This is a genomic window from Georgenia thermotolerans (genome assembly GCF_009193185.1).
Classification (GTDB): Bacteria; Actinomycetota; Actinomycetes; order Actinomycetales; family Actinomycetaceae; genus Georgenia; species Georgenia thermotolerans.
The window spans coordinates 1-98,864 of the sequence record NZ_VUKF01000015.1; the positions used below are offsets into that span (position 1 = coordinate 1).

The window sequence follows — 98,864 nt, forward strand, 5'->3', positions numbered from 1 at the left end:
CCGCCGCGACCGGCATGGCCGCGACCGCGCCCGGCGCCGGACCGGCCCGGCCGGCCGGCCCCGCGCCGTCGGGCGGGCAGACCGCCGGCACCCCTGCTGCCCCGGGCGCCCCGGACGCCGGGCCCCGTCGTCGGCCGCCGTGGCTGGTGATCCTGGCGGCTCTGGTGGTCGTGCTGGCCGTCATCACCTGGGCGATCTTCCAGCGCGGGGACGAGGAACCGGTCCCGACGCCGTCCGGCACGGCGGAGGCGACCAGCGCGCCGTCACCCTCCGCGTCGGCCTCGCCCACGGCCGACGCAGCCGAGGCCAAGGCCGCGCTCGCCGCGCTGCCCGACAGCACCGGATGCAAGGACCCCAAGGCTGACGCAGCGGTCGTCGACCGCTACGGTGCCGCGGCCTCGTCGGGGAAGAAGTGGAGCGACCCCGCCTCCGGCGACGCGGTCGTCCAGGCGCTCACGGGGCTGCAGCAGGCGTGCGACCCCGCCTACGCCCTCGCCGTCAACGACGCGCTCGTGAACGGCGCCAAGACGCCTCCCGCCGTCGTCGCGACGCTGTCCGACGCCGGACACTGGCTCAAGCCGGAGCGGCCCGCCCCGGCCGGCGCGCGGAAGGCCGCGAGCTTCAGCAGCCCGACCGGCAACATCGCCTGCGCACTCGGTGACGACGCGGCGACGTGCACCATCGGCGAGCACCGCTTCGCCACGCCAGAGGGGTGTTCCGCGGAACGGGTGACCGCCACCGTCGGCCGAGGCGGTGCCGCACGTCCGGACTGCAGCGTGTCCCCCGCGCCGGGCGGCGGCGCGCTCCCCTACGGCCAGTCCGCCACGGCGGGCCACTTCGCGTGCACGAGCCGGCAGGACGGGATGGAGTGCTGGAGCACCCTCACCGGGCACGGGTTCACGATCGCGCGCCGTGGGCTGCACACGTTCTGACGGGCTCGCCGCCGTGCGGCGGTACTAGCCGCGATCGGCGGCCCACCGCTCCAGGCCGTCGACGACCGCCTGTGCGTACCGCTGGCGGCCCTCCGGGCTCTCGGCGACCGCCGCCTCCTCGGGGTTGCGCATCTCCGCGAGCTCGAGCAGGACCGCGGGCCGCTCGGCCAGGTTCAGCGTCGCCAGGTCGGGCCGCTCGCTCAGGGCGCCCGGGTAGGAGGACGACGGCGCGAACCCCGCCTGCCCGAGCGCGTCGAGCAGAGCCGTCGCCAGCTCCCGGGTCGGCTGGCCCTGGGCATCGTTGAGCGGTGGGTCCGACACGATGGCGAAGTAGCCGGCGACCTCCGGGTTGTCGGCGCCGTCGGCGTGCAGCGAGACGAGCACGTCGGCGTCGTGCTCCTGCGCCGAGCGGCCCCGCACGTCCACGCAGGGGCCAACGCCTGTGTCGTCGTCCCGGGTGAGGGTGACCTCGGCGCCCGCCGCCTGGAGCAGGTCCCGGGTGCGTTGGGCGACGTCCCACGCGAAGGCGTGCTCGGGGTAGCCGCCGGCGGTCGAGGTTCCGGCCGTGTTGCAGTGCTTGCGACCCCCGCGTCCGTTGTCGACCTGTTGTGCCATCTCGGCCGGTGCGGCCGCGTTGCCGCCGTTGTGCCCGGGATCGAGGACGACGCGAAGCCCGGCGAGCGCCGACCGCTCGTTCACCGACGGCGAGGGGCTCGGCGACGCGGCAGGTGCCTGCGTGGGCGGAGCGGGCAGCGGGCGGGATCCGATGAAGAGCCCGATGGCGACCGCCGCGAGGACCACCACGGCGGCCCCGATCATCAGGAAGCGGGTCCGGCGGCGATGGTCTGGTGGGTCGGAGGGTGACGCTGGCACGTCTGCCATCTTCGCAGCGTGCGTCGGACATCTCGCACCGAGGCGTCAGAAATGGCGCCTTCTTGGTGTGGCTTCGCTAGTCGACGACATGACGATGCCCCGGAGCACGCAGGTTCTGCTCCGGGGCACCGATGTCGCGGTCATCGACCGACCGGGTTCGTCAGCGCGTACCCGGAGTCGGCCAGCAGGCGAAGCACATGGTGGACACGCTGGTGTTCTTGTCGACACTGGCTGCCGACGACGGCGCCGCCGCAGCAGCGACCATAGCCACGGCAACGAGGATGCTCGCTCCCAGCTTCTTCATAGTTCTCACGCTCCTGTCATGGTCGAGGCCGGTGCGCCTCTCGTCTGATGATCGACGCTTTCGGACGCGCATGGCAGGATCGGTCAACGGTCACTCCCTGCCATGGCAGGAAGTTGCCTACGCCCGCTATGGCGAACCGCAACGGGCAGCGACTGTCCGGGATCCGTGTCTCGGCATACGATCGGGCGCATAAACGCACGTCGGGAGAGTTATGTTCGAAGCGCTGGGTCTAGACGCGACCGCAATAGCGGTCTATCGCGCCCTCCTGGCGAGTCCATCCCTCACGCACAGCCTGCTCGCCGAGCGGACTGGACTTACAGCGGAAGCGCTTCACGCCGTCCTGGACACGCTCGAAGGTAAGGGACTCCTCCGCCGCTCGCATGAAGACCCCGCTGGTGTGCGAACCGAGTCGCCCCAGGTCGCATTCGAGCGCTTGTTGAGTCAGGAGGAAATCAAGCTTCACCGAGCGCAGGAGCAACTGAGCACCATTAGGACCGGAGCCGCTGAACTCGTGGATGAGTATCAGCGGTCCGTCACTCGCCGCCGTGGGGAGGTAGAGCACCTCGTCGAAACAGACGAGATTGTGGCGCGTCTTGTGGAACTCGGCGAGAACGTCAACGCCTCTATAGATTCAGTGGTCACGATAGCCCCGACAGCGCACCAACTGCGTGAGTCTATGAGAGATGAAGAGCAGTACTTCGCACGAGGCATCAAGTTGCGAACGGTCTACCCGGCTGCCGCTCGCCATGATGAACTCGTCATTGAGTACTCAAGGTGGCTGGCCGAGCGCGGTGGGGCTGCCAAGACTTCTCTAACAGTCCCTAACCGGATACTCATCTATGACGGCGAAGTAGCCGTATTGATGTTCGACCCGGAGGACTACACACGCGGGGCAGTAGTGATCAACACCCCCGGGGCGATCGCAGCGCTACGGACCCTATTTGAAGTCATATGGGCGTCTGGCGCCGACCTGGTTCCGGCGAACGAAGACGAACTGCGCCCCGAAGAGAGCGAACTCCTCCAGCTTCTCGCGAAGGGCCTCAAGGACGAGGCCATCGCCCGGCAGCTAGGCATCTCGATCCGCACCGTCCGCCGCATGATCAACATCCTGAGCAGCCGGATGGAGACGAGCAGCCGTTTCGCCCTCGGCGCCAAGGCTGCCCAGCGCGGCTGGCTGTAGGCCAGACCCGACCAGCGGGAGCACGGAGTACGTGCTCCCGCAGCGGCTCAGTAAAGAGCCGGCCCCGTCACCGCGTCCGGAAGCGCAGCCTCGATCAGCACGACCGGGTGCCGCTGCCCGGGCTCGGTCACCTGCGTGCGCGAGACAACGGAGAAGCCCGCGCGCTCGAGCTCGACCTGCAGCTGTGCCGCACCGAGCACGCGCTGGGTCGTGGTGCACACGGTGACGGGACCGTGACCGGAATCCTTCGACAGAGCGGTCAGCGTCCACGTGGACGCGCCCCGCTCCCAGTACTCGTACACCCGGTACGAGCGCCCGCTCGGGGCCTGCACCTCGCCGCCGACCTCGGGCGGCAGCACCGCCGCGCCGTGGTCGATCGTACTCACGAGGAAGCGCCCCTCGGGCGTCAGGTGCCGGCGCACGGACCGGTACAGGCCCATGCGGCCCACCTCGTCGAGCAGGCTGACCGAGGCCCCGCCCAGCACCACCGCGGCGAAGGCACGGTCGATGCGGAAGTCGGCCATGTCGGCCTGCACGGTGGTGCATCGTTCCCGCAAGGCCGCGGGGGCCTGCTGCAGCCGGTGCACGAGCCGGGCGATGGCGTCGCCCGAGAGCTCCAGCGCGGTGACCTGCTTGCGCAGCGCCAGCAGCGGCACGGTCAGGCGTCCGACGCCGGCCGCGAGGTCGAGCACCGGCCCGTCGACGCCGAGGACCAGCCGCAGCACGGCGCGGACCTCCTGCATCTCCGCGTCGCCGACGTCGGCCAGCATGGCGGAACCGACCGCATCGCAGGCGGTGTGGACCTCGGCGCGAGGTCCCAGGGAGGCGACGATCCGGCCGGCGTGCCCGGGGATGCCGTGGGTCGCCGTCGTCGTGGCCCGCGGCGCCGTCATCGTGCGGCGGAACCGGCTCGTCGCCAGCGCGGCGGCCTGCGGTGCGTTCATCGCGCCCCCTCCCCTCGTCTCGTCGGGCCGGAGGGCCTGAATGGTCACCAGAAGAGGGGAAGACGACGCTCCCCCTCCCCCAGCAGGTGCTCGAGGGCGACCAGGACGCCGGCGGCGCCGGTGCTCAGGTCCGCCGAGGAGCGGGAGGCGTCGAGCCCGACGAACGGGATCCGCGCCCGGGCCGCCGGGTGGGCCAGCCGCTCCAGGTGCGGACGGATGGCGGCGTAGCGGTCGGCCGGCGGGTCCCACGGCCGGGTGCGCAGGTAGTGCAGCGCGACCAGGGTGCCGGCCCAGCCGTGCAGCAGCCCGGCGTGCGAACCGACGCGCTGCTCGCAGGCCGCGGCGATGGCATCGCGCGCCTGGAACATCCACGGGGTGTCGAGGTGGTTCAGGGCCTCGTGCAGCACCATGGCCACGCCCGCGCTGCCGCTGCCGAGCAGCGGCCGGTTGCGCCACAGCTCCGGTGCGCCCTCGGCGGCGAGGTCCACCCAGCCGAGGAAGGCGAGGTCCTGGCGCAGCGCCCGCTCGGCCTGGGTGAGCATCCGGCGGTCCGCCGTCATCTCGTAGACGTGCAGCAGGAACAGCGCGGCACCCGCGCCGCCGTGCAGCAGGCCCGGGCGGCGCAGGTCGTGCGCGCCGTCCTCGAGGCGGCGGACGAGTTCCTCGGCGATGAGGAAGACCCTGTCGCACAGCGCCTCGCCGTCGCAGAACGGCGCCCGCTCGAGCAGGGCCAGGCCCAGCCCGGGCAGCCCGTCGGCCAGCGCGGTGCCCAGCCGGTCCAGCGGCGCCTGCTCCACCTCGTGCCAGATCCGGCCGGCCGCCTCGTGGCGGCCGAGCCGGTCGAGCACGAGCGCGATCCCACCGAGCCCGTCGACGAGCCCCGGTCCCGGGCCCTCCATCCCGGGAACCGCCCCCTCCAACCAGTCGACGAGCTCGGTGGGAACCTTGGTCCCGGCGGTCGCGAGCGCCCACAGGACCCCAGCGGCGCCGGAGCCGAGGCTCACACCGCCGAAGGGTCGCAGGAGCTGCTGCGGGTCGCCGGGGAAGAGTCGCTCCGCCCGCTCGGGCGTCGCCGTCGCAAGGATGCTGCGCACGAGGTGGTCGCGCAGCCGCGGGTAGCTCTCCGCGTCGAGCGAGGCCTCCATGACGTCCCCACGGCGGCTGACCAGGTCGATCAGCTGCCCCGCCCGACTCTCAGAGACCGTCGCGGCTGCGGCGGCCGTCGTGCGGACGGCGGACTCGGCGTGGCGCCTCTCGAACGGGAGCAGCACCGATGCGTCACCCATGGCCCGCTCCTCTCGTTCGTCTGCCCCCGGTCCGCGGTTGCGGGCCGGTTTCCTTGCGGCAGTTCGAAACTAACGAGCCGTGCGGGCCTAATACCAGCCTGTGGGCGGGCATGTAAATGCCATGGCCACAACATGCCACGCCCCGCAGTGGCTCCCGATGGCTAGCGCGGGCGGACGTGCCCGGAGCCGGTGACCTCGCTGGTGACCTGGGGACTGCCGGTGTAGCTGACCGAGCCGCTGCCCGTGACGGTCGCGTCCAGCGCCCGGCTCACGTTGACGTCGGCGGTGCCGGAGCCGGAGACCGCGACGGTGGCGGACTTGCTGGCGAGGGCGACGCCGTCGTAGGTGCCGGACCCGCTGACGGTGACCCGCTGGGTGGTGGTCGTCCCGCCGGCGCGCACCCCGCCGGAGCCGGAGACCTCGACCTGGACGTCGTCGGCGCGCAGCTCGGGGAAGGCGACGTCGCCGGAGCCGCGGACCGCGAGTCGCAGCGTCGACGCCGAGGGCGCGTCGGCCTCGACGTCGCCGGACCCGTTCACCTCGATCGCGTGGATCTGCGGCATGACGAGTCGGTACTCGATGTCGCCGACGCCGAGGGGTCGGGCGGTGGACATGCCCAGCTCGAGCACGCCGGCGCGCACGTCGCTGGTGAGGTGGTCGATGACGTTCTCCCCGGCGGTGACGGTGAGGCTGGCCGGGCTGCCGGCACGGATCCGCAGCGTCCCGCTGGTGCCGAGGACGACGGCGGTGGCGCCGGCGACGTCCCGCTCCTCGGTGTGGGCGGGGCCAGCGCCGAGCCCGGCCGAGCAGCCCGCGAGGAGCGCGGCGCCCGCCAGCAGCGCCACCGCCGACGTGCGCGCCATCGCGTCTCCCTTCCTGACGCCATGGTGGCAGCGACGCGGCGATCGCGACAGGGCCCTCGGGCCCGGGGCTCCTGGCCGCGCCGCCCCTCAGCTGGCGAGGCGGCCGATCGCGGAGTCGTCCAGCCGGTCGAGCAGGTCCGACACGTCGCGGTACACCTCGACGGCGCCGGCGTCGCGCAGCTCGGCGGAGTCGATGCCGCCGGTGCGCACCCCCAGGCACGGCACGCCCGCGCGGCGGCACGCCTCGACGTCCCACACCGCGTCCCCGACGAACACCGCCCGGTCGGCCGGCACGCCGGCCTTCTTCAGCGCGGTGCCCACGAGGTCGGGGTCCGGCTTGGCGCTCTCGACGTCCTCGTCGGCGGTGATGGCGTCGAACAGGTCGTCGGCGTCCAGCGCGCGGCGGATGTGGGCGAGCTCGTCCGGCGGCGCGGAGGTGGACAGCACCACGGTCAGCCCGCGCTCGCGCAGGGCGCGCAGCAGCTCGTGGACGCCGGCGAAGCGGCGGATCCGGTCGCTCATGCCGTCGTAGATCTCGGAGTGGGCGTCCTTCGCCGGTCCGCCGACGTCGTCGGCCCGGTCGCCCAGGAGCTCGGCGAGGAGCTTGTCCGAGCCCATGCCGATGCAGCGGTGGATGCGCCAGGAGTCCACCGGGTGCCCCACCCGGGCGAAGGCCTGGGACCAGGCGGAGACGTGCAGGTACGTGGAGTCGACGAGCGTGCCGTCCGCGTCGAGCAGTACGGCGCCTGAGGGAGAGGTCATGCCCCTCTTGCTACCGCGCGCCGCGCCGACCCGCACGGCGAGGCCGGGCGGTCAGCTCCACACGAGCGCCTGCGCCGGGTCCTCGAGCACGCGGGCGACGTCCGCGAGCACCTTCGAGGCCAGCCCGCCGTCGATCAGGCGGTGGTCCACCGACAGCGCCAGCTGGGTGACCCAGCGCGGCTTGATCTTGCCGCGGTGCACCCACGGCTGCTGGCGGATGGCACCGAAGGCGAGGATCGCGGACTCGCCGGGGTTGAGGATCGGCGTGCCGGTGTCGATGCCGAAGACGCCGACGTTGGTGATGGTGATGGTGCCGTCGGCCATGTCGGCGGGCTGGGTCCTGCCGGCGCGCGCCGTGGCGGTCAGGTCCGCGAGCGCCCCGGCGAGCTCGTGCAGGCTCATCCGGTGCGCGTCCTTGATGTTCGGCACCACCAGGCCCCGCGGCGTCGCCGCGGCGATGCCCAGGTTGATGTAGTGCTTGTAGACGATCTCCTTGCGCTCGTCGTCCCAGGCCGCGTTGATCTCCGGGTTGCGCCGCACCGCCGTGATGAGGGCCTTCATGGTGATCAGCAGGGGCGTGACCCGCACGTCGGCAAACTCGCGGTCCTCCTTGAGCCGCTCGACCAAGCGCATGCTGCGGGTGACGTCGACGGTGTGGAAGACCGTCACGTGCGGGGCGGTGAACGCCGATGCCACCATCGCCTCGGCGGTGCGCTTGCGCACCGCCTTGGCCGGCACGCGGGTCTGGCGCCCGTCGGCGGAGACGGTGCCACCGGCCAGCCAGGGCTCCTCGTCGCCGGCGTAGGTGGCCAGCGGGGCCGGCTCGGCGATGTCACGGAACCGCTGGACGTCCTCGCGGGTGATGATGCCGCCCGGGCCGGTGCCGGCCACCGCGGCGAGGTCGACGCCGAGGTCCTTGGCAAGCTTGCGCACCGGCGGCTTGGCGAGCACGCGGGCCCGCTGGGAGGGGGCGGCCACGGCCGGGGACGCCGGCGTGGCGGGCGACGGCGCGACGGGCGACGGCGCGGCGGGCGACGGCGCGACGGGTGCCGGGGCGGCCTGCGCGGCCGGGGCGTGCACCGAGGGCGACGGCGCGGCGGGGCGGCCGTCGGCGGAGGCGCCAGTCGCCGCGGGGCTCGTCGTCGCCGTCGGGCCAGCCGTCGTCGCCGGGCTCGCCGCCGGCTGGCCGGCCCCCTTGCGGGGGCGGCGGGTGACCGTGCCGGGCCGGGTCCCGTAGCCCACGAGCACGCTGCCGGAGCCCTCGCCGGCGCCCGTCTCCTCCGCCGCGCCGGGTGCCGCATCCGCGGGGGCCGCCCCGCCCGGGTCGACATCGATGGAGATGATCGGCGCGCCGACCTCCACCGTGGCGCCCTCGGGGGCGAGGAGCTCGTGCACGACCCCGGCGAACGGGCTCGGCAGCTCGACGACCGACTTGGCGGTCTCGATCTCGCACAGGGTCTGGTTGACGGCCACGGCGTCCCCGACGGCGACCTGCCACGTGACGATGTCGGCCTCGGTCAGGCCCTCGCCGACGTCCGGCAGACGGAAGTGCTGGTAGCTCGGCACGATGTGCTCTCCTCCAAGTGGTGCGTGCGGGCGCCGCGCCCGGCTGCCGGGCGCGCGGCGTGCGGTCGGCGGCGGGTTAGTAGGCCATGACCCGGTCGACGGCGTCGAGCACGCGGTCCAGGTTCGGCAGGTATTCCTCCTCGTGGGTGCTCGCCGGGTAGGGGGTGTGGAACCCGCCCACCCTCAGCACGGGCGCCTCGAGGGAGTAGAAGCAGCGCTCGGTGACGCGGGCGGCGATCTCCGCGCCCGGGCCGAGGAACACCGGCGCCTCGTGGACGACGACGAGCCGGCCGGTGCGCTGGACCGAGGCGACCACGGCGTCGACGTCGAGCGGGGAGACCGAGCGCAGGTCGATGACCTCCAGGCTCCTGCCCTCCTGGGCGGCGGCCTCGGCGGCGTTGAGCAGGGTCTTGACCGTCGGGCCGTAGCCGACGACGGTCGCGTCCGTGCCGGGGCGCACGGTGCGCGCGGCGTGCAGGCCGGTGGTCAGCCCGCTCTCGCTGAGGTCGACCTCGGCGTCGAGGTCCACCTCGCCCTTGTCCCAGTAGCGCGACTTCGGCTCGAAGAAGAGCACCGGGTCGGGCGAGGCGATGGCCTGCTGGATCATCGTGAACGCGTCGCCCGCGGTCGACGGGGCGACCACCCGCAGCCCGGCGGTGTGCGCGAACAGCGCCTCAGGGGACTCGCTGTGGTGCTCGACGGCTCCGATCCCGCCGCCGAAGGGCACGCGGATGACCACCGGGAGCGAGAGGTCGCCGTGCGAGCGGTAGGTGAGCTTGGCGAGCTGGGTGGTGATCTGGTCGAACGCGGGGAAGATGAACCCGTCGAACTGGATCTCGCACACCGGCCGGTAGCCGGCCATGGCCAGCCCGACCGCGGTGCCGACGATGCCGGACTCCGCGAGCGGGGTGTCCACCACGCGCGCGGGGCCGAAGTCCTTCTGCAGCCCGTCGGTGACTCGGAAGACCCCGCCGAGAGCGCCGATGTCCTCGCCCATGAGGACGACCTTCGGGTCGCGCTCCAGGGCCCGGCGCAGGCCGGCGTTGATCGCGCGGGCCATGGGGGTGGCGGTCATCGGGCGTCCTCCTCGTCGGCGAAGCCGGCCTCGTAGGCGGCCTGGGCCGCCTTCTCCTCCGCGACGAGCGGGTGGGGCAGGGTGTAGACGTGCTCGAACATCTCCTCGACCGGCCCGCCGGTCAGGGAGGTGCAGTAGGCGCGGGCGGACTCGGCGAGCGCGCCGGCCTCGTCGTCGACCTCGGCGAAGAACGCCTCGTCCGCGAGGTCCTGGCGCTCGAGGTAGACCCGGAGGCGGGCGATGGGGTCCTTGGCGCGCCAGAGGTCCTCCTCGGCGCGGTCGCGGTAGCGCGTGGGGTCGTCGGAGGTGGTGTGGGCGCCCATGCGGTAGGTGACGGCCTCGATGAAGGTCGGGCCGCCGCCGGCGCGGGCCCGCTCGAGCGCTTCGCGGGCGACGGCGTAGCAGGCCAGGGCGTCGTTGCCGTCCACCCGGACGGAGGGGATGCCGAACCCGCCGCCGCGGTGGACCAGCGGCACCCGGCTCTGGGTGGTGGTCGGCACGGAGATCGCCCAGTGGTTGTTCTGGCAGAAGAAGACGACCGGGGCGTTGGCGGAGGCGGCGAAGACGAGCGCCTCGTTGGTGTCGCCCTGGGAGGTGGCGCCGTCGCCGAAGTAGGCGACGACGGCGCGGTCGCGGGTGGGGTCGCCGGTGCCGACGTCGCCGTCGCGCTGGACGCCCATCGCGTAGCCCACGGCGTGGAGCGTGTGCGCGCCGATGACGAGGGTGGGGATCTGCAGGTTGTGCGCGTGCGGGTCCCAGCCGCCGTGGCGGACGCCGCGGAAGAGCGGGAGCGTCTCGCGCAGGTCCAGCCCGCGCACCTGGGCCACGCCGAGCTCGCGGTAGGACGGGAAGACGAAGTCCCGGGGGGCCAGGGCGTGGGCGGAGCCGACCTGCGCCGCCTCCTGGCCCAGGCACGGCGCCCACAGGCCCAGCTCGCCCTTGCGCTGCAGGGCGGTGGCCTCGGCGTCGAACGCGCGGGTGAGCACCATGTCGCGGTACATCGCGCGCAGCTGCCCGGCATCCAGGTCGGCGGCGTAGGCGCTGTACTGCGGGTCCTCGTGCCGACGCCCGTCGGCATCGAGGATCTGCACCATGTCGTCCAGACGTGGGCCGGAGCCCAGCATGGTTTCGAGCTGTTCCATCGAGCGGGACCTCCTCGGCGAGCGTCCGGTCCGGACGCGTGGTGTGCCTGCCAGGTCCGCCGCCGGGGGTGGTGGCGGCGGGCTGGCAGGAAGCGACCCAGGGATGGCCGGCCGCGTAACCTACGCCAGCGTAGGCTACGCAACCGTAACTTTTAGTTGTGGGCTCTCGACAAAGATCGTGGCAGAACGCTTGGCGGAGCGCATCAGTTTCGTGGGAATCGGCAACGTCGCAGGTCCCGGACGTGGCGCGGCGCCGTCCCGGGCCCCCGCGGGCGAGCGGACGGGGGCAGTGGCCCCGGACACAGGTGCCGGTCGGGTGGGGGTGGCGCCATCGCGGCGGCGTCGTCGGACCGGCGCGGCGACGCTGGTCGCGCGGTGCGCGCGTGGCCCTGGCGGCCGGGACCGTGGGCCCGGCCGGGTCGTCGGCGGCGTGCCTATCCTCGGCGCGTGAGCGCCACGACCTCCGCCGTCGCCGCCGGGCGCCGTCGTCGGCGCGGGCCCGGATGGGTCCCCGACCAGCACGGCGCCTGGGCGATGATCGCCGTCCCGCCGGTGGTGGGCGTGGCGCTGTCCGGCCCGGCCTGGGCGCACGTGCCCCTGCTCGCGCTGTGGTGGGTGGGGTACCTGGCGTTCTTCGCGACCGGGCTGTGGCTGCGCTCGCACCGCAAGCCGCGCTACCTGCCGCCGGTGCGGGCCTACGCGCTCGCGACGGCGCCGCTGGCGGTGGCGGTCGTGGTGGCGGCGCCGTACCTGCTGGTGTGGGCGTTGCCGTACGCGCCGCTGGTCATGGTCGCCCTGTGGTGCTCGGCGCGTCGCAAGGACCGCTCGCTCCTCAACGACGGCGTCACCGTCGCCGCGGCGGGGCTGATGGCCGCGGTCGCCTACGACGCGGGCACCGGCGGGGCCGGCGGGCTGTGGGGCACCGGGTGGCTGGCGGGCACGGGGTGGCTCGGCAGCGCCGTCGGCGGCTCGCTGCCCGGCGCTTCCCCCGACGGCGCGCTGACCGGCTGGGCCTGGACCTGGCTGGTCACGGCGCTGGTGACGGCGTACTTCCTCGGCACGGTGCCGTACGTGAAGACGAACATCCGCGAGCGGGGCAACCGGGCCTACCTCGTCGGCTCGGTCGCGTTCCACGTGGGGGTGACGGCGGCGGTGGCGGCGCTGGCCGCGGCCGGGCTCGTGAGCGGCTGGCACCTGGTGGTGTGGGTGGCGCTCGCCCTGCGGGCCGCGGCGGTGCCCGTGCTCGCCGCCCGGCGCGGCCGCCCGGTGCGGCCCATGCTGCTCGGGCTGGGGGAGATCGTCTTCTCCCTGCTCGTCGCGCTCACGGTGCTGGGCTGACTGTGCCGTCCCGACGCTCCCGGCGTGGGTCCGGGACGCCGTCCCGCCGCCCCCTGGGGAGGGGGAGCCGGCGCCGGGCCCCGCCTCGCTACCCTGGCGCCACCTCGTGCCGTCGTCGGGAGCTGGCCATGTGGGTGTGGATCGTCGGAGCCGTGCTGCTCGTCCTCGCCGTCCTGGGCCTGTGGTTCGAGGTCCGCAACCAGCTGGGCCGGGCGTCCGAGCGGGCGCAGGGGCACGATCCCCAGCTGGCCGAGGACCTGCGGCGCCTCCGCTGGGAGATCGATCGCGGGCACGAGGCCGGGGACGGCTTCATCCCGCCGTGACCGGTCTCCGGCCAGCGCGGGAACGACCCGACGGGAGCCGGCGCGCCCGGCCCGTCGGGCTCAGGCGCGCCGAACCGGGCCGTCTCAGGCCCGCTCGAGCGTGCGGGCGGAGCGGGCCGCCCACTCGCCGGCGAGGCTGAGGAAGAGGTCGTTGCCCTCCGGCTCCCCGACGGACACCCGCACGCCGTCACCGGCGAAGGCCCGCACGAGCACCCCGCGGGAGCGGGTGTGGTCGGCGAACGCCGTGGCGCGCCGTCCCAGGTCGAGCCAGACGAAGTTGCCCTGAGGGTCGGGGATCGTCCAGCCCTGCTCGCGCAGGGCGCCTGCGACGCGGTCGCGCTCCGTGATCACCTCGGCGACGCGCGCGCGGACCTGGTCCTCGGCCTGCAGCGCGGCCAGGGCGGCGGCCATGCCCATGATATTGACCCCGAAGGGGGTGGACGCGGCCCGGAAGCCGGCGGTGAGGCGCCGGCGGGCGAGGGCGTAGCCGACCCGCAGCCCGGCCAGCCCGTAGGCCTTGGAGAAGGTTCGCAGCACGACGAGGTTCTTGTGCTCCCCCAGCAGCGCGGGCCCGTCGGTGGGGTCGGGCGCGGTGACGAAGTCGATGTAGGCCTCGTCGAGCACGACCATGACCGAGGCGGGCACGGCCGCGAGGAAGGCCCGCAGCTCGGTCTGGGTCAGCGCCGGTCCCGTGGGGTTGTTGGGGCTGCACAGCAGGACGACGCGGGTCCGCTCGGTGACGGCGGCGGCCATGGCGGGCAGGTCGTGGCGGCCCTCGGCGTCCACCGGGACCATGACGGCCCGGGCGCCGGCCACCTGCACCGCGATGGGGTAGGCCTCGAAGGAGCGCCAGGCCATCACGACCTCGTCGCCGGGCTCGCAGACGGCGGAGAGGACGTGCTGGAGCACCGCGACGGAGCCGTTGCCGACGGTCACGCGCTCCGCGCCGACGCCGTGCCGGGCGCCGAGCACCTCGGTGAGCTCGGTGGCGTACATGTCCGGGTACCGGTTGAGGTCCGCCCCGGCGTCGACCAGCGCGGCGCCCACCGCGACGAGCGGCGGGAAGGCGATCTCGTTGCTGGAGAGCTTGTAGACCTGCATCCCCACGGTCGGGCGCTCGCCCGGGACGTAGGTGGGCAGGCTCTCGATGTCGGGGCGCAGACGGACCGAGGGGTTCTTCGGGGCCATGTGCGTAGTGTGCACCCCGCCGGGCCGCGGCGGGGAGCATGCCCTCATTCCCTGGGGCCCCCGGTGCCGCCGACCTCGGGCTTCCGCGCCGCGGTCTTCGGGGCTCGGCCGACGTGCCGGCCGCCGCCGACGGCGCCGCCGTGTCGGGGCAGCCACCGGCGAAACCGCTGGTCAGACGGGCAACGGCCGGGTCCGATCGGTGGCAGGATCAGCGCATGCGCTTCATCGTGCGGTTCTTCGTCGACGCCGCGGCGATCTGGCTGTGCACGCTCATCGTGCCCGGGATCACGCTTCCCCACACCGGTTCCACGGGCGCCTTCGTGGTCAACCTGGCGGTGGTCGCCCTCGTCTTCACGCTCGTGAACACGATCGTGCGGCCGATCGTGGTGCTGCTCTCGCTGCCGCTGTACATCCTCACGCTGGGGCTGTTCTTCATCGTCGTCAACGCGCTGATGCTGCTGCTCACCAGCTGGCTCAGCGAGTTCACCTCCTACGGCATCCACGTGGACGGGTTCTGGACGGCCGTGATCGGCGGGGTGATCATCGCCATCGCGACCTGGATCCTCCAGCTGATCCTCCCGGGCAAGCAGCGCTGATCGTCCGGCGCCGGGGACACTGCCGCGTCACCGGCTGATCTCGAACACGAAGGAGTCGGTGCGGGCGCCGGGCACGGCCGTCCCCATGGCGGCCCGGTTGCGCCCGAGCCAGGCCTGGACGCCGTCGTCGTCCAGCTCGGCGAGCAGGTCCGCGGCGGCGGCGTAGCGGGCTGCCTGGTGCGGCTCCCCCAGCCGGGCCGGCTCGCCGGAGCTCACCGCCACGGTGACGTGGTGGGCGGCGGGGACGTTGGCGGCGCCGTCGAGGCCGACGGTGGGGTCGTTGACGTCCTCGAGGCTGAGCACGTCCACGGTGGGCGGCAGGGCGATGCCGGCGATGGGGCTGCCGGCGGTGAGCACGGTGGTGACCTGGAACCGCGACCGGAACACCGGGTCCGCGACCAGCCGGGCCGCGACGAGCCCGCCCTGGCTGTGGACCGCCAGCGCCACCGGCTCGCCCGGGGCGATCCCGGCCTGGCGCATGGCGGCGGTGACGCCGACCTCCATGTCGCTGCCCACGCCGGCCATCGCCCGCAGGTTGGTGCCGTTGTCCATCGGGTTGCGCCCGCCGCCCCACTGCTCCTGGGTGCCCGGCACCACCACGGTCCAGTGGCGCGCCCCGCTCGGGGTGGTCGTGCGCAGGATCTCCACCGCGCCGGTCCCGCGCGCGCGGATGCGCGCCTCCAGCCCGGCGATCCGGGCGAGGGCCTGCCCCGGCGTCACCGGCGGCGCGGCGACCGGACGCCCGACGGCCGTGGCGACGGTGACGCCGCTCCGCACCCGGCCGCCGCGCGCGACCCAGGACGCCTGCTCGTGGGTGCCCACCAGGCTCAGCGCGGTCCGCTCCACCGGGGTCATCCGCCGCACGTCGACCCACTCCCGGCCGAGGAACAGCCCACCCATGACCGACTCGGGCCGGGCCCACTGCATCCGCCCGGCCAGCGAACGGGCGTGCTGCTGGGCCACGACGGCGTCGAGCAGGCGCGGGTCCCCCATGCGCGACCGGGCGGCGCCCCCGTGACCGAGCACCGCGGCGGCGTCGAGGCCGGTGACGAGGCCGCGCACCTTCGGCGGGCCCAGCAGGTGCACCGCGTAGCGCCACAGCGGCGGGCGGAACCCGCGCACCGCACGCTCTTCGGCCTCCTCGTACCACTGCCGCTGGACGGCAAGGTCCGCGGCGAGGGCGCGGATGCGCTCGCCCAGCGCCGGGAGGGACAGGGGCCCGTTCAGGACCGCCGCCAGGCGCGCGACGAGCGCCCCGGCCGAGGGGGCCAGGGGGACGAAGTAGTTGAGCGTGCTCACGCCGCGGGCCTGCTCGGTGGCCGTCTCCGCCAGCTCCGCCGCCCGCAGCAGGCGTGCTCCCAGGGCGGCCAGCTCCGTGCCGTCGACGACGACGGCGCCGCCCCCGGTGACCATCAGCCGCAGCCCCACAGGTCGCTCGGGCCCCGGGGCCCACACGCGGCCGCCGTCGGCCCCGGTGGCGGGGCTCATCCCGGCCCCGCCCAGCCGCGCGCGGCCTCCTGCTCGCGGTCGGCCGCCGCGGCGGTGAGGTCCGCCGCCCGCAGGGCCGCCCCCACCGTCTGGGCATGGTAGAGAAGCCCGCCGAGCACCTGCGCGTAGGCGTCCGCGCCGGTGCCGCGCCAGGCCTGCGGGAACGCGGCCGCCAGCTCGGCCTGCGCCAGGGCCAGCGTGGCGAGCGCCGCGAGGAGCTGGCGGCGCGCCGGCGAGAGCCCTGCGGGTAGGCCGGTGCCGTGCCCGTGCTCGACGTCCATCACGCTCCCCCGTCCCGGTGACTCGGTGGCGACGACGCTAGGCACGGGGTCCGACGCGCCGGCGCCGGGCGGGGCCTGGCTGTGGACGGGTGGTCACCGGCGGGCGAGCACCTCGGGCGGGCACTGCGGACCGGCACCGGTGGGCGGGGACCGCGTGCGGGCGCGCCGGCGATCGCCGGCGCGCGATCAGCGAGGCGCCGCCGGGAAGATGGGGCGATGCGCGCATTTCGGAAGGACGACCATGGCCTGCCCGGGGCAACCGGGTTCGAGGCCGCCGGCCTGCGCTGGCTGGGGGCGGCCGCCGGCGACGGCGGCGCACCCGTCGCGGACGTCGTGGCGCAGGGCCAGGGCTGGATCGAGACCCGCCGCATCGACGAGGGGCGTCCGGACCTCGTCGCGGCGGAGGAGCTGGGCCGCTCGCTGGCCCGCACCCACGCCGCCGGCGGGAGCCACCTCGGCTGCCCGCCGCCGGGCTGGCAGGGCGACGGGTTCATGGGTCGCGCCCCGTTGCCGCTGCGCGCGGAACCGGGCCCGTCGTCGTGGGGCGCGTTCTACGCCACCGACCGCCTGCTGCCCTACCTGCCGACCGCCGTCGGGAACGGGTCGATCGATGCCGACGGCGAGCGGGTGGTGCGCCGGTGCGCCGAGCGGCTCGCCGCCGGGGACCACGACGCCCCGCAGCCGGCGCTGGTCACCGGCGCGGCGGCCCGGCTGCACGGGGACCTGTGGGGCGGCAACGTGCTGTGGGCGGCCAGGGCGGGCGGCGTCACCGCGACCCTGATCGACCCCGCGGCCCACGGCGGCCACGCGGAGTCGGACCTGGCGCAGCTGGCGGTGTTCGACGCGCCCCACCGCGAGCGGATCGTGGCCGCGTACGACGAGGTCTCGCCGCTCGCCCCGGGGTGGCGCGAGCGGGTGGGGCTGCACCAGCTGCACATGCTCATCGTCCACGCGGCCCTGTTCGGCGGGGCCTACGGCCGGCAGACGGTGGCGACGGCAGCCCGGTACGCCTGAGGTGCTGGCCGGCGGCGCGGTGCACCTGGCGCCCGGGCGGCCGCCGGGGCACCGCTCAGGCGCGCGGCTGGCGCTCCGCCCAGTCGGCCAGCGCGACGCGCGGGCCGGTGAAGAACGGAATCTCCTCGCGCACGTGCCGGCGGGCGCCGACGGCACGCAGCTCGCGCATGACGTCGACGATGCGGTGCAGCTCGCCGGCCTCGAAGGCCAGGATCCACTCGTAGTCGCCCAGCGCGAAGGCCGAGACGGTGTTGGCCCGCACGTCGGGGTAGTCCTTGGCGGCCATGCCGTGCTCGCGGAGCATGTCGCGCCGCTCGTCCTCCGGCAGCAGGTACCACTCGTAGGAGCGGACGAAGGGGTACACGCACAGGTACCCGCCTGGTTCCTCGCCGGCGAGGTAGGCCGGCACGTGCCGCTTGTTGAACTCCGCCGGCCGGTGCAGGCCGACCACCGACCACACCGGCTGCAGGAACGCGCCGAGCGCGGAGCCGAGCAGGCGGTGGTAGGCGTCCTGGACCTGCTCGATGCTGGCGGCGTGCCACCACACCATGAGGTCGGCGTCGGCGCGCAGGCCGGCGACGTCGTACCAGCCGCGCACCACCACGCCGGTGCCGGCCACGGCCTGCTCGGCCGCGGCCACGAGCGCGGCGCGGTCGTCGGCGTCGGCGGGCAGCGGCGCGGCCGTGGCGAACACGCTCCACATCGTGTAGTTGATGCCGGCGTTGATCGTCTCGGTGTCGGCGCCCTCGCCGATGCGCGGGATGGTGCTCATGCTCTCTCCTCCTGAGGATGGGTGGAACGACGGCGGCGCCACCTGGGCGGCGGCGGGGGCTGGTGCGGCGGCACGACCGGGGCGGCGCCCGCCAGGCGAGCCGCCTGCGGCCACGCCGAGGCGCGGTCCGCCGCCGCGGGCGTCAGACTGCGGCGCCGGCGGGCTGCTCGCAGGCGGCGGGCACGCCGGAATCCACCCCGGCGCGCAGGCGGCAGCAGCCGGGCCGGCACACGTCCGGCCAGGCGCCCAGCGCCCCGACGGAGACCCGCTCGGGCGCCTCGCCGCGCTCGGTGGCGGCCCGCTCGACGAGCAGGTCCACCAGGCCGGCGACGAACTCCGGCGCGGTGCCGGCGGTGCCGGCCCGCTCCATGCGCATGCCCAGCTCGTCGGCGGTGGCGCGGGCCTCGGTGTCGAGGTCGTAGATGACCTCCATGTGGTCAGAGACGAACCCGATGGGCGCGAGGACCACCTGGGCGGCGCCGTCGGCGTGCAGCGCGTGCAGGGTGCGGTTGACGTCCGGCTCGGTCCACGGGGTCAGCGGGGTGCCCGAGCGCGAGCAGTAGGCCAGCTCCCAGGGCACCGGGTGCCCGAGCCGCTCCCCGGCCGCCTTGGCGATGAGGGCGGCGACGTCGAGGTGCTGGATGGAGTAGCTGCCGGTGGTCTCGGTGCCCGAGGCGACCTCCATCGTCGTGGGGATGGAGTGGGTGACGAACACCAGCGGCGCGTCCGGACCCGGCGCGGCGCCGAGGCGCTCGTAGGCGGCGACGACGGCGTCGACGTTGGCGTCGACGAAGCCGGGGTGGTTGAAGTAGGCGCGGATCTTGTCCACGTCCAGGTCGATGCCCTCCCCGGCGAGCCGGGCCAGGGAGTCGGCGATGTTCTCGCGGTACTGGCGGCAGCCCGAGTAGGAGGCGTAGGCGCTGGTCACGATGGTGAGCACGCGGCGGGCGCCGCCGGCGTGCAGGTCGCGCAGGGCGTCGGTGAGGTAGGGGTCCCAGTTGCGGTTGCCCCAGGCGACCGGCAGGTCCAGCCCGCGGCGGTCCAGCTCCTCGCGCAGGGCGGCGAGCAGCGCCTTGTTCTGGTCGTTGATGGGGCTGCGGCCGCCGAAGTGGTAGTAGTGCTCGCCGACCTCCTCCAGGCGCTCGTCGGGGATCCCGCGCCCGTGGGTGACGTTGCGCAGGAACGGCACGACGTCCTCGGGACGTTCCGGTCCGCCGAAGGAGAGCAGGAGGATCGCGTCGTACGGGGCAAGCGTGGAGGTCATCAGGCTCGTTCTCGTCTCGGCCGGCAAGCCGGCGTGCGGGACCGCCTCGCGGGCGGCGGGGGGTGGGTGCGGCGCCGCGCGCCGCGGGTCAGGCCGGCGTCACCACCGGCGGGGGCCCGTCCTGCGGGGCCGGCACGGCCACGCCGAGCACCTGCTCAAGGGCGCGCAGGTGCTCCGCGCCGCGGCCCTCCCGGCCGGCGGCGCGGGCCCGGACGGTCGGCTCGTGCACGAGGCGGGCCGCGAGCCGGCGCAGCGCCTGGGCGGCCTTCTCGGCGCTGACGCTGCCCTCGGCGGGCAGGCGGTCCAGCTCGGCGGCGACGGCGTCGGCCACGCGGGTGCGCAGCGCGACGACGGCGTCGTCCATCTGCCGCTCGGCGGTGTCGTCGGCCAGGGCGCGGATGCCGTCGCTGACGATGTCGCGGGCGCGGGCCACCTCCCCGGCCGTGGCGGCCGGGGCGTGCTCGCGCACGGTGGGCAGGTCGACGAGGACGACGTCGTCGAGGTCGGCCACGGCCGGGTCGACGTCGTGGCGCAGGGCGAGGTCGACGAAGACGACCGGCCCCGCGGCGCCGGCGGCCCGGCGGGCGGCGAGCCCGGCGCGCACGGTGGCGAGGTCGAGGACGGGGGTGCCGGTGCCGCGGCAGGTGACCACGAGGTCGGCGGCGGCGAGGGCGGCGGCGAGGTCCTGGGGGGCGGTGCGCACGCCGTGGGACTCGGCGAACGCGCGGGCGCGCCCGGAGGCGGACCAGGCGGCGACGTCGCTCGCGCCCCGTTCGCGCAGCGCGGCCAGCGACGCGCCGGCGTAGGAGCCGGTGCCCACGAGCAGCACCCGGCGCCCGGCCCAGCTCGCCGTGGGCACCGGGCCGGTGTGCGCGTCCGCGGGCCAGGGGCGCTGCTCGCGCTCGCACTCCAGGTGCGCGACGCGGGCGCCGGCCAGGTCCAGGGCGACGGCGACGACGGAGCGGCCGGCGCGGGCGAGGTCGGTGGCCACGGCCACCTGCCGGGAGGTGCGGGTGGCGTGCTGCAGGGTCGCCTCGAGCAGCGGGGAGGTCAGGCCCTCCTCGCGGGCGGCGATCAGCGCCCGGCGCACCTGCCCGGTGATCTCCCGCTCGCCGACCACCATGGAGTCCAGCCCGGAGGCGACCTCGAAGAGGTGGCGCACGGCCTCCTCGCCGACGGCGGGCGTCATGAGCCGGGCGACGTCCTCCTCGCTCGTCCCGCTGGCCCGGGCGATCACGCGGCGGGCGGCGCGGGCGGCCTCCCCAGGGTCGGCGTCGGCATCGGCGTCGAGGTAGACCTCGAAACGGTTGCAGGTGGCCAGCACGACGGCGCCGTTCACGGCAGCACCGTCGGCCACGACCTGACGGCCCACCTCAGGTGCGCCGACGCTGAGCCGCTCGATGTCGGCCAGGTCCAGGTCGTGGTGATTCGCAGTCAGGAGGAGGAGCACCACAGCACCCATAGTGAACCATTTCCCCGAGCGCCAGGCACAATGCCCTCGTGACAAATCCTGCTCCCGGGCCGAACGTGCCGGAAATCACCACGTCCCCCCTGCTCGAGGCTTATTTCGGACGCCGCCCCGAGCGGCTGCCGGTCTGGTTCATGCGTCAGGCCGGCCGGTCGCTGCCGGAGTACCGGGCGGCCCGCGAGGGCGTCGCCATGCTCGACTCGTGCCTGCGCCCCGAGCTGGCCGCCGAGATCACCCTGCAGCCGGTGCGCCGCCACGGCGTCGACGCCGCGATCTTCTTCTCCGACATCGTCGTGCCGCTCAAGCTCGCCGGCGTCGACGTCGAGATCGTCCCGGGCGTGGGCCCGGTGGTGGCCGAGCCGGTGCGCACCCGCGCCGACGTCGACCGCCTCGTCGAGCACCGCCCGGGCGACCACGCCGCCATCACCGAGGCGGTGCGCCTGACCGTCGCCGAGCTCGGCCCCACCCCGCTCATCGGCTTCGCCGGCGCCCCGTTCACGCTGGCCGCCTACCTCGTCGAGGGCCGGCCCTCCCGCGACCACCTCGCGGCCCGCACGATGATGCACGCCGACCCCGAGGCCTGGCGCCACCTCATGCGCTGGACCGCGGACATCACCGGCGCGTTCCTGCGCGCCCAGGTGCTCGCCGGGGCCCGCGCCGCCCAGCTCTTCGACTCCTGGGCGGGCGCCCTGTCCCTGAACGACTACGCCACCCACGCCGCCCCGTTCAGCGCCCGGGCGCTGTCCAAGGTCCGCGACCTGGGCGTGCCGGTGATCCACTTCGGCACCGGCACGAGCGAGCTGCTGGTCGCCATGCGCGACGTCGGCGTCGACGTGATCGGCGTGGACTACCGCCTACCCCTGGACGAGGCCTCCCGCCGGCTCGGGGGGACGACGCCGCTGCAGGGCAACATCGACCCCGCCCTGCTCGCCGCGCCCTGGGAGGTGCTCGAGGCGCACGTGCGCGCGGTGGTCCAGGCCGGCCGCGCCGCCCCCGCGCACGTGGTCAACCTCGGCCACGGCGTCCCGCCGACCACCGACCCGGCCGTACTCACCCGCGTCGTCGAGCTGGTCCACTCCCTGTGACCGACGCGCCCGACGTCCTCGTCGTCGGCGCCGGCATGGCCGGGCTGACCGCCGCGCACGCCCTGGCCGCGCGCGGACTGCGCCCGGTGGTGCTCGAGGCCGGCGCGGACGTCGGCGGGCTGGTCGCCGCCGGCACGGTCGGCGGCTACGAGGTCGACCTCGGGGCGGAGGCGTTCGCGCTGCGCCGCCCCGAGGTGCTCACCCTCGCCGAGGGCCTGGGCCTGGCCGTCGAGCGGCCCGCGGGCCGGTCCTGGGTGTGGGCGGAGGACGGCGGCGCCGCCGGTGCGGCGCCCATCCCGGCCGCCTCGCTGCTGGGCATCCCCGCCGACCCCGACGACGCCGACGTGCGCCGCGCGATCGGCCCCGACGGCGCCGCCCGCGCGTCGCAGGACGCCCACCTGGGCCCGGAGGTGGGCGCCGACGCGGCCGACCTGGCGGCCCTGGTGCGCGCCCGGATGGGCGAGGCGGTCCTCGCCCGGCTGGTGCGCCCGGTCGCCGGCGGGATCCACAACGCCGACCCGGCCGACCTCGCCGTGGACTCGGTGGCCCCCGGCCTGCGCGCGGCGCTGGCCCGCGAGGGCTCGCTCGCCGGCGCGGTGCGCGCGCTGCTCGCCGCCGCCCCGCCCGGCGCCGCGGTGGCCACCACCACCGGCGGGCTGTTCCGGCTGCCCCGGGCGCTGCGCGAGGCCGTGGAGGGCGCCGGCGGGCAGGTGCGCACCGGCACCCGGGCCACCGCGCTGCGCCGGGCCGGCGAGCCGGATTCCGGCACGTCCGGGCCGGACGGCCCGGGCTGGGAGGTCGCCGTGACCGGCCCGGACGGCGGCGCCATCCTGCGCGCCCCGCGCCTGGTCCTGGCCACCCCCGGCGCCCCCGCGCTGGACCTGCTGCGCGGCCTGGTCGACGTCGGCGACGTCGACCTCCCGGCGGGCTCGGCCATCACCCACGTCACCCTCGTGGTCCGGGCCCCCGCGCTCGACGCCGCCCCGCGCGGCTCGGGCCTGCTGGTGCCGCCGGGCGCCGCGGCCGTGCGGGCGAAGGCCCTCACCCACGCCAGCGCCAAGTGGCCCTGGCTGGCGGCCGCCACCACGCCGGGCGAGCACGTGCTGCGGGTCTCCTACGGCCGCCCCGGCGAGCGGACCGACGACGTCGACCCCACCCTGGCCCTGCGGGACGCCGCCACCCTGCTCGGCGTCCCCCTCCCGCCGGCAGCGCTGCGCGACGCGCGGGTCGTGGCCCGTGCCGGCGCCCTCGCCGCGTCCACGCCGGCCCACCTCGCCCAGGTCGCCCGGCTGGGCGAGCGGGTCCGTGCCCTGCCCGGGCTGCGCGTGACCGGCGCGTGGGTGGCCGGCACCGGGCTGGCCGCCGTCGTCGCCCACGCCCAGGCGGTCGCCGGGGAAATGTCACAATGATGGTGACGCCGCGTCACCATATTCCGGAGGCTCCGGAAAAATGCCGCACGGCGAGCCCGGGAAATGCGGCTCCACTATTTTATGACGGTCCGTCAGATACCGATCTGACAACCGGTCAGCAAAAGCGGAATCGACATTTCCGCCGGCCGTGGGGAGACTGATCCGGTGAGCACGTCGACCCCTCCCCTTCGCGTCGGAACCCGGGGCAGCGAGCTCGCCCTCACCCAGACGTCCGCCGTGGCGGACACGCTCGCCGTCGCCGCCGGCCGCGAGGTCGAGCTCGTGCGCATCCGCACCGAGGGCGACCGCTCCACCGCCTCCCTCGCCAGCCTCGGCGGCACCGGCGTCTTCGCCGCCGCCCTGCGCGAGGCCCTGCTCGCCGGCGCCTGCGACGTCGCCGTCCACTCCCTCAAGGACCTGCCCACCGCCCCCACCCCGGGGCTGAGCATCGGCGCCCTGCCCGTCCGCGAGGACCACCGCGACGTGCTGTGCGCCCGCGAGGGCTGGACCCTGGCCACCCTGCCCGCCGGCGCCCGCGTGGGCACCGGCTCGCCCCGGCGCGCCGCCCAGCTGCGCCTGGCCCGTCCCGACATCGACGTCGTCGACATCCGCGGCAACGTCGGCACCCGCCTGGCGCGGGTGGAGGCGGACCTCGACGCCGTCGTCCTCGCCCGGGCCGGCCTCGCCCGCCTGGGGCTGCTCGACAAGGTCACCGACACCCTCGACCCCGACGTCATGCTCTCCGCGCCCGGCCAGGGCGCGCTGGCCGTGGAGTGCCGCACCCCGGACCTGACCGGCCCGCTCGGCGAGGCCCTGCGCGCCATCGACGACCTGCCCACCCGCCTGGCCGTGGTGGCCGAGCGTGCCCTGCTCGCCACCCTCGAGGCCGGCTGCGCCGCCCCGGTGGCCGCCTGGGCGCACGTCGTGCCCGCGACCGACGCCACGCCCGCCCGCCTCGAGCTGCGCGGCGGCGCGTTCGACCCCGCCGGCACCCAGGGCATGGTCCGCACGGGCGGCGTGGAGCTGCCCGGCCTGGGCGAGGGCACCGAGGACCCGGGCAACGCGCTGGGCCAGGACGTGGCCGTCTCCCTGGCCCGCGAGCTGGGCGAGGCGACCGCCGCGGAGCTCCTGGACGCCGGCGCGGCCGCCATCGCCGGCCTGCCCACCCCCGACGACGTCCCCGCACCCGACCTGCCGGGCGTGCTCGACGGCGCCGACGGCGCCGACGCGCGCCCATGACGGCCACGCCGGCGGGGGGCCCGGCGCCGGACCTGGGCGGCGCGACGGTGCTGCTCCCGCGCACCGGCGCCGACGACCCGCTGCTCGCCGCCGTCGCGGCGGCCGGCGGGACGCCTCTGGGCACCGAGCTCGTGCGCACCGTGCCCGTCGACCCGCCCGACCAGCTCGACCAGGCGCTGCGCGCGCTGGGCGAGGGGGCGCACACCTGGCTGGCCGTGACCAGCGCGACGACGGTGGACGTCCTCGTGGCCCGCGCCGCCGCCCTGGGCACCAGCCTCGCCGACCTCGCCCGCGGCGTCCGGGTGGCCGCCGTCGGGCCCGCCACGGCGGCGGCGCTGGAGACCGCCGGCGTGCCGGTCGACCTGCGCCCGGCCGAGTCCAGCGCCGCCGGCCTGGTGGCGGCCTGGCCCCCGGCGGACGGGCGCGGCATCGTGCTCCTCCCGCACTCCGAGATCGCCGCCCCCACGCTGGCCACCGGCCTGCGCGAGCGGGGCTGGCTCGTCGACGACGTCGTGGCCTACCGCACCCTGCCCGCCCCGGCACCCGACCCGGCGGTGGCCGCGCGCCTCGCCGCCGGGCAGGTCGCCGTCGTCGTCCTCACCTCCGGCTCCACCGCGCGGGCCCTGGTCGCCCTCTACGGCGTGCCGCCCGCGCGCGTGGCGACCATCGGCGTCCCCACCGCCCGGGCCGCGGCCGAGGCGGGGCTGAGCGTGGACGCCGTGGCCCCCGAGCCGACCCCCGCCGGGGTGGTCGCCGCCGTCGCCCAGGCCCTGGCGGCCCCGCCGCCCGGCCCTCCCCCGCCCTGAGACGTCATCACCCCCGACACACCTCCCCTCTGCTCGCGCCCCACCCACACACCTTCGAGGAGCACCAGTGACCACCACGCTCGCCTCCACCCCGCGCCCCCTCGAGCGCCCCCGCCGCCTGCGCACCAGCGCCGCGATGCGCCGCCTCGTGGCCGAGCACCGCACCCACCCGGCCGACCTCGTGCTGCCCATGTTCGTGCGCGAGGGCCTCGCCGAGCCGGCCCCGCTGGGCTCGATGCCCGGCGTCGTGCAGCACACGATGGACTCCCTGCGCCGCGCCGCCACCGAGGCCGCCGAGGCCGGCGTCGGCGGGCTCATGCTCTTCGGCGTCCCGGCCGAGCGCGACGCCGTCGGCTCCGCCGCCAGCGAGCCGGACGGGATCCTCAACGCCGGGCTGCGCGCGCTGGTCGAGGAGGTCGGGGACGCCGTCGTCGTCATGTCGGACCTGTGCCTCGACGAGTTCACCGACCACGGCCACTGCGGCGTGCTCGACGGCGAGGGCCGGGTCGACAACGACGCCACCCTGGTGCGCTACCAGGAGATGGCGCTGGCCCAGGCGGCCACCGGCGCCCACATGCTCGGCCTGAGCGGCATGATGGACGGCCAGGTCGCCGCGGTGCGCGAGGTCCTCGAGCGCGACGGCTACACCGACACCTCGGTGCTGGCCTACTCGGCCAAGTACGCCTCGGCGTTCTACGGCCCCTTCCGCGACGCCGTGGACTCCCAGCTGCGCGGGGACCGCAAGACCTACCAGATGGACCCGGCCAACGGCCGCGAGGGGCTGCGCGAGGCCACCCTCGACCTGGCCGAGGGCGCCGACGTCGTCATGGTCAAGCCCGCCCTGAGCTACCTCGACGTCCTCGCCGAGGTCGCCGAGCTCTCCCCCGTGCCGGTGGCCGCCTACCAGGTCTCGGGCGAGTACGCGATGATCGAGGCCGCCGCCGCGAACGGCTGGATCGAGCGGCGCCGCGCCATCGAGGAGTCGGTGCTGAGCATCCAGCGCGCCGGCGCCGACTTCGTGCTCACCTACTGGGCCACCGAGCTCGCCGGCTGGCTGCGCTGACCGGACCCGCCTCGCTGGCCCGCTAGCCTCCGCCCACCGCCACCCCAAGGAGCCGGAATGACGACCACCACCTCGACCATGCACGAGATCTTCGAGCGCGCCCGCCGCGTGACCCCCGGCGGGGTGAACTCGCCGGTGCGCGCGTTCGGCTCGGTGGGCGGGGACCCGCGGTTCATCGCCTCCGCCCGCGGCCCGTACGTCACCGACGTCGAGGGGCGCGAGTACGTCGACCTCGTCATGTCGTGGGGGCCGGCGCTGCTCGGGCACGCCGCGCCCGAGGTGGTCGCCGCGGTGCAGGAGGCCGCCGCGCGCGGGCTGTCGTTCGGCGCGCCGACGGTGGCCGAGGTCGAGCTGGCCGAGGCGGTGCGCGCCCGCGTGCCGGCCGCCGAGAAGGTCCGCTTCGTCTCCACCGGCACCGAGGCGACGATGACGGCGGTGCGCCTGGCGCGCGGCGCCACGGGCCGCGACATCATCGTCAAGTTCGCCGGCTGCTACCACGGCCACGTCGACGCCCTGCTCGCCGACGCCGGCTCGGGCGTCGCCACCTTCGGCCTGCCCGGCTCGGCCGGCGTGACGGCCGCGAGCGCCGCCGAGACCATCGTCGTGCCCTACAACGACGTGGCCGCCCTCGAGGCCGTCTTCGCCGAGCGCGGGGACGACATCGCCGCGGTGATCACCGAGGCCTCCCCGGCCAACATGGGCGTGGTGCCCCCGCGGCCGGGGTTCAACGCCGCGATCCGCCGCCTCACCACCGAGCACCGCGCGCTGTTCATCCTCGACGAGGTCCTCACCGGCTTCCGGGTCGGCCCCGCCGGGTGGTGGGGGCTCGACGGCGTCGCCGGCGACGGCGGCGGGAGCGCCACCGGCTCCGAGCCGTACACCCCGGACCTGTTCACCTTCGGCAAGGTGGTCGGGGGCGGCATGCCGCTGGCGGGCCTGGGCGGGCGCGCCGCGCTCATGGACCTGCTCAGCCCCTCCGGGCCCGTCTACCAGGCCGGCACCCTCTCCGGGAACCCGCTGGCCACCGCCGCCGGCCTGGCCACCCTGCGGCTGGCCGACGACGCCGTCTACGCCCGGGTGGACGAGGCGGCCCGGGTGGTCGGCGACGCCGTGGGCGCGGCCCTGGACGCCGAGGGCGTGCCGCACCGGGTGCAGCGGGCGGGCAACCTGTTCTCGGTGATGTTCGGCGAGGCGGCCGCCCGCGACGGCGTGCACACCTACGCCGACGCCCAGGCGCAGGAGACCTTCCGCCACCCGCCGTTCTTCCACGCCATGCTCGACGCCGGCGTCGCCCTGCCGCCCAGCGTCTTCGAGGCCTGGTTCCTCTCGGCGGCGCACGACGACGCCGCGGTGAACCGCATCCTCGAGGCGCTGCCCGGCGCGGCGAGGGCGGCGGCCGCGGCGCGTCCGGCGCGGTAGGGGCGCGGCCGGCCCGAGATCAGCTGGTCTCGGGTGGCGCCTGCGCCCCCTCGGCCTCGTCCCGCTCGGCCCACTGCAGCAGCGGGGCGAGGTCGAACACTGCGTCGTCGATGCCCGCGTGGAGGTCACCGCGCTCCGCGTAGCGGGCCGGCATCGTGGCGACGGTGAGGTCCCGAGGGTCGCAGTCCGGCACCTCGTCCCAGGTCACCGGGGCCGAGACAGTGGCCTGAGGCGTCCCGCGCACCGAGTACGCGCACGCGATCGTGTGGTCGCGGGTGTTCTGGTTGAAGTCCACGAACACCTTCGCCGGGTCGCGGTCCTTGCGCCACCACGTCGTCGTCGCGTCCTGCGGCGTGCGCCGCTCGACCTCGCGGGCGAACGCCAACGCGGCCCGGCGCACGTCCTGGAAGCCGTGCTCGGGGCGGATGCGCACGTAGACGTGCAGCCCGTCCCCGCCCGTGGTCTTGGGAAAGCCGGTGGCCCCGAGCTCGTCGAGCACCTCGTGGGCCACGGCCGCGACCCGCCGGACGGTGGCGAAGTCGCAGGCGTCCCCGGGATCGAGGTCGATGCGCCACTCGTCGGGCTTCTCCACGTCGGCGCGGCGGCTGTTCCACGGGTGGAACTCCACCGTGGACATCTGCACCGCCCAGATCACCTGGGCGAGCTCGGTGACGCACAGCTCGTCCGCGTCTCGGTCGTAGCGCGGGAAGTGCACCCGGACGGTCGTGACCCAGTCGGGGGCGCCGCGCGGCAGCCGCTTCTGGTGGACCTTCTCGCCCGTGATGCCCTCGGGGAAGCGGTGCAGCATGCAGGGCCGCTCGCGCAGGGCGTTGACGATGCCGTCGCCGACGGCGACGTAGTAGCGCGCCAGGTCCAGCTTGGTGTGGCCCGGGCCGGGGAAGTAGACCCGGTCGGGGTTGCTGATCCGGACGACGCGCCCGCCGACCTCCAGCTCGGTCGCGGGTGCGCTCGTCTTGGCCATGGGGCCTACCTCACCATCGGCCGGGCCGGGGCGCTACGGGGTTGGCTTGCACTCCGATCGTGAGGGCGCGGCGCGCTCCCGTCGGTCGGTGTCCGGTGCTGCCCGCTCCGTGCCGGCCACCGCCGGACAAGTGGTCCAGCGCCGCACCTCAGCCGGACACCGGCACGTTCCAGTGCGCGACGACGGGCAGGGAGTGCTCGTAGGTCAGCACGCCGCGGCGGGCGGCGCCGAGCAGGAACCCCGAGCCGTGCCGTGGATCGAGCTCGAGCCAGCGCGCCGCCAGCACCCGCAGCAGGTGGCTGTGGGCGACGACGAGCACGTCGCCGCCCTCCATCTCCCGGCGCGCCCGGTCGAGCACGCGGTCCACCCGGACGCCCACCGCGGCGGCGTCCTCCCCGCCCGGCGCCCCGTCGGCGAAGAGCTGCCACCGGGGCAGCCCGACGGACGTGCGGCGCGCCTCGTACTCGGCGGTGGTGTGCCCCTCGAGCACGCCGTAGTCCCACTCGGCGAGGTCGTCGAGCACCTCGTACTCGGCGATCCCGGCGAGCTCGGCGGTGCGGCGGGCGCGCTGGCGGGGACTGACGAGGACGGCGGCCCAGCTGCGGTCGCCGAGGTCGGCGAGCAGGCGGCGCGTCTGATCTTCGCCCTCGGCCGTCAGGGGGATGTCGGTGGTGCCGGTGTGGCGACCGGACCGGCTCCACTCGGTCTCGCCGTGGCGGACAACGATCAGCTCGGCCATCGCGGCTCCCTCCCGAGGGCCACGAGCATGCGCCAGGCGTGGCGCCCATGCACCCGGATCTCGACCTGACGTCGGGCGAGCGTCGGGATCGAGAGGACAGAAAACCACAAGTGGTGCCGTTGGGGCAGGTGTGGTGCGACCGTGGCGGGAGTACGCCACACCCGCACCACGTGTGGCGTCTCACGACCCGCAGGCCCCCACGCGGGGACGATGGACACCCCGGCGCCGCGCTCGGCGCGGCTGGAATGATGACGGCCATGACTGAGCGCGTCGACCTCTCCACCGTGACCCCGCCCGTCGCCCTGGGCCCGCTGGACGGGCGCTACCGCCGGGTCGTCGCCCCGCTCGTCAACCACCTCTCGGAGGCGGCGCTGAACCGCGCCCGCCTGCACGTCGAGGTCGAGTGGCTCATCCACCTCACCGACACGGGCGTGCTGCCCGGCGCCCCGCGGCTGAGCGAGGCCGACAAGGGCTACCTCCGCGACGTCGTCGACGTCTTCGGCGCCGGCGACGAGCTGGAGGAGCTCGCCGCCATCGAGCGCGAGACCCTCCACGACGTCAAGGCCGTCGAGTACTTCCTCAAGCGCCGCCTCGACGCCGCCCCGGCCGTGCTCGGCGAGGGCACCGTGCTGCCGCAGGTGCACGAGATCGTCCACATCTTCTGCACCAGCGAGGACATCAACAACCTCTCCTACGCCCTGACGGTCAAGAGCGCCGTCGAGGACGTCTGGCTGCCTGCCGCCTCCGCCATGGCCGACGACGTCGCCGCCCTCGCCAAGGAGCACGCCGGCGCGGCGATGCTGGCCCGCACCCACGGCCAGCCGGCCACGCCCACCACGCTGGGCAAGGAGCTCGCCGTCCTCGCCCACCGGCTGCGCCGCCAGCTCCGCCGCGTCGCCGGGACGGAGTACCTGGGCAAGATCAACGGCGCGACCGGCACCTTCGGCGCCCACACCGTCTCCGTCCCGGGCGCGGACTGGGAGGCGGTGGCCCGCGGGTTCGTCGAGCACCTGGGCCTGACGTGGAACCCGCTGACCACCCAGATCGAGTCGCACGACTGGCAGGCCGAGCTCTACAGCGACGTCGCCCGGTTCAACCGGGTGCTGCACAACCTCGCGACCGACGTGTGGACCTACATCTCGCTGGGCTACTTCCACCAGCGCCTGTCCGCGCAGGGCTCGACCGGCTCGTCGACCATGCCGCACAAGGTCAACCCCATCCGCTTCGAGAACGCCGAGGCCAACCTCGAGATCTCCTGCGCGCTGCTCGACACCCTCGCGGCCACGCTCGTGACCTCCCGGCTCCAGCGCGACCTCACCGACTCCTCCACCCAGCGCAACATCGGCGTCGCCTTCGGCCACTCCCTGCTCGCCGTCGACAACGTCCGGCGCGGCCTGGCCGGCCTCGACGTCGACGGCGCCGCCCTGGCCCGCGACCTCGACGGCAACTGGGAGGTGCTCGGCGAGGCGGTCCAGCAGGCCATGCGCGCGGCGTCGATCGCCGGCGCCACGGGCATGGAGGACCCCTACGAGCGGCTCAAGGAGCTCACCCGGGGCAAGAAGGTCGACGGGCCGGCGATGCGCGAGTTCATCGGCGGGCTCGGCCTGCCCGACGACGTCGAGGCCCGGCTGCTCGACCTCGAGCCCGGCACGTACACGGGCCTGGCCGAGCAGCTGGTGGGGCACCTGGACGACTAGCGCGGCGGGCGTCACAGCCGCTCTTCACGACATTCCCAGGAATCGGCCGTACCGTAGCCGGTCGTGACCCCGATCCTCGCCAGCGCCCCCTCCGCCGCCACCGCGTCCCTCGACGGCGTCGCCGCCTGGGCGGTGAGCGTCATGGAGTCGCTCGGAGGCTTCGGTGCCGCCCTGCTGATCGCGCTGGAGAATCTCTTCCCGCCGCTGCCCAGCGAGGTCATCCTGCCGCTGGCCGGGTTCACCGCCTCCCGCGGCTCGCTCGGCCTGGTCGAGGTGATCGTGTGGTGTACGGCCGGGTCCGTCGTCGGGGCGTGGGTGCTCTACGGCATCGGCGCGCTGCTGGGGCGCGAGCGCACCCGGGCGATCATGAACTGGCTGCCGCTGGTGAAGATCGAGGACGTCGACAAGACCGAGGCCTGGTTCCACCGGCACGGCAAGGGCACCGTCTTCCTGGGCCGGATGATCCCCATCTTCCGCAGTCTCATCTCCATCCCGGCCGGCATCACCCGCATGCCCCTGCTGCTGTTCACCGCCCTGACGCTGGCCGGGTCGCTGGTGTGGAACACCGCGCTCATCGTCGCCGGGTACGCGCTCGGGGAGAACTGGCACGTCGTCGAGAACTACGTCGGCGTGTTCACGAAGATCGTCATCGTCCTCGTCGTGCTGGCCCTGGCCTGGTTCGCCGTCTCCCGGGTGCGGGCGATGCGGGTCGCCCACCCCTCGCGCGAGACGCGCGACGACGCCGCCTGACCCGACCTCTTCGCGCGGTTCCGCCCGCCGGCCACACGCACGGTTCGGTCGCCGGGCCACACGCGCGGTTCGCCCGCCGGGCCACACGCGCGGTTCGCTCGCCGGTGCGAGCCGCGCCCACGGGCGCTGTGAGATCCCGCCCATTCCGCCCACCGGCGCCGCCGGCCGGCGGAAGGCCCGTCTACCCTGTACCCGCCATCCGTGTCCGGTGAGGATCTCCCGCTCGGGTGAGCGTCCCTGAGCCGGCCTGGCGCCGGCACGCCCCGCCACCCGGAGGTTTCCCGTGCCCGACGCCGCCCTCGGCCCCTCCGCGCTCTCGCTGGTCCCGCCGCTGCTCGCCCTGGTCATGGTGCTGCTCACCCGGAAGGTGCTCCGCAGCCTCGCGGTCGGGATCGTCAGCGCCGCGCTGGTGGTGTCGGACCTCGATCCCGTGGCGACCGTGCGTCTCGTGTGGGACACGTTCGTGGGCCTGTTCTGGGTGGACGGGGTGGTCAACACCTGGAACGTCTACATCGTCCTGTTCCTGCTGCTCCTCGGCGTGCTCGCCGCCTTCATCATGATGTCCGGCGGCAGCTACGCGTTCGGCCGGTGGGCGATGCGGCGGGTGCGAACCCGTCGCGGATCGCAGCTGGTCGCCCTCGTCCTCGGTGTCGTGATCTTCATCGACGACTACTTCAACGCCCTGGCGGTGGGCCAGATCGCCAAGCCCCTGACGGACCGGAACCGGGTCTCGCGGGCCAAGCTGAGCTACCTCATCGACTCCACCTCGGCGCCCGTGTGCGTCGTCGCCCCCTTCTCGAGCTGGGGCGCCAGCATCATGGGCATCATCGCCCCGATCCTGCTGGCGGCCGGCGTCAGCGACGTGAGCCCGTTCGCGGCCTTCATGGCGATGGTCCCGCTGAACTACTACGTCTGGGCCGCGCTGGCGCTCGTGCTCCTCGTCGCGCTCCTGGGGGTGGACGTCGGCCCGATGCGCCGCGAGGAGACCCGCGCCGTGCGCACCGGGGAGCCGTACGCGCCGGGGACGACGATCGCCGGCGAGCTCGACGACAAGCTCCCGGCGCACCGGCCCGGTTCCGTCGGTTCGCTGATCGGCCCCTTCCTCGGCCTCGTCCTCGGCGTGGTCGGTGCCATCGTGTGGACCGGCCACGCCGCGTCCGGCTCGTGGAACCTCGTCGAGATCTTCGCCGCCACCCTGGTCACCGAGTCGCTGCTCTTCGGCGGCGTCGTCGGCGTGGTGGTGGCGCTGGCCTTCTACTTCCGCGACACCCGCTCCAACGAGCGCTTCGGGCTGGGCACGTTCCGCGACGGCTGGGTGCACGGCGCCTCGTCGATGCTGCCCGCCGTCTACATCCTGCTCATGGCCTGGATGACGGCGGCGCTCATCGAGGACCTCGGCACCGGTGCGTACCTCGCCGGGCTGGTCGCCGCCGCCTCCCTGGACCCGACCTGGCTCGTGCCGCTCGTGTTCGTCGTGGCCGGCGTCATGGCGTTCGCCACCGGCACGTCCTGGGGCTCCTTCGGCATCCTGCTGCCCATCGCCGGCCAGATCGTCACCGAGGTGGGCGCCACGGAGCTGCTGCTCCCCGCGCTGGCGGCCGTGCTCGCCGGCGCCGTCCTGGGTGACCACTGCTCGCCCATCTCGGACACCACGATCCTCTCCGCCACCGGCGCGGGCGCCAACCTCATGGACCACGTCGTCACCCAGCTGCCCTATGCCCTGACCGGGGCGCTGGCGGCGCTCGGCGGGTACGTGGTGCTCGCGCTCACCACGAACACGTGGTTGGGCCTGATCACGACGCTGGTCCTCGTGACGGCGGTCGCGCTCGCCGCGCGTGCCGCCCGCGGCACCGTGACGGCGGAGGACGCGCTCGAGCCGGCCGCCGTCTGAGGCGCGTTCAGTCCGTCAGGACGTCCAGCCGGCGCAGGAGCACCCCTTCGCGCAGCGCCCAGGGGCAGATCTCGATCTCCTCGACGCCCAGGTCCTTCATCGCCCGCTGCGCCACCATGGCGCCGGCGACGATCTGGTACGTCCGCTCCGGGGTGATCCCGGGCAGCTCCATGCGCTGCTCCGCCGGGATCTTGGCGAGCCTCGGGGTCCAGTCCGCCAGGTCCGCGCGCTGCATGCGGCGGCGCTCCTCGGGGCCGATCACCTCGACCCGCTGCCCGGCCAGCCGGGCGAGCGAGCGGAAGGTCTTCGACGTCGCGACGACGTGGTCGGGCGCCGGCTGCTTGCGGATCTCCTTGGCCACCGGCGCCAGCGTCTTCTTGATGTGGGACTTCAGGGCATCGAGCTGCTTGTCCGTGGCCGGGTCGGAGCGGAGGAAGTCGTGCGTGAGCCGGCCCGCGCCCAGCGGCACGGAGACGGCGTAGTCCGGTCGCTCGTCCAGGCCCATGGCGATCTCCAGCGACCCGCCGCCGATGTCGAGCACCAGCAGCCGCCCGGCGGCCCAGCCGTGCCAGCGGCGCGCCGCCAGGAACGTCAGCTCGGCCTCCTGGCGCCCGCTGAGCACCTGCAGCGGCACGCCGGCGATCTCCTCGAGCCGGGCGAGGACCTCGGGCCCGTTGACCGCCTCGCGGATCGCCGAGGTGGCGATGCCGACGAGCTCCTCCGCCCCGAGCCGCTTGGCGGCCTTCGCGGCCTTGCGCACGGCCTCGGACAGCGCCGCCACGCCGTCGTCGTCGATGCGGCCCTCGTCGTCGAGGTAGCGCATGAGGCGCACGGTGCTGCGGTCGTCCGCGGCGGGGTCCGGGCGCCCGTCCCGCACGGCGTCGACGACGAGGAGGTGGACGGTGTTGGAGCCGATGTCGAGCACGCCCAGACGCATGGGCACACGGTAGCGGCGCCGCGGCGCCGGGCCAGCCGGGTCGACGGCGCCCGCGACCGCGCCCGCCGGAGGGGCGGGGCGCGGGCTGTGGCACGGACCACTTAGAGTCGAGGCAGACCCGCGTCCCCGACCGACAGGCCCCACCCATGAGCACCGTCACGCTGCAGAAGGCGATCACGCCACAGATGTCCGCCGCCTACCTCGAGCGCGGGCTGGACCGGGTGGCGGGGTTCGTCGTCCCGGCCGCGGACGTCGCCGGCGTGACGACCACCGAGGCGCTGTTCGAGCTGCACGGCCTGGGCTTCCCCGGCTCCCCGTTCGCACCGGACCGCCCCATCGACATCCTCCATCTGCCCGCCTCCCCCACCGCGAACCTCGTCCGGGCCACCGGCGGCGCGGACGAGGCGGGCCGCAGCGCCACCGGCGGGCCGTTCCTCGACCGCCCGCCGTTCACCGGTACCGGCCTGGCCGCCACCGGCGACGTCGTCGCGCCGCTGTCCTGGCTGGAGCACACCCGCCTGACACCCGGCGCCCGGCTGTGGCGCTTCACGCCCGGCGAGGAGGAGCCCGAGCTCGTCGGCACCTACCACGGCGTCGCCTTCGGGTGGCAGAACCACCTGGCCGACGACGAGCTGCACGCGCTGGCGCCGTCGAAGTTCGTCGGCCCCCTGGCCAAGCTCGACCTGGGCACCTTCGCCGTCGACGTGCGCACCGACGACGACGGCGCCCCCACCGTGGTCACGCTCGTGACGATGGCCGCCGCCTCGGAGGAGCAGGGCTTCACCCGCACGAAGGCGGGCACGTGGGCCAAGCAGGTCCCCGCCGGGGACGTCGAGCTCTTCGAGATCCACGCCACGGCCCGCTGGCACGGGCTGCCGGTGCGCATCGTCGACCAGGGCCCGGGCCCGGACGGCGAGGTGATGTGCCGGGTCAGCTCGCTCGCCTACGACGCCGACGCCGCCGAGCGGCTCCTCATGGACAAGATCGACGCCGGGGTCTACGAGACCACCGCGGCGCTCAGCGCCCTCACCGACGTCCGCTACACCCAGCGGGTGCCCAACGCCTGGGCCAAGGAGAGCCAGCTCGCCCAGGCGCGCGCCGCCCGCGAGGCCGCCGCGGCCGCCGCGGCAACGGCAGGCCCCTCCGCGGGCGCGGCACCGGCAGGCGTCACGACGGGCGGCGCGGCAGCGGGCGCGACGGCGGCTGCGGGTGCGACGGCGGCTGCGGGTGCGACGGCCGCACCCCAGGCACAGCCGACCGCGAGCGGCCCGCTGGCCGCCCACGGGGACCTGCTCGAGCGGGTGGCTCGCGGGCTGGCCACCGGGCTGCCGGCGGGGTGGACCCGGGTACGGGTGCTGTGCCGGATGGTGGGCTCGCGCGGGGAGATCCTCGGCGCCGTCACCGGCCAGGACGGCAAGGAGGTCGTGCTCCCCCGCTTGGCCGACGACGTCGGCGAGGCGCTCTCCCGGCTCCGGCACGTGAGCTACAAGCCCGGCGAGGGCACCTGGTTCACCGCCCTGGCCACCCTCGCGGCCGACGGCACGCTGACGCTCAACGTGGACTCCACCAACGAGCCGAAGTGGAGCACGCCCATCGACGCCGCCGAGTTCGCCGAGGACCTCCGGCGCTACCCCCGGGACGCCGAGCACACCCCGGACTGGCTGCAGGCCCGTCTGGCGGAGGCGGCGGGGAGCCCGGCCGGCGACTCCGGGGCGTAAGGAGACGCATCAGCCCCTGTCCCCGCGCGAGGCAGCGGTGCCGGGCCCCGACCCGGCGGCGTTGGGCGCAGGGCCAGCGGCGTCCGACCCCGCGCCAGCGGCGTCCGACCCCGAGCCGGCGGTGTTGGTCCTCGAGTCAGTACGAAAGCGGTGAGTCAGTAGGTGATTCCCTACTGACTCACCGCTTTCCTACTGATTCACGCGCGAACTCCCTGGCTCGAGCCGATTCTCCCTGCCCGTGCCCCTGCCCTCACGCCGCCCGGTGCGGAAACCACCGAGGATCGCGTGGAGCCCGAGGCGGCTACCGCGCTGCACATGCCCGCCGTTCCCCAGGACTGCAGAGCGTCGCCACGGACTGCAGGACGGTTCCCCAGTGGCTGCAGGGACGTTTCGCCCGGCACTGGGCAGCCAAGGAGGACGTTCGTCCCCGGTGACGCATACCCCTCGGAGGTACCCTTTTCTGTGATACCCCCCGGGCGTACCGTGGTGCTACCAGGGTCCACCGGGGACCGTGCAGGAGTGAAGGAGCCGACGTGCCCGGATACAGCGGGACGAAGGAGCAGTACCTCAAGCGCCTGCGCCGCATCGAGGGCCAGGTGCGGGGGATCGCACGCATGGTCGACGAGGACACGTACTGCATCGACGTGCTCACGCAGATCTCGGCCGTCACCCGGGCCCTGCAGGCCGTGGGCATCGGGCTGGTCGAGGACCACCTCGGTCACTGCGTCGTCGACGCCGCGCGCGCCTCGGACGAGGAGGGGCAGGAGAAGGTCGCCGAGGCGGCCCAGGCCATCGCGCGCCTCGTCCGGTCCTGATCCATCGTGGCCTGTGTGACCGTGCCCCATCCCGCCCCATGGGCTCCCACCCCGGCTCCCGCCCCACCGACAACCGGCGCCACGGCGCCGTCCCCATCCACCCGGAGGAGAACGAGATGAGCACCACCGAGATCGACCGCACCACCGTCGTCGACGTCGAGGGGATGACCTGCGGGCACTGCGTCCAGCACGTCACCACCGAGCTGTCCGCGCTCGAGAACGTCAAGAACGTCTCCGTCCAGCTCAACGCCGGCGGCCTCTCCCCGGTCACCGTGGTCTCCGACGTCGTCCTCGACGACGACGCCATCCGCGCCGCCGTGGACGAGGCTGGCTACGCCGTCGCCGCCATCCACCGCGACTGACCGGCGGGCGGCCGGCCCTACCGAGCCGCCCCACCACGACTGCCCGGTGGCGCCGCCGCCCCCGCCCGCGGCACCCCCGCCGCTCGCACCCTGGGAAGAGGAATCCGTGTCCACCTCGACCGACCCCACCGCCCCGTTCGTCGCCCTCGGCGATGCCGACCTCGCCGTCGAGGGCATGACCTGCGCGTCCTGCGTGAACCGCGTCGAGAAGAAGCTGAACAAGGTCCCGGGCGTGCGCGCCACCGTCAACCTCGCCACCGAGTCCGCCCACGTCGAGCTCGCCCAGGACGTCCCCGACGCCGACCTCCTCGCCGCGGTCGAGGCCGCCGGCTACACCGCCCACGTCACCCGCCGGCGCTCGTCGGCGCCCGACCCGGCCGCGGCCGTGGCGCGCGAGGTGGACCTCGCGGTGGAGGGCATGACCTGCGCGTCCTGCGTGAACCGCGTCGAGAAGAAGCTCAACAAGGTCCCGGGCGTGCGCGCCACCGTCAACCTCGCCACCGAGTCCGCCCACGTCGAGCTCGCCCAGGACGTCCCCGACGCCGACCTGCTCGCCGCGGTCGAGGCCGCCGGTTACACCGCCCGCGTCGCGGGCTCCCGCCGGCCGGGATCGGTCGCGGTCGGGCGCACCGGCGCCGGTGAGGCCGCCCTGACCACGGGCACCGGCCCGGCGGAACCGGCCCCGAGCGCCGGCCAGGCCGCCCCGGCCGCGGGCGCCGGCGAGACCACGCCGTCCCCGGCCACCACCGGCGAACCCACCGCGCACGGCACCGACACCTCCGCCCCCGCCGACCGCCGCGCCGCTGACCTGCGCCGCCGCCTGATCGTCTCCGCCGTCCTCACGGTGCCGGTCACGGCCCTGTCGATGGTCCCGGCGCTGCAGTTCCCCGGCTGGCAGTGGCTCGTGCTGGTGCTGGCCCTGCCCGTCGCCACCTGGGGCGCCTGGCCGTTCCACGCCTCCGCCTTCCGGGCGGCCCGGCACGGCGCCTCGACGATGGACACCCTCGTCGCCCTCGGCGTGAGCGCCGCGACGCTGTGGTCGCTGTGGGCGATCACGCTCGGCGGCGCCGGCGAGATCGGCATGCGGATGCAGTTCTCGCTCTTCCCCGCCCAGGGCGCCGTGCACGCCGCGCCGGAGCTGTACTTCGAGACCGCCGCGGTGGTCACGACGTTCCTGCTGGCCGGGCGCTACGCCGAGTCCCGCTCGCGCCGCCGCGCGGGCGACGCGCTGCGCGCCCTGCTGTCCCTCGGGGCCAAGGACGTCGCGCGGGTGACCGTGGACGCCGCCGGCCACCGCACCGAGACGCGCGTGCCGATCGACGCGCTCGTCGTCGGTGACCTGTTCGTCGTCCGCCCGGGCGAGAAGGTGGCCACCGACGGCGTCGTCGTCGAGGGCGTCTCGGCCGTCGACACCTCGCTGCTCACCGGCGAGCCCGTGCCGGTCGACGTCGAGCCCGGCGACGACGTCACGGGCGCGACCGTCAACACCGCGGGCAACCTGCTGGTGCGCGCGAGCCGGGTCGGCGAGGAGACCACGCTGGCGCAGATCGGCCGCCTGGTGACCCAGGCGCAGACCGGCAAGGCGCCCGTCCAGCGGCTCGCGGACCGCATCTCCGCGGTGTTCGTGCCGATCGTCATCGTCCTCGCGCTCGCCACGCTGGTGACGTGGCTGCTGCTGGGCAACCCGGTGCAGTCGGCGTTCACCGCCGCCGTCGCCGTGCTCATCATCGCCTGCCCCTGCGCGCTGGGGCTGGCCACGCCGACGGCGCTGCTCGTCGGCACCGGCCGGGCGGCCCAGCTGGGCATCCTCATCAAGGGCCCGGAGATCCTCGAGTCGACCCGCCAGGTCGACACCATCGTCCTGGACAAGACCGGCACCGTCACCGCGGGCCGGATGGAGCTCGCCGACGTGCTCGCCCCCTCCGCGCCGGTGCGCCGGCACGTCGTCGGGGCGGCCGCGGACACCGGCGTGGACGACCTGCGCGCCCAGGTGCTCCGGCTCGCCGCCGCGGTGGAGTCCGGCAGCGAGCACCCCATCGCCCGGGCGATCGTCACCGCCGCCCAGAGCGCCGCGCGCCGGACGGGCGCCACGCTGCCGCCGGTCACCGGCTTCTCCAACCACGCCGGCCGGGGCGTCTCGGGCACGGTGGACGACGGCGGCACCCCGCGTGCCGTACTCGTCGGCCGCCCGACCTGGCTGGCCGAGCACGGCGTGACCGGCGCCGGGCCGGAGGACGAGGTGACCCGCGCCCACCGCCACGCCGAGCGCGACGGGGCGACCGCCGTCGTCGTCGCCTGGGACGGCGCGGCCCGCGGCGTGCTGACGCTGCGCGACGAGGTCAAGGCGACCTCGGCCGAGGCCATCGCCCAGCTGCGCGACCTGGGCCTGACCCCGCACCTGCTCACCGGCGACAACCGCGCCGCGGCGGAGCGGGTGGCCGCCCAGGTCGGCATCGACCCGGCGCACGTCATGGCCGAGGTGCTGCCCGAGCAGAAGCTCGCCGTCGTCCAGGACCTGCAGGCGCAGGGCAAGGTCGTGGCCATGGTCGGCGACGGCGTCAACGACGCCGCCGCCCTCGCCCAGGCCGGCCGCCAGGGCCTGGGCCTGGCCATGGGCACCGGCACGGACGTGGCGATCGAGGCCTCCGACATCACCCTGGTGCGCGGCGACCTGCGGGCCGCGCCGACGGCGATCCGCATCTCCCGCCGGACGCTGCGGATCATCAAGGAGAACCTGTTCTGGGCCTTCGCCTACAACGTCGCGGCCATCCCGCTCGCGGCGCTCGGGCTGCTCAACCCGATGATCGCCGGCGCCGCGATGGCGGCCAGCTCGGTCATCGTCGTGACGAACTCCCTGCGGCTGCGCCGCGCGGGCTGAGCCCGAGGTCGCGCGGGCTCAGCGCGGCGGCGCGAGCGCCTCGAGCAGGTCGGGGGTGACCTCGTCGAGGGTGCGCACCTGCGCGGTGGTGACCGCGAGGGCGTCCGGGGCCGGCGGGAACGCCTCGTGCGGCACGGCGACGACGATCATCCCGGCAGCCGAGGCCGACCGCAGGCCGTTGCTCGAGTCCTCGATCGCCACGGTGCGGGCGGGGTCGGCGCGGAGCAGCTCGCACACGCGCGCGTAGCCGTCGGGGGCCGGCTTGCCGCGGGCCACCTCCTCGGTCGAGACCGTCGCGGTGAAGCACGAGGTGATGCCCAGGGCGTCCAGCGAGGCGTCGATGAGCCGGCGCGGGGAGGACGAGGCCAGGCCCAGCGGCCAGCGCTTGGCCAGCCGGGTCACGGCCTCGACGGCGCCCGGGAGGGTGGGCAGGTGCTCGTGGTACCGCTCCGCCATCGCCCCGATGACCCGCTCGGCCACCTCGGGCGCGTCGCCGCGGACCCCCACCGTGGCCGCCATGAACTGCGACCACTCCGGCGTGCTCATCCCGAGCATCGCCTCGGAGGCGCCGTCCGGCCAGGGCACGCCGTCCTCGGCGGCGAGGGAGCGCCGCACGTCGTCCCAGATCGTCTCGGTGTCGGTGAGGACCCCGTCCATGTCGAACACGACCGCGTCGAGCGGCGAGGAAGGCTGAGGCATGCCCCCATCGTGCACGACGGCGCACGCCCGGTGCGCGCCCAGCTCTCCCCGCGCGGGACCCTGCTTTAGTCCGTAAACTTCCCAGAATCGGGCCCACCAGGGGTGTGGGCGAGAGGAGCACGATGGAACGGCGGACGAACGAGGTGGGCTGGGTGTCCGTGCTCGCCTCCGGGGAACGGACGCGCATCCTGCTCGCCGGCGAGCTGGACGACAGCCTGACCGGGGACCTCACCGAGGCGGTGGACCTCGCCGTGCGCCGCGGCCTGCCGGTGGACATCGACGCCCGCGGCCTGACGTTCATGGACTCCTCCAGCGTCGCCACCCTCACCCGGCTCGCGGCGCGGCTGCCGGAACGGGCCCGGCTCATCGAGCCGCCCGAGCTCCTGCTGTTCCTGCTCGAGGTGACCAAGCTCGACGAGGCGATGGACGTCCTCGACCACGACCCCGGCTTCGAGGGCGTGCCGCTGTCCCCCCGCCGCGCGCCGGACATCGCCCCGGCCTGACCGCCCGCGGCCACGCCCGCCACCAGCCTGCCGTTGGCCGCCCCCGCCGCCGGCCGGGGGCACACTGTCGTAGGTGAGCGCGAACGACACGGACTCCCCGGACGGAGGCGTCCGCACCGCGGTGCCCGTCGGCACCCCCGCCGTGCCCGAGGGATGGCAGCGCCGCCGGCTGCGCACCGAGGTGTGGCTGGTCCTCGGGCTGTCCCTGGGCCAGTCGGCGGTCTACGCCGTCGTCAACATCGTCGCCCGCCTCACCGCCGGCACGCCGCTGGGCGAGCAGGCCGCCGCGCTCAACCCCTCCCGCTCGCCCCGGCCCTACCTCGACCTGACCTACCAGCTGCTGTCCATCGGCTTCGCCCTCGTCCCGGTGGCGCTGGCGCTGTTCCTGCTCTCCGAGCCGGGACGGCGGGCGACGGCGCGCATCGGGCTCGACCTCCACCGGCCCTGGCGCACCCTCGCGGACGGGGTGGGCCTCGCCGCCCTCATCGGCATCCCCGGCCTGGGGCTGTACCTGCTCGGCCGGGCCCTGGGCATCACCGTCGAGGTGCACGCCTCGGCGCTCAACACCCACTGGTGGACCGTCCCGGTGCTCATCCTCGCCGCGCTGCAGAACGCGCTGCTCGAGGAGGTCATCGTGGCCGGCTACCTCGTCGAGCGGCTCGAGCAGCTCGGCTGGCGGCCCGCCGCCGTCGTGGCCACCAGCGCGCTGGTGCGCGGCGCCTACCACCTCTACCAGGGCATCGGCCCGTTCGTGGGCAACGCCGTCATGGGCGTGATCTTCGCGCAGTACTACCGCCGCCGACGGCGCACCATGCCGCTCGTCGTCGCCCATGCGCTCATCGACGTGGTCGCCTTCGTCGGCTACGCGCTGCTGCCCGCCGGAGTGCTGGCGTCCCTCGGCGTGAAGTAAGCGGCCCTCAGTGGTTCTGCAGGTCCTTGAGGTCCTTGGCGGTGCGGCGCAGCCGGACGCCGTGGACGAGGCCGACGATCCCGGCGGCGCACGCCGCCAGCCCGACGAGGACGGCCACGGTCGCGACGCTCGTGGCGGGGAAGGCCAGCAGGAAGGCGCCCGCCAGCGCGAGCACGACGCCGGCCCAGACCTGCCAGCGCCAGGTGGCCGGGCCCATGCGGCGGGTCTGGCCGGCGATGACCGCCATGCCCACCCCGACGACGACCAGCGCCACGCCGGCGAGGGCCGCGAGGGAGACCAGCAGCACCTCCGGCTGCCACATGAGCAGCAGCCCGAGCAGGATGCTCACCACGCCCTGGGCGAGCCGCCAGCCCGAGCCCACCGCGCCCCGGGCCCGCAGGCCCACGACGAGGGCGACGACGCCGTCGACCACCGCCAGCGCGCCGAGGAGGGCCACCACCGCGACCACGCTCGTCAGCGGCGCCAGGAGGATGACGAGGCCGAGCGCCAGCACGACGACGCCGCGCAGGAGGGTCAGGCGCCACGTCCTGGTCGTGAAGCGCTGGAGCTCGTCCAGCAGCCGGCGACGGTCCGGTCCGCGCATCCAGCTCATCGCCCGCTCCCTCCTGTCGACGAGGCGCACGGCGCCGATTCCCCGACGTCCACGATACCGAGCGGACCTGGGCACCAGCAGACGGCGCGGCCGCCGGCCGTGCGCCGTATTCCCGCAGGTATGCCCCGTAGACTCCCCGCATGAGGCAGCAGCTGGGCGAGGGCGGCGCCGCCGTGCCCGCGAGCGCCCCGCGCGAGGACTCGCCGCGCCGGCAAGTGCTGCTCGTCGACGCACCGCAGGCCCGCGTGCGCCGTCCGGCCGACCTCATCGCCCTCATCCTCTCGGCGGTCGGCATCGTCGTCGTGCTCATCCTCGCCGTCTACGCCAACGCCACCACCCAGGGCGTGACCAAGGACGTGCAGTCGGCCGTCGCCGACGTGCTGCGCCAGGTGCTGCTCGTGCCGGTCACGGTCCTGCAGGGCATCGTCACGCTCTTCGTGCCGCTGGCCGTCCTGGTCGACCGCCTCATCCGGCGCAGCTGGCGCTCGGCCCTCGAGGCGGCGATCACCGCCGTCGTCGCCGGCCTGCTCGCCGTCGGCGCGGTGTGGCTGATCGACGCCGTCGGCCCCTCCGCCCTCGTCACCGGCCTGACGATCAGCAACTCCCAGGGGCACACCCACATCGCGCTCAACCCGTTCGTCGCGGCCATCGCCGGGCTGCTCACGGCCGTGGGCGACCGCTCCCACAACCGCACCCTCGGCTGGTCCTGGATCCTGCTGTGGGTGGTCCTCGGCCTCGGCGTCGTCCAGGGAGAGCAGACCCTGCCCGGCGCACTCGTCACCGTGCTCCTCGGCCGGTGCGCCGGGCTGGGCATGCGGTACGCCTCCGGCGTGCTGCACGAGCGGGCCACCGGCGTCACGCTCGTGCGGGGGCTGCGCCGCGCCGGCGTGGACCCGGTGCGGGTCGTGCGGGTCGACCCGCTGCTCCCCAGCACCCCCGTCCAGGCCTGGACGGTGACGACGTCGGCGCCGATCGGCTACACCGAGAAGCTGCCGGAGGGCGCGGCGCCCGGGGTGGGCGACGCCGCCGCGGCCGCCGGGCACGAGGAGTACCACTCCTCCCGGCCGGGGCGGGACGCCGACCTCTCCCCCGCCGAGCTGCTCGCCGCGGTCGACCAGGAGGGCGGGACCGGCGACACGATCGTCCCCGACGTGCTGACCGACCCGCAGCAGATCCTCGCCGAGGTCGCCTCCTCCGCGGCGATCACGCCGGAGAGCGAGGGCACGCCGCGGCTGTACGCGGTCTGGGACGCGGACGGCCGCCGGCACGACGTCACCGTCCTCGACGGCGACCGGCACGTCGTCGGCTACCTCTCGGGGCTGTGGGAGAGCATCCGGCTGCGGGGCTTCTCCCGTCATCCGGCCCGGACCCTGCGCGAGGCCGCCGACAGCGCGGCGCTCATGGCCCTGGCCACCCGCGCCGCCGGGGTGCGCACCCCGGCCCTGATCGGGATCACCGAGGCGCGGGACTCGGTGCTCATGGTCACCGAGCACCTGCCCGGCAGCCGCCCGCTGGACGAGCTCGCCCCCGAGGAGATCGACGAGGACCTGCTCGACGAGGTCTGGGCGCAGGTGCGGGCGGCGCACGCGCGCGGCATCGCCCACCGCGACCTCCACGCCGGCTCGGTGGTGGTCGACCGCGACCGGCACGTCTGGCTCGTGAGCTGGGAGAACGGCGAGATCATCTCCACCGAGCTCGCCCGGCGCATCGACTTCGCCCAGCTCCTCGCCATGCTCGGCATGCTCGTCGGCACCGAGCGGGCCCTCGCCTCCGCCGCCCGGGTGCTCACCCGCGACCAGATGGCGTCCATGGCGCCCCTGCTGCAGCCGGTGGCGCTGCCCGGCCGCACCCGCGCCGCGGCGAAGGACCACAAGGACCTGCTCGCCAGCCTGCGCGCCGAGCTCGTCGACCTCATCCCGACGGCGGACGTCCCGCCGGTCCAGCTCGCCCGGTTCTCGCCGCGCACCGTCATCACGGTCACCGTCGGCGTCGTGGCGCTGTGGGTGCTGTTCGGGTCCCTGAACTTCCAGCAGGTCGCCGAGTCGGTCCGCGGGGCCTCGGTCGGGTGGATGATCGCCGCGTTCCTGCTCGGGATGACCACGTACGTCGGCTCGGCGATGTCCCTGGTGGCCTTCACCCCGGAGAAGCTCGGGCTGTGGCGCACCACCCTGGTGCAGATCGCCGCCTCGGTCATCGCCCTGGTGGCGCCGGCCGGGATCGGGCCCGCGGCGGTCGACCTGCGCTTCCTCACCAAGCAGAAGGTGGCCACCGCGATGGCCGCGGCCACGGTGGGGCTGGTGCAGCTGTCCCGGTTCGTCACCACCGTGCTGCTGCTCGTCGCCGTCGCCCTGGCCACCGGCTCGGCCGGCACGCTGGGGATGCCGTCGAGCTCGGTGGTCGTCGTCGTCGCCGGCGTCCTGGTGGTCGTGGGCGTGCTGTTCCTCATCCCGCGCCTGCGCGAGTGGGTGTGGGAGAAGGTCGCGCCGACCCTGCGCCAGGCGTGGCCGCGGCTGGTGTGGGTCGCGTCGAACCCCCGCCGCCTCCTCGTCGGGATCGCGGGCAACCTCATCCTCACCGCCGGGTACGTCGCCGCGTTCGGCGCCTCGCTCGCCGCGTTCGGTTACCAGCTGCCGCTGACGTCGCTGGCCATCACCTACCTGGCGTCGAACTCCCTGGGGTCGGTCATCCCCTCCCCCGGCGGCATCGGCCCGGTCGAGGCCGCCCTCACCGGTGGGCTGGCGCTGGCCGGCATCCCGGGCGCGACGGCGGTGTCGGTCTCGATCGTCTTCCGCCTGCTGACCTTCTGGCTGTGCGTGCCGCTGGGCTGGGCGGCCCTGCGGCTGGTGCAGCGCCGCGGCATCCTCTGACCCCGACCGGCGCCCCGGGAGCCGGCCGGACCGCTACGTTGGGCCGGGAACGCCCACGAGGGCCCGGACGAGGGAGTCACCCGGCATGAGTGTCGCCAGCGCGCCGTCCGCGGCGCTCGCGCCGCCCCGGCCGTCCTCGCCCGCCCTGCTCGCCCTGCGCTGCGTCCTCGCCGTCCTCCTCGCCCTGAGCTGGGCCAACACGCTGCGCCAGCCCGTGGAGCGGCCCCTCGAGCACCTCCTCGCGGACCTGGAGGCGGGATCTGTCGCCTCCGTGACGCTGCAACGCCCCGCCGGTCCCGACGCGTCCGGCGGCTTCGTCGTCGCCTGGACGACCACCGGTGGGCACCGCGCCTACGCCACCTACGTCGTCCCCGACGCCAGCGTCGAGTCCGGCCCCACCGGCGACGAGCAGGTGCTCGCCGCCGTGGACCGGTCCCCGCGCCCCGTGGCCCTGACCGTCCAGGACATGCCCATCCTCCCCGACAGCGGCCCGCTCGGCTGGCTCGCCGGGCTGGCCTGCTTCGCGGCTCTCTGCCTGCTCATCGCCGGCCCGCAACCGCACCTGGCGACGAAGTGGGCCTGGTTCTGGCTCGCCGGGGCCACGCCCCTGTGGATCGCCTTCCTCCTGCTCGAGCCCGTGCCTGCGTGGTCGCGCGCGGCGCCGGCGCCGCGGCGGCGGCTCACCGGCGGGTGGGCGTTCGTCCTCAGCCTCACCCTCCTGCCGGTCCTGCTCGCCCTGGTGGGACTGCCCCACCGCTGACCGCCGCCGTCCCCGCGCCCACCGCGACGCGGGCCGGCACCCCTCGGCGCGGGCGTGGAGGGCGCAGGTACCCTCGGACCGGCGGCCGCGATCGGCGAGAGGACTTCCATGGCTCGGCTGGAGGCGACCCAGGCCCCGCCGGGGCCGGGCGCCGTGCGGACCCCCGCCGACCGGTGGGTGCCCTGGGCGCTGGCCGGCGTCGTCGCCGCCCTCTACGCGACCTTCGCGGTGCTGCAGTGGCGGCTGCTCGAGTCCCCGTCGTGGGACCTGGGCATCTTCACCCAGCTCGCCCAGGCCTACGCGCACGGCCGGGCCCCGATCGTGACGATCAAGGGCGAGGGGTTCAACCTCCTCGGCGACCACTTCCACCCCCTGCTCGTCGTCCTCGGCCCCGCTTACCGGCTCTTCCCCTCCGGGCTGACGCTGCTCGTCCTCCAGGCGCTGCTGCTCGGGCTGTCGGTCGCGCCGGTCGCCGCGGTGGCCCGCGAGCACCTCGGCCGCCGCCGGGGCACCGTGCTCGGCGTGGCCTACGGCCTGAGCTGGGGCCTGCAGGGCGCCGTGGCGGCGCAGTTCCACGAGATCGCCCTCGCGGTGCCGCTGCTGGCCTGGTCGCTCGCCGCGTTCGTGCGGCGGCGCTGGTGGGCGTGCGCGGCGTGGGCCGCCCCGCTGGTCTTCGTCAAGGAGGACCTGGGGCTGACCGTGGCCGTCCTGGGCCTGGTCATCGCGTGGCGGGGCGGGGCGGACCCGGCACCGCCGGGAGCACCCGCCGGGGCCGTCGGGCCGCGCCGGCTCGGTCTCGGGCTGGCGACGTGGGGGCTCGCGTGGGTGGTCCTCGCGATCGGCGTCATCCTGCCGGCGCTCAACCCGCAGGGGCGCTGGGACTACACCGGGCGGCTCGGGTCTGGCGAGTCGGGCGGCCTCCTCGACCTCCTCCTCGGCGCGTTCGTCCCGGCGGAGAAGTACCTCACGCTGCTGCTGCTCGTCGGCGTCGCGGGCGTCGTCGGGCTACGCTCACCGCTGGCCTGGCTCGCCGTGCCCACGCTGGCCTGGCGGTTCCTCGGCAACGTCGAGTACTACTGGGGCTGGCAGTGGCACTACTCGGCGATCCTCATGCCGGTGGCCGCCCTCGCCCTGGTGGACGCCGTGACGGCGCGCTCCCGGGCGCTCGGCACCGAGACGGTGCGCGCCGCGGGCCCCCCGCCCTCGCCCGGCCGGGCCGGCGAAGCCCGCCGGCCCGGGCGGCTGGCGTGGCCGACGACGGCGACCCTCGCCGTCGCGGTCTCCCTCGCGACCACGCTCGTCATGCTGCCGTCGCTGCCGCTCACACGGCTCGCCGACCCCGCGACCTGGCGGCTGCCGGCCCGGCACGACGCCGCCATGGGGGCGCTGGCGGCCGTCGCCCCGGGCGCCACCGTGGAGACGGACATCTACCTCATGGCCTACCTCGTGCCCCGGGCGCAGGTGTACTGGGTGGGCAACCCCGGCAACCCGGCCCCGGACTTCGTCGAGCTCGACTCCTGGCGGCGCACCTGGCCCGACCGCGACATCACCGACGCCGCCGCGTTCGCGGAGGAGCGCCACCCGGGCACGGACTACCGGCTGGTGTACGACGCGGAGGGCTACCAGGTGGCCCAGCGGGTGCGCTGACCCGGCGGCCGAGGGCCTGCGAGGGCGCCTCGTCCGGTGGCTTACGGTGGGCGTATGTCCCTCCGTCGTCCCCGCGTGCCCGCCGTGCTCGCCGCCCTGCTGGTGGGCCTCCTCGCCCTCGTCGCCGCCCCGGCCCAGGCGCACGACGTGCTCCTGAACACCTCGCCCGCCGCCGACCAGACGCTCGGCGAGCGGCCCAGCGAGATCAGCCTGACCTTCAACAACGACCTGCTCGACAGCACCCAGGCGGTCGTCGTGACCGACGCCGGCGGGCAGAAGGTGGCCGAGGTCCCCGGCGTCGTCGCCGGCCCCACCGCGACCTTCGCCCTGCCCACGCCGCTCGGAGACGGGAGCTACGAGGTCACCTGGTCGGTCGTCTCCTCCGACGGGCACCGGATCGACGGCAAGTACGGCTTCTCCGTGGCGGGTACCGGCGCGGCGGAGCCGACCGCGGCGCCCGGCGCCGCGGCGTCGCCCAGCCCGAGCGAGGGCGCCGTCGTCACCACCCCCCAGCCCACCACCCAGCCGCAGCAGGGCGAGAACCAGAGCCAGGGCGGCTTCCCGGTGTGGGTCGCCGTCGTCCTCGCGATCGGCGTGGCCGGCGGGGTCATCGCGCTGGCCGTACGCAACTGGCCGCGGAAGGGCTGAGCCACCGCCGCGCCCGAGGCACCCGAAGCACCGACGGCCGCGATCTCGTCACCGAGATCGCGGCCGTCGACGTCGTGGAGCGGCTCAGTAGTCCTTGAGCTGGCCCAGCACCTCGGCGAGGATCTCGGGCGGCGTGCCGCCGGAGGTGATCTTGAAGCCGGCCTCGTCGTCCCCGAGCTCCTCGAGGGTGGCGACCTGGGAGTCCAGCAGGCTCGCGGGCATGTAGTGGCCCTTGCGGGAGGCGAGCCGCTCGGCGGTGAGGTCGACCGGCGGGGCCATGTGCACGAAGACCGTGCTGCCCTCCGCGCCGCGCAGCACGTCGCGGTAGCGCCGCTTCAGCGCCGAGCAGGTCACCACGGTGGACCGGCCGGCGCGGGCCTCGGCGGTCATCCAGTCCTGGATGGACTGCAGCCAGGGGGCGCGGTCGTCGTCGTTCAGCGGGGTCCCGGAGTGCATCTTGTCCCGGTTGGCCTGGCTGTGGAACTCGTCGCCCTCGGCGAAGACGTAGCCGAGCTTGCCGGCGAGCATCATCGCCAGCGTCGTCTTGCCGCCGCCGGAGACGCCCATGACGACGACGTGGCGCGGCCCCCGCGAGCGCTTGGGCAGCGGGGAGAGCTCGGAGGCGGGGATCTGGGTCATGACGGAAGGCTCCTCAGGACTGGGCTGAACGGACGGTATCCAAGCGCCGAGGTCACGCTCCACGACTTGCCAGCAGTTGCCGCTCGTCCACGCAGCGAAATGGATCACACCCCATGGGTCACACCCGTCACCGTGCTGCCCGCTCATCGGTCAGCCGTCACCGAATCAGGTGGGTGCGGTGTCGCGCAAGCCGGTCGTATCGTTGAGGCGCGCGTTCGCACCGCGGCGTCACACGCGCCGGTGTGGCTCCTGCGCGGCCCCGAACGCTGACCCCACGAGGCACGGCGACCCACATCGGGAGATCTCCATGGATGTCGTGATCAGGCACTACAAGGGCGCCTCCGAGCTCATCGACGAGCTGGTGCGCCGATCGGACGAGGTCGAGCAGCTGATTCGCGGGGTCCCGGGCTTCGTCGCCTACCACCTCGTGAAGACCGCCGACGGCGGCTTCAGCGTCAGCGTCTATCAGGACGCCTCCGGCACCCAGGAGTCGGTCAAGGCGGCCGCCGACTACATCGCGACGAACGTGCCGCAACTGAGTGTCTCCCCGCCCGAAGTCATCCAGGGGACGTCGGTCATCTCGTTCTCCGCGTGACCGCTGCGTCATCCCGCGCCACCCCGACCGGTGGCGCCGCGGCTGCCGGCCCGGCACCGGCGCCTAGGGTGAGGCCGTGCCGACCTCTCGCGAGCCAGTCCTGCTCACCGTGGGGCACGGCGGCCTCGACCGCACAGCCCTGACCGCGCTGCTGCGCTCGGCGTTCGTGGCCGAGGTGGTCGACGTGCGCCGCTTCCCCGGCTCGCGGACCAACCCCGACGTCCGCCGCGAGGCGCTGGAGGCCTGGCTGCCGGCGGCGGGGATCGGCTACCGGTGGGAGCCGCGCCTCGGCGGCCGGCGGCACCTGCGCCGCGAGGACCCCTCTCCCGACACCTGGTGGGAGGTCGACGCGTTCCGCGCCTACGCGGGGTGGACGCGCACGGAGGACTTCCGGGCGGCCTTCCGGGACCTGCTGACCGACGCGGCGCAGCGGCGCGTGGCCGTCATGTGCTCGGAGACGGTGTGGTGGCGCTGCCACCGCCGGCTCATCTCCGACGTCGCGGTCCTCGCCCACGGCGCCGAGGTGTGGCACCTCATGCCCGACGCCGCCCGCCGGGCCCACGTCGTCGCCGCGGGCGCCCGCCTGGCCGGGCCCGAGGAGGTCGTCTGGGACCGTCCGCGCGAGGAGGCGCCGTCGCCGTAGGCGCGGCGGCCGTCCCACGCGGGCCGCGATCAGAACGCGATGCCGTGCTCGGCGCGGTAGACGGCGAGCACGGTGTCGACGAACCGGGCCGTGCGCAGCGCACTCGCGCCCGTGCTCGGGCAGGTGCCGTGCCCGGTGAGCTCGTCGACCACCGTCTGGATGAGCGGCTGCTGGACCACCTCGGGGTAGGGCGCCTCGATGCGGCGCTCGCCGTCGGCGGTGCGCAGCACGAGCGGCTCGGTGCCGAAGGAGGAGAAGGTCAGCGACCCGGCGCTGCCGACGATCTCGACCTCGTCGCGCTGCTCCGCGACGTCGAAGGCCCACAGCCCCACGCCCTGCACCCCGGAGGTGAAGACGAAGGCGGCCGCGACGGTGTCCTCGGCGGGGTAGCGGCCGGCATGGTTGAAGGCGGCGCCGCTGACGGCGCCGATCGGGCCGAGGAGGTGGTCGAGCAGGTCCAGGGTGTGCGAGCCGAGGTCGACGAACAGCCCGCCCCCGGAGACCTCCGGCTGGACCCGCCAGGGCAGGTGGCCGGGCTCCCACATGCCCGGCACGCCCTGGGTGCGCACGCTGACCGCGTGGGGCGTGCCGATGGCGCCGTCGTCCAGGAGCCGCTTGACCGTGACGAACCGGGGCATGGCGCGGCGGTAGTACGCCACGAACAGCGGCACCCCGGCCCGCTCGCAGGCGGCGATCATCTCCTCGCACTCCGCGGCGGTGCGGGCCATCGGCTTCTCGACGTAGACCGGCTTGCCCGCCGCGGCCACCTTCAGGGTGAGGTCGCGGTGACTGTCCGGCGGGGTGGCGATGTAGACGGCGTCGACGTCGGGGTCGTTGATCAGCGCGTCGGCGTCGTCGTACCAGCGCGGCACCCCGTGCCGCCGGGCGTAGTCCTCGGCCTTCGCGCCGTCGCGGCGCATGACGGCGACGAGCTCGGACCGCTCGGCGCGCTGGAGCCCGGGCCCGCTCTTGCGCTCGGTGACGTCGCCGACGCCGAGGATGCCCCAGCGGACGGTCTGGGATGGGGTGTGTCTGGAGCGGCGCATGCCCCGAAACTACCGGGTCAGCGCGCGTCGACCGGCTCGCCGGCGGGGCCGTCGGTGAGCGAGGTGTCGAGCGCGGGCCCGCCGAGCGCCTGGCCCTCCCAGGTGACCGCCGTCCACCCCTCGGCCGGGGAGCCCTCGACCACGATGGCGCCGGTGTTGCTCACCGGGTTGGCGGCGACGAACTCCACCGGGAGGTTGTCGGTGCGGGCGGAGGTCCACGCGCGGATCGCCGCGCCGTGGCTGACGAGGACGGCCGTCCGCACGCCCGAGGCGGCGACCTCGGCGACGACCTCGTCGTAGCGGCCGAGGAACTCCTCGCCGCTCTCCCCGCCCGGCACCCGCACGTCGGTGTCGCCGGCGGGCCAGGCGAAGACCGCCTCGAGGTAGGCGCGCACGGAGGCGTCGTCCCCGAGCATCTCGAGGTGGCCGGCCCGCACCTCCCGGATGCCCTCGCGCACGACGACCTCGAGGTCGCGCGCCTCGGCGAGCGGGGCCGCCGTCTGCTGGGTGCGCACGAGCGTGGAGGCCCACAGCGCCTCCACCCGCTCGTCGGCGAGTGCCGCCGGCAGCGCGGCGGCCTGGCGCCGCCCGAGGTCGGTCAGATCGGCGCCCGGCGCGCCGGTGTCGAGGAGCCCACCGACGTTGGAGGTGGTCTGGCCGTGTCGGACGAGGATCAGTCGCATGCCGCCATCCTGTCATCCGCCCCCCGGCGAGGCCTGGGCCCGGCCGGCTCAGGAGAACAAGGTCATGCCGTAGACGGCGAAGACCACGAGGTGGGCCGCGCCGTGCGTCGCGGTGACCTTCGTGGTGGCGAACGTCGTCACCGACAGCAGGAGCGTGACGCCGAGGAGCAGCAGGTTGGCCGGCGACTCGGCGAGCACCACGGTCTGGCCGGTCAGGCCGCCGATGACGAGGACGGCGGGGATGGTCAGGCCGACGGTGGAGACCAGGGCGCCGTGGCAGAGGTTGCTCACGCGCTGCCCCTCCCCCGCCAGCGCGGCGCGCAGCGACGTGATCGACTCCGGAAGGAAGACGATCAAGGCGATGAGCACCCCGGACAGGGCGACCGGCGCCCCGAGACGCCCGAGCCCGTCGTCGAGCAGCGCCGCCATGTCGTGGGAGAGCAGAACGACGGGCAGGACCGTGGCGACGAGCAGCCCGGCCCGCAGCATCAGCTCGGAGCGGTGCTCGGCGATGACCCCGACGACGCCCGGGCGTCCGGTCCGCGAGGCCACCTCGCCGCGCGCGACCTGGCGGGCGACGACGCGCGGGTCGACCTCGCGGAAGTCGTCGGCCTGCGCGCCCATCTGCCGGACGAGGAAGAAGGCGTACAGGGCGAGGGTCACCACGACGACGGGGAGCTCCTGCCCCGGCGTGTAGGCGCCGTCGGTCCCGACCAGGGCCGGCAGCGCGAGGGCCAGCGAGCAGAGCACCACGAGCATCGCGAGGAAGGCGGAGGTGCCGGTGCGGTTGGGGCGCAGGCTCCCGTGCCGGATCCCGCCGACGAGCAGGCACAGGCCGATGACCAGGTTCAGGATGATCATCGACACGGCCATGACCGAGTCGCGGGCGATGGTCACGTGGTCGCCGGGTCCGAGCATGACGGCGGCGATGAGCACCACCTCGATCAGCACGATCGAGAGCGTGAGCACGAGGGAGCCGTAGGGGTCGCCGAGCCGGTGGGCGAGGTGCTCGGCCTCGTGGACCACGCCGAAGGCGCAGACCAGGATGACCCCGACGATGAGCACGAGCGCGGCCACCAGCAGCGGTGCCGGTACGGGCGGTGCGAGCACCGGGCCGGCGAGCGCCAGTGCGGCGACGGCGCCCCAACCGAGGACGAGGCGAAAGACTGCGGCGGGCGTGAGGATGGAGCGGACGAGAGCGGGCAAGGAGGCTCGGATCCTGGTTCCCGGGGCCGTCCCCGTGTCGTGCCGAACGAACGGGGCGTCCCGCTCGCAGGTTCTGTCACTCGCTGCTCGACACGGTACGTGACGGCGGCCGGGTCGTGCCGGATCGGTGACGGATCTGACCGCCTCGCATCCGTGACGGATCTGACCGCAGCCACGTCACCGCCCGCGGCGCGCGGCTCGGCTCCAGGAGGCGGCCAGGGATCCCGCCGCGCCGGCCCGCTCGTCCCGCGCCACCATGGCCGCATGGGCGGCAGCGGGCGCGAGGACCCGGCCGCCGCGCGCGTCGCCGCGGCGATGCGCGCCGTCGACCGCCGCGACTTCCTCCCCGCCTCCCAGCAGCGCTTCGCCCACGCCGACCAGGCCCTGCGCATCGGCCACGGCGCCACCTGCACCCAGCCGAGCACCGTGGAGGTCATGCTCCGGCTGCTCGACGCCCGGCCCGGGCACCGGGTGCTCGACGTCGGGTCCGGCTCCGGCTGGACGACGGCGCTGCTCGCCCGGCTGGTGGGGCCCAGCGGGGCGGTGGTCGGGGTGGAGATCGTGCCCGAGCTCGTCACCCTGGGCCGGGCGAACCTCCTGGCCGCGGGCCTGCCGGCGCGCATCGAGCAGGCGGAGCCGGGCCGGCTGGGCCGCCCCGAGGACGGACCGTACGACCGCATCCTCGTCTCCGCCGAGGCCCGGCGTGTGCCGCGCCGCCTCATCGAGCAGCTCAGCGAGACCGGCCGGATGGTGGTGCCGGTGCGCGGCGACCTCGTCGTCGTCGACCGCCTCGGCCCCGACCCCGGCGACGTGCGCACCCGGCGCTACGGGACCTACTCGTTCGTCCGGCTGCGTGCGACCGGCGAGGACTGAGCGGGCAGCGCCTGCCCCAGCCGCTGCCCGAACGCCGCGAGCGCGCCGGCGACCTCGGGCGAGCAGGTGATCGTCCACTCGTACTCCGGCGGGATCCACAGCAGCGCGGCGACCACCTCGGGCACCGACCCGCCGGCGATCTCCCAGTCCACGGTGCCGTCCGGGCCCTGAGTGGCCGTCTGCGCCCAGACCCCGAAGTAAGCGCGCACCTGCTCCAGCGGGGCCCGGAGGTGGACGACGGCGGTGTGCCGGCGGGCGAGCGCGCCATGCGCGGCCCGGACGAACTCGGCGGCGTCCTCGGCAGGCAGGTCGCGGGGCGCGACGCGGACGCCGGTGGGCAGCAGCGCGCTCATGCGGTCGATGCGGAAGGTGCGCCAGTCCGCCCGGTTCACGTCCCAGGCGACGAGGTACCAGCGCCGCCCGTACGGCACGAGCGCGTGCGGCTCGACGTGCCGGGCGGTCTCCGTCCCGGCGCGGTCGGTGTAGCGGAAGCGCAGCCGCTCGTGGTCGCGGCAGGTCAGGGCGAGCTGGGCGAGCAGGTCCGCGGCCACCCGGGCGCCGGGCCGGACGGCGGGGATGGTGTGCTCCTGGAGGGCCGAGACGCGGCGGCGCAGGTGGCGCGGGAGCACCTGCTCGAGCTTGGCCAGCGCGCTGAGCGAGGTCTGCTCGCCCGCGCCGACGCCCTGGATCGCCGCGGTGCGCAGGCCGACGGCGATGGCCACCGCCTCGTCGTCGTCGAGGAGCAGCGGGGGCACCGCCCCGCCGCTCTCGAGTTGGTACCCGCCGGCGCCGCCGGGCCGGGCGGCCACCCGGTAGCCGAGCTCGCGCAGCCGGTCCACGTCCCGGCGCAGCGTCCGCTCGCTGACCTCCATCCGGGTCGCCAGCTCGGGGCCGGACCAGAAGCGGTGGGTCTGGAGCAGCGAGAGGAGCCGCAGCGCCCGCGCGGTGGGATCGGACATGCCGGCAAACCTACGCCGCATCGCGGACAGGATCTGACCGCATGGGTTCCTAGCGTGGTCGGCATGGCGACTCCACCGATCATCAGCGCCCGGCACCTCAGCAAGCACTTCCGCGGCCCGGGCGGCGCCCGGGTCGAGGCGGTGCGCGACCTCACGATGGACATCGCGGAAGGCTCGCTGACCGCCTTCCTCGGCCCCAACGGCGCCGGGAAGTCGACCTCCCTGCGCCTGCTCACCACCCTCCTCGAGCCGTCCGGCGGCACGGCGACGGTGTGCGGCTACGACGTCGTGACCCAGTCGGCCCAGGTGCGGGCGCGGCTGGGCTACATCGGCCAGAAGAACGGCGCGGGCCTGTACCAGCGGGTGCGCGACGAGCTGACCAGCCAGGGCGCCCTGTACGGGCTGGGCCGGGCCGAGACGCGGCGGCGGGTGAACGAGCTCGTCGAGGCCCTCGACCTCGGCGAGGTCGCGGACCGCAAGACCATGCAGCTCTCCGGGGGCCAGAAGCGCCGGGTCGACATCGCGCTCGGGCTCATCCCGGGCCCGCGGCTGCTCTTCCTCGACGAGCCCTCCACCGGCCTGGACCCGCAGTCCCGCGCCCACCTGTGGGAGCACATCCTGGACCTGCGCCGCCGCTACGGCATGACGCTGCTGCTGACCACCCACTACCTCGACGAGGCCGACCAGTTCGCCGAGCGGGTCATGGTGGTCGACCAGGGCCGGATCATCGCCGACGACACCGCGCCGCGGCTCAAGGCGGACCTCGCCGGCGACCGCATCACCCTGACGCTCGCCGGGCCGTGGGACGGGGCGGACGCCGTCGTGCGCCGCGCCGCCGCCCGCACCGGCGTGGCCGAGCCCGAGATCGAGGCGAGCCCGACGGCGGACGGCACCCGCGTCGTCGTCCGCCTGGACTCCGGGGACCGGGTGCTCCCGGAGCTGATCACCGGGCTGCACGCGGCCGGGCACCGGGTGCTCGCCGCGGAGCTCGCCCGGCCCACCCTCGACGACGTCTTCCTCGGCCTGACCGGGCGCAGCCTGCGCGAGGAGGGCCAGGACAGCGACGTCCCCACCCCCGAGACCGCAGGAGCGATCCGATGACCACCGTGACCCAGCCCGCCGCCCGCCCGTCCGGGCCCGGCGCGGCCGACCCCCGCCCGTCCGGCCTGCTGCGCGACTCGCGCAGCGTCTTCGTCCGCGAGATGCACCCGATGCTGCGCGACCCGCTCAACATCGTCTTCTCGCTCATGCAGCCGCTGATGTTCGTCGCCCTCTACGCCCCGCTGCTCGGCGGCATGACGGGGGCGCCGATCGGGCAGGCCTTCCAGTGGTTCATCCCCGGGATCGTGGTGATGATCGCGCTGTTCGGCACGGCCATGACGGGGTCGAACCTGCTCTACGAGATCCAGAGCGGCGCGCACGAGCGGATGCTCGTCGCCCCGGTGGCCCGCTCGGCGCTGCTGGTGGGCCGGGCGTGCAAGGAGATGGTCCCGCTCGTGCTGCAGGCGGTGGTCATCACGGCGATCGCGGCGCTCTGGGGGTTCCGGCCCTCGCTGCCCGGGATGGTGGCCGGGCTGGTGGTGCTCGCGGTGTTCGGTCTGGGGCTCGGGGCGCTGAGCTACGCCCTGGGCATCGCCTCGCGGGAGCGGGACTGGATGTTCTGGACGGTGCAGCAGGGCCTGCTCTTCCCGCTCATGCTGCTCTCGGGGATGCTGCTGCCGCTGGAGAACGGGCCGCGGTGGATGCAGGTCCTCTCCGCCTTCAACCCGCTGACGTACATGGTCGAGGCGGAGCGGGCGCTGTTCAACGGCGCGTTCGGCGACCCGGCCGTGTGGCAGGGCGCGCTGGCCGCGGCGCTCACCGCCGTCGTCGGGCTGATCGTGGGCATCCGGCAGATGCGGCACAGCATCTGAGCGGCGGCGGGGGGCCGGGGAGGTGCCGCGCCGGGTGGCTGGGCCCCTCCCCGGGGGCCGCCCCGGCGCCTGGCGGCCGCCGGCCTCCCGTGCGGCTCAGCCCTGCGCGAGCGCCGCGTCGGAGGAGAAGACGAGGCCGAAGGTGACCTGGCCGGACGTCAGCGCCTGCTTCGTCAGGGGCCCACCGGCGTCGAGCGAGACGAACTGGGTGATGTCCAGGCCGTAGGTCTGCTTGAGGCCGGGCTCGCAGAACGGCCGGTCCGGGCACTCCGGCGGCCCGCCCAGGACGAGCCCGCCGCACGCGCCGGCGAGGTCGCTCAGCGTCTTGACGTCGTGCTCCTTGGCGAAGGCGGTGGTGACGGCGAAGGCGTTCTCGTCCGCCGCCTTCGACGGCGCACCGAAGGTCAGCCCGACCTTCTCACCGAGCGTGTGGAGGTTCTTGACGGTGCTGTCGAGGTCCGCGCTGGCCTGCGGGTTCTTGTCGGTGGCGTCGGGGCCGTTGACCTTCTTGTTGAGGAACTCGGTGAGCGTGCCGGCATACTCAGGCACCACGGTGATCTCGCCGGACTCCAGCGCCGGCTCGTACGTCTCGCGGTTGCCGATGGTGCGGACCTCGGCGTCGTAGCCGGCGTCGCGCAGCGCCAGGGCGTACAGCTCGGCGAGGGTGGCGGACTCGGAGAAGTTGCCGGCGCCCACGACGACCTTGCCGGATCCCTTCTCGCTGACCGTGATGCCGGCGTCCTTGTAGTACTGCTGGGCGGCCTGGCTCGAGGTGCTGCGCTCGATGTCGACCTTCTTGTTGAGGGCGATGAGCGCGGGGGTGTCGAGCGTGGCGGAGACGGCGTCGAGTGCCGCGATCATCGCCGGCTGGGCGGCCGCGGCGTTGACGGCCGGGATGATGTTGTCCACCGTCTGCAGGTTCTTGTCGTCCTCGAGCACCACGAGCTGGTCGCCGGCCACGGGCTTGCAGGTGGCGAGCGTGGAGGACCCGGACGCCGAGCCGGACGGCGCGGCGCTGCCACCTCCTCCCGACGATCCCGGCGCGCCGCAGCCGGCGAGCGTCAGGGCCGCGAGGGCGGCCAGGGCGGCGATGATGCGTGTCCTGCGCATGGGAACCTCCGTTGGGGCACGCCGCACCCGGCGACGACGACGGAGGTCATTCGACCGTGACGACGACCCCATCCGCAACCCAACAGGGACGAAAGGGCAGGTTTCGCCTCCGATTCCGCGCGGTCGGAGCGCTGTCCACAGGCCTCCAGCGGATGTCGGTGGTCGAACGTATGTTGGACGCATGGACGAGCCAACGGGGGATCGCCAGCCCGACGAGGACGGCGCGGCAGACAACGAGGTCTGCCTGCACTGCTCACTCGGTGTCTGCGACAAGCACCCCGACCTCTCTCACAGCAGCGAGGTCCTCGACCAGTCGCACCTCAAGCCGCTCGCGCGCGACATCGCGCCGCTGTTCCACGTCGACGGGCCGCCCGGGGCGGACCGCAAGACGGTCGCCGCCCTGCGCGAGATGCCTCCGGGCCCGCGGCTGGCCGCCGTGCTGGAGGGCATCGACCTCGCGTCGGTGGACGACTACGTCGCCGTCGAGGTGATCGCCGGCTACCACCGGATGGAGGCGTGGGCCGCGGCCCGGACCGCCGAGGCGGCCGCCCAGCTGGCGTCCCGGGACGTCATGTTCCCCCTGCGGTACGACCCGGACACCAGCCGCAGGGACGTCAACGTCGCGGCCGAGGAGCTGTCGATGCGGATGGGCCTCACCCGCCCCGAGAGCCGCCGTCTGATCTCCGTCGGCGCAGCCTTCGACGGCGTCATGGCGCCGACGGCGGAGGCGCTCGAGGCGGGCCTGATCGACTGGCGCAAGGCCGCCACGATCATCACCACGCTGGATCACCAGCCGGCACCGGTGGCCTGGGCCGTGCAGGAGGAGGTCCTTCCCCGGGCCCCGTTCCGTTCGCACCCGCAGGTCGTCCGGGACCTCAACAAGGCCCTCATCGCCGTCGACCACCACGACGCCGACCACCGTCAGCACCGGGCCTCCGCCCGCCGGCACGTGCAGCGCCTGACCCCGCTGCCCGACGGGCAGGCCGCCATGCGCCTGGTCGGCCCGGCGCACGAGCTCATCGCGCTGGACCTGGCCGCTGAGGCCGGGGCGCGGGCCGCGAAGGGGGCCGGGGACTCCCGCACCACCGACCAGCTGCGCTTCGACACCCTGGTCACGCTCGCCCAGCACGCCCTGGTGACCGGCTGGGCGGGAACCCCGCCGGACGGCTCGGCCGCGCCCGCGTCGGCCACTGGCGCGACCGGGCCGGCGCCGACGACCCCGGCCGACGACCCCGCGCCGCCCGGCGCCGCGGACCCCTTTCCCGGCTGGCCCGGCCCGGCGATGCGGCTGTCCCCCGCGCACATCCAGGTCCGGCTCACCGTGCCGCTGTCCGTGGCTCTGCCTCCCGAGGACGACGACGACGGAGGCGGGCGCCGCGAGCCCGTCGGCGTCGGGGCCACGGTGAGCGACGCCGCTGTCGCCGCGACGACCGGGTCGCCCCCGCCGGGCGGTGATCCGCCAGGCGCTGCCCCGCCTCCCGAGACCGCACCAGGCACCACCCCGCCCCGCGACCTGGCACCAGGCACCGCCTCACCCAGCGACCCTCCACCAGGAAACGCACCCGAGCCGGCCACCACCAGCGACCTCGTGCCCGCGTGCGACCTGCCCACCGCCGAGGTCGCCGAGCTCGACGGCTACGGCCCGATCACCCCGGCGGTCGCCCGTGCCCTGGCCGCCGGCGGGACGTGGCGCCGCATCGTCACCGACCCGCTCTCCGGCGCCGTGCTCGACGTCGGGCGCACCACCTACCGCCCGCCCGCGGACCTCGTCCGCCACCTCGCCGCCCGCGACCGCGGCTGCGTCTCCCCCACCTGCCAGGTCCCGCCCGGCCACTGCCAGATCGACCACACGATGCCCTGGTCGCAGGGCGGTCCCACCGCGGACTGGAACACCGAGCTGCTCTGCGGTCGCGAGCACCTGATCAAGACCTGCGGCGCCTTCAAGCTCGCCCAGCCGACGCCCGGCACCTTCGTGTGGACCACCCCGACCGGCCACCGGTACCACCTCGCCCCGGACGGCACCGTCACCCCGCTCGCCCCACCCGACGACCCGCCGCCCTTCTGAGGCGGCGGGCCGCCCGTGACTCAGGCGCCCACGGCATCGCGCCGGGACCGGCGGAGCCCCTCGCCGGACACGGCCCGCAGGGGCGCCGGCGTCAGCATCCGCTGGACCAGCGCCAGCAACCCCTCCAGGCCCAGGCAGACCACGACGACGAGCAGGGCGCCGGCCAGGGCCTGGCCGTACCGCTGGGTGGCGATGCCGTTGGCGATGATGAGGCCGAGCCCCCCGCCGCCGACGAGCGAGGCGAGCGTGACCGTCGCGACGACCTGCACCACGGCGGTGCGCAGGCCTGCGGCGATCAGGGGCATGGCGAGCGGGAGCTCCACGGCGGTCAGCAGCCGGGTCGGCGACATGCCCATCCCGGCCCCGGCCTCGCGCGCGGCCGGGGAGACGTCCTGCACACCGGTGTAGGAGTTCGACAGGATGGGCGGCACCGCGAAGATCGCCACCGCGAGGATGGTCGGGAGCTGCCCCAGCCCGAGCCCGGCGGTGAAGACGAAGAGGAGCGCCAGGGTCGGGATGGCCCGGGTGAGGTTCGCGACGGCGACCACCAGCGTCCCCCGGCGCCCGGTGTGGCCCAGCCACAGGCCCAGCGGCAGCGCGACGACGGCGGCGAGCACCACCGCGACGAAGGTCATCCAGAGGTGGTCGGCGAGCAGCGCGAGGATGCCCGTCGGCCCCGTCCAGCTGAGCGGGTCGTTGAGGTAGCGCAACGCGTCGCCGAGGACGCCGTTCATGACCGTCTCCTCCTCATGCCCGCCTCCGCCGCACCCACGGGGTGATGGCCCGCCCGATCGCGAGCAGCAGCAGGTCCGCCACCAGCGCGATGAGCAGGCACAGCACCGCGGCGGTCATGATCTCCGCCCGGTACCCCGAGTTGAACCCGCGGTACATCAGCTGCCCCAGCCCGCCGTAGCCGACCACCACGCCGACCGTCACGAGCGCGACGGTGGAGACCGTCGCCAGGCGCACCCCGGTGATGATCGCGGGCAGGGCCAGCGGCAGCTCGACGGTGAGCAGCCGGCGCCCGGCGGAGTAGCCCATGCCCCGCGCGGCGTCGCTGACCTCGGCGGGCACGCCCTGCAGGCCCACGATGGCGTTGCGCACCAGGACGAGCAGGGCGTAGCCGGTCAGTCCGATGAGGACGGTGGTCCGGCCGATGCCCGTGAAGGGCACCAGCAGCCCGAACAGGGCGAGCGAGGGCACCGTGTACAGCACGGCCGAGCCGGCCACCGCGGCGGTGCCGATCGCGGGGACGCGGTGCGCGAGCAGGGCGAGCGGCAGGGCGATCAGCACCGCGAAGAGCATGGCCTCGAGCGTCAGGCTGACGTGCTGGCCGGTGTACTGGGCGACGTCGGACCAGTTGTTCTGCAGGTAGTCCCACGAGAACCACGGGTTCGCCGCGGCGGCGGTCGACATCGGTCTCACCGGGGTGACGCTACATGCGCACCCCAGACGCCGGTAGCGTCGGGGGATGCCGTCCAGTCCAGAGCCGCTCATCCGCTTCGAGGGCGCCGCCAAGACCTACGCCGACGGCACGGTCGCGGTAGGCGGGCTCGACCTCGACGTCCGCGAGCACGAGCTCCTCACCCTCGTCGGCCCGTCGGGGTCGGGCAAGTCCACGCTCCTGCGCATGGTCAACCGGCTCGTCGAGCCGACCGGCGGCCGGGTGCTCGTCGCCGGGCGGGACGTCGCCACCGAGGACCCCGTCCTCCTGCGCCGCGGGATCGGCTACGTCATCCAGGACGTCGGCCTCTTCCCCCACCGCACCGTCGCCCAGAACATCGCCACCGTCCCGGGCCTGCTCGGATGGGACCGCCGCCGCACCCAGGAGCGGGTGGCCGAGCTGCTCCTGCTCGTGGGCCTGGACCCGGCCGTGCACGGGCCCCGCTACCCCCACGAGCTCTCCGGCGGGCAGCGCCAGCGCGTGGGCGTCGCCCGGGCCCTCGCGGCGAACCCGCAGGTGATGCTCATGGACGAGCCGTTCGGCGCCGTCGACCCCGAGGGCCGGCGCGCACTCCAGGAGGAGTTCCGCCGCATCCACGACGAGCTCGGCACCACCGTCCTCCTCGTCACCCACGACATCGACGAGGCCGTCGTCCTGGGCGACCGGGTGGCCGTGTTCAGCCAGGGCGGCCGGCTCGAGCAGGTGGACAGCCCGATCCGGGTGCTGACCCAGCCGGCATCGCCGTTCGTCGCCCAGTTCATCGGCGCCTCGAGCGCGGTGCGGCTCCTGTCGCTGACCACCCTCACGCCCGCCGACCTCGGCGGCGCGACACCGCCCGCGGGCCTCGCCGCGGACGCCGGCTCCCGATCCGCCGGCGCCGCTCCGGCCCGCCCCTTGCGCCTCGGGGACAGCCTCGAGGACGCGTTCGCCGCCCTCGTGAGCAGCCCGGACGGCACGGTCGTGGTCGCGGACGACGACGGCGCCCCGGCGGGCACGCTGACGCTCGCCGGGCTGCACGCCGCCTTGCGTCGCTCGGTCCAGGAGGAGGCGACGGCGCCGGCCGAGCCGTGAGCCTCGCGCCCGCCGAGCCGGAGCGGTGAGCCGCGTCCGCCACGCCGGGGCGGAGCCGCGCCTCGCTGAGCGGTGAGCGCCGCCCGCCTACCGCAGCCGGGCCAGGCCGCGCGCCGCGTCGGCGAGCGTGGCCTCCCGCTTGACGTACGTGAAGCGCACCCAGGAACGCAGCTCCTCGGCGACGGCGCCGCCGGGCGTGCAGAACGCGCTGACCGGAATGCCGACCACCCCGGCCTTCTCAGGCAGGTCGCGGCACAGGTCGACGGCGTCCGGATACCCCAGCCCCGCGCCGTCGGCCACCACGAAGTACGTGCCGCGCGGCGCGACGGGCGCGAACCCGGCGGCGACCAGGGCCTCGCACAGGACGTCGCGGCGGTGCTGGAGCGACCGCCCGAGACCGGCCACGTACTCCCCGGTGCGCCCGTCCTCGTCGGCCAGGCCCACGGCCACGGCGTGCTGGAACGGGCCGGAGGCCACGTAGGTGAGGAACTGCTTGACGGTGCGCACGGCGGTGACCAGGTCCGCGCGGGCGTGCAGCCAGCCCACCTTCCACCCGGTGAAGGACAGGCTCTTCCCCGCCGAGGAGATGGTGACGGTGCGCTCGGCCATGCCGGGCAGGGTCGCCATCGGGACGTGCTCGACGCCGTCGTAGGTGAGGTGCTCGTAGACCTCGTCGGTGACGACGAGGGCGTCGTGGCGGACGGCGGCGCGCGCGATCGCGCCGAGCTCGTCACGCGTGAGCACGGTGCCGGTGGGGTTGTGCGGGGAGTTCACGAGGACGAGTCGGGTGCGGTCGGTCACCGCGGCGTCGACGTCGGCGGGGTCGAGCCGGAAGCCCTCAGAGCTGGGCCGTAGCGCGATCGTGCGGTGCGTGGCGCCGCTCAGCGCGATGGCCGCGGCGTAGGAGTCGTAGTAGGGCTCGAGGGTGACGACCTCGTCGCCCGGGCCGGCGAGGGCCAGGATCGTGGCGGTGATCGCCTCGGTGGCCCCGGCCGTCACCAGCACCTCGGTCCGCGGGTCCACCTCGAGGCCGTAGTGGCGGCGCTGGTGCGCGGCGACGGCGTCGAGCAGCGCCGGGATGCCGGGACCGGGCGGGTACTGGTTGTGCCCGGCCTCGATCGCCGCCACGGCCGCGTCCTTGAGGTGCGCCGGCCCGTCCACGTCCGGGAAGCCCTGGCCGAGGTTGATCGCGCCGGTGCGGGTGGCCAGCGCCGACATCTCCGCGAAGATGGTCGAGGAGACGGCGCCGTCGGCGCCCAGCAGGCCCACCGCGTGCGCCACGTCCCTCCAGTGCCCGTGCGACATGGGGCGATTCTCCGCGCCGCGGGGCGCGGGGGCGCGGACCGACCGAGCGGCGGACGCGGCGGTCACCCCTGGCGCACCCCCGCGTCGCCCTCGCCGGACCCGCCGGACTCCTCGGACCCGGAGCCCGGCCTGGTCTGCCGGGCGTGCATCGCCGCCTGCGCCTGCTCGGGCATCACCCGCGCGCTGGTGACCTGCACGGTGTTCTTGGCCGAACCGGCCACCACCCGGTCCTTGCCCGCCATGAGCGCCTCGAAGCCCTCCCTGGCGATCTCGGCCGGGTCGTCCTTGGGCCCCTGCGCCACGCGGGTGTCCTCCATGTCGGCCCGGGTGAAGAAGTCGGTGTCGGTCGGCCCCGGCATCAGGGTGGTCACCGTGACGCCGGAGTCCTTGACCTCGTACCGGATCGCCTGGGCGAAGGAGAGCACGAACGCCTTCGACGCGGCGTAGGTGGCGTAGTAGGGCCCGGGCATCGTCCCGGCGACGGAGCCGGTGAAGAGCACCCGGCCGGCGCCGCGGGCGACCATCGCCGGCAGCACCCGCTTGGTCAGGTGCACGGTGGAGACGACGTTGAGCTCGAGCAGCTGGCGGTCGTCCGCCCACGGCGTCTCGGCAAAGGGGCCGCCCACCCCGATGCCGGCGTTGAGGACGAGCGCGTCGACCGGCCGGCCGTCCTCCTCGACGGCGGCGACCACGCGCTCCACCCCCTCGGGCGTGGCCAGGTCCACGGGCAGCGCCCGGACCCCGGCACCGAGCGCGCCGATCTCCGCCTCCGCCGCCCCGATGGCGGCGTCGTCGGCGCAGACGAGCAGGTCGAAGCCGTGCTCGGCGAACTGGCGGGCGAGCTCGAACCCGATGCCCCGCGAGGCACCGGTGACGACGGCGAACGGCTTGCTCTCGGCGGTCATGGTTCCCCTTCGACGGCGATGGGCGGCAGCGCGTCCCGGCCCGTCCACGGTAGGTGGCGAGGTCTGGGGTCGCACCGCGAGCAGGACAGACGCCCCGTTGCGGCGAAGAGCCCACGAAGAGACCCCGGCCGCCCGGCCGGGGTCTCTTCTCGTGCGGTGATCGAGGTGGTCAGATCCCGGTGCCGGGGGCGCCGTACCCGCTGCCGCCGGTGGACGGCCCGCCGGAGGAGCCGGTCGAGCCGGAGCCCGTCGAGCCGGACCCCGAGCCAGTGAAGCCCTGGACGGCGTCCTTGGACTCCTGGGCCTGGCTCTTGACGTCCTGGCCGGCCTCCCGGGCCTGGCTCGTGACCTCCTCGCCGGCCTGCTGGGCCTGCCCCTTGACCTCCTGGGCGCCGGAGGCCGCGGTCTCCTTGACCTCCTGGGCCCCCTCGGTGGCGGTCGTCCTGACGTCCTCGGCCGCCCGCTTGGCCGGCTCGCGGAGCTGCCCGGCCATCTCCTGGCCGACGCCCTTGGCCTCCTCCTTCACGTGGCCGACGGCGTCGCTCTCCTTGACCTGCCCGACCACCTCGCGCTCCTTGCGGCTGGAGGGGATCAGCCCGGCGGCGAGCAGCCCGGCACCGAAGGCGATGAGGCCGGCCGCCCAGGGGTTGCCCTGGGTCTGGCTGCGCACCTTCTGCGGGGCCTGCCGGGCCGTGTCGGCCACGGAGCCGGCGGCGTCGTGCACCGACCCCGACGCGCTGCCGGCGGTGTCCGCGACACGGTGCTTGGTGCCCTCCGCGGCGCCGACGACGCTCTCCCTGGCGTCCTCGGCCACCCCGAAGACCTTCTCCCTGGCGCCGGTGAACGCGTCCTTGACGCGCTCGGTCTGACGCTCGGCGATCCGGCTGGGGCTGACCTTCTCGGTGAGCGCGTCGACGTCGTCGCTCAGGTCGGCGCGGGTCCGCTCGATGTCGGCACGAATCTGGTCCGGGTCGTTCGTCGTCATGATCGCTCCTGTCCTTTGAGGGCGTCCGGGATCTTCTTCACGGTCTCGGCGGTCTGGGGCAGCCCCTCGGTCCGACGCAGCCGCTGACGCCCCATGGCGGCCAGGACGGCGGCGATGATCGCCCAGATGACGGCGACGATGATCGCCGACCATCCCAGGGCCGGCCAGGTGTTGCCGGAGCCGATGGCGGCGCCCAGCCCCCACCACAGCGCGACGGAGAGGAACAGCAGGACGAAGTGCGTGGCCCACGCGGCCCCGCCCAGCATCCCGGCGCCCTTCCCGGCCTCCTTGGCGGACTGGGTCGTCTCCGCCTTGGCCAGCGCGATCTCCTGCCGGATCAGTGTCGACAGGTCCTTGCTGACCTCGCCGAACAGCTCACCGACCGAGGCCTGGGCGGGGTCGCGGCGGGGCGCCACCGGGGGCTCGCGGGGCGGTTCGAACTGCGTGCTCATCGCGTGCCACCCATGCCGTACTCCTCGTCCGCCGTCGCCGGGCCGGCCCCGGACGGGTTGGAGCCCGTGGTCGGGGTGCCGTAGCCCGGCGCGTACTCGATGGAGGGCTCGTCACCGGCCTGGCTGCGGACGCCGGTGCCGTAGTCGGCCGGGTAGCCGGCCCCGCCCATGGTCGTGCCGGCCGGGTACCCGGTCGGCACGGCGTAGCCGGCGGCCGGGGTGGCGGAAGCGGTCGTGGGCGACGCCGCCGAGGTGCGGTACGTCGTCGTCGACGGGGCGGACCCCGCCGAGCTCGACGCGCTCTCGTCCTTCAGGCTGCGGGCCACCCGGCCTGCGAGGAGCCCGAGGCCGGCGGCGACGGCGAGGAAGGTGCCGGGGTGGCGCCGGGCGTAGCGGCTCACCTCGTCGACGACGTCGCCCGGCTCGCGCTCGTCGAACCAGCGACCGAGCCGGTCGAGGTAGGACGAGGCCTGCCGGGCCAGGTCGCTGGCCATGCCCTGCTCCTGCGCGCCGTCCGCCATCGACGTCAGTTCGCCGGAGAACGAGCGCAGGCCGCCGGCCAGGCGCCGCTGCTGGGAGCTGGCCTGGTCGGTGAGCTGGGCCCGGCCCTGCTCGAAGAGGTCGCGCGCCTGGGAGCGTGCCTCGGCCACGGTCTCCTTGGCCTTCTCCGTGGCCAGGCCGGCCGTCTCCTGCACCTTCTCCTTGGCGACCTGCGCCGTCTCCCCGGCCTGCTCGCGGGCGGTGTCGGTCACCTCGCGGGCCCCCTCACCGGCCGTCTGCGCGACGGCGGAGGCCTCCTGCTTGGCCGTGTCGGTGGTCGAGGACTCGTCCGTGGCGCCCGCGCCGGCCGGCGGCGGGGGCGGCGGGGTGGTGGCGGGCGGGTAGGTCGGGGGCATGCCCGGCACCGGGGCCCCGGCCGCCGTGCCGAGCGGCTCGGGTGCCTCGGGATAGCGGTTCGTGCCTTCGCTCATCGTCTGTCCTTCCGCTGGTCGTCCAGAGGCTTGGGGGTTCGTCCGTGACGAAGAGTCCCCATCGTCTGTGCCCGTCGACGATCCCGCCTCTTGACTGGGCTTGACTTTCAACCCCTGCTGTGCGAAAGGCGCGCCGGGAACGGCGTGCGCTCGCGCAGGTCAGCGGCGCGGTCGCGGGCAAACGCCGGGGCGGAGCGTCGGGGCGGTGCACCAGAGCGGACGCACGTCAGGACGCGCGGGAGCCGGCGCCAGACGGCGCGCCAGAGCCACCGCGCGACGGCGGCACCCACCTCGCCAACACGTCAGGCGCGGTCGGCGATCCCGCGCTCACCGCTGCGCCGGGCACAGTTCGCGCAGCAGTAGATGTCCCCCTCGGCCTCCACCCCGTGGCCGAGGATCCGGACCCGGCACCACGCGCAGACGGGCGCCATCGCCTGGGCGGCGCACTCGAAGCTGTCGAAGTACCCGGTGCGATCGCCCTGGGTTACGGTGATGAGCTTGTCGTAGTCGTTGCCGCACGTCTCGCATCGCGCCATGCCGGCCTCCTCCTCGAGCTCCAGGACCGGGCGGTGACCGGACCTCCGCGTCCGGCCGCACCCGCCCGGGCGGGTGCCCAACAGGGTCGTGCAGTGCCGACGGCACCGCATCTTGGTGCCGTCCGCGCCGCCTCGGACCTCGCAGACCCCGCCGGGTCACCAGCGCGTCAGCCCTTGACCCCCGTGGTGGCGATGCCCTCGGTGAAGTGCCGCTGGCCGAGGAAGAACAGGATGATCATGGGGACGGTGGTGATCACCGAGGCCGTCACGACGATCTCCCAGTGCCAGTTCCCGCCGAAGCCGAACTGGTCGAGCACGGCCTTGAGCCCACGCGGGATCGTGAACTTGTCCGAGTCGCGCAGGTAGATGAGCGGGCGCATGAGGTCCGTCCACGCCGCCTGGAACTCGAAGATGAGCGTGACGATGAGCGCCGGCCGGGTCAGCGGCAGCGCGATGCGCCGGAAGATGGTCCAGTTGCTCGCGCCGTCGAGCTTGGCGGCCTCGAACACGTCCCGGGGCAGGTTCAGGAAGAACTGGCGCAGCAGGAAGATGTAGAAGGCGCTGCCGAAGATGTTGCCCGCCCACAACGGCGTGAGGGTGTCGACCTGGCCCAGCGCGTTCCAGATCAGGAAGGTCGGCACCATCGTCACGGCGCCGGGCAGCATCATCGTGGCCAGCACGATTCCGAACAGCACCCCCCGCCCGGGGAACCGGAAGTAGGCGAACCCCCAGGCCACCAGCGCGCTGGAGAAGGTCACCGTCACCGCGGCGAGCACGGTGACGAGCACCGTGTTGCCCAGCCACAGCAGCATCGGGGCCTCGTGCCAGACGCTGAGGTAGTTGTCGAAGGTGAACGTCTCGGGGATGAGCTTGTTGTCGAAGACCTCGCCCTGGGGCTTGAAGGACGCGCTCACCAGCCACACGAACGGGTAGATGAACACCACGGTGAGGGCGACCAGCGCGGCGACGACCAGGACGCGGCCCGCCGTCATCCGGCGCCGGGGTCGCGCCTCCGCGGGGCCCGCGGACCGGCCCGGGTGACGGGGGCCGCCCGCGCCGCCGGCGTCGGGGGTGACGGCGCCGGCGGGGTCCGCCGTCGTCACCGTCGACGCGGTCGACGTGGCCGACGTGGCCGCGGCCGCGGTTGCCGAGACCGCCGAGGCGGCTGCCGACGTCGGCGCCGAGCCCGGGGCCGTGGCCTCCGCGGCCCGGCTCGCCGCCTCGGCGCCCGGGCGGATCGAGGTCGCGCTCATCGCTGCTCCCCCTCCAGGTACACGAACCGTTTGGAGACCTTCAGCTGGACGAGCGTGATGGCGAGGATGATCACGAACAGCACCCAGGCCATGGCCGAGGCGTAGCCCATGTTGAGGAACTGGAAGGCCTGCTGGAACAGGTAGATGACGTAGAACAGCGCCGCGTCGTTCTTGTACCCGCTGCTGCCCCAGAACGCCGTGTACGTCTCGGTGAAGGTCTGGAACGCGGCGATGGTGTTGACGATGGTGACGAAGAACAGGGCGCCGGAGATCATCGGCACGGTGATGTGCCGGAAGCGGTGCCACCTCCCGGCGCCGTCGACGCGCGCGGCGTCGTAGAGGTCCTGGGGCACGTTGCGCAGCGCGGCGAGCAGGATGATCACCGAGCCGCCCACGGACCACAGGCTCATGAGGACGATCGAGGGCTTGACCCACGCCGGGTCGGTGGTCCAGCTGGGCCCGGTGATCCCGAACCACCCCAGCACCTCGTTGATGAGCCCGTTCTGCCCGTTGAAGACCAGCAGGAGCATCACGCCGACGGCGACCGGCGGGGTCATGTTGGGCAGGTAGAAGGCGGTGCGGAAGAACCCCGACGCCCGCCCCGCCTTGTTGAGCAGCACCGCCACGCCCAGCGAGACCGCGACGTACAGCGGCACCTGCACCACCGTGTAGAAGAGCGTGTTGCCCAGCGACCTGGCGATCTTCGGGTCCTCGAACAGCCGGCGGTAGTTGTCCCAGCCGACGAAGCTCGGGTCGTTGATGACGTCGTAGTCGGTGAAGGAGAGGTAGGCGCTGTACAGCAGCGGCCAGGCGGTGAAGACGAGGAAGCCCACGATCCACGGGCTGATGAACAGCAGCGCCGCCCGGGTGTCCCGCCGCTGGCTCGCGGTGCGCGGGGGCCGCACCCGCCGCCGGGCGAGACGATCCCGGCGGCGGGTGCGGGCGACGGACGCGACGGCCACCCCTAGGCCTTCTGGTCCCAGTCCGCCCAGGCCTTGTCGAGGGCGGCCTGGGCCTCCTCCTGCGCCTGCTCGAGCGAGGCCTGCGGCTCGGCCTGGCCGTTGAGGACCCGGTTGACGGCGTCCTCCCACGCGGCCTTGAACTCGTTGTCGGCGGGGTTGGCGGGCAGGGCGACGGCGTTCTCGTTCGCCTCGTACATCGCCGCCACCGCGCTGTCCCAGGTCTCGTCGCCGCTGGGCTCGACGAGGTCGCGCACCGCCTCGTCGGCGGCGGCGTTGCCGGTCAGCAGGCCGGTGAACGGCTTGCCCTCGGCGTCGCGGGCGGACTTGCGGGCCTCGGCCGCGGCCATCCAGGCGTCGACCTCGGTCATCGCCCGGGCCCACCGGCACGCCGCGGCGGGGTTGTCGGTGCCCGCAGGGATGGCCCAGGCCGACCCGCCCGCGAAGGCGAACGGCTGGCCCTGGCGGTCCTTGAGGGTGTCGAAGACCATCGGGGCGTCCGGCGAGACGTCGTTGAGGACGTTGATGTACCACTGCTCCATCGGCATGGCGCCGAGGGTGCCGGTGGCGAACTGGTTGCCGGAGCCGAAGAAGTCGGCGGAGTCCTTCAGCGCCTTGACGGCGGGGAAGCCGCCCTGGTCGTCGTAGATGCTCACCGCCCACTCGAGCGCCTCGACCACCTTGGGGTCGTCGAGCTGGGCGGTGCGCCCGTCCGCGGAGAGCAGGTCCGCGCCGTTGGCGTGGGCCCACAGCGGGAAGAACTCGGGCATCTTGGAGTCGTAGCCGATGACGGACAGCGAGCCGCCGTCGCCCTGGTGCATCGCCTCGTTGGCGGCGGAGATGGCCTCCCAGCTCGAGCCGTCGACGTCGGCGATGCCCTTCCCCGCCGCGGCGAGCAGGTCGGCGTTGGCCATGGTCAGCGCGATGGTGCTGAACTCCGGGATGCCGTAGACCTCGCCGTCGAAGGTGACCTGGTCGAGGGCGAAGTCCCGGAAGTCCTCCGTGCGGATGCCCTCGCCGTCGATGCACGTCGTCAGCGGGATGATCGCCCCGCGCGAGGCGAAGGTGCCGATCTGGTCGCGGCTGGCGTAGATGAGCTCGGGCGGGTCGCCGGCGGCGACGGCGGAGAGGAACTGCTGGATGTCGAGGTCACCCTTGGTGAGGGAGACCTTGACGTCGCCGAGGGCCTTCTCGGCGTGCTCGACGCGGGCGGTGGCCACCTCGTCGTCGGTGCCGAACCCCATCACGTCGAGGCTGCCGCTCAGCGTCGCCGTCGAGTCGTAGGTCGTCTCGTCCGTGGCCGCGTCACCGCCGCCCCCCGTGCCCTGGGCACAGGCCGCGAGCACCAGGCCCGTCACCGCCGCCATCGCCGACACGCGCACCGCACGCCTCACCACTGCAACACCCCCGTCATGCGCGCCCGCAGGCGCAATTCCAGACCGCTTCACTGCGGATTTTTTGACCGTAAACCGCTTCTCCACTTCCTGCGAACGCAACACGCATCGCATTTGACGCGATATCGCGCCGCTCCTGGCGCGATCGCCATCAGGTGTGACGGGAACCACTCACCGGCGCTCGGCACGGATGCGACCCCTCGGCGCCGGCCCTACCGTGGGGGTCGCGGGCCCGCGACCGACGGCGGAACGGAGCGCACGATGACCTCGCTGTGGCTGGACCGGCCCGACCTGCCCACCTATCCGCGGGTGCCCGCCGGGCGGGGGTTCGGCGCCGTGGTCGTCGGCGGCGGGCTCACCGGCCTGACGACGGCGCTGCTCCTCGCCCGGGCCGGGTGCTCGGTCGCCGTCCTGGAGGCGCGCACCCTCGGCGCGGTGACCACGGGCAACACCACCGGCAAGGTCACCGTCCTCCAGGGCACCAAGCTCGCCCGGATCGCGCGGCGGCACTCGCGGCGCACGCTCGGGGCCTACGTCGAGGCCAACACCGAGGGCCAGCAGTGGCTGCTGCGCTACTGCGCCGAGCACGACGTGCCGGTCCAGCGCCGCCCGGACCTCACCTTCGCCCAGACCGAGGAGGGCCGCGACGTCGTCGGGGCGGTGCAGGACGCCGCCCGCGAGGCGGGCCTGCCCGTGGAGTGGCTGGAGGACCCCGGCCTGCCGTTCCCCACCCGCGGGGCGGTGCGGCTGGCGAACCAGGCCCAGCTCAACGCCGGAGACCTGCTCGTCGCCCTCGCGCGGGACCTCGAGCGCCACGGCGGCGAGATCTTCGAGCACTCCCGGGTGCTCGGCGTGCGCGGCGACCGGCCGGCCCGCCTGCGCCTGGCCGACGGCGAGGTCCGCGCCGACCGGGTGGTGCTGGCCACCGGCACCCCGATGCTCGACCGGGGCGGGTTCTTCGCCCGGCTCGCACCGTCGCGCACCCACGCCCTGGCCCTGACGGTGCCCGGTCCCCTCCCCCAGGTCATGGCCATCGCCGCCGACGCGCCGTCGCACTCCCTGCGCACCGCCGAGGTCACCGGCGGCGAGCGGCTCGTCGTCGCCGGCGGCAGCCACCCCGGGGGGCGCGCGGTCTCCCCGCGCGAGCACGTCGAGGAGCTGACCCGGTGGGCGACGACGCACTTCCCGGGCGCGACGGTCACCCACCGGTGGTCCGCGCAGGACTACCGGGGGGCGGACGAGCTGCCCTCGGTCGGCCCGCTGCTGCCCGGGTCGGACCGCCTGTTCGTGGCCACCGGGTTCGACAAGTGGGGGCTGGCGATGGGGGTCGCCGCCGCGCTGGCGCTGTCGAGCGCCATCCTCGAGGGGCACATGCCCTGGGCGCGGGCGGTGCGCACGTGGCGGCCCAACGCGGTGACCGGGCTGGACCGCACGGTGCGGCTCAACGCCGGGGTCGCCGCGCGCCTCGTCGCCGACCACGCCAGCCCGCGGGTGCGCAGCACCGCGGTGGTCCCGCCCGAGGGCCAGGGCCGGGTCGAGCTGCGGGGGCGGCGGCTGGTCGCGGTGAGCACCGTCGACGGCGTCATCCGCCGGGTCTCCGCCACCTGCACGCACCTGGGCGGCGTCGTGAGCTGGAACGACGCCGAGATGTCGTGGGACTGCCCGCTGCACGGCTCGCGCTTCGCCGCCGACGGCACCGTGCTCGAGGGCCCGGCCACGTGCGCCCTGCGGGCGCTGGCGGAGCGGTGACGGCGCGGACCTTGCGGGGCGACGGCGTGGCGCCGTCCGGCGCGGCGGGGGCGGGCGCCGCGGTGCGCGGGCTGCCGCGCGCGGGCCTGCGCGACACCGCCCGGGTGCTCGGCGTCGTCCTCGCCCCGATGATCGCCCGGGGCGTGATCCTCCGCCGGCCCGCCGTGGTGGCGCTGGCCGAGCGGGTCGACGCCGACCGGCGGGCCGGCGCGGTCCTCGCCGGGCTGCGGGAGCGCCACGGCGGCGGGCCGGTCCTCCTGCGGCTGCCGGGCCGGGAGCTGGCGCTGGTCCTCGAGGCGGCCGACGTCGAGCGGCTGCTCGCCGGGTCGCCGCGGCCCTTCACCCCGGCGAACCGGGAGAAGCGGGCGGCCCTGCGCCACTTCCAGCCCGCCGGCGTGCTCATCTCCGACGAGGAGCACCGGGCGGTGCGCCGGCCCTTCAACGAGGCGGTGCTCGACCACGGGGCGGCGGTGCACCACCTGCACGCCCGCTTCGCCGCCGTCGTCGCCGAGGAGACGGCGCCGCTGCGCCGCGGCCACACGGAGCTGGGGTGGGACCGGTTCGCCCCGGTGTTCTGGCGGGTGGTGCGCCGGGTGACGCTGGGGGACGACGCCCGCGACGACACGGCGGTCACCGACCTGGTGGCGGCGCTGCGTGCGCGGGCGAACTGGGTGCTCGTGCCGCCGAGCCGGCGGCGGCTGCGCGAGCTGGCGGAGCGGCTGCGCGGGTACGTCGCCACCGCCGGGCCCGGCAGCCTGGCCGGGCTCGTCCGCACGCTGCCGTCGCCCCCCCGGCACCGCCGCCGTCGGGCAGGTGCCGCACTGGCTCTTCGCGTTCGACGCCGCCGGCATCGCGACGTTCCGGGCGCTCGCCCTGCTCGCCGCGCACCCCGAGACGCTGGCGGCGGTGCGACGGGAGGCGGGGGACCTCACCGCCGGCCCCGGCCCGCTGACCCGGGCCACGCTCCTGGAGTCGCTGCGGCTGTGGCCCACGACCCTGACGATCCTGCGCGACAGCGTGGAGGAGACCACGTGGGCGGGCCGCCGCGCGGCCCCGGGGACGGCGTTCGCCGTGATGTCCTCGTTCTTCCACCGCGACAGCACCCGCCTGCCGTGGGCGGACCGGTTCACCCCGGAGATCTGGCTGGACGGCCGGGCGGCGGCCACGGAGGCGCTGGTGCCGTTCAGCGCCGGGCCGGCCGCGTGCCCCGGGCAGACGCTCGTGCTCGACGTCGCCGGCACGGTGCTCGCGACCCTGGCGGCCGGCGGGGTGGCCCTCGACCCGCCGGACCGGCTCCGGAGCGGCGATCTGCCGCGCACGCTGGCGCACACCACGCTGCGGTTCCGGCTGGGCTGACGAGCCGGGGCGCCATGACCCCCCGTCGTGCGCGGACCCCGAAGAGCTACGATGTAGCACATCGGAGGTGGTTGCCGTGGGTGAGGTGGGCATCCGGGCGCTCAAGCAGAACGCGTCGGCCGTCGTCGCCCAGGCGGCGGCGGGCGAGACCATCATCGTCACGGATCGCGGCCGCCCCGTGGCCCGGCTCACCCCCCTCGGGAAGTCCCCGCTCGAGGCGATCCTCGACGACGGTCAGGCCCGTCCACGGCGGCGTTCGCTGCGCGAGCTGTCGGCTCCCGTGCCGGGCCCACCGCTGTCGCACGAGCTCCGGTCGCAGCGCGACGCGGAGCGGTACTGACGTGGCGCACTACCTCGACACGTCCGCGCTGGTGAAGCTCGTGGTCGCCGAGGAGGAGTCGGCGGCGCTCTTCGCCTGGTCCTCCGACCAGGAGTCCGGGCTCGTCTCCAGCGATCTCGCCCGGACGGAGCTCGTGCGCGTCGTCCGCCGGGCAGCGCCTGACCTCATGGGCCGGGCCCGCGCGGTCCTCGACACCCTCGTCCTGCTCACCCTCCCGACGTCGACCTTCGAGGAGGCGGGACGCCTGGGCCCGCCCGGGCTGCACAGCCTGGACGTGCTTCACCTCGCCGCCGCGCTGCGGCTCGGCGACGACCTCGAGGCACTGGTGACGTACGACGACCGGCTGGCCGGGGCGGCGGGCGCGCTCGCCATCCCCGTGCTCTCGCCCGGCCACGCCCATCGGGGTCCGCCGGCGTAAGCACGCTCGCCGCGGAGCGGCGATCCGCCGCTGTCGCGGCGTCAGTCCTCGGCTTCCCGACGCTGCATCGCCCGCCAGATCTCCTCGGCAACCGGCGCGGCGAGCGCCTCGAGGATCTCCCGACGTCGCATGCCGTCGGCCATCATCCGGCGCGCCTCGTGCCACGTCTCGGGCGGCTCGTCGTTCCACAGCCGCGTGATGACCACCTGCAGCAGGGCGACGCGCAGCCGCGGGTTCACGCCGTCCACCAGCTCGTCGGACACCGGGTCGTTCAACACCCGCTGGTACGCCCGCGGCTGCTCGCCCACGATCAGGAGCATGAGGTCGTCCTGGTCGGCCGGATCCAGATCGGTGAAGCGCTCGCCGTCGATGGTCGCCTCGCGGCAGGGCATGGCGAAGCGGCGACGCTCGGCCTCGGTGTCGGGCGGCACCGTGCCAGGGATGTGGGTGGCGTCCCAGAGGTCCTCCGGCTCGTCACCGAGCTCGTCGCCCCAGTCCTCCTCGGGCCAGGGGCCGTCCTCGGAGGCCAGGCCAGGGGCCACGCTCAGGAGCCGGTCGGTCGCCTCGAGCAGGACGTCGACGGCGTACGTGGGCAGCCCCAGCCGCCGGGCCGCCCAGTCGTTCCACCCCATCAGCGCGAGACCGAACGCGTCGAGCTGCTCAGGATCCAGCTCGGCGGCGTGACGGCGGACGAGGAGCTCCGTCAGCCCAGGCCCCACCCGCAACGGCCGGCCGCCGCACTGATTACCCGCGCGGGCGAACTCCTCCGCCCAGTCGCGCACCGCCTCCCGGTCGGCGGCGAGCCGCCGAGCCTCGGGCGCGCCGAGGAACTCCTCCACCAGCGCGCCGATCTCGGCCGCGGGCACGGCCGGCGCATCGGCGTCGCCGTCGCCACCGAAGGTCCGCAGGCGGGCGGCCACGATCGGCCAGGTCGACCAGAAGTCCTCGTCCGGTCCCCGCCACGCAACGTCCTCCCGCTGCATCGCCAGCGCGCGGGCCAGGCCAGCCGCGGCGAGGTCGTGCGCTCGGCCCGGGGAGACCTCCTCGACCTCCGTGATCCCGTTCGATGCCGCAGCATGCTCGTGCAGGCGTGCGCGTGCCTCGGTCACGTCCTCCACGAGGAACGCCGACTCCGTCCACACACCTGGCCCGTTGAAGTCCAGCTGCACCATCAACCCGTGGCGGCCCACGGGCGCGACCCGGTCGAACTCGAGCAGGAGGCTCGCCTGGTCGCCGAAGACGTCGGCCGCCTGCAGGCACCGGACGAGGCGGGCGGTCCCGAGGGTCTCCGACCACGGCGGGGGCGGCAGGGTCGCTTCCAGCTCGGCGGCGACGCGCGCCGCGCGATCGCGCAGCTCGGGTTGTGGGAGCAGCTCCGCGAGAACCAGGGCGACCGCGAGGGCCTCCGGTGTGGCGAGCCGGGCACAGGTCTCGACGAGCCCGCCCCATGGCGCGTCGGCGTCCTCCTCGCCCCATGGTGCCGCGAGGAGCTCGCCGAGGTTTGCGGCCAGCGCCAGCTCCGCCTCCAGCGGATCCGCGCCGGCCTCCAGGACCTGACCGCCCAGCAGCGTGACCAGCTTGCCCTCGTCGTCGCGGCGCCGCGGCGCCCGGCGCGTGGGACCCGAGCGGTCGGGCTTGCGCTTCCGTCCTCTGCTCTTCGGGCTCATCGCGCCATGGTGGCACGCTGCCGGGCGGCCCGGCAGGCGTCGTCCCCAGGGCCCGCGGGTCATCAGGCTGGGCGGCGAGCACCGCCGCAGGGTCGCGGGCACACTGGACCGTGAGCCACCGGAGCCGCGTGGCGCGCCAGGGTCGGCTCCGCCAGGAACCGAGAGGACCCCCGTGCCCAACCGTCTCGCCGCCGCGACCAGCCCGTACCTGCTGCAGCACCAGGACAACCCGGTGCACTGGCAGGAGTGGGGCGAGGCGGCCTTCGCCGAGGCCCGCGAGCGCGGCGTGCCGATCCTCCTCTCCGTCGGCTACGCCGCCTGCCACTGGTGCCACGTCATGGCCCACGAGTCCTTCGAGGACGAGGCGGTGGCGGCGGCGGTCAACCGCGACTTCGTCGCCGTCAAGGTCGACCGGGAGGAGCGCCCCGACGTCGACGCGGTGTACATGCAGGCCACCACCGCGCTGACCGGGCAGGGCGGCTGGCCGATGACCTGCTTCCTCACCCCCGACGGCGAGCCCTTCTACTGCGGCACCTACTTCCCCCGCGCCCAGTTCCTCCAGCTGCTCGCCAGCGTCACCGACGCGTGGACGACCCGCCGGGAGGAGGTCCTCGCCTCCGGCGGGCGCATCGCGGCCTTCCTCGACGCCGGCCTCGACACCGGCAGCCCGGCCGCCCTCGACGCCGCCGCCCTGGACGCCGCGGCGGCCCGCCTCGGTGCCGGGTTCGACGCCCGCCACGGCGGCTTCGGCGGGGCGCCGAAGTTCCCGCCGTCGATGGTGCTCGAGTTCCTCCTGCGCCACCACGCCCGGACCGGTGCGCCGTCGTCCCTGGCGATGGCCGCCCGCACCTGCGAGGCGATGGCGCGCGGGGGCATCTACGACCAGCTGGCCGGCGGCTTCGCCCGCTACTCCGTCGACGCCGGCTGGGTGGTGCCGCACTTCGAGAAGATGCTCTACGACAACGCCCAGCTGCTGCGGGTGTACGTGCACCTGTGGCGGGCCACGGGCAGCGCGCTGGCGGCGCGGGTGGCGCGCGAGACGGCGGAGTTCCTCCTGCGCGACCTGGCCACGCCCGAGGGCGGCTTCGCCTCCTCCCTCGACGCCGACGCCGGCGGGCACGAGGGCCTGACGTACGTGTGGACCACCGCCCAGCTCGTCGACGTGCTCGGCCGGGAGGACGGCATCCGGGCCGCCCGGCTCCTCGCCGTCAGCGACCACGGCTCCTTCGAGCGCGGCACCTCCACCCTCCGGCTGCCCGAGGACCCCGACGACGGCGCCTGGTGGGCCGACGCGCGCGCCCGGCTGCTGGCCGCCCGCGCGGACCGGCCCCAGCCGGCGCGCGACGACAAGGTCGTGACCTCCTGGAACGGGCTGGCGATCGCCGCCCTGGCCGACGCCGCCACGCTGCTGGCCGAGCCGCGCTACCTGGCCGCGGCGCGCCGGTGCGCCGAGGTCGTGCTGACCACGCACCTGGTGGACGGGCGGCTGCGGCGCGCCTCCCGCGGCGGCGCCGTCGGGCGGGCGGCCGCCGTCGCGGACGACCACGGCGACCTGGCCGAGGGGCTGCTGGCGCTGCACCAGGCCACCGGCGAGCCGCGCTGGCTGGAGGCGGCGGGGCAGATCCTCGAGACGGCCCTGACCCGGTTCGCCGACCCGGCGGGCGGGTTCTTCGACGTCGCCGACGACGCCGAGCGGCTGGTGGCCCGGCCGAAGAACCTCGCGGACAACGCCGAGCCGGCGGGCACCTCCGCCCTCGCCGGGGCGCTGGTGAGCTACGCCGCGCTGACCGGCTCGCCCCGCCACCGGGAGGCGGCCGAGGCCGCACTGGCGGCCGCCGGCACGCTGGCCCAGCAGGAGCCCCGGTTCGCCGGCTGGACCCTCGCGGTGGCGGAGGCGGCGCTGGCCGGCCCGCTGCAGGTCGCCGTCGTCGGCGGGGACGACGCGCGGGAGCTGGCCGGCGTGGCGCGGGCCAGCACCTCCCCCGGCCTGGTGGTCGTCGCCGGGGCGCCGGACGCCCCCGGCGTCCCGCTGCTGGCGGACCGCCCCCTCGTCGACGGCAGCGCCGCGGCCTACGTGTGCCGCGGGTTCGTCTGCGACCGGCCGGTGACGACGCCGGCGGAGCTGGAGGCGGCCCTGGGCGCGGCGCCGCTCGCCCGGCGCGACCAGGCGTAGGCGTACCGGCGCAGGCGGTCGGCCCAGGGGTAGGTCGCCAGCCCGTCGGGGCAGTGCCGCACGGGGTCGAACCGCAGGTCGGCGTCGGGGTGCCGGCCGGGCCGCCAGGTCAGCACGCCGAGGGGCTGCCACGGCCCGCGCGGCGAGGCCCAGCGCAGGACCAGGCGGCCGGGCACGCCGGTGGGGACCGCGCCGACCAGCACGGGACCGGCCGGGGAGGCGAACGGCATCAGCGAGCCGAACGCGCCGCCGAGCGGCCGGGGCCGGGCGGTCAGGAGGTACCGGGTCCACCGGCCCGTCCCGGTGGAGGCGAGCAGGAGGTCGTTCGGGCCGCCGCGCCCGCGCCAGCGCAGCGCCAGCCCCTGGACGTCCGGCAGGGGCGCCGGGAGCCCGACGGCGCGGGAGAACCGGGCGGTGACGTCCAGGACGGCGCGCTCGCCGAGCACGCCGAGAGCGGTGCCGGCCCCGGCGAGCTCCATCCGGGCCGGCACCACCGCCCCGCGGGGGTGCAGCGGCTTCCCGTGCCGCAGCGCGGCGACGGCGGCGAGCCCGGCGCCCAGGCCCATGCTGACGACGGCGGCGGCGGCGGCGGCGACCACGAGGGACGCACGCCCCCGCCTGCGCGGTGCCGGGCGCGCGGACGAGCGAGCGGCGGCCGTCGCAGGTGCGGGCATGGGGCCACGGTGCGGCACCGGGGCCGGCGGGGCAACCCGGAGGCGCGACCCGCCCGGCGCCGTCGCCCGCGCCGCCCGGGCCCCCGCGCACGCCCCCGTCCCCGGGGGCCTGGACTCCGGATGCGTCCGGCACCAGCGGCTCGCATCCTGGCTGGGTTGGCGCATCGGGGAGGAGACATGGGAACCGATCGCACGTCGCCCCTCGCCGGGATCACCCGCGGCATCGAGGACAACCGCAAGCTCGACGCGGCGGTCCGCGCCCTGAAGCCGGTGGCCGACGGCCTGGTGGCGAACCCCTCCGTCCGGGACCTCCTGCACGGCCATTGGCTCGGCCACGCCCTGCACCCGCTGCTCACCGACCTGCCGCTCGGGATGTGGATGAGCTCCATGGCCCTCGACCTCACCGGTGGCCCCGCCGCCCGGCCGGCGTCGTCGCGGCTGCTCGGTCTCGGCGTCCTCGCGGCGGTCCCGACGGCGGTCACCGGCCTGGCCGAGTGGGCGGTCGCGGACACCCGGAGCCAGCGGGTGGGCATCACCCACGCCACCGCCAACTCCGTGGCGCTGACCTGCTTCGCCGCCTCCTGGGTGGCGCGCCGGGCCGGCCGCCACGACCAGGGGGTGGCCCTCAGCCTGGCGGGCGGGCTGGTGTCGGTGTGGGGCGGCTACCTCGGCGGGCACCTGACGCTGGCCCGCAAGGTCGGCACCTTCGACCCGGCGACCGCCGGCGACGGCGACACCTCGGTGACCGTGCCGTCCGACGGTGCGGCACCGGTGACCGCGTCGGGAGCGGGCATCGAGACCGGTGTCAGCTGAGGAGCTGCGGGCGGCGGCCGGCCTCAGCGACCTGCCGGGGCTGATGGAAGGGGCCAAGCGCGTCTACCACGAGGCGTTCGACCCCGGACGGGTCTGACGGCTCACCTCGCCGAGGTGGACCGGCGGCCCGGCCTGCCGGCCGGGCCGCCCGCCCCACTATCACGCCCCGCCGGTGCCCGGCGGCCCCTCGTGGTGCTGCTTGCGCTCGACCCGCTCGCGCACCACCGCCGCCCGCCCCTTGGCCTCCGGCCCGCCGTAGGCGGACTGGAGGACGCTCTGGTTCGGCGGGGTGGTGTCGAGGGCGGCGACCTCCGGGTGGTGCAGGTCGAAGGCCGGGCGCTCGGAGCGGATGCGCGGCAGGAAGTGGAAGTTGTGCCGCGGGAACGGCGAGTCGGTGGCCCACTCGAGGGAGTTGCCGAACCCCCACGGGTCGGCGACGAACACCGTGCGCGGGCCGCGCTGGGTGATGTAGACGTTCCACAGGAACGGCAGGGTGGACAGGGCGATGATGAACGCCCCGACGGTGGAGATCTGGTTGTAGAGGGTGAACCCGTCCTCCGGCATGTAGTCGGCGTACCGCCGCGGCATGCCCTGCACGCCCAGCCAGTGCTGGATCAGGAACGTCATCCAGAAGCCGATGAACAGCAGCCAGAAGTTCCACTTCCCGAGCTTCTCGTTGAGCATCCGGCCGGTGAACTTCGGCCACCAGAAGTAGAAGCCGGAGTACATCGCGAACACCACGGTGCCGAAGACGACGTAGTGGAAGTGGGCGACGACGAAGTAGGTGTCCTGGACCTGGAAATCCATCGTCGGGCTGGACAGGATGATGCCGGTCAGGCCGCCGAAGAGGAACGTGGCCAGGAAGCCCAGCGCGAAGAGCATCGCCGACTCGAAGCTGATCTTGCCGCGCCACATGGTGCCGACCCAGTTGAAGAACTTCACCCCGGTGGGCACGGCGATCGCCATGGTCAGCAGGGAGAAGAAGTTCAGCATCACGGCGCCGGTGGTGAACATGTGGTGCGCCCACACGGTCATCGACAGGGCCGCGATGGCGATGGTGGCGAAGACCAGGCCCTTGTAGCCGAAGACCGGCTTGCGGGAGAAGACCGGCAGGACCTCGGTGATGATCCCGAAGAACGGCAGGGCGATGACGTAGACCTCGGGGTGGCCGAAGAACCAGAACAGGTGCTGCCACAGCAGCGCCCCGCCGAAGTCGGGGTTGTAGATCTGCGCGCCGATCACCCGCTCGAGGCCGAGACCGAACAGGGCCGCCGCCAGCACCGGGAACGCCATGAGCACCAGCAGCGACGTGACCAGCGTGTTCCAGGTGAAGATCGGCATCCGGAACATCGTCATGCCGGGCGCGCGCAGCGTGACGATCGTGGTGATGAAGTTGACCGCGCCGAAGATCGTCCCGAACCCGGTCATCGCCAGGCCGAAGACCCACAGGTCACCGCCCAGGCCGGGCGAGAACATCTCGGTCGACAGCGGGGTGTAGGCGGTCCAGCCGAAGCTCGCCGCACCCTTCGGGGTGAGGAACCCTCCGACGACGAGCAGGCCGCCGAACAGGTACAGCCAGTAGGCGAACATGTTCAGCCGGGGGAAAGCCACGTCCGGCGCGCCGATCTGGATCGGCATGAGGACGTTCGCGAAGCCGCTGAACAGCGACGTCGCGAACAGGAACATCATGATCGTGCCGTGCATCGTGAAGAGCTGGTTGTACTGCTCGTGCGACTGCACGAGCTGCAGCCCGGGCTCGAACAGCTCCATGCGGATGAGCAGGGCGAGCACCCCGCCGATCATGAAGAAGATGAACGAGGTGATGAGGTACAGGTAGCCGACGACCTTGTGGTCGGTGGAGGTGATCCACTTGACGATCGTCCTGCCCAGGTGCTGCCGCTGCGGCGGCAGACCGGGCACGGCCTCGATCCGCGGACCGGTGATGGTGGCCATCAGCGCACCACCTGGCGCTCGGCGGGAGTCAGGACAGCAGCCATGCTGATCACCTCGCGGTGTGGCGCGCCCCCGGCACCGTGGTGCCGAGCCCCCGCCACCGGTTGGGCGAATGCTCAGGTCTTCCCACTCTACGAGCCGCGGGGTGCCCCGCAACGTGGGGAACCGCGGTCCGATGACGGGAGCGTAGCGCCGCCAGTCGGCGGGCGGAATGGGGACCCGGATCCCGCTGGAAACCGCCGTTCGCGCTCCGGAACGAGGCGCATCGCCGGTGCCTGCGCCGTCCGGCTCCCGCCCGGACGGGCACCCGCCCTGCGCCGGCGCTCAGGCCGGCCGGGCCAGCTGGGCGACGGCGCCGGCAAACACGCCGGGCAGGACCCGGGCGGCCGGCACGATCACGCGGCGCACCGGCGCCACGGCGGTGGCCGTGACCAGCGCCTGGGTCAGCAGGCGGTAGCGGCGCACGATCCGGCGCCAGTCCGCCTCGTACGCCGCCGGGCGGCCCGCGACCAGCGCGGCGACGGCCGCCTCCGCCTGGGCCAGGGCGAGAGAGACCCCCTCGCCGGTGAGGGCGTCGACGTACCCGGCGGCGTCCCCGACGAGCAGCACCCGGCCCGCGACCCGGGCGCGCGCCCGCTGGTGCAGAGGCCCGGCCCCGCGCACCGTCGAGGTCGGCGCCCCCAGCCGCTCGCGCAGCGCCGGGAACGCGGCGAGCTGGGCGGCGTAGGGCTCGCGCCGGCTGGTGAGGAGCGCGATGCCGACCTCGGCGGGCCCCACCGGGGTCACGTAGGCCTCGGCGTGCTCGGCCCAGTGCACCTCGACGTGGTCGGTCCACGGGGCGACGGCCACGTGGCGGCGCAGGCCGTAGCGGCGCCGGCCGGACGCCGGCGCGTCCAGCCCGAGGCCGCGGCGCAGCGGGGAGTGCAGCCCATCGGCGGCGACGAGGTAGCGCGCCCGGGTGCCGTCGACCGCGACGCCGTCGTCGTCCTGGCACACCTCCCCCACCCGCCGTTCCTCCACCGCCACCCCGGCCGCGGCCACCGCCGCGCGCAGGGCCTCGTGGAGGGCGGTGCGCCGCACCCCGCGCCCGGGCGGGCCGGGGAATCGGGCCTCGGCCGCGGCCGCACCGGCGACGTAGCGGATGCCGCGCAGCGGCTGCCCGGGCGGGTCGAGCCCCAGCCGGGCGAGGCGCTCGACGGCGCCGGGCATGAGGCCCTCGCCGCAGGCCTTGTCGATGGCGCCGGGCCGCGGCTCGCGCACGACGACGGACAGTCCGGCGGCGGCGGCGTGCAGGGCGGTGGCCAACCCGGCGGGACCGCCCCCGGCGACGACGACGTCGAGCATCACGCCGGCCCCCGGGCCGGGCCGCCGGGTGCCTCCCCCACGGCGCGGGCGGGCGCCCCGCCCGCCGCGGGGGCCGCGGCGCCCAGCGCCCGGTTCTCGGCACGGATGCGGACGGTGAGCAGCACGGCGTTGGCGACGGTGAAGACGGAGGCGGTGATCCAGGCCGAGTGCACCAGCGGCAGCGCGAAGCCCTCGACGACCACCGCGACGTAGTTGGGGTGGCGGAACCACCGGTACGGGCCCCGGGCCACGAGCGGCAGGCCGGGCACGACGATGATCCGGGTGTTCCAGCGGGGCCCGAGGGTGGCGATGCACCACCAGCGCAGCCCCTGGGCGGCGAGGGTCAGCGCCAGCATGGGCCAGCCCAGCGCCGGGACGAACGCCGGCTGGCGCCACCACACCTCGACCAGCGCACCCACGAGCAGCGCGGTGTGCAGGACCACCATGACGGGATAGTGCCCGCGCCCGGTCTCCACCCCGCCGCGGGCGAAGCTCCAGCGGGCGTTGCGGGTGGCGACGACCAGCTCGGCCACCCGCTCGAGCCCGACGAGGAGCACGAGCGCGGTGAACCACGCGGCCGAGGTCATGCCCGCAGCAGGACGAGCTCGGCGCTGAAACCCGGGCCCATCGCCATCATCACGCCCGGCGAGCCGGGCTCCGGCGGGCGGCGGTCGAGGGTGTCGCGCAGGATGTGCAGCACCGACGCCGAGGACAGGTTGCCCACCCGGCGCAGGGACTCGGTGGTCAGGGCGAGCGCGTCGGCGTCCACGCCGAGGGTCTCGGCCAGGGAGTCGATGACCTTCGGCCCGCCCGGGTGGCACACCCACCACCCGACGTCCTCGACGCCGAGCCCGTGCTCGCCCAGGAAGGCGGCGACGTCGGCGCCGATGCGGTCGCGCACGAGCGCGGGCACCTCCGCGCCGAGGACGATCTTGAAGCCGTTGGCGCCCACGTCCCAGCCCATGACGGCCTCGGTGCCCGGGTAGAGGTGGCTGCGGCTGGCCCGCACGGTGGGGACGCCGGCGCCGGAGCCGTCCGGGCCGGTGGCAAGCGGGTGCTCCGGCCCGACGGCGAGCAGCGCGCCGGCGCCGTCGCCGAACAGGCCCGAGGCCACGAGGTTGGCGGTCGAGGTGTCCTGGCGCTGGATGGTCAGCGAGCACAGCTCGACGGCGACGAGCGCGGCGACGGCGCGCGGGTGGCCGAGGAGGTAGTCGTGCAGGCGGGCGGTGCCGGCCGCCCCGGCCATGCAGCCCAGCCCGAGCATCGGCACGCGCACGACGTCCCCGCGCAGCCCCACCCGGGCGGCGATGCGGGCCTCCAGCGAGGGCACGGCCAGGCCGGTGATCGTGGTCGAGACGATGAGGTCGACGTCGGCCGGGGTCAGCCCGGCCCGGTCGAGGGCGCCGGTGAGGGCGCGCGAGCCCAGGTCCACGGCCGCCTCGATGAAGGCGTCGTTGGCGGCGGTGAAGCCGGCGAGGGCGGCGTAGCGCTCCAACGGCAGGGCGAGGTGGCGGTGGTCGACGCCGGCGCTGGCGTGCACCCGGCGCAGCAGCGCGTGGGTGCGGCCCTCGGCGCCGATCATCCCGGCGACGGCGTCGGTGACGTCGCCCTGGGCGTAGCGGTGCTCGGGCAGCACCGCCTCCACCGCCACGAGGTGCGTCATCCCGGCAGCGTATGGGCGCCGGACGCCGGGCGCGCCGCGAACGGTGGCCGTCATCCGCGGGCGGCGAGCATGACGACGTCGACGAGGGCCAGGGCCATCGCGGCCCGGAAGGGTGCCTTGCCCCCGGCGCGCAGCGCCCCGGCGGCGCCCGCCACCACCCCGGCGAGCACCGCCCACGCCCACCCGGGGGTCGGGCCCGCGGGGCCGAGGACGATGACGGCGGTGGCCGCCACGAGACACCCGAGGGCGAGCAGCCCGCTGGCCCGGGCGCCGAGGCGGTGCGGGAGCCCGCGCACGCCGGTGGCGGCATCGTCGGCGAGGTCTGGCAGCACGTTGAGCAGGTGCGCGCCCAGCCCGAGCAGGCTCCCGGCCGCGACCATCCAGGCCGGCGGCAGCCGGACCGGGTCGCCGGCCAGCCACACCCACACCGGCAGCGCGCCGAAGGCGACGGCGTAGGGCAGGAACGACCACGCGGTGCGCTTGAGGCCGAGGTTGTACGCCCAGCCCGAGCCGACGCCGAGCACGAGGTGGACCAGCCCGGAGAGCAGCCCGGCGGCCAGCGAGGCCACCGCGCACACCGCCAGGACGACCGCGAGCGCGCGGCGCACGACCGCGCGGGGCAGCACGCCGGTGGCGATCGGCTTGTCGGTGCGGCCGACGCGGGCGTCCCGGTCGGCGTCGAGCAGGTCGTTGGACCAGCCGATGGACAGCTGCCCGGCGAGCACCGCGGCGGTGAGGACCACCCCGGTCACCGGCGGCAGGCCGGCGACGACGACGAGCACGGCCACCACCGAGGTCACCGCGACCGTGGGCGCGAGGTGGCACGCCCGCAGCAGCGCCAGCGTCGTCGCCATGCGGGCCACCCTGGCACCGTCACGCCGCGGCGGGAAGAGGCCGCAGGCTCACAACGACGCCGGGTCGAGCACGACGACCTTGTCGTCCCCGGGGCGCGGCTGCCCCCGGAAGGTGTTCGACGTCAGCAGCCACAGGTCGTGCCCGGCCGGGTCGACCGCGACGTCCCGCAGCCGGCCGTAGGTGCCGTCGAGCAGGCGCTCGGGCCGGCCGGCGACGCCGCCGGGCACGGGCACCCGCCACAGCGACTGCCCACGCAGCGCCGCGAGGTAGACGGCGTCGTCGAGCACGGCGATGCCGCTGGGCGAGGCGTCGTCGGTGGGCCACTGCACGAGCGGGTCGACGAACCGCGGGGCACCGCCGCGGCCCTCGACGACCGGCCAGCCGTAGTTGGACCCCGGCGTGATGAGGTTGAGCTCGTCCCACGTGTCCTGCCCGAACTCGCTGGCGTACATGCGCCCGGCGCCGTCCCAGGCGATGCCCTGGACGTTGCGGTGCCCCAGCGTCCACGCCGGTGAGCCGGGGAAGGGGTTGCCCGGGGCGGGGTGGCCGTCCTGGTCGATGCGGAGGATCTTCCCGCCCAGGGAGTCCAGGTCCTGCGCGTGCGCCCGGACGCCGGCGTCGCCGGTGGTGACGTAGAGGTCCCCGTCCGGGCCGAAGGCGAGGCGCCCGCCGTTGTGGAAGGTGCCCCGGGGGATGCCGGAAAGGATGACCGTGTCCGGGGTGAGGGAGTCGCCATCGAGGTGCATGCGGAGCACGCGGTTCTCCCCCGCGGCGCTGAGGTAGACGAAGACCCGCCCGTCCTGGGCGAAGGTGGGCGAGACGGCGATCCCCAGGAGGCCGCCCTCCCCGGTCGGCGCCACGCCGGGAACGGTGCCGACGGTGCGCGGCTTCTCGCCGTCGACCAGACGGACGACCTCGCCGCGGTCGCGCAGGGTGACCAGCGCCGAGCCGTCCGGCAGGAACGCGAGCCCCCACGGCACGTCCAGGTCGGTCGCCACCACCCGGGGCGCCACGGGGGCCGCGGGCGACGCCGGCGCGCCCGACGGCGATCCGGCCGACGGAGACGGGGTGGGGGCCGCCGTCGTCGGTCCGGGCGGCGTGCCACCGCTCCCGGCGCACCCGGCGAGGGCGAGCACGCCGGCGAGGACGACGGCGAGCAGCGACCGACCGGGGGGCCCACCCATCGCGCGCATGCCTCATTGTCCCGGCGTCGCACCGCCCCGGTGGGAGGATCGGGCGGTGAGGATCTGGTCCCTGCACCCGCGCTATCTCGACCGGCAGGGGCTGACGGCGTGCTGGCGCGAGGGGCAGGTCGCGCACGAGTGGGGGCACCTGGCCGCCAAGCTCGCCGCGCGCAGCCCGGCGCGGGCCGCGGCCCAGCGCGACGTCACCCCGGCCGTGCACCCGCTCTTCGTCGTCGTGCCCGGGCCGGTGGAGGCGTGGGAGCGAGTGTGACGGCGCACACGCCTACGCTCGATCCATGGTCGGAGCGGTGCCGTACCTGAGCTATCCGGATGCGGCCCGAGCCATCGCCTGGCTGCAGGGGCTCGGGTTCGCGACGACGACCCGGCAGGACGCGCCCGACGGCCGGGTCGCGCACTGCGAGCTGCGCCTGGACGAGGCGGTGCTCATGGTGGCCAGCGACGACGCCGCCTACACCGTCCCGCCCCTGCGCGGGTCGTCCACGGGCGCTGGCGTCTATCTGACGACGGAGGACGTGGACGGCCTGTTCCGGCGGGCCGTGGCCGCCGGGGCGGTCCCGGTCATCGAGCCGGAGGACACCGGATGGGGCTCCCGGCGAGCGCGCGTCCTCGACCCGTGCGGCCGCGAGTGGAGCTTCGGCTCCTACCGGCCCGGCGGGGCGGCATCGGCGTAAGGGCTCACGCTCGCCGCCCTGCGGCGCAACAATGGCGCATGGCGCGCCTGACCCGATGGGCCCCGGCGGCGGCGCTCGCCCTCGCCGCCGGCCTCCTCGTGGGCTTCGTGCTCGCGATCCGCTCCGGCGGCCCGCGGACGAAGCGGGCGGTACGCGCCCTCGTCAAGCGCACGGTCAACCCGGTGATGCTGTTGCTGGCCGGCCGTCGGCACTGGTACGCCGCGGTCCTGCGGCACACCGGGCGCCGGTCCGGGCGGGCCTACGCCACGCCGGTGGTCGCCCTCCCGGCCGGCGACGCGTTCGTCATCCCGCTGCCCTACGGCGAGCACGTCGACTGGCTGCGCAACTGGCGCGCCGCGGGCCGGGCCACGCTCGTCCTGGACGGCGTCACCTACGACGTCGGCGCCCCCGAGGTGGTCGACGCCTCGGGCGTGGCCGCCCTGGTCGACGAGCGCCACCGCCGCGCCTGGCGGTGGTACCGCATCGAGACGTTCGTCCGGGCCCCTCGCACCGCTGCTCCCGCCGTCGTCGGGAGCGCGGCCCGCCCGCCGCTCGCGCCATGACCCCGGTCAGGTCAGCGCCGCCCAGATGAGCAGCTGCGTGACGCAGAAGCCGGTGACGAGGTTGAGCCACAGGAAGCGGCGCCAGCCGGCGTGCGCCTCCTCGCAGCGCTCGTCGGGCAGCGACCGGAACGGGGCGATGCTGACGACGTAGGGGACGACCAGCACGGCGGCGAGCCGGGCCGGCCAGCCCGCGGCCAGCATGACGAGCCCGGCGGCGGCGTACAGCGCCATGGCGGCCCGCACCGTCCGCGCCGCGCCCAGCCAGGTGGCCACCGACCCGATGCCGGCGGCCCGGTCGGCGCCGACGTCCTGCACCGCGCCGAAGGCCTGGGACGCCATGCCCCACAGGAAGAACGCCACCAGGACGGCGACCGCCGTCGCGCTCGCCGGCGCCCCGACGAGGACGAGCCCGAACAGGGCGGGGCTGACGAAGTGGGTGCTCGAGGTGACCGAGTCCAGCCCCGGCCGCTCCTTGAACCGCAGGCCCGGCGCGGAGTAGGCGATCACCGCGAACACGCTCACCGCGAGCACCGCGGTCGAGGCCGGCGAGCCGAGCGCGACGAGCGCGACGAGGAAGGGCACGTTCGTCACCGCGGCGGCCACGAGGGTGAGCCGGTGCAGGCGGCGGTCGAGGACGACCCCCTCGATGCCGCCCTTGCGCGGGTTGCGCAGGTCGGACTCGTAGTCGAAGACGTCGTTGACCCCGTACATGAGCAGGTTGTACGGGACGAGGAAATAGAGCGTGCCGACCACCCACGCCACCGTGACCCCGCCGCCGGAGGCGAGGTAGGCGGCGGCGAAGGGGTAGGCGGTGTTGATCCAGCTCACCGGGCGCGAGGCGCCGAGCAGCTGGCGGAGCGCCCCGCTCACCGCTCCTCCCCCGCCGGGGCCTTCGCCGGGCGCAGCAGCTCCGCCAGCGCCGGCAGCAGCAGCGCGGCGGCGAGGGGCCAGGCGAGGTCCTCGACCGGCGCGAGCAGCAGCCGGGGCCCGGCCAGCGCCGCGGGGTCGTACCGGAACAGGTCCGCGGCGATCATCACGCTGTCGAAGACGACGGTGAGGACGAGCAGGACGACGGCGACGACGCCGGTGCGCGCCCACCAGCCCAGCCCGAGCCGGCGGCGCCAGGTGGCCACCGCCGCGACCGCGGCCGCGACGAGGAGGAACAGGACGGCGAGTCCGACGTAGGTCACCGGGCCTCCTCGTCGGCCGCCGGACCGGCGCCGTCGTGCGCACCCGCCCGGGCCACCCGGCCGCCGTCGTGCGCACCCGCCCGGGCCACCCCGCCGCCGTCGTGCGCACCCGCCCCGGCGACCCGGCCGCCGTCGTCCGACCGCGCGCCGCGCGCCCGCGCGACGACGTCGACCAGGCCCCGCAGCACCAGGGTGAGGTAGCAGAGGAACACGATGAAGAACAGCTCCTCCAGCGGCAGCTCGGGCGCGAGCAGCACGCCGGTCATCCCCGCGCTGCCGCCGCGCTCGTAGAAGCCCGCCGAGATCGCCGCGACGTCCCACAGGAGGAACAGCGCCGTGCCGACCGCCACGACGACGGCGCCCCGGCGCGCGTCCGCCCACAGCACCAGCCGCCACCGGCGGTCGAGGAGCGCCAGGCAGCCCAGCGCCGCGAGCAGCGTGGCGAGGTAGAGCCAGCCGGTCATCGCGGCACCGCCACCGGCGCGGGCGCCGGGCGGGCCGCCGCGCGCACCCGCTCGGCCATGATCTCGGCGCTGATGAGGCACATCGGCAGCCCGACGCCGGGGATGGTGCTCGACCCGGCGTAGTACAGCCCGGCGACCTTCTTCGAGGCGTTGCCGGCCCGGAACATCGCGCTCTGGCGCAGGGTGTGCGCCGGGCCGAGCATCCCGCCGCGCCAGGCGTTGAGCCCGGACGCGAAGTCCGCCGGGCCGATGGTGCGCCGCACGACGATGCGCTCGCGCAGGTCCGGCACGCCGGCCCAGCGGGCGATCTGATCGATGGCCGCGTCGGCGATGGCCTCGACCACCGGCCCGCCGCGGCCGGCGATGCCGCCGCCGCCGATGCTCACGTCGGCGGGCACGGGCACGAGGACGAAGAGGTTCTCGTCCCCGGGCGGGGCCACCGAGGGGTCCGTCGCCGAGGGTTTGCACACGTACGCCGAGGCGGGGGCGGGCACCCGGCCGCCGAAGACGTCGTCGAAGTTCGCCCGCCAGTCCCGGGTGAAGAACAGCGAGTGGTGCGCCAGCGTGGGCAGCCGCCCGCGCACGCCGAGGAGGACGAGCACGGCTCCGGGCCCGGAGGTGCGCCGGTCCCACCACTCCTGGGGGAAGGTGCGCAGCCAGGGCGGCAGCAGCGCGGTCTCGACGTGGTGGAGGTCGGCGGCCCCGACGACGACGTCGGCGGCGAGCTCGTGCTCGGTCCCGGTGGCGTCGGTGTACCGCACGCCGCTGACCTGGGCGCGCCCCTTCCCGGGGCGGGTGGTGATGGCGGTGGCGGTGCACCCGGTGTGCAGCCGGGCGCCCTGGGCGGTGGCGAGCGCGGCGACGACCTCGATGAGCCGGGCGAAGCCGCCCTGGGGGTAGAGCACGCCGCCGGTCAGGTCCAGGGCGCTCATGAGGTGGTACATGCTCGGCGCCCGGTCCGGGGAGGAGCCGAGGAAGACCGCGGGGTAGCCGAGGATCTGGCGCAGCCGCGGGTCGGTGACGTGCGCGGCGGCGAGGTCCTCCAGCGGGCGGAGCAGCAGCGGCCCCAGCCGGTGGGCGTGGCGCAGCACATCGGGTGCCAGGAAGGGCCGCAGCGAGGTGAAGCTGGTGTAGAGGAACCGGCGCAGGGCCAGGTCGTAGGTGCGCCGGGCCGAGGCCAGGTAGCGCTCGAGGCCGGCGCCGGCGCCCGGCTCCAGCCGCTCGAAGGTCGCCACGTTCGCGGCGGCGTCGGCCAGGATGTCCACCGGCTCGTCGTGCCCCTCGAAGAAGACGCGGTACGCCGGGTCGAGCGGCACGAGGTCGAGCTGCTCGGCGGCGGTGGTCCCCAGCTGCCGGAAGAAGTGGTCGAACACCTCCGGCATGAGGTACCACGACGGGCCGGTGTCGAACCGGAACCCGCCGGCGCTCCACGACCCGGCGCGCCCGCCCAGGTCGCTGCGCTGCTCGAGCAGGTCGACGGCGTAGCCGTCGCGGGCGAGCAGCGCCGCGCCGGCGAGGCCGGCGATGCCGCCGCCGACGACGACGGCGCGAGGGGCGGTTGCGGTCATCGGCGTTCCTCCAGGACGGCGCGGAGCAGGATGCGCGCCTTGACGAGGTCGGGCACCCGGACGCGGGTGCGGGTCAGGCGCGCGGCGGGGGTCGCCCGCAGCCGCCGGGCGAGCTCGGCGAACAGGTCGTGGGCGGCGCGCACGGCGCGGCGGCTGCTCGCGGGCAGGCGCGGGATGACCGCGCGGGCGGCGGCCAGGTCGGCGGCGACGTCGTCGAGCAGGACGTCGCGGCAGGCGTCGTCGAGCCGGTCGACGTCCACGCCGGGGAAGTAGCTGCGGCCGCGCAGGTCGTGGTCCTCGGCGAGGTCGCGCAGGAAGTTGATCTTCTGGAACGCCGCGCCGAGCCGGGCGGCGCCGTCGGCGAGCTCGGCGTAGGCCCGCTCGTCGCCGGGGAGGAACACCCGCAGGCACATGAGCCCGACCACCTCCGCCGAGCCGTGGACGTACTCGGCGAAGGAGCCGGCGTCGTGCGCGGTGACCGCCAGGTCCGCCCGCATCGAGGCGAAGAACGGCTCGACGAGGTCGGGGCCGATGCCGCACCGGCGGGCGGTGAGCGCGAAGGCGTGGACGACGAGGTTGGCGCTGTGGCCGGTGCGCAGCGCCTGGTAGGTCTCCTCCTCCAGGACGGTGAGCAGGTGGGCGCGCTGCTCGGCGGGCCACTCCCCCGGCGCGTCGACGATCTCGTCGGCCACGCGCACCAGGGCGTAGACGTTGCGCACGTGGGTGCGCACCGGCTCGGCGAGCAGCCGGGTGGCCCACCCGAAGGAGGTGGAGTAGCCGGCGATGACGACGGCGGCGCTGGCCTGGGCGACGGCGTCGTACCGGGCCGCGGCGTCGTCCCGGGCGGCGGGGGGCGGGCGGCGCCGCACCGCGGGGGCGCTCATGCCACCCGTGCCAGGCCGGCGGTGGTGGCGGCGATCCAGCCGCCGAGGTCGGCGCCGAGGTCCAGCGGCTCGGCCACCGCCCGGGCGGCCTCGCCGTAGCTGGCCGCGAGGTCCTCGATGAACCGGCGCGACCCGGCCGCCGTGAGCAGCTCGCGCACCCGCGCCGCCGCGGCGGCGTCGATGGCCGGGTCGCCGACGTAGGGCGCCAGCTCGGGCCACCACGGGGTGGTGCGGGCGTGGGCGATCAGCGGGGTGCACTTGCCCTCGCGCAGGTCCGACAGGGCGGGCTTGCCGGTGACGGCCTCCTCCCCGAAGACCCCGTCGAGGTCGTCGCGCAGCTGGAAGGCGACGCCGAGCAGGCGCCCGAGCTCGCCGAGCCGGGCGGTGACGGCCTCGTCCGCCCCGGCGAGCACGGCGCCGGCCTGCAGGGGCAGCTCGAAGGAGTACACGGCGGTCTTGTGCTCCTCCATGGTCAGGATCTCCCCCAGGTCCGCCCCGCCGGTCAGGCTGAGGCGGACGTCGGCCAGCTCCCCGGCGGCGCTGATCCGCAGCGCCCGTTCGAGCAGGTCCAGCAGCCGGCGCACGGTGGGGGGCGGGGCGCCGCACAGGGCGACCGTGCGCACCGCCCCGGCCAGGGCCAGGTCGCCGGCGAGGAGGCCGGCGACGTCGCCGTAGTGCTCGGCGCGCGCCGGCGCGGCCCCGGCCCGGCGGGCGCGGTCGGCGAAGGTGCCCGAGACGTTGGGGCGCCCCCGGCGGGTGCGGTCGCCGTCGATGACGTCGTCGTGCACGACGAAGGCGGTGTGGAGCAGCTCCATGGCGGCGGCCACCTCCGCCGCCGCGGCGGCCTCGGTGCCGCCCAGGGCCTCGTGGACGGACAGGAGGAGCAGCGGGCGGAAGCGCTTGCCGCCGTCGGCCGCGCGCTCCAGCGCGGCCCACAGCTCGGCGTCGTGGGCGTCCACGCCGCCGCGGCGGGCGGCGAGGAAGCGGTGCAGGGCGGCGTCGGCGCGCGTCGGACGGGCGTGGCCGGGCGTGACGCCGTTCGCCCCGCGCGGGGCGCCGCCGTCGGGCCCGGCAGTCATCCGGCCACCCCCAGGGTGTCGCCGGTGGGCAGGTCCCCGTCGCCCAGGCCGTGCACGAGCTCGACGAGGGCGGGGCTCAGCGCCCAGGGCGCGGCCACGACGGCGCGGCCCAGCTCCTCGGGGTCGACCCACCGGTGCGCGAGGACGCGGGCCGGGTCGGGGTCGCGCCGGCCGGTGACGGAGGCGAGGTAGACCCCGCGGGCCGCCACGGAGGCCGGCCGCACGCACACCGGCTCGACGAGGGTGAGGCCGAGGTCCTCGCGGCCCTGCCGGGCCACCGCCTGGGTCATCGGCTCGGCGGGGCGGGCGCGGCCGTCGAAGGCGTGGCTCCACAGCCCCGGCCAGGCCCGGCGCACGAGCAGCACCCGGCCGGCGCCGTCGATGACGAAGCACGCGAAGCTGCGGACGTCGAGCACCGGCGGCGGCGCCGGACGGTGCGGAGCGGTGGTGGTCATTGCTCCTCCTGGGTGGGCCGGTGTGAAGGAGATTACTAGCCAGGCTAGTTAAATGCTAGGTGAGATTTCCGGTGGTAACCTCGGCCGCATGGCCGACGCCCCGCGCTACTGGTACGCCGACGGTGAGCAGACCGTCGCCGTGCTGCAGGCGCTGCGGCGGTTCCGCCGCTCCGACGAGGAGATGCGCCGGCGGATGAGCGCCGACATGGACATGAACGTCACCGACCTGCAGGCGCTGCAGGTCGTCATCGCCGCCGAGCGGACCGAGAGCCCGGCGACGCCGCGCATGCTGGCCTCGCGGCTGCGGATCTCCACCGCCTCGACGACGAAGCTGCTGGACCGGCTGACCGCCTCCGGGCACCTCGTGCGCTCGCCCCACCCGCGCGACCGGCGCTCCCTGGTGGTGCGGGCCACGGCCCACGCGCACGCGGAGGTCCGCGAGCGCCTCGGGCACATGCACGAGCGGATGGGCGAGATCGCGGCGGCGGTTCCCGAGCACTGCCGGCCGGCCGTGGCCGACTTCCTCCTTGCCATGGCCGAGGAGCTCGACCGCACCGGCACCGTGGCCCCGCTGACGCCGTCCCCGCGGCCGCCCGCCCCCGACGCCGGCGCGGCCGGGTCGTAGGGCGGCGCCGGATGGGACGCGGCCCGGTCGTGCGACGCCGCGCTCAGACCCGGGCGAGCACGGCGGTGAGCGGGGCGGGCACCTGTGCCGGGTCCAGCGCGGCCACCAGCAGCGCGGCGTAGCGCGCCTTGCGCCCGGACCGCACGCCCAGGAAGCGGCGCAGCACCGCCTCGCGGGTCCAGGTGCGCTGGGCGGGCATGCCGGCCAGGAGCCGCAGCGAGCGCGTCTCGCCGGCCGCGGCGATGACGTCCTCGACGGCCGCCGCGCCGAGCGCGCGGATGAGCTCGTCCTCCAGGTCCGCGGTGCACGCGAAGAAGCCCAGGGCCGGCAGCGCCCCGGGCTCGAGGGCGTCGGGCAGGCCGGCCGCGGCCAGGCCGCGCCGCAGGTGGGCCTCCTCGGGGGCGTCGTAGAGCCCCGCGAGGGGCAGGTCCAGCCCGCGGGGCCCGTAGCGCGCGGCGAACGCGCGCGTGTTGGTGATGCCGCCCATCGCGACGACCTCGACGCCGTCGGCGGCGAGGTCCCGTCCGGTGCGGGCGGCGAGGGTGAGCAGCGCCGTCCGGTCGCTGTTCCCCTCCACCAGCACGACTGCCCGCGGTGTCGCCACTCCCCCATTGCGGGGCCGGCGCGGCCGGCCGTCAACTGTTTTCTCCGTCGCGGAGCCCGTGGGGGCCCGGCGCTCCCCCGCCGGCCGCGGTCCCGGCCCGGGGCGGCGCCGGCCCGGGCCCGCGGGAGCGGGCCGCGGCCTCGGCCTCGGCCGCCCGGGCGATGTTGCGCTGCATGCCGCCGAAGACGATGCCGTGGAAGGGGCAGACCGCCCACCAGTAGAGCTGGCCCAGCAGGCCGCGCGGGTGGTAGATCGCGCGTTGCCGGAAGACCGTGGCGCCGTCGTCGGTCTCGACACCCAGCTCGAGCCAGGCCAGGCCCGGCAGGCGCATCTCGGCGCGCAGGCGCAGCAGCCGGCCCGGCACGATCTTCTCCACCCGCCACCAGTCCAGCGCGTCGCCGACGGCGAGGTGGTGGGGGTCGCGCCGCCCGCGGCGCAGGCCCGGGCCGCCGAAGACGCGGTCCATGACGCCGCGGGCCACCCAGCCCAGGCGCCAGGAGTACCACCCGTGGGCGCCGCCGATGCCCTCGATGACCGACCACAGCGCCTGCGGGTCGGCGGACACGACGCCGGCGCGCTCGTCCACCTCCAGGCTGCCGCCGGCCCAGTCCGGGTCCTCCGGCAGCGGGTCGGACGGCGCCCCCGCCGTCGACGCCGAGCGCCAGGAGGTGCGCACGTCGAACTCGCGGATCTTGGCCAGCGCCAGCTCCACGGCCCGGTCGAAGCCGACGAGGCCCTCCGGCGGGTCGGGCACGTAGGTCTTGATGTCCTGCTCCTTGACCACGACCTCGTGGATCAGCGAGCCGACCAGGGGGCGGGCGATGCCGGCCGGGACCGGCGTGACCAGGCCGACCCACAGGCTGGCCAGGCGCGGGGTGAGCACCGGGACGGCGCGGATGACCCGCGGGGGCAGGCCGGCCACGGCGGCGTAGCGCTGCATCATCTGCCGGTAGGTCAGGACCTCGGGGCCGCCGATGTCGAAGGCCCGGCTCACCTCCGGCGGCATCGCGGCGGAGCCGACGAGGTAGCGCAGCACGTCGCGCACGGCGATCGGCTGGATGCGGTTCTCGATCCAGCGCGGCGCCACCATGGCCGGCAGCCGCTCGGTGAGGTAGCGCATCATCTCGAACGAGGCGCTGCCCGAGCCGATGATCACCGCGGCCTGCAGCACCGTGGTGGGCACGCCGCTGGCGAGGAGGATCTCCCCGACCTCGCGGCGCGACTCCAGGTGCGGGGAGAGCTCCTCCCCGGCGGGGTGCAGGCCGCCGAGGTAGACGATGCGCCGCACGCCGGCCTCGCGGGCGGCCACGGCGAAGCGGCGCGCGGTGGCACGGTCGCGCTGCTCGAAGGTGGCGCCGGCGCCGAGGGCGTGGATGAGGTAGTAGGCGACGTCGACGCCCGCCAGCGCGCGGTCCAGGTCCTGCGGGTCCGTCGCGTCGGCCGCGACGACCTCCACCCGCTCGCGCCAGTCCCGGCCCTCGAGCCGCTCGGGGTGCCGGGCCATGGCCCGCACCCGATAGCCGGCGTCGAGGAGCTCGGGCACCAGCCGCCCGCCGATGTACCCGGTGGCTCCGGTGACCAGGGCGAGGGGCGCGGCGGCGTCGGCGCTCATCCGTTCAGTCTGCGGCGGGTGCGGGCACCGCGCGAGCGGGTGCGCCCCCAGCGTCCGGGGCCGGATCGGCGGGGACGCGCCGCTGCCAGGGCCACCAGGCCGCCCGGCCGATGTCGTGGACGACGCCGGGCACGAGCAGGGTCCGCACGACGAAGGTGTCGACGAGGACGCCGGCGGCCACGATGAAGGCGAGCTGGACGAGGAAGAGCAGCGGGATGACGGCCAGGGCGCTGAACGTGGCGGCCAGGACCAGCCCGGCGGAGGTGATGACGCCGCCGGTCACGGCCAGGCCGCGCTGCACCCCGGCCCGGGTGCCGTGGGCGAGGGACTCCTCGCGCACCCGGGTCATGAGGAAGATCGAGTAGTCGATGCCCAGCGCCACGAGGAAGACGAAGCCGTAGAGCGGGACGGCGGCGTCGGCGCCGGGGAAGCCGGCGACGTGGTTGAACACCAGCGCCGCGAGCCCCATGGTGGCGCCGAAGGACAGCACGTTGGCCGCCAGCAGCACCAGCGGCGCGATCAGTGCCCGGAGCAGCAGCACGAGCATGACGAAGATGACGAGCAGGACCACCGGGATGATCGTGCGCAGGTCGTGCGCGGCGGTCTGCTGGGTGTCCAGGCGCTGCGCGGCCGCGCCGCCGACGAGGGCGCCGGGGTCGACGGCGTGCACCGCCTCGCGCACGTCGGCCACGGTGGCCACCGCCGCCTGGGACTCGGCGGCGTCGGCGGTGACCACCTGGACCTGGACCTTGCCGTCGACGACGAGCGGCTCGGCGGCCGCGCCCGCGGGCCCGCCCGGCCGGCCGCCGGACCCGCCCGGCGCGCCGCCACCGGGC

At 75.3% G+C, this 98,864-nt stretch carries 95 protein-coding genes and 1 pseudogene; 42 read left to right on the forward strand and 54 right to left on the reverse strand.

Annotation, left to right across the window (positions count from 1 at the left end):
• Positions 1-932: pseudogene (locus tag GD970_RS21585) on the forward strand (hypothetical protein); the annotation flags it as partial.
• A 24-nt stretch (positions 933-956) separates the two neighbouring features.
• Here the strand turns inward: GD970_RS21585 and GD970_RS08735 are convergent.
• Entirely contained in the window at positions 957-1,751 is a 795-nt protein-coding gene (locus GD970_RS08735) for an N-acetylmuramoyl-L-alanine amidase (protein WP_211489931.1), read from the reverse strand.
• Positions 1,752-2,320: 569 nt separating this feature from the next.
• Here GD970_RS08735 and GD970_RS08740 point away from each other — a divergent pair.
• On the forward strand, positions 2,321-3,289 hold the full coding sequence (locus GD970_RS08740) for a helix-turn-helix transcriptional regulator (protein ID WP_152202510.1): 969 nt from the start codon (positions 2,321-2,323) through the stop codon (positions 3,287-3,289).
• A 47-nt stretch (positions 3,290-3,336) separates the two neighbouring features.
• Here the strand turns inward: GD970_RS08740 and mpaM are convergent, their stop codons facing one another.
• The 7 genes from mpaM to pdhA all read right to left on the reverse strand — a co-directional run bounded on the left by mpaM (position 3,337) and on the right by pdhA (position 10,927).
• Positions 3,337-4,233: a daptide-type RiPP biosynthesis methyltransferase gene (gene mpaM, locus GD970_RS08745; RefSeq protein ID WP_152202511.1), complete on the reverse strand. Its 897-nt coding sequence runs from the start codon at positions 4,231-4,233 to the stop codon at positions 3,337-3,339.
• Positions 4,234-4,277: 44 nt separating this feature from the next.
• Positions 4,278-5,519, reverse strand: coding sequence for a lanthionine synthetase LanC family protein (locus tag GD970_RS08750; RefSeq protein WP_152202512.1), 1,242 nt, complete (start codon positions 5,517-5,519; stop codon positions 4,278-4,280).
• A 161-nt stretch (positions 5,520-5,680) separates the two neighbouring features.
• Positions 5,681-6,382 carry a head GIN domain-containing protein gene (locus tag GD970_RS08755; RefSeq protein ID WP_152202513.1) on the reverse strand — a complete coding sequence of 234 codons (702 nt, stop codon included), beginning with the start codon at positions 6,380-6,382 and terminating at the stop codon, positions 5,681-5,683.
• Positions 6,383-6,469: 87 nt separating this feature from the next.
• Positions 6,470-7,144 carry an HAD family hydrolase gene (locus GD970_RS08760; protein ID WP_152202514.1) on the reverse strand — a complete coding sequence of 225 codons (675 nt, stop codon included), beginning with the start codon at positions 7,142-7,144 and terminating at the stop codon, positions 6,470-6,472.
• A gap of 51 nt (positions 7,145-7,195) precedes the next feature.
• Entirely contained in the window at positions 7,196-8,710 is a 1,515-nt protein-coding gene (locus tag GD970_RS08765) for a dihydrolipoamide acetyltransferase family protein (protein WP_152202515.1), read from the reverse strand.
• 76 nt (positions 8,711-8,786) lie between these two features.
• Positions 8,787-9,785, reverse strand: a complete 999-nt coding sequence (locus GD970_RS08770) for an alpha-ketoacid dehydrogenase subunit beta (RefSeq protein ID WP_152202516.1) — start codon at positions 9,783-9,785, stop codon at positions 8,787-8,789.
• Complete coding sequence (gene pdhA, locus GD970_RS08775; protein ID WP_152202517.1) at positions 9,782-10,927, reverse strand: pyruvate dehydrogenase (acetyl-transferring) E1 component subunit alpha; 1,146 nt, start codon at positions 10,925-10,927, stop codon at positions 9,782-9,784. Before pdhA ends, GD970_RS08770 begins: the two co-directional genes overlap by 4 nt.
• 447 nt (positions 10,928-11,374) lie before the next feature.
• Here pdhA and GD970_RS08780 point away from each other — a divergent pair, with 447 nt between their 5' ends.
• Positions 11,375-12,265: a YwiC-like family protein gene (locus tag GD970_RS08780; protein WP_226925237.1), complete on the forward strand. Its 891-nt coding sequence runs from the start codon at positions 11,375-11,377 to the stop codon at positions 12,263-12,265.
• Positions 12,266-12,393: 128 nt separating this feature from the next.
• On the forward strand, positions 12,394-12,588 hold the full coding sequence (locus GD970_RS08785) for a hypothetical protein (RefSeq protein ID WP_152202518.1): 195 nt from the start codon (positions 12,394-12,396) through the stop codon (positions 12,586-12,588).
• A gap of 84 nt (positions 12,589-12,672) precedes the next feature.
• On the opposite strand, the gene hisC is transcribed toward GD970_RS08785, so the two are convergent.
• On the reverse strand, positions 12,673-13,776 hold the full coding sequence (gene hisC, locus GD970_RS08790) for a histidinol-phosphate transaminase (RefSeq protein WP_152202519.1): 1,104 nt from the start codon (positions 13,774-13,776) through the stop codon (positions 12,673-12,675).
• Between the two features lie 215 nt (positions 13,777-13,991).
• On the opposite strand from hisC, the gene GD970_RS08795 reads away from it, so the two are divergent.
• The gene (locus GD970_RS08795) at positions 13,992-14,372 is read left to right on the forward strand and encodes a phage holin family protein (RefSeq protein WP_152202520.1); all 381 of its coding nucleotides are present in this window, start codon (positions 13,992-13,994) and stop codon (positions 14,370-14,372) included.
• 27 nt (positions 14,373-14,399) lie between these two features.
• Here the strand turns inward: GD970_RS08795 and GD970_RS08800 are convergent, their stop codons facing one another.
• Together GD970_RS08800 and GD970_RS08805 are read right to left on the reverse strand one after the other, a co-directional pair.
• The gene (locus tag GD970_RS08800) at positions 14,400-15,860 is read right to left on the reverse strand and encodes a hypothetical protein (RefSeq protein WP_152202521.1); all 1,461 of its coding nucleotides are present in this window, start codon (positions 15,858-15,860) and stop codon (positions 14,400-14,402) included.
• Positions 15,857-16,141: a hypothetical protein gene (locus GD970_RS08805; RefSeq protein WP_152202522.1), complete on the reverse strand. Its 285-nt coding sequence runs from the start codon at positions 16,139-16,141 to the stop codon at positions 15,857-15,859. Before GD970_RS08805 ends, GD970_RS08800 begins: the two co-directional genes overlap by 4 nt.
• A gap of 216 nt (positions 16,142-16,357) precedes the next feature.
• Here GD970_RS08805 and GD970_RS08810 point away from each other — a divergent pair, with 216 nt between their 5' ends.
• Positions 16,358-17,155: a fructosamine kinase family protein gene (locus GD970_RS08810; protein WP_152202523.1), complete on the forward strand. Its 798-nt coding sequence runs from the start codon at positions 16,358-16,360 to the stop codon at positions 17,153-17,155.
• Between the two features lie 55 nt (positions 17,156-17,210).
• Here the strand turns inward: GD970_RS08810 and hemQ are convergent, their stop codons facing one another.
• The 3 genes from hemQ to GD970_RS08825 form a co-directional block, all read right to left on the reverse strand.
• Positions 17,211-17,927: a hydrogen peroxide-dependent heme synthase gene (hemQ, locus tag GD970_RS08815; protein WP_152202524.1), complete on the reverse strand. Its 717-nt coding sequence runs from the start codon at positions 17,925-17,927 to the stop codon at positions 17,211-17,213.
• A 142-nt stretch (positions 17,928-18,069) separates the two neighbouring features.
• Positions 18,070-19,191, reverse strand: a complete 1,122-nt coding sequence (locus GD970_RS08820; RefSeq protein WP_152202525.1) for a ferrochelatase — start codon at positions 19,189-19,191, stop codon at positions 18,070-18,072.
• Positions 19,192-19,279: 88 nt separating this feature from the next.
• The gene (locus GD970_RS08825; protein WP_152202526.1) at positions 19,280-20,653 is read right to left on the reverse strand and encodes a glutamyl-tRNA reductase; all 1,374 of its coding nucleotides are present in this window, start codon (positions 20,651-20,653) and stop codon (positions 19,280-19,282) included.
• A gap of 38 nt (positions 20,654-20,691) precedes the next feature.
• Here GD970_RS08825 and hemE point away from each other — a divergent pair, with 38 nt between their 5' ends.
• From hemE to hemL, 6 genes are all read left to right on the forward strand, one after another.
• Positions 20,692-21,744, forward strand: coding sequence for a uroporphyrinogen decarboxylase (gene hemE / locus GD970_RS08830; protein WP_226925238.1), 1,053 nt, complete (start codon positions 20,692-20,694; stop codon positions 21,742-21,744).
• The gene (locus GD970_RS08835; protein ID WP_226925239.1) at positions 21,741-23,153 is read left to right on the forward strand and encodes a protoporphyrinogen/coproporphyrinogen oxidase; all 1,413 of its coding nucleotides are present in this window, start codon (positions 21,741-21,743) and stop codon (positions 23,151-23,153) included. The genes hemE and GD970_RS08835 overlap by 4 nt, the downstream gene beginning before the upstream one ends.
• Before the next feature lie 165 nt (positions 23,154-23,318).
• A complete protein-coding gene (gene hemC, locus GD970_RS08840; RefSeq protein ID WP_152202528.1) occupies positions 23,319-24,392 on the forward strand; it encodes a hydroxymethylbilane synthase in 1,074 nt (357 codons plus the stop codon).
• Positions 24,389-25,198 (forward strand): uroporphyrinogen-III synthase, encoded by an 810-nt coding sequence (locus GD970_RS08845; RefSeq protein WP_152202529.1) that lies wholly within the window; start codon positions 24,389-24,391, stop codon positions 25,196-25,198. The genes hemC and GD970_RS08845 overlap by 4 nt, the downstream gene beginning before the upstream one ends.
• A gap of 67 nt (positions 25,199-25,265) precedes the next feature.
• Positions 25,266-26,261, forward strand: coding sequence for a porphobilinogen synthase (hemB, locus tag GD970_RS08850; protein WP_226925240.1), 996 nt, complete (start codon positions 25,266-25,268; stop codon positions 26,259-26,261).
• Positions 26,262-26,318: 57 nt separating this feature from the next.
• Positions 26,319-27,680, forward strand: coding sequence for a glutamate-1-semialdehyde 2,1-aminomutase (gene hemL / locus GD970_RS08855; protein ID WP_152202530.1), 1,362 nt, complete (start codon positions 26,319-26,321; stop codon positions 27,678-27,680).
• Between the two features lie 19 nt (positions 27,681-27,699).
• On the opposite strand, the gene ligD is transcribed toward hemL, so the two are convergent.
• Entirely contained in the window at positions 27,700-28,662 is a 963-nt protein-coding gene (gene ligD / locus GD970_RS08860) for a non-homologous end-joining DNA ligase (protein ID WP_152202531.1), read from the reverse strand.
• A 148-nt stretch (positions 28,663-28,810) separates the two neighbouring features.
• Positions 28,811-29,401, reverse strand: coding sequence for a histidine phosphatase family protein (locus GD970_RS08865; RefSeq protein WP_152202532.1), 591 nt, complete (start codon positions 29,399-29,401; stop codon positions 28,811-28,813).
• 257 nt (positions 29,402-29,658) lie between these two features.
• Here GD970_RS08865 and purB point away from each other — a divergent pair, with 257 nt between their 5' ends.
• From purB to GD970_RS08880, 3 genes are all read left to right on the forward strand, one after another.
• Positions 29,659-31,098, forward strand: coding sequence for an adenylosuccinate lyase (gene purB / locus GD970_RS08870; RefSeq protein ID WP_152202533.1), 1,440 nt, complete (start codon positions 29,659-29,661; stop codon positions 31,096-31,098).
• Positions 31,099-31,170: 72 nt separating this feature from the next.
• A complete protein-coding gene (locus tag GD970_RS08875; RefSeq protein WP_452179314.1) occupies positions 31,171-31,848 on the forward strand; it encodes a DedA family protein in 678 nt (225 codons plus the stop codon).
• A 283-nt stretch (positions 31,849-32,131) separates the two neighbouring features.
• Complete coding sequence (locus GD970_RS08880; RefSeq protein ID WP_226925242.1) at positions 32,132-33,739, forward strand: Na+/H+ antiporter NhaC family protein; 1,608 nt, start codon at positions 32,132-32,134, stop codon at positions 33,737-33,739.
• A 7-nt stretch (positions 33,740-33,746) separates the two neighbouring features.
• Here GD970_RS08880 and GD970_RS08885 read toward each other — a convergent pair whose 3' ends face one another.
• Entirely contained in the window at positions 33,747-34,676 is a 930-nt protein-coding gene (locus tag GD970_RS08885; protein WP_152202534.1) for a Ppx/GppA phosphatase family protein, read from the reverse strand.
• 146 nt (positions 34,677-34,822) lie between these two features.
• Here GD970_RS08885 and GD970_RS21590 point away from each other — a divergent pair, with 146 nt between their 5' ends.
• The 4 genes from GD970_RS21590 (at position 34,823) to GD970_RS08905 (ending at position 40,449) form a co-directional block, all read left to right on the forward strand.
• Positions 34,823-36,394 carry a hypothetical protein gene (locus GD970_RS21590; protein WP_193314909.1) on the forward strand — a complete coding sequence of 524 codons (1,572 nt, stop codon included), beginning with the start codon at positions 34,823-34,825 and terminating at the stop codon, positions 36,392-36,394.
• A gap of 533 nt (positions 36,395-36,927) precedes the next feature.
• Complete coding sequence (locus tag GD970_RS08895; RefSeq protein WP_152202535.1) at positions 36,928-37,209, forward strand: metal-sensitive transcriptional regulator; 282 nt, start codon at positions 36,928-36,930, stop codon at positions 37,207-37,209.
• Between the two features lie 116 nt (positions 37,210-37,325).
• Positions 37,326-37,571: a heavy-metal-associated domain-containing protein gene (locus GD970_RS08900; RefSeq protein WP_152202536.1), complete on the forward strand. Its 246-nt coding sequence runs from the start codon at positions 37,326-37,328 to the stop codon at positions 37,569-37,571.
• A gap of 106 nt (positions 37,572-37,677) precedes the next feature.
• Entirely contained in the window at positions 37,678-40,449 is a 2,772-nt protein-coding gene (locus GD970_RS08905) for a heavy metal translocating P-type ATPase (RefSeq protein ID WP_226925243.1), read from the forward strand.
• Positions 40,450-40,467: 18 nt separating this feature from the next.
• Here GD970_RS08905 and GD970_RS08910 read toward each other — a convergent pair whose 3' ends face one another.
• Positions 40,468-41,148: an HAD family hydrolase gene (locus GD970_RS08910; protein ID WP_152202537.1), complete on the reverse strand. Its 681-nt coding sequence runs from the start codon at positions 41,146-41,148 to the stop codon at positions 40,468-40,470.
• Positions 41,149-41,270: 122 nt separating this feature from the next.
• Between GD970_RS08910 and GD970_RS08915 the strand changes: the two genes are divergently transcribed.
• Together GD970_RS08915 and GD970_RS08920 are read left to right on the forward strand one after the other, a co-directional pair.
• Positions 41,271-41,651: an STAS domain-containing protein gene (locus GD970_RS08915; RefSeq protein ID WP_152202538.1), complete on the forward strand. Its 381-nt coding sequence runs from the start codon at positions 41,271-41,273 to the stop codon at positions 41,649-41,651.
• Positions 41,652-41,724: 73 nt separating this feature from the next.
• Entirely contained in the window at positions 41,725-42,561 is an 837-nt protein-coding gene (locus tag GD970_RS08920) for a CPBP family intramembrane glutamic endopeptidase (protein WP_405002571.1), read from the forward strand.
• A 7-nt stretch (positions 42,562-42,568) separates the two neighbouring features.
• On the opposite strand, the gene GD970_RS08925 is transcribed toward GD970_RS08920, so the two are convergent.
• Positions 42,569-43,174, reverse strand: a complete 606-nt coding sequence (locus tag GD970_RS08925) for an HdeD family acid-resistance protein (RefSeq protein ID WP_152202539.1) — start codon at positions 43,172-43,174, stop codon at positions 42,569-42,571.
• Between the two features lie 140 nt (positions 43,175-43,314).
• Between GD970_RS08925 and GD970_RS08930 the strand changes: the two genes are divergently transcribed.
• The 4 genes from GD970_RS08930 to GD970_RS08945 all read left to right on the forward strand — a co-directional run bounded on the left by GD970_RS08930 (position 43,315) and on the right by GD970_RS08945 (position 49,096).
• A complete protein-coding gene (locus GD970_RS08930; protein ID WP_152202540.1) occupies positions 43,315-46,041 on the forward strand; it encodes a lysylphosphatidylglycerol synthase transmembrane domain-containing protein in 2,727 nt (908 codons plus the stop codon).
• A gap of 85 nt (positions 46,042-46,126) precedes the next feature.
• Positions 46,127-46,801 carry a hypothetical protein gene (locus GD970_RS08935; RefSeq protein ID WP_152202541.1) on the forward strand — a complete coding sequence of 225 codons (675 nt, stop codon included), beginning with the start codon at positions 46,127-46,129 and terminating at the stop codon, positions 46,799-46,801.
• Positions 46,802-46,909: 108 nt separating this feature from the next.
• Entirely contained in the window at positions 46,910-48,448 is a 1,539-nt protein-coding gene (locus tag GD970_RS08940; RefSeq protein ID WP_152202542.1) for a DUF2079 domain-containing protein, read from the forward strand.
• 54 nt (positions 48,449-48,502) lie between these two features.
• Positions 48,503-49,096 (forward strand): copper resistance CopC family protein, encoded by a 594-nt coding sequence (locus tag GD970_RS08945; protein WP_152202543.1) that lies wholly within the window; start codon positions 48,503-48,505, stop codon positions 49,094-49,096.
• A gap of 84 nt (positions 49,097-49,180) precedes the next feature.
• Here the strand turns inward: GD970_RS08945 and GD970_RS08950 are convergent, their stop codons facing one another.
• Positions 49,181-49,735, reverse strand: a complete 555-nt coding sequence (locus GD970_RS08950) for a gluconokinase (RefSeq protein ID WP_152202544.1) — start codon at positions 49,733-49,735, stop codon at positions 49,181-49,183.
• 307 nt (positions 49,736-50,042) lie between these two features.
• Between GD970_RS08950 and GD970_RS08955 the strand changes: the two genes are divergently transcribed.
• Complete coding sequence (locus GD970_RS08955) at positions 50,043-50,330, forward strand: antibiotic biosynthesis monooxygenase family protein (RefSeq protein WP_152202545.1); 288 nt, start codon at positions 50,043-50,045, stop codon at positions 50,328-50,330.
• Between the two features lie 76 nt (positions 50,331-50,406).
• Positions 50,407-50,973, forward strand: coding sequence for a DUF488 domain-containing protein (locus GD970_RS08960; RefSeq protein ID WP_152202546.1), 567 nt, complete (start codon positions 50,407-50,409; stop codon positions 50,971-50,973).
• Between the two features lie 29 nt (positions 50,974-51,002).
• On the opposite strand, the gene GD970_RS08965 is transcribed toward GD970_RS08960, so the two are convergent.
• Genes GD970_RS08965 through GD970_RS08975 form a run of 3 tightly spaced genes read right to left on the reverse strand, consistent with a single transcriptional unit; the run spans position 51,003 to position 53,908 of the window.
• A complete protein-coding gene (locus tag GD970_RS08965; protein WP_152202547.1) occupies positions 51,003-52,019 on the reverse strand; it encodes a Gfo/Idh/MocA family protein in 1,017 nt (338 codons plus the stop codon).
• A 17-nt stretch (positions 52,020-52,036) separates the two neighbouring features.
• Positions 52,037-52,702, reverse strand: coding sequence for a histidine phosphatase family protein (locus tag GD970_RS08970; protein ID WP_152202548.1), 666 nt, complete (start codon positions 52,700-52,702; stop codon positions 52,037-52,039).
• A gap of 48 nt (positions 52,703-52,750) precedes the next feature.
• Positions 52,751-53,908, reverse strand: coding sequence for a calcium:proton antiporter (locus GD970_RS08975; RefSeq protein ID WP_152202549.1), 1,158 nt, complete (start codon positions 53,906-53,908; stop codon positions 52,751-52,753).
• Between the two features lie 264 nt (positions 53,909-54,172).
• Between GD970_RS08975 and GD970_RS08980 the strand changes: the two genes are divergently transcribed.
• Positions 54,173-54,781: a protein-L-isoaspartate O-methyltransferase family protein gene (locus tag GD970_RS08980; protein ID WP_152202550.1), complete on the forward strand. Its 609-nt coding sequence runs from the start codon at positions 54,173-54,175 to the stop codon at positions 54,779-54,781.
• Here the strand turns inward: GD970_RS08980 and GD970_RS08985 are convergent.
• Positions 54,742-55,740 carry a helix-turn-helix transcriptional regulator gene (locus GD970_RS08985; protein ID WP_152202551.1) on the reverse strand — a complete coding sequence of 333 codons (999 nt, stop codon included), beginning with the start codon at positions 55,738-55,740 and terminating at the stop codon, positions 54,742-54,744. The two genes, GD970_RS08980 and GD970_RS08985, sit on opposite strands and share 40 nt — an antisense overlap.
• A gap of 63 nt (positions 55,741-55,803) precedes the next feature.
• Here GD970_RS08985 and GD970_RS08990 point away from each other — a divergent pair, with 63 nt between their 5' ends.
• Both GD970_RS08990 and GD970_RS08995 read left to right on the forward strand, forming a co-directional pair.
• Positions 55,804-56,841 carry an ATP-binding cassette domain-containing protein gene (locus GD970_RS08990; RefSeq protein WP_152202552.1) on the forward strand — a complete coding sequence of 346 codons (1,038 nt, stop codon included), beginning with the start codon at positions 55,804-55,806 and terminating at the stop codon, positions 56,839-56,841.
• Positions 56,838-57,653, forward strand: coding sequence for an ABC transporter permease (locus GD970_RS08995; RefSeq protein ID WP_152202553.1), 816 nt, complete (start codon positions 56,838-56,840; stop codon positions 57,651-57,653). The genes GD970_RS08990 and GD970_RS08995 overlap by 4 nt, the downstream gene beginning before the upstream one ends.
• 96 nt (positions 57,654-57,749) lie before the next feature.
• Here GD970_RS08995 and GD970_RS09000 read toward each other — a convergent pair whose 3' ends face one another.
• Positions 57,750-58,763: a glycine betaine ABC transporter substrate-binding protein gene (locus GD970_RS09000; protein WP_152202554.1), complete on the reverse strand. Its 1,014-nt coding sequence runs from the start codon at positions 58,761-58,763 to the stop codon at positions 57,750-57,752.
• Positions 58,764-58,944: 181 nt separating this feature from the next.
• Here GD970_RS09000 and GD970_RS09005 point away from each other — a divergent pair, with 181 nt between their 5' ends.
• Positions 58,945-60,828: an HNH endonuclease signature motif containing protein gene (locus tag GD970_RS09005; RefSeq protein ID WP_170297242.1), complete on the forward strand. Its 1,884-nt coding sequence runs from the start codon at positions 58,945-58,947 to the stop codon at positions 60,826-60,828.
• 20 nt (positions 60,829-60,848) lie between these two features.
• On the opposite strand, the gene GD970_RS09010 is transcribed toward GD970_RS09005, so the two are convergent.
• Together GD970_RS09010 and GD970_RS09015 are read right to left on the reverse strand one after the other, a co-directional pair.
• Positions 60,849-61,562, reverse strand: a complete 714-nt coding sequence (locus GD970_RS09010; RefSeq protein WP_152202556.1) for an ABC transporter permease — start codon at positions 61,560-61,562, stop codon at positions 60,849-60,851.
• 13 nt (positions 61,563-61,575) lie between these two features.
• Positions 61,576-62,244: an ABC transporter permease gene (locus GD970_RS09015; protein ID WP_152202594.1), complete on the reverse strand. Its 669-nt coding sequence runs from the start codon at positions 62,242-62,244 to the stop codon at positions 61,576-61,578.
• 55 nt (positions 62,245-62,299) lie between these two features.
• Here GD970_RS09015 and GD970_RS09020 point away from each other — a divergent pair, with 55 nt between their 5' ends.
• The gene (locus GD970_RS09020; RefSeq protein ID WP_152202557.1) at positions 62,300-63,343 is read left to right on the forward strand and encodes an ABC transporter ATP-binding protein; all 1,044 of its coding nucleotides are present in this window, start codon (positions 62,300-62,302) and stop codon (positions 63,341-63,343) included.
• An 87-nt stretch (positions 63,344-63,430) separates the two neighbouring features.
• On the opposite strand, the gene GD970_RS09025 is transcribed toward GD970_RS09020, so the two are convergent.
• From GD970_RS09025 to GD970_RS09070, 9 genes are all read right to left on the reverse strand, one after another.
• Positions 63,431-64,648, reverse strand: a complete 1,218-nt coding sequence (locus tag GD970_RS09025) for a pyridoxal phosphate-dependent aminotransferase (RefSeq protein ID WP_152202558.1) — start codon at positions 64,646-64,648, stop codon at positions 63,431-63,433.
• 62 nt (positions 64,649-64,710) lie between these two features.
• Positions 64,711-65,553 (reverse strand): SDR family NAD(P)-dependent oxidoreductase, encoded by an 843-nt coding sequence (locus GD970_RS09030; RefSeq protein WP_152202559.1) that lies wholly within the window; start codon positions 65,551-65,553, stop codon positions 64,711-64,713.
• A 169-nt stretch (positions 65,554-65,722) separates the two neighbouring features.
• On the reverse strand, positions 65,723-66,538 hold the full coding sequence (locus GD970_RS09035) for a DUF3618 domain-containing protein (protein WP_152202560.1): 816 nt from the start codon (positions 66,536-66,538) through the stop codon (positions 65,723-65,725).
• Complete coding sequence (locus GD970_RS09040) at positions 66,535-66,990, reverse strand: phage holin family protein (protein ID WP_152202561.1); 456 nt, start codon at positions 66,988-66,990, stop codon at positions 66,535-66,537. The genes GD970_RS09035 and GD970_RS09040 overlap by 4 nt, the downstream gene beginning before the upstream one ends.
• Positions 66,987-67,961, reverse strand: a complete 975-nt coding sequence (locus GD970_RS21595; protein WP_155524113.1) for a hypothetical protein — start codon at positions 67,959-67,961, stop codon at positions 66,987-66,989. Before GD970_RS21595 ends, GD970_RS09040 begins: the two co-directional genes overlap by 4 nt.
• 302 nt (positions 67,962-68,263) lie before the next feature.
• Positions 68,264-68,497, reverse strand: coding sequence for a hypothetical protein (locus GD970_RS09050; protein ID WP_152202562.1), 234 nt, complete (start codon positions 68,495-68,497; stop codon positions 68,264-68,266).
• Between the two features lie 167 nt (positions 68,498-68,664).
• Complete coding sequence (locus GD970_RS09055; protein WP_152202596.1) at positions 68,665-69,489, reverse strand: carbohydrate ABC transporter permease; 825 nt, start codon at positions 69,487-69,489, stop codon at positions 68,665-68,667.
• A gap of 257 nt (positions 69,490-69,746) precedes the next feature.
• Positions 69,747-70,655 (reverse strand): carbohydrate ABC transporter permease, encoded by a 909-nt coding sequence (locus GD970_RS09065; RefSeq protein ID WP_152202597.1) that lies wholly within the window; start codon positions 70,653-70,655, stop codon positions 69,747-69,749.
• Between the two features lie 59 nt (positions 70,656-70,714).
• Positions 70,715-72,106, reverse strand: coding sequence for an ABC transporter substrate-binding protein (locus GD970_RS09070; protein ID WP_226925245.1), 1,392 nt, complete (start codon positions 72,104-72,106; stop codon positions 70,715-70,717).
• A gap of 258 nt (positions 72,107-72,364) precedes the next feature.
• Between GD970_RS09070 and GD970_RS09075 the strand changes: the two genes are divergently transcribed.
• The 4 genes from GD970_RS09075 to GD970_RS09090 all read left to right on the forward strand — a co-directional run bounded on the left by GD970_RS09075 (position 72,365) and on the right by GD970_RS09090 (position 75,966).
• Positions 72,365-73,852 carry an FAD-dependent oxidoreductase gene (locus tag GD970_RS09075; RefSeq protein ID WP_152202563.1) on the forward strand — a complete coding sequence of 496 codons (1,488 nt, stop codon included), beginning with the start codon at positions 72,365-72,367 and terminating at the stop codon, positions 73,850-73,852.
• A gap of 813 nt (positions 73,853-74,665) precedes the next feature.
• Positions 74,666-75,208 carry a cytochrome P450 gene (locus tag GD970_RS22165; RefSeq protein ID WP_211489950.1) on the forward strand — a complete coding sequence of 181 codons (543 nt, stop codon included), beginning with the start codon at positions 74,666-74,668 and terminating at the stop codon, positions 75,206-75,208.
• Between the two features lie 76 nt (positions 75,209-75,284).
• A complete protein-coding gene (locus GD970_RS09085) occupies positions 75,285-75,548 on the forward strand; it encodes a type II toxin-antitoxin system Phd/YefM family antitoxin (RefSeq protein WP_152202564.1) in 264 nt (87 codons plus the stop codon).
• A 1-nt stretch (position 75,549) separates the two neighbouring features.
• Positions 75,550-75,966, forward strand: a complete 417-nt coding sequence (locus tag GD970_RS09090) for a type II toxin-antitoxin system VapC family toxin (protein ID WP_152202565.1) — start codon at positions 75,550-75,552, stop codon at positions 75,964-75,966.
• A gap of 41 nt (positions 75,967-76,007) precedes the next feature.
• On the opposite strand, the gene GD970_RS09095 is transcribed toward GD970_RS09090, so the two are convergent.
• Positions 76,008-77,633 carry a hypothetical protein gene (locus GD970_RS09095; RefSeq protein WP_152202566.1) on the reverse strand — a complete coding sequence of 542 codons (1,626 nt, stop codon included), beginning with the start codon at positions 77,631-77,633 and terminating at the stop codon, positions 76,008-76,010.
• Positions 77,634-77,805: 172 nt separating this feature from the next.
• On the opposite strand from GD970_RS09095, the gene GD970_RS09100 reads away from it, so the two are divergent.
• Complete coding sequence (locus GD970_RS09100) at positions 77,806-79,806, forward strand: thioredoxin domain-containing protein (protein ID WP_152202567.1); 2,001 nt, start codon at positions 77,806-77,808, stop codon at positions 79,804-79,806.
• On the opposite strand, the gene GD970_RS09105 is transcribed toward GD970_RS09100, so the two are convergent.
• The gene (locus GD970_RS09105; RefSeq protein ID WP_193314910.1) at positions 79,704-80,480 is read right to left on the reverse strand and encodes a hypothetical protein; all 777 of its coding nucleotides are present in this window, start codon (positions 80,478-80,480) and stop codon (positions 79,704-79,706) included. The two genes, GD970_RS09100 and GD970_RS09105, sit on opposite strands and share 103 nt — an antisense overlap.
• A 177-nt stretch (positions 80,481-80,657) precedes the next feature.
• Here GD970_RS09105 and GD970_RS09110 point away from each other — a divergent pair, with 177 nt between their 5' ends.
• Complete coding sequence (locus GD970_RS09110; protein ID WP_152359819.1) at positions 80,658-81,293, forward strand: DUF2231 domain-containing protein; 636 nt, start codon at positions 80,658-80,660, stop codon at positions 81,291-81,293.
• Between the two features lie 159 nt (positions 81,294-81,452).
• Here GD970_RS09110 and ctaD read toward each other — a convergent pair whose 3' ends face one another.
• From ctaD to GD970_RS09140, 6 genes are all read right to left on the reverse strand, one after another.
• Entirely contained in the window at positions 81,453-83,246 is a 1,794-nt protein-coding gene (ctaD, locus tag GD970_RS09115; RefSeq protein ID WP_152202568.1) for an aa3-type cytochrome oxidase subunit I, read from the reverse strand.
• A 324-nt stretch (positions 83,247-83,570) separates the two neighbouring features.
• A complete protein-coding gene (locus GD970_RS09120) occupies positions 83,571-84,590 on the reverse strand; it encodes an NAD(P)/FAD-dependent oxidoreductase (RefSeq protein WP_152202599.1) in 1,020 nt (339 codons plus the stop codon).
• Positions 84,590-85,177 (reverse strand): isoprenylcysteine carboxyl methyltransferase family protein, encoded by a 588-nt coding sequence (locus GD970_RS09125; protein ID WP_152202569.1) that lies wholly within the window; start codon positions 85,175-85,177, stop codon positions 84,590-84,592. The genes GD970_RS09120 and GD970_RS09125 overlap by 1 nt, the downstream gene beginning before the upstream one ends.
• Positions 85,174-86,253 (reverse strand): type III polyketide synthase, encoded by a 1,080-nt coding sequence (locus GD970_RS09130; protein ID WP_152202570.1) that lies wholly within the window; start codon positions 86,251-86,253, stop codon positions 85,174-85,176. The genes GD970_RS09125 and GD970_RS09130 overlap by 4 nt, the downstream gene beginning before the upstream one ends.
• A gap of 50 nt (positions 86,254-86,303) precedes the next feature.
• Positions 86,304-87,107, reverse strand: coding sequence for a UbiA family prenyltransferase (locus GD970_RS09135; protein ID WP_152202571.1), 804 nt, complete (start codon positions 87,105-87,107; stop codon positions 86,304-86,306).
• Between the two features lie 48 nt (positions 87,108-87,155).
• The gene (locus GD970_RS09140; RefSeq protein ID WP_152202572.1) at positions 87,156-88,292 is read right to left on the reverse strand and encodes a PQQ-dependent sugar dehydrogenase; all 1,137 of its coding nucleotides are present in this window, start codon (positions 88,290-88,292) and stop codon (positions 87,156-87,158) included.
• A gap of 55 nt (positions 88,293-88,347) precedes the next feature.
• Here GD970_RS09140 and GD970_RS09145 point away from each other — a divergent pair, with 55 nt between their 5' ends.
• From GD970_RS09145 to GD970_RS09155, 3 genes are read left to right on the forward strand one after another with little or no spacing between them, the layout of a single operon-like run.
• Positions 88,348-88,563 carry a pyrimidine dimer DNA glycosylase/endonuclease V gene (locus GD970_RS09145; protein ID WP_152202573.1) on the forward strand — a complete coding sequence of 72 codons (216 nt, stop codon included), beginning with the start codon at positions 88,348-88,350 and terminating at the stop codon, positions 88,561-88,563.
• A 25-nt stretch (positions 88,564-88,588) separates the two neighbouring features.
• Positions 88,589-88,984 (forward strand): VOC family protein, encoded by a 396-nt coding sequence (locus GD970_RS09150; RefSeq protein ID WP_152202574.1) that lies wholly within the window; start codon positions 88,589-88,591, stop codon positions 88,982-88,984.
• A gap of 38 nt (positions 88,985-89,022) precedes the next feature.
• Positions 89,023-89,547, forward strand: a complete 525-nt coding sequence (locus GD970_RS09155; protein ID WP_152202575.1) for a nitroreductase/quinone reductase family protein — start codon at positions 89,023-89,025, stop codon at positions 89,545-89,547.
• A gap of 6 nt (positions 89,548-89,553) precedes the next feature.
• Here GD970_RS09155 and GD970_RS09160 read toward each other — a convergent pair whose 3' ends face one another.
• The 7 genes from GD970_RS09160 to GD970_RS09190 are packed head-to-tail and all read right to left on the reverse strand — an operon-like array spanning position 89,554 to position 95,187.
• Positions 89,554-90,417 (reverse strand): prenyltransferase, encoded by an 864-nt coding sequence (locus tag GD970_RS09160; protein WP_152202576.1) that lies wholly within the window; start codon positions 90,415-90,417, stop codon positions 89,554-89,556.
• Entirely contained in the window at positions 90,414-90,737 is a 324-nt protein-coding gene (locus tag GD970_RS09165) for a lycopene cyclase domain-containing protein (RefSeq protein WP_152202577.1), read from the reverse strand. Before GD970_RS09165 ends, GD970_RS09160 begins: the two co-directional genes overlap by 4 nt.
• Positions 90,734-91,201 (reverse strand): lycopene cyclase domain-containing protein, encoded by a 468-nt coding sequence (locus tag GD970_RS09170; protein WP_152202578.1) that lies wholly within the window; start codon positions 91,199-91,201, stop codon positions 90,734-90,736. The genes GD970_RS09165 and GD970_RS09170 overlap by 4 nt, the downstream gene beginning before the upstream one ends.
• Positions 91,198-92,769 (reverse strand): phytoene desaturase family protein, encoded by a 1,572-nt coding sequence (gene crtI / locus GD970_RS09175; RefSeq protein ID WP_152202579.1) that lies wholly within the window; start codon positions 92,767-92,769, stop codon positions 91,198-91,200. The genes GD970_RS09170 and crtI overlap by 4 nt, the downstream gene beginning before the upstream one ends.
• Positions 92,766-93,653 (reverse strand): phytoene/squalene synthase family protein, encoded by an 888-nt coding sequence (locus tag GD970_RS09180; RefSeq protein WP_152202580.1) that lies wholly within the window; start codon positions 93,651-93,653, stop codon positions 92,766-92,768. Before GD970_RS09180 ends, crtI begins: the two co-directional genes overlap by 4 nt.
• A complete protein-coding gene (locus tag GD970_RS09185; protein WP_152202581.1) occupies positions 93,650-94,732 on the reverse strand; it encodes a polyprenyl synthetase family protein in 1,083 nt (360 codons plus the stop codon). The genes GD970_RS09180 and GD970_RS09185 overlap by 4 nt, the downstream gene beginning before the upstream one ends.
• Entirely contained in the window at positions 94,729-95,187 is a 459-nt protein-coding gene (locus tag GD970_RS09190) for an NUDIX domain-containing protein (protein WP_152202582.1), read from the reverse strand. The genes GD970_RS09185 and GD970_RS09190 overlap by 4 nt, the downstream gene beginning before the upstream one ends.
• 88 nt (positions 95,188-95,275) lie before the next feature.
• Between GD970_RS09190 and GD970_RS09195 the strand changes: the two genes are divergently transcribed.
• On the forward strand, positions 95,276-95,812 hold the full coding sequence (locus GD970_RS09195) for a MarR family winged helix-turn-helix transcriptional regulator (protein ID WP_152202583.1): 537 nt from the start codon (positions 95,276-95,278) through the stop codon (positions 95,810-95,812).
• A gap of 43 nt (positions 95,813-95,855) precedes the next feature.
• Here GD970_RS09195 and GD970_RS09200 read toward each other — a convergent pair whose 3' ends face one another.
• From GD970_RS09200 to GD970_RS09210, 3 genes are all read right to left on the reverse strand, one after another.
• Positions 95,856-96,416: a TOPRIM nucleotidyl transferase/hydrolase domain-containing protein gene (locus GD970_RS09200; RefSeq protein ID WP_152202584.1), complete on the reverse strand. Its 561-nt coding sequence runs from the start codon at positions 96,414-96,416 to the stop codon at positions 95,856-95,858.
• A gap of 31 nt (positions 96,417-96,447) precedes the next feature.
• Positions 96,448-98,028: an SDR family oxidoreductase gene (locus GD970_RS09205; protein ID WP_152202585.1), complete on the reverse strand. Its 1,581-nt coding sequence runs from the start codon at positions 98,026-98,028 to the stop codon at positions 96,448-96,450.
• 4 nt (positions 98,029-98,032) lie between these two features.
• A partial coding sequence (locus GD970_RS09210) for an MMPL family transporter (RefSeq protein ID WP_152202586.1) occupies positions 98,033-98,864 on the reverse strand: 832 nt, incomplete at its 5' end.

Bases quoted from the DNA above. Each gene is read 5' to 3' on its own strand.
- GD970_RS08735 (WP_211489931.1), bottom strand. From the start codon at position 1,751: ATGATCGGGGCCGCCGTGGTGGTCCTCGCGGCGGTCGCCATCGGGCTC.
- GD970_RS08740 (WP_152202510.1), top strand. From the start codon at position 2,321: ATGTTCGAAGCGCTGGGTCTAGACGCGACCGCAATAGCGGTCTATCGC.
- mpaM (WP_152202511.1), bottom strand. From the start codon at position 4,233: ATGAACGCACCGCAGGCCGCCGCGCTGGCGACGAGCCGGTTCCGCCGC.
- GD970_RS08750 (WP_152202512.1), bottom strand. From the start codon at position 5,519: ATGGGTGACGCATCGGTGCTGCTCCCGTTCGAGAGGCGCCACGCCGAG.
- GD970_RS08755 (WP_152202513.1), bottom strand. From the start codon at position 6,382: ATGGCGCGCACGTCGGCGGTGGCGCTGCTGGCGGGCGCCGCGCTCCTC.
- GD970_RS08760 (WP_152202514.1), bottom strand. From the start codon at position 7,144: ATGACCTCTCCCTCAGGCGCCGTACTGCTCGACGCGGACGGCACGCTC.
- GD970_RS08770 (WP_152202516.1), bottom strand. From the start codon at position 9,785: ATGACCGCCACCCCCATGGCCCGCGCGATCAACGCCGGCCTGCGCCGG.
- pdhA (WP_152202517.1), bottom strand. From the start codon at position 10,927: ATGGAACAGCTCGAAACCATGCTGGGCTCCGGCCCACGTCTGGACGAC.
- GD970_RS08785 (WP_152202518.1), top strand. From the start codon at position 12,394: ATGTGGGTGTGGATCGTCGGAGCCGTGCTGCTCGTCCTCGCCGTCCTG.
- hisC (WP_152202519.1), bottom strand. From the start codon at position 13,776: ATGGCCCCGAAGAACCCCTCGGTCCGTCTGCGCCCCGACATCGAGAGC.
- GD970_RS08795 (WP_152202520.1), top strand. From the start codon at position 13,992: ATGCGCTTCATCGTGCGGTTCTTCGTCGACGCCGCGGCGATCTGGCTG.
- GD970_RS08800 (WP_152202521.1), bottom strand. From the start codon at position 15,860: ATGAGCCCCGCCACCGGGGCCGACGGCGGCCGCGTGTGGGCCCCGGGG.
- GD970_RS08805 (WP_152202522.1), bottom strand. From the start codon at position 16,141: ATGGACGTCGAGCACGGGCACGGCACCGGCCTACCCGCAGGGCTCTCG.
- GD970_RS08810 (WP_152202523.1), top strand. From the start codon at position 16,358: ATGCGCGCATTTCGGAAGGACGACCATGGCCTGCCCGGGGCAACCGGG.
- hemQ (WP_152202524.1), bottom strand. From the start codon at position 17,927: ATGAGCACCATCCCGCGCATCGGCGAGGGCGCCGACACCGAGACGATC.
- GD970_RS08820 (WP_152202525.1), bottom strand. From the start codon at position 19,191: ATGACCTCCACGCTTGCCCCGTACGACGCGATCCTCCTGCTCTCCTTC.
- GD970_RS08825 (WP_152202526.1), bottom strand. From the start codon at position 20,653: ATGGGTGCTGTGGTGCTCCTCCTCCTGACTGCGAATCACCACGACCTG.
- GD970_RS08845 (WP_152202529.1), top strand. From the start codon at position 24,389: ATGACGGCCACGCCGGCGGGGGGCCCGGCGCCGGACCTGGGCGGCGCG.
- hemL (WP_152202530.1), top strand. From the start codon at position 26,319: ATGACGACCACCACCTCGACCATGCACGAGATCTTCGAGCGCGCCCGC.
- ligD (WP_152202531.1), bottom strand. From the start codon at position 28,662: ATGGCCAAGACGAGCGCACCCGCGACCGAGCTGGAGGTCGGCGGGCGC.
- GD970_RS08865 (WP_152202532.1), bottom strand. From the start codon at position 29,401: ATGGCCGAGCTGATCGTTGTCCGCCACGGCGAGACCGAGTGGAGCCGG.
- purB (WP_152202533.1), top strand. From the start codon at position 29,659: ATGACTGAGCGCGTCGACCTCTCCACCGTGACCCCGCCCGTCGCCCTG.
- GD970_RS08885 (WP_152202534.1), bottom strand. From the start codon at position 34,676: ATGCGTCTGGGCGTGCTCGACATCGGCTCCAACACCGTCCACCTCCTC.
- GD970_RS21590 (WP_193314909.1), top strand. From the start codon at position 34,823: ATGAGCACCGTCACGCTGCAGAAGGCGATCACGCCACAGATGTCCGCC.
- GD970_RS08900 (WP_152202536.1), top strand. From the start codon at position 37,326: ATGAGCACCACCGAGATCGACCGCACCACCGTCGTCGACGTCGAGGGG.
- GD970_RS08910 (WP_152202537.1), bottom strand. From the start codon at position 41,148: ATGCCTCAGCCTTCCTCGCCGCTCGACGCGGTCGTGTTCGACATGGAC.
- GD970_RS08915 (WP_152202538.1), top strand. From the start codon at position 41,271: ATGGAACGGCGGACGAACGAGGTGGGCTGGGTGTCCGTGCTCGCCTCC.
- GD970_RS08925 (WP_152202539.1), bottom strand. From the start codon at position 43,174: ATGAGCTGGATGCGCGGACCGGACCGTCGCCGGCTGCTGGACGAGCTC.
- GD970_RS08930 (WP_152202540.1), top strand. From the start codon at position 43,315: ATGAGGCAGCAGCTGGGCGAGGGCGGCGCCGCCGTGCCCGCGAGCGCC.
- GD970_RS08935 (WP_152202541.1), top strand. From the start codon at position 46,127: ATGAGTGTCGCCAGCGCGCCGTCCGCGGCGCTCGCGCCGCCCCGGCCG.
- GD970_RS08940 (WP_152202542.1), top strand. From the start codon at position 46,910: ATGGCTCGGCTGGAGGCGACCCAGGCCCCGCCGGGGCCGGGCGCCGTG.
- GD970_RS08945 (WP_152202543.1), top strand. From the start codon at position 48,503: ATGTCCCTCCGTCGTCCCCGCGTGCCCGCCGTGCTCGCCGCCCTGCTG.
- GD970_RS08950 (WP_152202544.1), bottom strand. From the start codon at position 49,735: ATGACCCAGATCCCCGCCTCCGAGCTCTCCCCGCTGCCCAAGCGCTCG.
- GD970_RS08955 (WP_152202545.1), top strand. From the start codon at position 50,043: ATGGATGTCGTGATCAGGCACTACAAGGGCGCCTCCGAGCTCATCGAC.
- GD970_RS08965 (WP_152202547.1), bottom strand. From the start codon at position 52,019: ATGCGCCGCTCCAGACACACCCCATCCCAGACCGTCCGCTGGGGCATC.
- GD970_RS08970 (WP_152202548.1), bottom strand. From the start codon at position 52,702: ATGCGACTGATCCTCGTCCGACACGGCCAGACCACCTCCAACGTCGGT.
- GD970_RS08980 (WP_152202550.1), top strand. From the start codon at position 54,173: ATGGGCGGCAGCGGGCGCGAGGACCCGGCCGCCGCGCGCGTCGCCGCG.
- GD970_RS08985 (WP_152202551.1), bottom strand. From the start codon at position 55,740: ATGTCCGATCCCACCGCGCGGGCGCTGCGGCTCCTCTCGCTGCTCCAG.
- GD970_RS08990 (WP_152202552.1), top strand. From the start codon at position 55,804: ATGGCGACTCCACCGATCATCAGCGCCCGGCACCTCAGCAAGCACTTC.
- GD970_RS08995 (WP_152202553.1), top strand. From the start codon at position 56,838: ATGACCACCGTGACCCAGCCCGCCGCCCGCCCGTCCGGGCCCGGCGCG.
- GD970_RS09000 (WP_152202554.1), bottom strand. From the start codon at position 58,763: ATGCGCAGGACACGCATCATCGCCGCCCTGGCCGCCCTCGCGGCCCTG.
- GD970_RS09005 (WP_170297242.1), top strand. From the start codon at position 58,945: ATGGACGAGCCAACGGGGGATCGCCAGCCCGACGAGGACGGCGCGGCA.
- GD970_RS09010 (WP_152202556.1), bottom strand. From the start codon at position 61,562: ATGAACGGCGTCCTCGGCGACGCGTTGCGCTACCTCAACGACCCGCTC.
- GD970_RS09015 (WP_152202594.1), bottom strand. From the start codon at position 62,244: ATGTCGACCGCCGCCGCGGCGAACCCGTGGTTCTCGTGGGACTACCTG.
- GD970_RS09020 (WP_152202557.1), top strand. From the start codon at position 62,300: ATGCCGTCCAGTCCAGAGCCGCTCATCCGCTTCGAGGGCGCCGCCAAG.
- GD970_RS09025 (WP_152202558.1), bottom strand. From the start codon at position 64,648: ATGTCGCACGGGCACTGGAGGGACGTGGCGCACGCGGTGGGCCTGCTG.
- GD970_RS09030 (WP_152202559.1), bottom strand. From the start codon at position 65,553: ATGACCGCCGAGAGCAAGCCGTTCGCCGTCGTCACCGGTGCCTCGCGG.
- GD970_RS09035 (WP_152202560.1), bottom strand. From the start codon at position 66,538: ATGACGACGAACGACCCGGACCAGATTCGTGCCGACATCGAGCGGACC.
- GD970_RS09040 (WP_152202561.1), bottom strand. From the start codon at position 66,990: ATGAGCACGCAGTTCGAACCGCCCCGCGAGCCCCCGGTGGCGCCCCGC.
- GD970_RS21595 (WP_155524113.1), bottom strand. From the start codon at position 67,961: ATGAGCGAAGGCACGAACCGCTATCCCGAGGCACCCGAGCCGCTCGGC.
- GD970_RS09050 (WP_152202562.1), bottom strand. From the start codon at position 68,497: ATGGCGCGATGCGAGACGTGCGGCAACGACTACGACAAGCTCATCACC.
- GD970_RS09055 (WP_152202596.1), bottom strand. From the start codon at position 69,489: ATGACGGCGGGCCGCGTCCTGGTCGTCGCCGCGCTGGTCGCCCTCACC.
- GD970_RS09075 (WP_152202563.1), top strand. From the start codon at position 72,365: ATGACCTCGCTGTGGCTGGACCGGCCCGACCTGCCCACCTATCCGCGG.
- GD970_RS09095 (WP_152202566.1), bottom strand. From the start codon at position 77,633: ATGAGCCCGAAGAGCAGAGGACGGAAGCGCAAGCCCGACCGCTCGGGT.
- GD970_RS09105 (WP_193314910.1), bottom strand. From the start codon at position 80,480: ATGCCCGCACCTGCGACGGCCGCCGCTCGCTCGTCCGCGCGCCCGGCA.
- GD970_RS09110 (WP_152359819.1), top strand. From the start codon at position 80,658: ATGGGAACCGATCGCACGTCGCCCCTCGCCGGGATCACCCGCGGCATC.
- ctaD (WP_152202568.1), bottom strand. From the start codon at position 83,246: ATGGCCACCATCACCGGTCCGCGGATCGAGGCCGTGCCCGGTCTGCCG.
- GD970_RS09120 (WP_152202599.1), bottom strand. From the start codon at position 84,590: ATGCTCGACGTCGTCGTCGCCGGGGGCGGTCCCGCCGGGTTGGCCACC.
- GD970_RS09125 (WP_152202569.1), bottom strand. From the start codon at position 85,177: ATGACCTCGGCCGCGTGGTTCACCGCGCTCGTGCTCCTCGTCGGGCTC.
- GD970_RS09130 (WP_152202570.1), bottom strand. From the start codon at position 86,253: ATGACGCACCTCGTGGCGGTGGAGGCGGTGCTGCCCGAGCACCGCTAC.
- GD970_RS09135 (WP_152202571.1), bottom strand. From the start codon at position 87,107: ATGGCGACGACGCTGGCGCTGCTGCGGGCGTGCCACCTCGCGCCCACG.
- GD970_RS09140 (WP_152202572.1), bottom strand. From the start codon at position 88,292: ATGGGTGGGCCCCCCGGTCGGTCGCTGCTCGCCGTCGTCCTCGCCGGC.
- GD970_RS09150 (WP_152202574.1), top strand. From the start codon at position 88,589: ATGGTCGGAGCGGTGCCGTACCTGAGCTATCCGGATGCGGCCCGAGCC.
- GD970_RS09155 (WP_152202575.1), top strand. From the start codon at position 89,023: ATGGCGCGCCTGACCCGATGGGCCCCGGCGGCGGCGCTCGCCCTCGCC.
- GD970_RS09170 (WP_152202578.1), bottom strand. From the start codon at position 91,201: ATGACCGGCTGGCTCTACCTCGCCACGCTGCTCGCGGCGCTGGGCTGC.
- crtI (WP_152202579.1), bottom strand. From the start codon at position 92,769: ATGACCGCAACCGCCCCTCGCGCCGTCGTCGTCGGCGGCGGCATCGCC.
- GD970_RS09180 (WP_152202580.1), bottom strand. From the start codon at position 93,653: ATGAGCGCCCCCGCGGTGCGGCGCCGCCCGCCCCCCGCCGCCCGGGAC.
- GD970_RS09185 (WP_152202581.1), bottom strand. From the start codon at position 94,732: ATGACTGCCGGGCCCGACGGCGGCGCCCCGCGCGGGGCGAACGGCGTC.
- GD970_RS09190 (WP_152202582.1), bottom strand. From the start codon at position 95,187: ATGACCACCACCGCTCCGCACCGTCCGGCGCCGCCGCCGGTGCTCGAC.
- GD970_RS09195 (WP_152202583.1), top strand. From the start codon at position 95,276: ATGGCCGACGCCCCGCGCTACTGGTACGCCGACGGTGAGCAGACCGTC.
- GD970_RS09205 (WP_152202585.1), bottom strand. From the start codon at position 98,028: ATGAGCGCCGACGCCGCCGCGCCCCTCGCCCTGGTCACCGGAGCCACC.